The following is a 114,861-nucleotide window of genomic DNA, read 5'->3' as shown; positions in this document are numbered from 1 at the left end:
CGGAGACAACCTTTCAAGGGTAGTGGAGATTAAGTTTGATAAGGATAGGCTTGAAAAAGAACAAAGGGATGACTATACACAAATAGCAGGAGGCCGAAATCGTTTTACTGTTTTAAAGGTCAGCAGTTACGATACCGATAAAAGCAGACCGATTACCGCACCGCTACCGGTATATGCACCTAAAGCCGAACCGAAAGGCTATTTTTGGGAAAAATGGGTACAGGATGGAAAAAACTGGGTAGATTCGATATTGATTTCAGCAGAGAATACCTACCAATCTTATAGCCGTCGTATTTCAGCTTACTCTCAGGAAGCTGAACAATATCTTCGTAAGCATGCTCCGTGGATGTTTACTGCGGGCAAATTTGTGCAAGATAAAGCCAATGCTACATGGAAATGGGTAAATGAAAAAGGGCAAGTGCTGAAAACTTGGACGCAAAAGCAATTGGATGCGGCTATGAAAGAAATACAAAAAGCCACCGACTGGACGATTGAAGAATTTAAAAAAATCGACTGGTTTCAAGTGATGGCTGTAGGTAGTGTGATTGTTCTGGTTATTGCCATCGGTGCGGCAGTAACTTTTTTTACTGCAGGTACAGGAACAGCTCCTTATGCGGCAGCGGTACAGGCATTTTTGGTTTCATTAGGTATAGGCGGCACTATGGTCGCGGCTACCCGCTGATAGCGGCCAACTGAAAATTTCAGACTGCATCAGTATTGATAAAGGATAAGATCATGACTCCACAGGAACGGAATAACCGTTTGAACGATATATTTTTTCATGGGCAAAGATGTGCTTTATACGATCAGGAGCATAAAGAATACTCGAAACTGGGGCTGGGAATAACCATTTATTTTTATGGCGGAGGCAGTAAAAAAGGCCAAGGTAAGGTATTGGAAATATTTAAACTTTATAAAGAAAAATATGGTGAATATCTAGTAGGATTATTCGGTAGTGCACAAAGTGGCAGATTTGTGAAGTTTACAGAAAAGCAGTTCTTGTCGACAGTTGAGAAATTGGATTCCTATGCGAAAAAAGATAAACGGCTGTCTTTATTTTTGGGAACCGATCGTTGGGGAGATTATGCAGATGATTATGTTTGCGAAACGCTAACCACATCGCCGACAGGAGAAAGCGAATACAATCAATTAAGCTATCTGCATTTAGTTTTTCCCCTTGATTGGTTGAAATCAGCTGAAAAGCAACAGGAGTTTGAAGATTGGGTGGTTTACCTGTGCTCTACATTCGACGTCTTCCACGGTTATGCGGGTTTGGAGTGTGTTCTTCCTTACGATTCTCAAGAATGGGAACCACATGAATATCAGGTGGCTACTCACTACTACAATGTTATGCCGAATTCAACGGCATATTCCGGCTATCGAGAGTATGCAGATGCTATTAAAAGCATTGCATGGTACACCTTGTTGGGCAAATCTATGTTTAAACGGATAGATGCCGAAGCTTGGCAGCGTTTAGTCAGCCAATATTCTGAAATAGCAATAACGGAGCGGGAAAACGGTGTCCGTATCGTCAAAATCGACGATCTTCCTGATATGGGCAACGCAGCCGAACCGTTGCTGCTTTCGTATCAGGCGTTGAATGAAGTATTGACATCTATCCGCAAAGTTGCGCCGAACCGCTTACACCACTTGCACGATGTGCCTCACTTCAATGCAGTGCAAACTTATCATTGGGCGCATCGTTGGGATAACCCGAATATGCAGGACGGTGTTTTGAACCAAGAGAAGAAAGAAGTCAAAACATATCCGATATTGGTAGAAGGTGGAGAAAATGTACGGGTGCCGTACAGCGGCATATGGCAACCTTATAATCATGACGGAGAAACAGTGCATTTGGAGAAAGGCAGCTTGTTCCCGGATGTACCCAAACCGGAAATGCTGTTGGCAGAAACTCTGTGGCGTTTAATTAGTCGTGACGACGGAGGGGAGCTTTCGGTTTCACCAGCTTTTTGATTGACGGCAAGTAGGCCGGAACCTTTGCAGAATAATAGTTTTTTTACCAAATAGCCGAAGCCTTAATACAGGATTTCGGCTATTTTCTACTTCAATGTTCCCAGCATGAACGAACATCACTCAAAAACAATAGAAAGGCCGAGACCTTTGCAAAACCCCACGCCAACAAACAGCCGGAACATTCTTCATCATGTTCCGGCTGTTTTTGCGTAAAAAGTAGACAAGCTACCCTTAAAGTCCCCTTAAAGTGCCTCATTATGAGGCACTGCCTGCCTATTCAGGCAGCAACAGGCACACCTATCCTGTTGGCCGCCTTCAACAGGTTCACACACATCGCCTTCAGGTGGCTTTGCGCCCTCACTTTGCCCAACCCGAAATAGGCTGCCCGGCCATAGCGGAATTTGCGGTGCAACGTACCAAAGCTTTGTTCCACCACATAGCGCACTTTCGCCAGCCGGCCGTTGCGGATTTTCTGCTCTTGGCTTAATGGGCAGCCACGGTGTGCTTTTTGCATGATGCCGTCTTTCAAGCCGCACGCTGCCAAATGTTGTCGGTTCTCCCGGCTGTCGTAGCCTTTATCCGCATAGACGGTGCTGCCTTCTGCGATGTCCGCCGGTAATGGCAGCAGGTGTTTGCACTCATGAGCATTGGCCGGGGTGATGTGCAGTTTCTCGATATAGCCGTCCGCATCGGTACGGGTGTGTTGTTTGTAGCCCGGATGGAAGCGGCCGTCTTTTTTGATCCACCCGGCATCCGGGTCTTTGCCGGGGGTAGTTTCGCCACAGACAACGCCTGCTTCATCCACTTCGATGGCCTGACGCTGTTTGCCGCCGGCCGTCTGAATAATGGTGGCGTCAACGATGGCGGCGGATGCTTTCTCTACTTTTAAGCCCTGGTCAGTCAGTTGGCGGTTAATCAGATCCAGCAGTTCGGCCAGGGTGTTGTCTTGGGCCAGCCAGTTGCGGAAACGGCAGAGGGTGCTGTGGTCGGGAATGCGGAAGTCGTCGAAGCGGCAGAAGAGTTGGAAATCGATGCGGGTGATGAGGCTGTATTCGAGTTCGGGGTCGGAGAGGCTGTGCCATTGACCGAGCAGGATGGCTTTGAACATGGATAACAGGGGATAGGCGGGACGGCCGCCGTTGTCGCGCACGTAGCGGGTTTTGCGGCCGGCGAGGTATTGTTCGATGGGTGCCCAGTCAAGAATACGGTCGAGTTTGATGAGGGGGAAGCGGTCGAGATGTTTTTCGATGTGGTGGAGGGCGTCGGTGTGCAAAAAGCTGCTCATGAACAAAATCCTCTAAATTCCCAGAGTTTGATGTGAGTGGGAATTTAAAGAATTTTTGAGGGTTTTGCAAAGGTCTCAGACTGCATGAAACCAAGAGTAAAGCAGGTAAATTCAAATACACAGGAAAGGAATGACTGTGGGCAATAACGAAATTAAATATAACCGCAACAAAGATAGGATAAGCATTGGGATATTAGTCCATATCTTGAAGAAGTGTCTGCCTGCTGATTTTACGGGATTTTCTATCATTGGGGTAACCTTTGGGTACGGTGTTCCTTTTTCATTTGTGTACCGTATTAGGACTAATACCGAGTTCCCGCGCTACTTTGCGGATAGAGATGCCTTGTGCGAGTTTGGCTAAGGCAAATTGGCGGAAGTCTGTTGAGTAGATCATGAGAAGATTGTAACTTAAATTAAGTAGATTCAATATAGTTATCTTTAATCACTATGGTTTGCTATGGATGGTAATTGACTTTAATTTATTTTTTTTGACCCCTTCACAGGTAGGGCTGGATGGGTTAGAATTAATTATATGAATGCAGCTGGAGATTTTAATTAATATGGATAATAATCTTACATATATTAGTCTTTTTTCATCATCAGGTGTAGGATGTTATGGCTTTAAACTAGAAAATTTTGATTGTATTGCAACAAATGAATTAATAGAAAGAAGATTAAATATACAAAAAATTAATAATAAATGTTTATTTAATAGTGGTTATATTTTAGGAGATGTTACGGCGCCTGATGTCAAGTTTTCTATATTAGAAGAAGTAGATAAATGGAATAATCTTGGAAAGGGTGTTGATGTAATTGTTGCAACTCCTCCTTGTCAAGGCATGAGTGTTGCCAACCATAAGAAAAAACCTAATGAAATTGAAAGAAATAGTTTAGTTAATGAAAGCATTTATCTTATAAAAAAGATAAAGCCTAAAATATTTATTATAGAAAATGTGTCTTCATTTTGGAAAACAGGATGTTTTTATGATGATAGAATTGTTCCAATTGGAGATATGATTATGAGTGAATTGTCCGAATTCTATAAAATAGATCATAAAATTTTTAATTTTAAAAATTATGGTTCTAACTCATCAAGAAGTCGTACTTTGGTTATCGGTGTTCGTAATGATATATTGAATTTAACTACTCCTGAAATGCTTTATCCAGAATATAGGGAAGAAAAAAAATTATTTGAAATTATTGGAAATATGATGCCCTTAAAATGGGGGCAGTACGATCCAAATGATTTTTATCATAGTTTTAGAGTTTACCCTGAAAGAATGAGAGATTGGATTTCTTCTCTAAAGCAGGGAGAAAGTGCATTTGATAATAAAGATGATTTTAAAAAACCGCATAAAATTGTTAATGGCACAGTAATTATAAATAAAGCTAAAAACTCAGATAAATATACTCGTCAAGTATATAATAAAGTTGCTCCTTGTATTCATACTAGAAATGATCAGCTAGCTAGTCAAAATACGGTTCATCCTATAGACGACCGTGTTTTTTCAATTCGAGAATTAATGATGTTAATGACAATTCCAGAATCATTTAAATGGATGGCTAAGGATCTGAATGAATTAAATAATTTATCTCATGATGAAAAGTTGAAAATTTCTAAAAAAGAGGAAATTAATATTAGACAAAGTATTGGTGAGGCAGTTCCTACAGAGATATTCAGACAGTTGGCTCGAAAAATTAACCAATTTATTAAACAAAAACTATGATTACGCATAAAGAAGCATTAGAAATTATTGAATTCAATCAGTTGCATAAATTATGTAATCTTAGGGAGTATATAAGAAAAAATAAAGTAGATTTTAGCTTTTCTGATTTGTCTTTAATAATAGAGCTATCTAATTCAAAAAGAAAAGAAAACTCAGCCTATTATACAAATGATTTTATTGTAAAAGAAATCATGAATTACTTACCATCTTTCGATGGGTTTGATGAAATCGATATTATCGAGCCTTCAGTAGGAGCTGGTAACTTTTTACCTTATTTGTTTGAGAAGTATAAAAATATCAAGACGGTTAATTTAACTGTTATTGATATTGATTCAAATGTATTAAAATTATTAAAAGAACTATATGCTGATTGCACGCCAAATAATTTTAATATCGTATTTTTACTGGGTGATTTTATGACTATGGAGTTCAGTCGAGTTAATCTTGTTATAGGTAATCCTCCATTCTCAAAGATAAGTGTTTCAAATATTGAGTTTTTTCCTGATGGTTATAGTAAAAAAAATAAAAACTTAGCAGGTTTTTTCTTAGAAAAATCTTTACGCATATCAGATTTTGTATCCTTAGTTATGCCTAAGAATATATTAAATACACCGGAATATTCTGAGACAAGAGAGAGAATTAAAAATAGATTGGAAGTTATTATTGATTTTGGAGAAAAAGGATTTAAAGGTGTTTTAATAGAAACCGTGAGTTTACTTATATCTAATAATGAATCAAATAAAGTGAGAATAATTTCTTTTCCCAAATTGATAGATATTGTCCAAGATAAAAAATATATTTTTGATATGAATTTACCATATTGGGTTATCTATAGAAATGAAAAATTTGATTTGGTTTATAGTCAAATGAAATTTGATGTGTTTGATGTTTTTAGAGATAGACAACTTACAAATGCAAATACAAAGTTATATAAGGCAGATATGTTTGATATAAGAGTTTTAAAATCAAGAAATATAACTGATGATGGTAATATCATTGATTTAGATGGTTATGACGCATTTATTAATGAGAAAAAACTATGTGCTTACAAGGTAAGTAATTATCTTAATAGTGAAAATGTATATTTAACACCTAATATGACATACAATCCAAGAGTAATGAAAAAACCCAAAGGCTGCATTGTAAATGGTTCTGTTGCAGTTTTAATTCCTAAATTTCAGTTTACGCTTAATAAGACACAAATGGACTTTTTTTCAACATCAGAATATAGAGAATTTTATAGAGTTGCAAGAAATTATCAGACAAGATCTTTAAATATTGACACCTCTAGTTGTTATTGGTTTGGCATATATAAGGACAAAAAATAAAATCACCTTGCGGTTTTAATGAATGGTTAGAATGATTTTTATAAAAAGGGGGCTGTCCTAGATATCTAGGACAGCCCCCTTTTTATAATTCAAGATTAAGAAAGTTAGGCTATATTTGGTTTAATATAATAGTAATTTTGTAAGTTAATACTTAAAAAAAGTAGTGGAAATGGTATTTTTGTGGGTTTCATTTGCACTTAATAATTTAATTTTAATTTATACTTAAATTAACCCCTTCCTCAAAGTCGGATATATAATCAGGGTCAATTTTGCTTCTTATTGTTGAAATATCTTGTTTATTTCCTACTTTAAAACCTAATAATATAAGTTCTTGGAAGAAAGCATTGCAATTTAAACGAGAGTCAATATTTCCTATTCCAGAGGTTACATTGATTCCACGTGGCTTAAAATATTTTCTGACGAAATCACTGGTAAATTGTATTCTACCTTCATTACCCCAAGCTCCTTGCTCAGAATTATTTTCAAAAACAAGTTTAACATCTTCAGGATGGCTTGCTAAATATCCTATAAATTTGTAATAGTCGCCACATGAACAATTTATTTGATTATTTCTTCCAAAGTTTTTTTTCATAATTATCTCCTTTTGTTAGGTTGCTTCAATTCAGATGTTCGTACATTTACACAGGGTTCAGGGTATGTCACTCCAAATGGGGAAGTTTTTGTAATTTTGTAATTTTCTAATATTTTTGGGGTTTCAATAACTCCAATTAGATACCATTCTTTCCCAATCGGATTCCAACCTTGAGCTTTAGCTGGCCTTAAAAATGCACCAAAAATAACCCAGTCATAATTATGTAGATTGTTTTCAAATTGATATTTATGAATTAGTCTTCTTCCATAAGGTTCATCATCGCAAATTTCTTTGTTAAGTATTCTATATAAAATTTTTTTTGTTGGTATAGTTTCCGTTTTTACATCTATTTTATATTTTTTAGAAAGGTTTGATTTATCTTTTAGAATTAGATCATATTTATCAGCATATCTGTAATCTTTTCGAATGTGAGATTTCCAATCTTCGCCAAAATAAACAGCACAAGCAAACTCACCTAAAAAACCAATAACTTGCCTATCCTGTTCAGATAGATAACCCAAAGTAAAATGTGGACGTAAATTAGGAGATCTTTTTTTTACTTCATTTACAGCAGCATTAAACATTTCTTGTGTTATTTTAATAGATGCATTATACATTTCGATATAAAATTAATAATTAAGAGTTCAATTCTTAATTGGAATTCTCACGAATGGAAAAGTTTTTTAATTATCGCATTATAGAAAAAATAAGCCAAGAGCGATAATATTAAGTGAAAGTGTTATGGCGAGCATTAGTGTGAGATTAGTCGAAAAATGTTTGAAAGTGAGGGGAGGAAGAATGGAATCACAGTGCAGTGACTAAAATGACCAATTTGAGCTCTTACAATGAAAGAGCTACTTTGCCACAGACTGTCTGAAATAATGTGTGGAAGATGGCAGTAAAGTTCAATTTCTATTCATGATAATTTGTTCGAATTATCTGAACTAGCTAGATAAATTAAGAATTAGTGACGGCACACTATAAACCTCCCCACTTTGCTCGATCCGGTACATATCTCCCACCTGAGTGATACTGCTTCTACTCTCTAATGCACATTTGTGAAAATAAGGCATAGCCATTTTGAGCCATATCCGCTGTTTAAAGGTACTGGGTTTTTCTCGGCATTTAATCATGTACGCGATGAGTTTGCGTTCCATAGCGGCTTTCTGTCGGCCTGGCTGCTGCCTTTTATTCACCACTGCTATCGCTTTTAGGTTCAGACCATACTCTTTATTTAAATGGTTGAGAAAGCCGGTAATACGATTATTAACATTATGCTCTTCCAGAAGGAGGAATTTCTTTATCAAAAGACCGTAATATTAGAACTGTTTCCGTATTGGAAGGCAGCTCTGCATTTACAGGAACTTTTTGATCAATACTCGCCATCTGTATCCCCTTCTGCCGTATATGGAAGGCGATTTGCTGCCAACGGCGTAACCATTGTTCTTCTTTCCTCTTGTAGGCTTCTAATTCCGCTCTGAGACGATTTACTTCTACCTGAAGCCCTTCTACCTCCTTAGTTGCCTGCTCTTTGGTTTTTACTAGACCGCCTGACAGTGCTCGTTTGGCGTTATCGTAAGCGGCTTTAATTTCAGGCTTAGCCTGAAGCGACTGACGGCTAAAACCAAAACGTTCTTCCAAGACAGCCCAGGTTAATTTTGATCCAAGCTCGCCCAAAGCCCAACGGTCTAAGTCGGTAACAATTGTATTAATGTCACTATCGGACATGTGTCTAAAACGCTTAACCATGCTCTACCTCATTTAAATATTGCTCGGGATCAAAGTTTTCCACCCCGTTGTCGGCCAATTGTGCAGCCAACGTTTTGAGCTTTTTATCATTATGTAACAACCAGTCCCTGCTCTTTTTAGGCTTGTTAGTGTCCAGCTGTTTTTCTGCATTTTTGCGAGCTAATACAGTAAGGGCATACTGACGCTTCTGCTCATCCAGACGCATCTTATCATCTTTAATCCACACATAGTCTTTGCAATCTGCCGAACATTGCAAATGGCGCTCGCAGGGTGTTTGAGAAAATTGTGAATGCAAATACCCGTACCCACATCGTGTACGGCTTGAACTCGTGCTTTGAGAATGGCATCCTGTATTTCTACTGGAACCACTTTGATTTGCTCCGCTAACTGCCCCCCAGCTAAACCTTTCTTGATGTCTTCTCTGAGCATTAATACACGTTTTTCCCGAGAAGTATGCTGATAAGCTTTGGTATCTCTAGGGTTAGTTCGGCCAAACCATTCGGTTTGCAGTAGATCACTTAGTCCACCTTCATCCAACAGGGTGTTGAGCGTGTGACGAAAGTGATGACTGGTAAAATCTACCTGAATACTGCTAGAAGCATATTCCGCAGTAAGCGCAGGAAAATAGCGGAGAAATGTGGTGAACATGGACTGGCTACAACTTATGGCTAGCCAGTGAGCATAGCTCCCACTGGAAAGTCCTAATGGCCGAATGAATAAAAGATCTTTTAGATAGTATTCTTTTCCAAATTGATCTGTGTGAATAGCCAAGAGAGATGCTTCCGAGAAATCACGAAAACAATATTTAGTTAACCCATTTTTGTCTGTATAAAGAATAGGGTTTGCAGGCTTAATTCCCTGTTTAGTTAATGCGTTGTAATCTGGCCTTGCGAGAGCTTTCTTTCTGAGCCATCCGTTTATACTCAAAATAGTATGACTGATCCCTAATTGAGCTAGATCCGCCGCGTATAATCTTTTATCTTCCGGTATTGTGGCCAAAAACCTCAGATCTGGTCCCTTAAATTTGTGCATTTCTTCTGCTGTTGAACGCGCTCGTACCGTCATTTCTGCCAACTCAATAAGTACATCATTGACAATGGGAGTCACTTCTGACGGCAAATACAGCTTACGTTTTGGTGTAAAAACGTTACCTCGGCTTGCTTTTCTCGGAAAATATTCGATATAGCTATTACCGTCATCATCGAAAGACAATTGCTGATTGGGTAATAGTGAAATCTCACTAAATCGTCTTCCTGTACAAGCCAGCAAAGTCAACATCAAAACATAAAATCTGTATTTATGCTTTTTCGGAACATTCAAATAGAGTTCACCGATAACTCGGAATACAGCTGGTTCAACAAGTTTGTCCGATTTCGTCTCTAGAACTTTGGGGTCATCCAACCTTTTATGATTGAGTCCCCCTGTGTTTGCTGGCCTATTCATCTTGGCATATTTGTACTGCAACAAACTCTTACATAAGCCATTGGCATCGCAGTGCGCAGCGAACTCTGCAACATGCTTATGTAGATTGTAGGCAGTGGTGCTACTGTAATGTGCAGAGATTAATCCACACGCATTATCTAGAGCCTCCGGTGTTAGCCTAGCCAAATTCTGCCCAATTTGTTTAGCAGCAAATGAGACATATCCTAACGCAGCAATAAAATTGCGATTATTTGGCGTTGATTGATATTTTCTGTGGTATCTAAGAATAAACAATGCTTTTGTAACTAACTCCCAACAACCATCTAATGGTTCAGAACCCAGCTTTGGGGAAAGAGAGAAAGTAAATGATGCTGTTTTAGAATTTTTACCTGTAAGTCTAACCAGACGACCAGTATTGATTTGCCACACAGAGTTATCCCAGTCAATAGACTCAAATCCTTCCAAGCTCATTAGTTTTGCTTTATTAACTAAAGCATGAAGATTTGTTCTCCTATCATATTCAAACCTATCAATGAAAGGGATTACCTTGGCTTTGCGATTAGAACGAGCATCAGACATTACCCTCCTCCTTTACTCACAAAGTTTAGCCACTTGTACAACCGCTGAGATTACCTCATCAAGTTGTATTCCTAATCGCGTATTCTCGTACTTTTTTAAACGCTCTTCACGACCTGCCAACAAACATGTCAAAACATGTTCATGATCAGCATGGCGATAGGGTTGGAACTTGGGACACAAATAACATGAGTAAGGTGGATCAAGGTAACAAACACTGGATTCGCCGCACACACCAATATCAGACTGTTCAGCGGGATTTTGCTCATCAACAAATATTAAATGCTTATCATGTCGCTCACCATTGACTGCATCTTTATCACTATCGATCAATGTCCCTTTAAAGAAATTGAGGTACTTCGAGAACTCCTTCGCCGTCGCCTTGTCGAGGTGCTCAACTATTTTGCCAGCCATCTCAAAATAAACGTTCACATGCTGGGTGTCGGTATGGTCCAGTATTCTGGCCAGCTCTCGCTTACTGATTCCTTCGGCAGCCAAACCTGTTGCCAAGGTGTAACGCAACCGCCTTGGTGTGACATATAACAATTTACCAGTAAGTGGGGAAATAATATTATGACGCTTTACAAACGCGCTGAGTAAACGTGATATGTCATTGCTTGTCAGGTTAAATACGTTATCTATATCTTTGGATAAAATGGCTGCTTTATTTCCATCCCTATTAATGAGCAATGGTCGTTCTTCTGGCTTTACAAAAACTCTATCAGCAAAATTCAACGGCACAAACTTACTGACCTCCATCAACTTTTCAATCAAAACTCCAAAATGTGGGTCAAGATATTCATCCAAAAGATCATCTCGTGGATTAACAAATCGCTTTTTAATTCTTGGCATACGAATAATGTAGCAAGGATCCTTATCCCCTGGTGCCAACCGTTCAAAATCAGACTCTCGTAGAAATGTTAGGTTAGCTGGATTACGTCCAAATGCAATAGAAAGAGCAACTACAACCCTTTGCTGTAAATGCTCTAATGACTGGCCCTCATCCGATTTAAGTGCATTTATTAAGAGGGGTAACTCAAGAGATTTATGCAAAGGACCACTTTCGGGATCCTCCATCCGCACAGCTTCGCCTTTAGGGTTACCTGGCAACTCTAAAGATTCAAGCTCTTGAGCATAAATTCCAGAAAATCCACATTCCGGGTTGTTGTCCGCACTCCAAATATACCACTGAATCGGCCTATACATTGCCCATAATCTTTTTCGTGAACGGGCGCGACTAATAGCTGATTCAAATAAACTTATTAAATATGACTCTGTATAAACTTTATCTAACGGACCCTCCCAATGTCTCAGCACCTCTCTCCAAACATCCTGATACACTGCGTGACCTGCATGGGTAGATATTCGCTTAAGTCGGTCAATAACATGGTTTTTGAGTGCTTCTCTTATGTCTAGATTAATTATCTTTTTAAAATCCAGAGTTGAATGATCTCTTACAGAATATGGCAACCTCCAAATATCACCAGATATATCAACTTCCTTTCCTTCTCGAGTAATTAATTTCTCTATCTCAGGCTCAAATTGCCTGGCAGTCTGTGCTTTCAATAATCTTGTGTTCACTAAGGCTACCTCTCTGACATGATTTCTGCTTGATATCGCTTTAATGAATTAATTGCCTGATCCTCAACTTCTTGTGCTATATAAGTATCTTGTGACTCCAAACTACTATCACCACGCAACAAGGCCAGCGCTTCTCTTCTACGCTGCTCCTCCATTCCTGAAGCTCTTAATACTCTCTCAAGCCTGGATGAAAATGTATGCCTGAGAGACTTAGCAGTTAAGTTTTTGGGCAGATGCTCAGCATATCGCAATCGCAGCAACTGGAAAAATTGGGTAATTGAGGATTGCGACAAAGGAGCCCCATCATCACTTAAAATTAAATAGTCTGATCCATTGTGTTTTTTACTTTCAAGCACTTCACGCCAAGTAACAATGTACTCGTTTAATGCAAAAACAAACTGTCTATTCACAATTGGAATGCACCTACCATTACGTTTTATTTGAGGTCTAGGTCGCCTTACATCTAGCAAGTCCGCTGGTCTACGCTCAACATTTATCGCCGAAATCGCGCCAATTTGGACATCTTCTACTCTGAGACTAAGCAGTTCGCCTGGCCTTAAACCACAAAATAGCATCAATCCAACAGATATATAGTTTCTGAACTTTACCGCTAAATCTTGCCCAAATCCCTCCACTGCATCAGGGCGTAATACGGCAAGTAGGAAATCAACTTCTGCCTCATCTAACCCTTTACGTAGACTTGTTTTTTTCGGTGTAGTAGACATAAAGCTACTATCAAGTGTATTTAGCAAAAATAATTTTCTCTCTCTTAAACGCTCGTAGTCCAAGGAAGACAATGGCAACTGACTTATGTGTACATCCATGCACCAACTGATAAATTGTCGGATAGTTGTTAATCGTTGATTGAAGGTATTAGGCGCTACTGCACTTATATGCCCATTGACTTGATCAATTCTTAGTGCTTCGACCAAACTACCTTTTAATTCTGCTTCTTTGAATGAATTTTGAGCCAGCAATTTAGCAGATAAATCATAATTTGATTTAGCCAACCAACGATAGAAAACAGACAACTCTCTCAAATTCCGAACTAATGTATTGGTACTAAGAGAGCGTCTAGTAAGGATAAACTCATTAGGCAAGACAACTGGCATATCAGAAGAATCCAGCATTATTGGTATTTGTTCCCCCGTTTTGTGTGTAACTAGATTTATTTTCATCGGTTCATTTCGCAATACTTATTGACAAAATTATAATAACTCAAAAACTTTATATTTACAATATTTTTATTATGCGATTTTATAAAATAACAAATCTATATAAAAAGAAAAAGCCTTTTGAACGTTTACACATTCAAAAGGCTTTATTTTCAATAAATTTTCATAAAAACAATAAGTTATATATAAAAAATAAATAATAACTTAACAATAATTACTTTATGTCATTCAAAACGGAATATCGTCGTCGATATCATCCACAGGCGCAGCCGGCGCAACGGGAGTTTGACGGCGCGGTGCGGCGGGCGGTGCGCTTGGCGCTTCTTGTTGGTAAGCAGGAGGCGCACTTTGGTAGTTTTGTTGCGGCGCAGATTGCTGGTAACCTCCTTGTCCGCCGTCGTATTCGGCAGAGCCTCCACTGCGCGAACCCAGCATCTTCATTTCGCTGGCGATGATGTCGTAAGCGGTACGCTCGATGCCGTCTTTACCTGTGTATTTGCGGCTTTGGATGCGGCCTTCGATATATACCGAGCTGCCTTTGCGCAGGTATTGGCCGGCAACTTCTGCCAAGCGGCGGTAAAGCGTGATGTTGTGCCATTCGGTGCGTTCTTGGCGTTGGCCGCTGTTGCGGTCGTTCCAAACTTCGCTGGTGGCAATGCTGAAATTACACACCGCTTCGCCGTTGGGCATATAGCGCACTTCGGGATCCCGTCCCAAATTACCGATTAAGATCACTTTATTCAATGATGACATTTTCTACTCCTGAACTGATGGCTTCAGCGGCTTTGGGGTCGAAACCTTTTTGCAACGCTTTAATGTAAACGGTTTTTTTGTCCTGACTAAACTGTATTTCTTCTACTGCCTGCAAATTTTTCAATGCCGCGTAAAGGTCTTTTTCCCTGCCTTGCCATGTTTCGCCTACTGTAAAACCCATGTTTTTTACCGGGCGGGGTGCAGGCGCAGTAGCGGCAATCAACAACCATATCAGCGTTAGAGCACTGCAAAATATAAAAACACCCGGAAAACCGTAATGTTTCAACAAATAGCCGCCGCAAGCACTGCCGACCACCAAACCGACGGATTGCAAAGTGTTATATACGCCCATTGCCGTGCCTTTGAGGTCGGACGGTGCGATTTTAGACACCATGGAAGGCAGGCTCGCTTCCAATATATTGAAGCCGATGAAATAAACAATCATACAGATTGTAATCACGGCGATTGAGTTCAAACTGAACATCAAAGCCATTTGAGCGGCAATCACGCATAAAATTCCGCCGATAAACACTTGTTTCAATTTATTGCGCGTTTCACCGATGATAATCAGAGGCACCATCGCAATCAAACCGATTACCGTAGCGGGAAGATACACTTTCCAATGGCGGTTGTCGGCCAAGCCTAAATCCGCCAATGCAAAAGGCAATGAGGTAAACAAAGCCATCAAAGCGGCATGTAAGGCAAATATACCGAAATCCAAACGCAGCAACTGTTTGTTTTTCAATACTTCTCCCAAGCGGGAAGGCAAAGCTTGGGTATCCTCGTGCAAACGCGATTCTTTGGGATCGGGCGTTATCCACGCTACCACGCCGATACTGATTAAGGTGAGCACGCCCATCATCGCAAACAGCCCCGGCACGCCAAGCCACCCCACCAATACCGGCGACAATACCAAGCTGACGGAAAAAGTAAGGCCGATGGTCAAACCAATCATCGACATGGCGCGGGTACGCACCTCATCGCGGGTTAAATCGGCAACCAATGCCGTTACCGCCGCACTAACGGCTCCGGCTCCCTGCACGATTCGGGCGGCAACCAACATACCCCAGCTTTCGGCAAAGGCAGCCATAAAACAGCCTATAGCAAAGACTACCAATCCGGCGTAAATCACTTTTTTGCGGCCGAACTTATCCGAGGCCAAGCCCAAAGGAATTTGCAGCAGCGCTTGCGTCAAACCGTATGCACCGATGGCCAAGCCGACCATTTGTTTGTCGCCGTTTACGCCTTCGAGCGAAGCGGTATATAAAGCCAACACGGGCAAAACCAAAAACATGCCCAGCATGCGCAGTGCGTACACGCTGGCTAAAGATGTACTGGCGCGCCATTCTTCAGGAAACATCTGTGTGCGGTTGTTTCTTGCCATAATATTTTTGCCCGACCGAGAAGGAAGTACGGTCAATTGAAATGATAAAAATGCAAGCGATTATACACGATTTGACTTGCGTTTAAGACGGCATCCAATGTTCATATCATGTTGCCGGAGTTCAAACACTTAAAACACTTATTAGAGCTGTTTGATACTTGGAGGGCTTTGTTTACGCAACTCGCACAGCTCACTTTCAGACGGCCTTGAGCTTTTCAAGCCCGCCTAAGCTTATCTATGAGGCCGTCTGAAAAAGTACCTTAACCGTTCCATTGCCAGCGGTTGCGCCATGCACCAAGCACGGCGTTCGGATATTTATTGCTGCCTAAGCTGCCGTTGAAACGCGCCAAAGCACGAACCAAGTTGCCGCGTTCTACATTATTGTAATGGCGCAATATAGTGCAGCCGTAACGCAGATTGGTGCGGATATCAAACAGATTGTGGGAAGGTTGGCCGATATAGTTTTTCCAAAACGGCATCACCTGCATCAAACCACGCGCGCCCACATTACTGATGGCGTATTGTCTGAACGCGCTCTCTACTTCGATCAATCCCAAAACCACTTGCGTATTCAAACCGGCGCGGCTGGATTCATATTGAATGTTAATCAGCAAACGGCGGCGCTCGGCCTCATCGGGAACATAACGGCTCAAGCGTTGCGACATCTCGTTCAGCCAACGCTCGCCTTCTTCCGGCCGGTCAAATACCAAGCGGGCGGGATTCACGTTATTGACCGAACTGCGCATCACGGATGCCACATCATCCGACAGCGTTTCTTCCCGTTGTGCGCCGGCCAAAAGCAATCGCGGAAAACATAAAAGCGCACCGCCGCCGACCAACAAAAGCCGCCGTTCGGGCGATGCGGGTAAATGAGTCAATGTGTTACGTTTCATACTAATGTGTGTGATTTTTTATTGCTTTTACATTCAAACATTGGGCTTCATTTAGATAAGAAGCCTTGGATATTTTCAGACGGCCTCTTCAATCTTTCAGGCGGTCTGAAAATATGGTTGGTCAATTAATCCAAATGTTCGCTGCTTTGCGCCAAAACGGTTCGATTGCCGTTGGCTTCCGGTGCCGAAACGATACCGTCTGCCTCCATTTGGTCAATCAGACGCGCGGCACGGTTGTAGCCGATGCGCAGGTAACGCTGCACCGAAGAAATGGTTGCTTTGCGGGTTTTAATCACGCAGGCAACGGCATCGTCGTACATGGGATCCAGCTCTTCATCGCCGTTGCGTTGGCCGTTGGCATTGCTGAACATATCGTCGCTGCCTACGCCGGCAGTCAGAATGTCGTCTATATAATCCGGCTCGCCGAACTGCTTGAGATACTCAACCACGCGGTGCACTTCATCATCCGCCACAAACGCCCCGTGAACACGCTTCGGATAGCCTGTGCCGGGCGGCAAGAACAGCATATCGCCCTGACCCAGCAGGTTTTCCGCACCCATTTGGTCAAGGATAGTACGGCTGTCTACCTTGCTCGACACTTGGAATGCAATCCGGGTCGGAATATTGGCCTTAATCAAACCGGTAATCACGTCCACGCTGGGACGCTGCGTCGCCAGAATCAAATGGATGCCTGCCGCACGCGCTTTTTGTGCCAAACGTGCAATCAGCTCTTCGATTTTTTTGCCCGCCGTCATCATTAAGTCGGCAAACTCGTCAACCACCACCACAATAAACGGCAATTTGGTCAGCGGCTCCGGCTCTTCGGGTGTTAAGCTGAAAGGATTGGCCAGCGTTTGGCCGCGCGCTGCCGCTTCGGCTATTTTCTGGTTGAAGCCCGCTACATTACGCACGCCCATATGGCTCATCAAACGGTAGCGTTTTTCCATTTCGTTCACACACCATGTCAAAGCATTGGCTGCCAACTTCATGTCTGTTACCACCGGCGCGAGCAGATGCGGAATGCCTTCATAAATGGAAAGCTCCAGCATTTTCGGGTCGATCATAATCATGCGCACTTCTTCGGGCGAGGCTTTGAACAGCATGGATAAAATCATGGCGTTCACGCCCACCGATTTACCCGAGCCAGTAGTACCCGCCACTAATAGATGCGGTGCTTTGCCTAAGTCGGTAACCACCGGTTCGCCGGTAATGTCTTGACCCAGCGCCAGCGTCAACTTGGATTTAGATTCTTGAAATGCAGTTGAATTGAAGATTTCGCTCAACCGTATCATCTGACGTTTGGGATTGGGAAGCTCCAGCCCCATGCAGGTTTTGCCCGGTATCGTTTCCACCACCCTGATGGAAGACACGCCCAGCGAGCGGGCAAGGTCTTTTTCAAGGTTCATCACCGCATTGCCGCGCACGCCTACATCCGGTTCGATTTCATAACGGGTAATCACCGGCCCAGCATAGGCATCCATTACTTTCACTTTTACCTTAAATTCGGCCAGTTTCTCTTCGATGGTAATGCTGTTTTCCAACAAGGCTTCTTCGGTTTGGGTTGCGCTTTGGTCGAATTGCGGCGGCTGGAGTAATGCAACCGTCGGCAGTGAAATGTTTGAAGTTTCGGTGTTTACAGTAACCAACGGCCGCAAAGGTGTGTTTGCAGGCATGCCCGAATGTTCAGACGGCCTATCTGCCTGAACTGCCGAAGCTTGTGCGACAGGCTGCTCAAAAACAGCAGCAGGTGTTTCGCTGGAATTTATGGCTTCATGATGGTTTGAGGCCGTCTGAAACTGAGTTGTGCGAATTTCACCGAAACGGCTTTGCTCATGCTCCGGTGCGGATTCCTGCAACAAACGGTCGTTAATACTCCAGCCGGGACGGGTAACGACATGAGCCTCTGCATTTTCAGAATACTCGTTAGCCGCAAGCGCGCGCGTGATCGGTGTCTTCAACGTATTAATCGACACGGCGGGCTGTGCATCATGAAATACCGGCGGTTCGGGAATATCGATAACTTGACGCTCCACCTCCGGTACGGGTGGCGGCTCCACCACCATTTTTTCCGTTTCAGGCATGGCTGAATACGGCGTAAAGCGGGTGGAAATAGGTTGAATGGCCGACACGGGTTTCGCTGCGGGCTGCAACTGCACCGCATGGCTCTGCTCCACGCGCGCCGCATCGGGAATAACGCTTTCACGCATAGCCGTATTGACGCGGCGTATCCGCTGACGGTTTACAGGCGAATCAGTACGGGCGAGATTGGCAAACACTTCTCCCTCAGGAATGATTTGCGGCTGCGCCGTCTGAACAGGAGCTTGCGCCGATATTTGGCGACGCCGCGCCATGCGCTGTCTTAACAGGTTGGAACGGATGTCGTCTTCGCCTATCGTCTCCGGATTACCCACCGCCTGATGAACAGATTGGGCAATTTCAGTACGGGGAACGGCATGGGAAAGCTGGCGCACTTCCGACAATACACGCTCGCGGGTACGCATAACGGCCGGGTCGTCCAAATCAATGGTTTTCAGCTCGACCACGGGCGCAGGCGGCGAGGCTTCTTCTAAAGCCGGTTTGAATTTCCAATTGATTTCCACCACCTCCATATCGGGAGAAGGATTGGAAAAAGGTTTGACGGGCTGTATATCGGTTTCTTTGTCGTGCCACTCCACCAAATGGGTTTCCTGTAAGGCGCGAGTAGCTTCTTCCAACGTAATCACCGGCAAAGAAGCATCTACCGGCTTGTGCGTGCGGTATTCGTCTTCATCGAAAGCAACATACGGCGCCGGGGCAATGGCCTTACCGGTTACCGAAGTGCGCTTGCGTTCTGTTTTTTGTTCAGACGGCTGCAATACCGCGCCAAACATAGGAATATCGGTTGTCTCTTCTTCAGCTTCAGCCGATTCGGAAGATGCCGTATCAGCAACGGAACGCTCAACCGGTTCGGCTTTTGCTGCCGCTTGTTCACGGGGAAGAGGCTGCGCTTTTAAGGCACGAATCGGTGTATCTTGTTCTTCTGTCGATTCAACAGCTTCTACCCCGTCTCCGACTTCCTGAAACTCTTCTTTAGCAGCAACATCGGCTTTTAAAGCCGCTTTGGGAGCGGAAGCAAAAATCGGTAATTCATTGATGGATTCGTCGTCTTCAAGCTGTTCTTTTCTTGTACCCGAAGTAGCATCCAATTTACGGCTGTGTTTAGGCGAAAGCGCACGGAATTTTTCGACGGTTTTGTCGTAAACCGCCTTCGCTTCTTCCGCAGCACGATGGCTCTGGCGGGTGTTTTTCAGATTAGGATCCACACCTCTCAGCGCTTTAGCCGGCTTGGTATTTTCCAATCCTTGCGATGAAGATACCTCTCCGGCTTCATGACGGCTCAAATACGTCAGCTCGCGCAGCCACTCTTGCTCCTGAGTGTGGCGAACCCACAGCATACCCGCAATCGCGCACAGTAAAACAATCAGTAAAAATGTCCACAACATGAATACAAACAGCCCAGATTTGATTTTGGCAAAGTGCTTATTCTAGCCTGTTTCGCCCTCGAAAAGAACCATTTTCATCTTTGTTGGTAGCTTTTTGTGACAAAGGGTTTGCCCGCACGGCATCAATTATTTGCCATTTAAGGGCTGTACCTGACGTAAGCATGTTCAAACTTCCACCCTAGCCATAACAAGATAAACTTTCGGCAACACAAGCCTACTTGCGCCCTATTCTACTTTTCCCGATATTACTCAGGCCGTCTGAACGGTTTCAGACGGCCTGTTTTGACTATGCTACAATTCCAGCGCAAAATTTCCGTTCATTCACTTACTTCAAAGGAATGCTTATGACAACCATCGCCCATGGTATTTTCAAAGCCTACGACATCCGCGGCATCGTCGGCAAAACCCTCACCAACGAAGCAGCCTACTTAATCGGTAAAGCCATTGCGTCCAAAGCCGCCGAAAAAGGCATCAAAAAAATTGCTTTGGGGCGCGATGGTCGTTTAAGCGGCCCCGAACTGATGGAAAGCATTTCAAAAGGCTTAACCGAAAGCGGCGTAGATGTATTGAACGTCGGCATGGTTGCCACGCCCATGCTCTATTTTGCCGCCATCCGCGAATGCGAAGGCAGCGGCGTGATGATTACCGGCAGCCACAACCCGCCCGACTACAACGGCTTCAAAATGATGCTCGGCGGCGGCACGCTGGCAGGCGAAGCCATTCAAGAGCTGCTGGCCACCATTGAAAACAAGCGCTTTGTTTCAGACGGCCTCGAAGGAAAAGTCACCGAAAAAGACATCTCCGCCGAATACCAAAACCACATTGTCGGCCACATTAAACTCAAACGCCCGATGAACATTGTGATTGATGCCGGCAACGGTGTAGCCGGAGCGTATGCAGGCGATTTATACCGCGCCCTCGGCTGTACCGTAACAGAGCTTTTCTGCGATGTGGACGGCACTTTCCCCAACCACCATCCCGACCCTGCCAAACCGAAAAACCTGCAAGATGTCATTAACGAACTGAAAACCTGCAACGCGGAAATCGGCATTGCTTTCGACGGCGACGGCGACCGATTGGGTGTGGTTACCAAAGAAGGCAACATCATTTACCCCGACCGCCAACTGATGCTGTTTGCCCAAGACGTATTAAGCCGCAATCCCGGCGCGAAAGTGATTTTCGACGTGAAATCCACCCGCCTGCTGACCCCATGGGTAAAAGAACACGGCGGCAAACCGATTATGGAAAAAACCGGCCACAGCTTCATCAAATCATCCATGAAGAAAAACGGCGCATTACTGGCCGGCGAAATGAGCGGACACACATTCTTTAAAGAACGCTGGTTCGGCTTCGACGACGGCCTCTACGCCGGTTGCCGCCTGTTGGAAATCCTTTCCGCCGGCAACAACCCTTCCGCTGTGCTGAATGCCTTGCCTCAAAGCATTTCCACGCCCGAGCTGAATATTGATTTGCCCGAAGGCAGCAACGGCCACAAAGTGATTGAAGAATTGGCGCAAACCGCCTGCTTCGATGGCGCGGAAAACATCATCACCATCGACGGCCTGCGCGTAGAATTCCCCGACGGCTTCGGCCTGATACGCGCCTCCAATACCACGCCGGTATTGGTGTTGCGCTTTGAAGCCGACAGCGAAGAAGCCATCACACGGATTCAAAACCAATTTAAAGCAGTGATTGAAAGCAATCCCAACCTTCACTGGCCTTTGTAATTTCTGTTTTCAATAGTTGAACATATCGTCTGCCATGCCTCATCGGAAGCATTTTTCCGTGCATGGCAGACATCTTTATTTCCCTAAAAATTCAAATCTTTCCTAATAAAATCAATACATAAAAAAATAATTCATATCCAAGCAAATATTTTTCAACTCTTCTTGCCGCTCTTGGTTTTGATTTCAATTTATTTGCGTGCATAATCCCGCTTAAACATTTAATGACCAACCCGATAACACCTCTCCAACAGCCAATCATCGGGATAAACCCGCAAGCCAAAGATCACTATTATGACTTTACACAACCAACAAAGAAAAAAACTCAGCTTTGAATTTTTCCCCACGCGCACGCCCGAAGGCCGTGCCAAACAAGTCATCACCCGAAAACAACTGAGCCAGTTTCACCCCGAATTTTTCTCGTGCACATCCGGTGCGGGCGGCTCGACCCGAGACGGCACCATGCAGGCCATTCAAGACATCTTGAGCGAAGGCATCGCCGCCGCACCCCACCTGCCCTGCGTCGGCATGCACGCGCAAGAAATCATCGATTTGCTCAACGAATACAAAGCATTGGGCGTGCGCCACATCGTCGCCCTGCGCGGAGACATTCCTTCCGGCATGGGTGCAGGTTCAGACGGCCTGCGCTATGCCAACGAATTGGTTTCTTTGATTAAAACCGAATTCAACAACGACTTCCATATCGAAGTAGCCGCCTACCCCGAATACCATCCCCAATCGCGTAGTGCGGAAGACGACATCAACAACTTCGTGCGCAAAGTCAAAGCCGGAGCCGACTCCGCCATTACCCAATATTTCTATAATGCCGACGCCTATTTCCGCTTTGTGGACGACGTACGCGGCCGCGGCGTGGATATCCCGATTATTCCGGGCATCATGCCGATTGCCAGCTTTTCCAAACTATCGCGCTTCTCCGATACCTGCGGTGCCGAAATCCCCCGCTGGCTGCGCCTGAAACTGCAATCTTACGCCGACGACACCGCCTCGATTAAAGCACTGGCTTTAGATGTGGTAACCGAAATGTGCGAACGCTTGCTGCGCGAAGGCGCGCCCAGCCTGCATTTCTATACCTTGAACCAAGCCGGATTGGTATCTACCATTTGTCAGCGTTTGGGGTATTGATTAAACAAGGTATTAGCTGAGAATAAAACAGTAAAACCAAATAGCTTGAGGCCGTCTGAAATTTTCAGACGGCCTCAAATTCATTAGCCGAGACCTTTGCAAAGCCCTCAGATGTGGATGCAGTTCAAGGCGTAGCAGCACAGCGAGAGCAGACATATCACACGATAGGCAAACGAGCGAGCAGCGCACAACGCAGAAATGCGCCGCAGATGAGAGCTTTGCAAAGGTCTCTGGCCTACTGCTTAGCAGCTTCTATCCGAATATCGACTTTAACCTTTTTCGACATTCCCGTAGTTGCCAGTGAATCAATGCCCCAGCGGGTGCGGTCTATCTCGGTTTTAAAGTCCCCTTTGCACACTTCTTTTTTTATCGCAACATGTTGATAGCATTTGAATTGCGTTGCTTTCAAAGTAACCGGCGCAGTTTTGCCCCGCATGGTCAAACTGCCGGAAACCGCATCTAGCCTGCTGCCTTCGAAATGAAAACGTGTGGAGCGAAAACGGATTTCGGGATATCGGGCAGCATGAAACAACTCGGCACTTTTCAGATAATCATTGACTTCCTCACTACCCGAGCGGACGGTATCAACTGGGATAATGATGTCGGCAAAACCGGTTTTGCTTTGCGGATTAAACTGCATGTTGCCGCTCAAATGGTAAAAGCCTGCGCTTTGCTCACCGGTAGCGAAATGATCCACACTTAAGCGCGCGTGGGTATGTTTGCTGTTGATGGTATAAGTAGCTGCACCCGCCGTAGAAACAGCCAAGCTGATGGCGGCGGCAAGCAGATGTTTTTTCATTATTTTCCAATCAACATGTTGCGGTTTTAACGGCATTAAGCGGCATTTTTCAGACGGCCCCAACTCACCGCTTAAAGTAAAAATGTGTCAGTACTGATTGCAACACAAAAACGCCTCAAAGGCGTTTTTGTGTGATTAGGCGTTTAAAGTGGAATCAACCGTTATTTGATGATGCTCACTTTTTGAATCACGATCGGCTTCACAGGAATATTTTGGTGATAGGCCTGATCGGTGGTTTGCACTTTGGCGATTTTATTAACCACGTCCATGCCGGCGGTCACTTTACCGAATACGGCATAGCCGTAACCTTGTACGGTTTTGTTTTTAAAGTTTAAAAAGTCGTTATTGGCGACATTGATAAAGAACTGGCTGGTGGCGGAATTCGGATTGGCCGTGCGCGCCATGGCGATGGTGCCAACGGTATTTTTCAAACCGTTGTCGGCTTCGTTCACAATCGCTTTATCGGTGGCTTTTTGCGTCATATCCGCCGTGAAGCCGCCGCCTTGCACCATGAAACCGTCGATCACGCGGTGGAAAATCGTGCCGTTGTAAAAGCCTTTTTGCGCGTAGTTAACGAAATTGGCTACGGTTTTCGGGGCTTTTTTCTCGTCCAGCAACAGTTCGATTTTGCCCATATTGGTATCAAGCACGGCGCGGGTATCTGCCTGCGCAGCAAAAGCCGGCAACAAAACCAAGCCGGCCAAAATCAGTTTTGCGGTATTTTTCATCTTTGTTTCCAAATAGCTTTGTTTGTGAAATGGCTGAATTATCGTGTCTTTTGAGATAAGTTGGCGTAAACGGATTGTAAAAGGCCGTCTGAAAAGATTAAACAGTTTCAGACGGCCTCTTGCGGCCTTTTTATGTTGTTTTTATGCAAAAATCATTCAGGTTGGCTGCCAGTTACAGTGCAGCCAAAACGGCATTGCCCATTTCGGAGCAGGAAACGAGTTTGCAGCCTTCTTCAAAAATATCGCCGGTGCGGAAGCCTTGCTCCAACACGGTTTGAACGGCGTTTTCGATGCGGTTGGCTCCGGCTTCGTCGTTCAGGCTGTAACGCACGAGCATTGCCAGCGAAAGAATGGTTGCCAGCGGGTTGGCTTTGTCTTGGCCTGCGATATCGGGGGCGGAGCCGTGCGAGGGTTCGTACAAACCTTTGCCGGTTTCGTTCAAAGACGCAGACGGCAGCATACCGATAGAGCCGGTCAGCATTGATGCCTGATCACTCAAAATGTCGCCAAAAATATTGCCGGTGGCGATCACGTCAAACTGTTTCGGCGCGCGCACAAGCTGCATGGCGGCGTTGTCGACATACATATGCGAAAGCTCGACATCGGGATAATCTTTTGCCGTTTCGGTAAAGATTTCTTTCCACAATTCGGTGGTTTCCAGCACGTTGGCTTTATCAACCGAACACAATTTCTTATTGCGTTTTTGTGCGGCTTCAAACGACACTTTGGCGATGCGGCGGATTTCGCTTTCGCTGTATTTCATGGTGTTGAAGCCTTCGCGCTCGCCGTTTTCCAGCGTGCGGATGCCGCGCGGTTCGCCGAAATAGATATCGCCGGTGAGTTCGCGCACAATCAGAATGTCCAAGCCGGAAACCACTTCTGGTTTGAGCGTGGAGGCATTCGCCAATTCTTTATACAAAATGGCAGGGCGCAAGTTGGCAAACAGGTTTAAATCTTTGCGAATGGCCAACAAACCGCGCTCAGGACGAAGCGGGCGGTCGAGATTGTCGTATTGCGGGCCGCCAACTGCGCCGAGCAATACGGCATCGGCTTCGCGGCAAAGTTTTTGCGTGAATTCAGGATAAGGATGGCCGTATTCGTCGTAAGCGGCCCCACCGAGCGGGGCGTATTGATATTCGACATCGAGGCCGTCTGAAATCAATTTGTCTAACACGCGCACGGCTTGGGCGATAATTTCGGGGCCGATACCGTCGCCGGGAAGAATGGCAATTTGTTTGGTCATTTAGGATTCCTCTATATTTTCTTGATCAAACCGGGAATGGTTTATTGGACTTGAAACAGACGGATATTAGCACAAACCACCCTATCCATCAGGCAAGGCCGTCTGAAAAACATTATAATACCGCCCATGAAACTGATTACCTCCGCCCGCAACGAACAACTCAAGCATCTGTCGAAGCTGCTTTCCCAAGCCAAAGCCCGCCGCCAACACGGGCAAACGGTGCTGGAAGGCATACATCTTTTGCAGTCTTACCTGCAAAGCGGCAGGCAACCCGTGCAGGTTTATATTCCCGAAGCCAAAAAAGATTTGCCTGAAATCAGCGCTGCGGTAAAACATCTGCCGCCGCAAAGCCTCACTCTGGCGGCAGACGGCGTGTTGTCTAAAATCTCCGGCCTAACCGAAGCCGAAGATCTCATTACACTGATTGATATTCCCGTTCAGACGGCCTTACCCACAAAAGGCGACTGCGTTGTTTTGGAGCGCGTGCAAGACCCCGGCAATGTCGGCACCATCATGCGCAGTGCCGCGGCTGCCGGAGTGAAGCAATTGATTTTAAGCCACGACTGCGCCGACGTATGGGCGCCGAAAGTATTGCGGGCCGGCATGGGCGCGCATTTTTTACTGGACATTCACGACCGCGCCGACTTGCCTGAATGGAGCCGCCACTACACCGGCAATATTTGGGCAACCGCCTTATCCGAAACCGACAACCACAATCTCTACGACATGCGCCTGACCGAGCCTGCCGCATGGGTGTTCGGCAACGAAGGCAGCGGCATCAGCCCCGAAATACGCCGACATGTGCACGGCTGCGTCAAAATCCCCATGCTCGGGCAAACCGAATCATTAAACGTCGCGATGGCGGCAACCGTATGTTTATTTGAACAAATGCGCCAACGGCTGCACACCGCCTAAGCGCAACCACCCTATTTTTCAGACGGCCTCAAGCCGCACCCACAAGGAACCACCATGTTTGACGACTCTTCCCGACAAAGACTTTCCGAGCTTTTGGATGCCAAAGCAGAAACCCACGCCACCATGCGTTGCGACGAAGTTCAGGCCTATATGATGGCGCTGCTCACCGGCCCGGACGCACTCAACACGGGCGAATGGCTGCCGGAAGTAATGGGCGACGAAAACCTGTTCACGCCCAACGAACAAAAAGAAATCGAGTCGCTGGTTCTCGCTTTGGTGATGGACATGCACACCAAGCTGGAAGAAAAAATGCTGCCCGATTTGTGGCTGTATGACGACGAAGCCGAAAACCCCGACTTCCACACTTGGTGCAACGCCTATCTTTATGCCTTGGATGTGGTGCCTACCGATTGGTTTGAAGCCGTAAACAACGAAGAATTTGAAGACCTGTTCTACCCCATCATGGCTCTAGGCGGCATTTATGACGAAGACGACAACGGCGAAGTGCTGCTGCATCTGACCGATAAAGAATTAACCCAGCTCGAATCGGAGCTGCCGCATGTGCTGCTCGATATCTATTACTACTGGCGTAGCCTCAAAAACAAACCCAAAACCGTGCGCAATTCCGGTACCAAAGTCGGCCGCAACGACCCCTGCCCCTGCGGCAGCGGCAAAAAATACAAAACCTGCTGCGGCAAAGAGCATTAAACCACAGAGGCCGTCTAAAAGGTCAACATGATGAACAATCCCTTTGATTTAAACGCCGCCATCGGTTTGCATCCCGATCAAAACGCGCCTTTCTTCCATGCCGACTGGCCGGCTCCCGCCCATGTCAAAACGCTGATTACCACCCGCAACGGCGGCATCAGCGAAGGCGTTTACCGCAGCCTTAACCTCGGCAGCCATGTCGGCGACCGCCCCGAGCATGTGGAGCACAACCGGCAAACCGTCCAAGCGCACATCAGCGCGCCCGTGGTATATCTCAACCAGATTCACAGCACCACCGTTGTGCGGACAGCGGAACATATCGGCCAATCTCCCGATGCCGATGCCGCCGTCGACAACACCGCCACCGCAGCCTGCGCCGCCATGACTGCCGACTGCCTGCCCGTGCTGTTCTGCGACAAAGCGGGCACGGTAGTCGCCGCCGCACACGCAGGCTGGCGCGGTTTGGCCGGAGGCATCCTGCAAAACACCATAGCCGCCATGAACGTGCCTCCGATTGAAATCATGGCCTATCTCGGCCCCGCCATCGGCCCCGATGCGTTTGAAGTAGGCCAAGACGTTTACGACGCTTTCTGCGCCCAATCCCATCAGACCGAGCAGGCTTTCGAGCCGATAGGTTCAGGCAAATATCTGGCCGACATTTATGCACTCGCCCGATTAACCTTACAGCGGGAAGGTGTGAGCATGATTTACGGCGGCACCCACTGCACCGTGCTTGAGCGCGATACTTTTTTCTCGTACCGCCGCGAAAAGCAAACCGGCCGCATGGCGAGCATTATTTGGCTGGATAATCGGTAAAGGTTCTAGATGCTACTGTTTTAATCAAACCGAAGCGGCGGATTGCCCACCCTCCGCTGCGGTTGACTGCATAGAAACCTTATTTCGTATCCATTGTTGATTAACATATAGCCGGAAAATCAAATTATTACTAAAAACGCCAACTGGCGGATATACAATCCGCCTCCACGAAAGTGGTTGGCAATTCAAAAAAGTGTGAGGAAAACCCGCTTTGGAAAAACTCGCGTTACTCGTTTTGACGAAGCCCGCGTAGCGGGTTTTCAGACGGCCTCAAGATTTTTTTAAGCCCCGTTTGGGCTTTTATCTGAATGGTACAAAGGCTGAGACCTTTGCAAAACCCTCAGATGTGAATGCAGTTCAAGGCGTAGCAGCGCAGCAAGTGCAGACATATCATATAGATAGGCAAACGAGCGAGCAGCACACAACGCAGAAATGCGCCGCAGATGAGGGTTTTGCAAAGGTCTCAGGCTTCAGCATAAAAAAACCGGCATGGTATCAACCATGCCGGTTTTTTTACAGCTTCAATATTTACTCATCGCTACTTTTACCGTTCGGCACACCTTTCAACATGGTGTGCCACAGCAAAAAAGTTACGCAAACACGGTAAACCCAACCTTATTGACGCTGCGCATCTACCGCCGTCAGCGCGATCATATTCACGATACGGCGCACGGTAGAAATCGGGGTAACGATGTGTACCGGTTTGTTCATACCCATCAGAATCGGGCCGACGGTAATGCCGTTGGTCGCATTCACGCGCAACAGGTTGTAGCTGATGTTGGCGGCTTCCACGTTCGGCATCACCAGCAGGTTGGCAGAGCCGGTGAGCGTGGTTTCGGGATAAATGCTTTTGCGCATCTCTTCATCCATCGCCACGTCGGCCTGCATTTCGCCGTCGATTTCCAAATCCGGGTCGATTTCACGGATCATCTCCAGCGCTTGTTGCATTTTGATGGCATCTTTATCGCTACGCGAACCGTAATTGGAGTTGGACACCAACGCCACTTTCGGTTTGATACCGAAGCGTTTCATTTCTTTGGCGCACATCAACGTACCTTTGGCCAATTGGTCGGCATCCGGGTCTTCATTAATGTAGGTATCGGCGATGAAGAAGTTGCCTTTGTTGGAAATCAGCGCGTTCATGGCAAAAGCGTGGTTTTCCGGGTTGTTGTAGCCGATGACTTCCTCAAAGATGTTGAAGTGGTCGTAAAAACGGCCCATCGTGCCGCACAGCATACCGTCCGCATGGCCGAGACGTACCATCAAGGCGCCGATCAATGTGCTGTTGGCGCGCAGGCGGCGACGTGCCATTTCTTCGGTTACGCCCTTGCGTTTGCGCAGTTGGTAATACTCTTTCCAGCTTTCTTCGAAATGGGGATTGCAGTTGATGTCGATCAGTTCGAAGTCTTTGCCGGGCTGAATGGTCAAACCTTGCGACTGCAAGCGCTCTTCGATGGTTTTTTTGTCTCCCACCAAAATCGGGAACGCCAGTTTTTGCGACACCACTTGCTGCGCGGCATGCAATACGCGCTCGTCTTCGCCTTCCGTTAACACGATACGCTTAATTTGTTTGCGCGCTTGGTTGAAAATCGGGCGCATAAACAGGCTGGTTTTGTAAACAAACTGGTTCAGTTTTTCTACATAAGCGTCCATATCGTGAATAGGACGGGCAGCCACACCGGAATCCATAGCCGCTTGGGCGACGGCCGGAGCGATTTTGGCGATCAGGCGCGGGTCGAACGGCTTGGGAATCAGATATTCCGGGCCAAAGGTCAAATCGGCATCTTCATAGGCACCGGCCACCTCTGCGCTGGATTCTGCCATCGCCAAATCGGCAATGGCGCGCACGCAGGCGAGTTTCATTTCTTCGTTGATGGTGGTTGCGCCTACGTCTAATGCGCCGCGGAAGATAAACGGGAAGCACAATACGTTGTTGACTTGGTTGGGGAAATCCGAACGACCCGTGCCGATAATCACGTCGGGGCGCGCTTCTTTGGCTTCAGGCGGCCAAATTTCGGGCGTAGGGTTGGCCAGTGCAAACACGATGGGGCTGGCGTTCATGGTTTTGAGCATATCCGTGCTCAACACATTGGGGCCGGACAAGCCCAAGAAAATATCTTTGCCGTTCACCGCGTCGGCCAATACGCGCTGGCCGTTGTCTTGAACGGCGTAGCGCACTTTGCTCTCGTCCATGCGTTCGCGGTCTTCGCGGGTGGTGTAAATCACGCCTTTGGAATCGCATACGGTGATGTTTTCGCGCTTCATGCCCAAGGCTACCAGCAAATCCAAGCAGGCAATGGCGGCCGCGCCCGCACCGGAACACACCAGCGATACGTTTTCAATCGCTTTGCCGGTAACGCGCAAGGCATTCAAAACGGCAGCGGCGGTAATAATGGCCGTGCCGTGTTGGTCGTCGTGGAATACGGGAATATTGCAGCGCTCGCGCAATTTTTGCTCGATATAGAAGCACTCGGGCGCTTTGATGTCTTCAAGGTTGATACCGCCGAAGGTCGGCTCTAAAGAGGCGATGATTTCAACCAGTTTGTCAGGGTCGGTTTCGTTGACTTCGATGTCGAATACGTCGATACCGGCGAATTTTTTAAACAAAACGCCCTTACCTTCCATCACGGGTTTGCCGGCCAAAGCACCGATGTTACCCAAGCCCAATACGGCGGTACCGTTGGAAATCACGGCAACCAGATTGCCGCGGGCGGTATATTTGTAAGAAGCCAGCGGATCGTTATAAATCTCCATACACGGAGCGGCCACACCCGGCGAATAAGCCAGCGAAAGGTCGTATTGCGTCGCCAAAGGCTTGGTGGGGGCAACTTGGATTTTGCCCGGATTGGGATATTCGTGAAAATGGAGGGCGGCTTCTTTGATTAATTCATCCATAAATGTATCCTGACTTATCGGCTTGAGGCCGTCTGAAAAAACCTATTCATGCTTTTCAGACGGCATGCGTGTAGAAAGCGTAATGTTATCATGTGTGATAAACGGCGCATACCGTTATGTGCTGCATTTTTAAGAGAAGTAACGCACTATCTGTTAAAGCTTGGCCGTATATACCAAAAGCCGTCTGAAAACATTTTTGCGAAACCCGCAAAGTTTGTTTTCAGACGGCCTTTATTCATATCGGCTGATACTCAATCAAGCGTAGAACGCATACGCCCATGCGGCCACCAATACGATACACAGAATATTCAGCAGCACACCCGTGCGCATCATTTCCTTCTGCTTGATCAGCCCCGTGCCGAACACGATGGCATTGGGCGGCGTTGCCACCGGCAGCATAAACGCACACGAAGCGCCGATACCGATCACAAACACCAGCACTTCTTTAGGCAGCCCCATCTGCGTGGCAATGCTGGCGAAAATCGGCACGAGCAAAGCGGCGGAAGCCGTGTTGCTGGTAAATTCGGTGAGGAAAATAATGAATGCGGCCACGGCAAAAATCACCACCAAAGGATGCGCCACCACAAACGCCGTCGCCAGCTGTTGGCCGAGCGCGAGAGATGCGCCGGAAACTTTCAGCAGATTGCTCAATGCAATACCGCCTCCAAACAGCATCAACACACCCCAGTCGGTATTGCGTGCAACTTCTTTCCAACGCGCCACGCCAAACACCACCACGGCCACGGCGGCGGTCAGAGCGATAACGGTATCGGGATTGGCAATGCCGAACGATGCTTTAAGTTTGGAGCTGAACACCCAAGCCACGGCGGCGGCGATGAAAATCAACATCGCAATCACGCGGTGCAGCGTCCACGGAATATGCTCGGCTTTCACTTCCACGCGCTCGCTCAAGTTCGGGCGCAGGATAATGTACAGCGCAAACAGCATCAGCGGCAGAATCAGCAGCATCATGGGCAAGCCCATTTTCATCCAGCCGGCAAAATCCAAATCCAAGGCTTTGGCAGCAATCGCATTCGGCGGAGAGCCGACAATCGTACCCAAGCCGCCGATGCTCGCGCAGTAGGCAATACCTAACAATACAAACACATAGGTTTTGCGTTCTTTCTCTTTATCCAAATGATCCATCATGCCCATAGCCAAAGGCAGCATCATGGCGGCGGTGGCGGTGTTGCTGATCCACATAGACAAAAATGCGGTAACGGCAAACAGCATCAGCACGGCGGCTTTCATGTTCCCGCCGGACAAAGACAGCAACCATACGGCAATCTTACGGTCGAGACGCTGCATATGAAGCGCCGCAGCCAAGGCAAAGCCGCCGAAGAAAATATAAATAATCGGGTCGGCAAAGCTGCTCATGGCTTTTTTGATATCCATTTCGGGGAAACCGAGTACCACGGCCAGTATCGGCACCATCAATGCGGTTACGGTAATGTGCACGGCTTCGGTAAACCATAAAATAGCCACAAACAGCAATACGGCAATGCCTTTATTGGCGGTGGCTTCATAAGGCAGAATATGATAAATACCGAAACAGATTACCGCAGCAATGATGGTCGTAATCAGGCCGCGGAAATCGGTAATCGGCGCTTGCGCGCTGAGCAGCTCGATATTTTCCGGGCGCTGTTGTTTGTCGGGAGCCATATTTTTATCCTGTGAAACGTTGTCAAAAATCATTCTACACAAGCAATCCGCGCCTCTTTCAAGACGCATAACTGCCAACCCAGTATAAGTGTAATTCCGTGTAGTTGTAAAGAATGTGTAAACGAGCGGTTAAGCAGCGAATTAAAAGAATTCATGCTAAAAAACCAAATTCATTTAAAACAATATGCTGCGCATCAAAACATTCCCTCCATAATCCTGCCGAAGCATTTAAGCGGATAACTTCGGGCGTTTCCCTGCCCGATATGCACGGCATCAATCCAAACAAACCGGTTTCGTTGGATTACACCGTCTGTTTATGCCGCAAAGCATCTGCGCGCCACCCATCACTTCCCGCTTATCCGCTTGTTTTTTCAGACGGCCTGCTATATAAATGCCTACGGTTTGCAGACTATATTTCATTCAAACAAACCGCTGCTATCGTTAAAAAACACAGAAAACCATTAGAAGAAAAATTCAAGTGATGCACCATCGTTCCGACAATCTGCGGATGGCGTGGCTGGTTATCTTATGCGCGGCATCCGTATTAATGATTACTTCCGGCATCAGGATGTCGCTGGGGCTGTTTGTACAGCCTATGGTTAAAGATACCGCACTCAGTATTGCCGACATCAGCTTTGCCCTCGCCGTTACCCAACTGATGTGGGGCGTTTCCCAACCGCTTACCGGCGCCTTGGCCGACCGCTTCGGTGCGTGGCCGGTGCTGCGGTGGGGAACTTTGCTGCTCGTGGCTGGCTGCATCATGGTTCCTTGGTTGAGCGGGGCTTGGGGATTGGCGTTTACGATGGGCGTGATGATTGCTTTCGGTTCGGGCGCGGGCGGGTTTTCGATTTTGATGAGCCAAGTTGCCAACAAAGTACCTGCACGAATGCGCGGCACGGCTTCCGGCATCGTGAATGCGGGCGGATCGTTCGGGCAGTTTTTATTTGCACCGCTGATTCAAGGGTTGATTTTTCTGCCCGTCGCAGGTTGGCGCGGCACGATGTATGTATTGGCAGCCATCAGCGTGATCATCATCCCTCTTTCCCGCCTGCTTACCCGCGGCGACAACACACCCAAACCGCAACCAGCCGCAAGCACAGACAACGGCAGCCAAACACTCAAACAGGCTTTGGCGCAAGCCTTTAAAGACCGCAGCTATATCTTGCTGCACTTGGGCTTTTTTACCTGCGGTTTCCACATTGCTTTTTTAGTGACCCATCTGCCCACCGAAGTAGCCTTGTGCGGATTGCCGCCCGCTGTGGCCTCGTGGTCGTTGGCGATTATCGGCTTATCCAACGTCGTAGGCAGCCTTGCGGCGGGCTGGGCGGTCGGCCGTTTCCGCAGCAAATACATTTTATTTTGGATGTACGGCTCACGCGCCGCTTTGATTGCCGTTTACTTAATGCTGCCGCGCACCGATACCGTGTTTTACCTTTTTGCCGCCGGGCTGGGGCTGACTTGGCTGGCTACCGTGCCGCCCACCGCCGCGATTGTCGGCAAACGTTTCGGCGTACGCTATCTCGCCACGCTGTTCGGCTTAACCTTGCTGTCGCACCAAATCGGCGCGTTTTTCGGTGCTTATCTCGGCGGCAAAGCCATCACGACTTTCGGAGATTACGGCTGGATGTGGTATGCCGACATGGTGCTTGCCGCCGCCGCAGCCCTGCTTAACTTACCGATTAAAGAAGATAAAATCGGCCGTGATGCTTAATCTTTCATCAAATGAGGCCGTCTGAAAATTTCAGACGGCCTCAAGCCAACCTACAACCTGTTGACACACATGAACAAGAAAAACATCGTTATCAGCTTTCTCGGCACCCAACTCGACAGCGGGCTGGGGCAAGGACGCTGGTCGAAATGGCGCCCCAATGTCGCCATCAGCCAGCAAAAAGACCTGCACATCGACCGCATAGAGCTTTTCTACGCCGAACACTACCGCGAGTTGGCCGACACCGTAAAAGCCGACATCGAAAGCAGCGCACCGCACACCAGCGTGCGCCTCGTGCCGATGGAATTAAGCAACCCGTGGGATTTCAGCGAAGTCTATACCAAGCTGCACGATTGGGCCGAGCATTATCCGTTTGATACCGAAGCAGAAAACTATCTCACCCACATTACCACCGGCACACACGTCGCCCAAATCTGCCTGTTTTTGCTGGTTGAAAGCCGGCGCATCCCCAGCGTGCTGCTGCAAACTTCGCCGCCCAAAAAACAAAGGCGCAACATGCCTATCGGGGAAGTCGGCAGCTACGAACTGATTGATTTGGATTTGGCGCGCTACGATGTTTTGGCCGAACGCCTCGCCGCCGTGCGCCACGATGCCGTGCGCTACCTCAAAAGCGGCATTGCCACCCGCAACCCCGCGTTCAACCGCATGATTGCCGAAATCGAGCAAGTCGCCCTCCATTCCCCCTCGCCTATCCTGCTCAGCGGCCCCACCGGTGCGGGCAAGTCCATGCTGGCACGGCGTATTTACGAGCTGAAAAAAGCGCGGCACCTCATTTCAGGCAAGTTTGTCGATGTGAACTGCGCCACCTTACGCGGCGACGGCGCCGCCTCCGCCCTGTTCGGCCATAAAAAAGGCGCGTTTACCGGTGCCGCCGACAAACGCGAAGGCTATTTGAAAACCGCCGACAAAGGCGTGCTGTTTCTCGACGAAATCGGCGAATTGGGGCTGGACGAACAAGCCATGCTGCTCAAAGCCATTGAAGAAAAACACTTTTATCCCATCGGCAGCGACAGCGAAGTCCACAGCGATTTCCAACTCATCGCCGGTACCAACCGCGATTTACGCCGCGAAGTGCGCTTGGGGCGTTTCCGAGAAGACCTGTTCGCCCGCATCAACATCTGGCAATACACCCTGCCCGCACTGGCCGAGCGGCGCGAAGACATCGAACCCAACATCGAACACCAGCTTGCCGTCGTTTCACAAGAATTGGGGCGCACCACCCGCTTCAACAAAGAAGCCCATGCCGCCTACCTTAATTTCGCCCTGTCGCCGCAAGCCTTGTGGCGCGGCAACTTCCGCGACCTCGCCGCCAGCATCATGCGCTTGGCCACGCTCGCACCGCAGGGAAGGATTCAGACTGAAGCGGTAGAAGCCGAAACAGGCCGTCTGAAATGGCTGTGGGCAGACGATGCCGATACCGCCCTCCACAGGCCGTCTGAAAACGATTGGCACCTGATTCTGAAAGCCAAAGGTATCGACGCCGACAGCTTGGATTTGTTTGACCAAATGCAGCTCGAAAACGTGATTGCCGAATGCCGCCGCCACAAAAACATGGCCGAAGCCGGGCGGGCGCTGTTTCATGTTTCACGCACTCAAAAAGCCAACCCCAACGACAGCGACCGCTTGCGCAAATATTTGGCAAGATTCGGGCTGACTTGGGCCGATATTTCATCGACAGACTAAGCCCGAAACCTTTGCAAAATCCTCAGATGTGGATGCAGTTCAAGGCGTAGCAGCACAATGAGTGCAGACATATCATATACAAGGCTAAACGAGAGCGAGCAGCACACAACGCAGAAATGCGCCGCAGATGGGTTTTTTGCAAAGGTCTCAGTCCGTAGCAAGCCGCTCAATATTGCACAGCCCATTTTCAGACGGCCCGAAACCTTTATACAGGTTTCGGGCCGTCTGAAAAACCACATGTGAAACCGGCAAGCAGTCTCAACAATTGAAACATTACTTATACGACAACACTTCCACTTCGTCCCCCGCTTTAACCACGCCTTGATTCAACGCCACCAAATGCACACCGAAGACGGCTTTGCGCGCAATCGCCAAAGTGCTGAGCGGCTCTTGAAACGGATCTTTTTTGGCGGTTTTCAAATCCACCGTCGTCATCACGCAGCGGGTGCAGGGTTTGAAATGCTCGAACTCCACTTCGCCTATGCGGATGCGGTGCCACGTTTCTTCTTCATACGCTTCTTTGCCGGACACAACGAAATTGGCACGGAAACGCTTCATTTCCACGGGTGTATCGAGCATCGCGTTCAAATCGTCCAGCGAAGCCGTGTTCGTGAGCAAAAACGGTGCGCTGTCTGCAAAAGAAAGCGGCGTTTGCGAATAAGCCAATACGCGCTTGCTGTGCCAGCCGAGCCAATACAGGCGTGCATCGGTGCCGATCCGTTCCGAAAGCCACTCGTCGGTTTCAGCACTGCCGTGATAAGCCGGAAAACAGTCTTTCCACACCGTAACATCGGCGGTATGAACCATCTCGTTGGTATAAACGGTGCGGCTGCTGCCGTCGGGCGCGGTCAGCGTGAGGCGGTCGGGCGCGGCATCGGTTTGCCACAAGAGCATCTGCGGAAACTTCCGCGCCGTGATAAAACCGCCCTGCGGCGTCGCCACCAGCCATTCGCGGTCGTGCGGCAGGCCGACGGGCGTTACCGCGCTTTCCGCCAATACGTTTCCGCCCATTGATTTCACAGGATAGCGGGCAATCGAAGTCAGCTTCATTTTCAGACGGCCTCTCTTACCCGGCAAACCATACGGCGCACACCACGCCCACAGCTACCGCCAACGCCGCCAACACTTTGCCCGCTCCGGCAAATCTCAGCACGGGCAGTTTGCCTTCCAGATATTTGTAGCCGGTAATCATCGGCGTAATCAGGTTGTGCTTTTTCACAAACTTATAAACCAAAATGGTCAGCACATGCACGCCGATCAAGGCCAACAGCAAATTAAAGAAGCTCACATGAATCTTGTGAATCAGATTGCCCGTATCTTCACTCACCCAGCCGTTTAAAAAACCGTTGTTAACAAAGGCATTGTTATCAGGCGTAAACAAACCTGTGGCCACTTGAAACGCTACCGCGCCCAACAGCGCCAGCACCATCAGCGCACCGAGCGGATTATGACCGGGCTGCTCGTTTTCGGTGATTTCGCCTTTGATATAGCGTTTAATCTGCGCCGGGCCGCGCACAAAGCTGCTGAAGCGGGCGGTATCGCTGCCCCACAAGCCCCAGCAAAGGCGGAACACAATCAGCCCCAAGATCAGCAGCCCCACCCGCAAATGCCATACCATCAGGTTGCCGCCGGTTTCGGCGCTGTACCACATAAAGGCAATCGCGATGACCAAAGTCCAATGGAAAAGCCGTGTGGAAAGATCCCAAACTTTCAATTTCTGCTTCATAAAATGCTTTCATTCTTATATGATGGTTTGTGCCGTTTCAGACGGCCTCGATGCCGTCTGAACAACATTGTAATGGATTTACACACGGGTATCATCATGTTTTCAAGCCACTACACCAGCCACCGTCTCGACACGCAGATTCAGGCCGCCGCGCAGTTCGGGCAAGTTTTCGCACCGCGCGACCCGCAAAGCCACAAAGGCACACACGGCACGCTGGCCGTTATCGGCGGTGCGGCAGGCATGAGCGGCGCCGTTATTCTGGCCGCCACCGCCGCCATTTACAACGGCTGCGGCAAGGTGTGGGCAGGCTTCAACCAGCCCGCCCTGCCGCTGCCCGTGATTCCCGAACGCCCCGAAATCATGCTTTCCACCGCCGCCGCTTTGCAACTGCGCAACGACATTACCGCTTGGGCAATCGGTTGCGGCATGGGGCTGTGTCATGAAGCACTTGCCTTACTCTACACGCAGCTGACCTCGGCAAACCGCGAAAGCCCCGTGCTGCTCGACGCCGACGCCGTTACCCTGCTTTCCCGCCACGCCGATTTGGCAGCATCGGCACGCGATTATCCGACATTGGTGCTCACCCCCCACCCCGCCGAAGCCGCCCGCCTGCTCGGTGTTTCCACCGCAGAAGTGCAGGCCGACCGCACAGCCGCGGTAACACAAATCAGCAGCATGTTCCACGCTTACACCGTCCTCAAAGGCCACCATACATTAGTGTGCAGCCCCGACGGCAGCCTCTACACCAACTTAAGCGGCAATGCAGGCTTGGCAACGGCGGGCAGCGGCGATGTGCTGAGCGGCATCATCGGCAGCCTGTTGGCACAAGGCATCGATACCGAACAAGCTGTGCGTGGCGGCGTGTGGCTGCACGGAGCCGCGGCCGACGTGCTGAAAGATTCGGCCATCGGCGAAATCGGTATGCTGTCGGGAGAAATCGCCCCGGCCGCCCGCTGGCTGCGCAACCACATTATTGAGGCGCAACGCTAAACATCAGTACCTTTTCATTTTCAGACGGCCTCATCCGGCAAAAGCCATCTCTATTCTTTTATCCGGCTCATAGCAGGCCGTCTGAAAAATATTCCCTACACCAACCGTTCACATCTTTACATTCCGGCCGCATCTGCAACAAAACATTCAAAAGCCAATCCTTGCGCTGACTGTTTTTAACTCAAAGCATAAAATTTTATACGGTTTGGAAGAGTAATATGCGCATCGAACGGTTTGGCCTGTGCACGGCTTACCCAAGCCCGCTCTCTATCCAAACCGATCATACTCAACATACTAAAATGAACTTTCCAACCTGAAAAAAGAATTGATAACATGAAAACGAAAGCCGCTTTACTCCTTCTTCCCCTGTTAGCCAGCGGTTGTATCTATATAGAACCGCCCACCAATTTCCCCGAGTTTCCCGATGTGAGCGACAACGGCCGCATCAAAACGCCACGACACGACCGCGAACCTCACCACCGTTTCCCGTCTGACAATTCACACGCCCGCCTGATCCGCAGTTCAGACGGCCAATGTTTAGATCACAGCCGCTCCGGCTACAAAGGCATGATCACTTATTCCTGCCACGGCGAACGCAACCAGCAGTTTACGTTCTCCCGCAACAGAATCATGGTGGACGGCCTCTGCCTTGACGTAGCAGGCGCTAAAACGGAAGACGGCGCCCCGGTTATCGCCTACGCCTGCCACGGCGACAAAAACCAACAATGGTATCGCGACGGCCGCACCATCCGCAGCGCGCTCAACAATAAGTGCTTGGATGTGGGCAAACACGGCAACCAAGCCCGTATGTACCGTTGCGACGGCAGCAGCGGCCAACGCTTCGATATTTCCCGTTACTAAACATCAGCGTTTTTGCTGACGCCACAACCTAAAACACGCCGGCCTGATACATATTTCAGGCCGGCGTGTTTCTTAATAATCAGAAGAAAAACCCACTTATCTGCGTCAATAGCCCGCATTGGATTTTTTTGCCGCAAAACAGTTTTCCCGCCGCAAAAATTTAACTAAAATCCATGTTTTATATCCAATCAACGAAAAATAACCGATATGTGTTTCAAACTAACACCGATTGATGTAGTAGAAGACATCAGCCGCGAAGATTTTCGCCAACATTACCTCAAACCGCGCCGCCCCGTAGTCATCAAAAACATGAGCAAAAAATGGCCGGCGTATGAAAAATGGTCGTTAGATTACATGAAAGAAGCCATCGGCGACATCACCGTACCGCTTTACGACAGCAGCAAAGCCGACCCCGCCGCGCCGATTAATGCCGCCAGCACCGAAATGAAATTCGGCGACTACATCGATTTAATCAAACGAGAGCCGACCGACTTGCGCATTTTCCTGTTCGACCCCATTAAGCACGCCCCTTCGCTGTTGCAAGATTATGTGTTCCCCAAAGATTTGATGGGCGGCTTTTTAGACAAATACCCCACCATGTTTTTCGGCGGCATCGGCTCCGAAACCTTCCTGCATTACGATATAGACATGGCGCACATCTTCCACACCCATTTCGGGCGCAAACACATTATTTTGTTTGACTACAAATGGAAAGAGCGTCTCTACCGCATTCCCTATGCCACTTACGCACTCGAAGATTACAGCGTTGAGCACCCCGATACCGAGCGTTTCCCCGCCCTTAAAGGCGTGGAAGGCGTAGAATGCTATTTGGAACACGGCGACACTCTGTTCATGCCGACCGGCTGGTGGCATTGGATGAAATACCTCGACGGTTCGTTTTCCCTATCCCTACGCGCATGGGACGAAAGCTTGGCCGTTAAAGCCCACAGCTTGTGGAATCTGACCGTACAACGTAAATTCGACAATATGATGAAAGCACGTTACCGCCAGCGATATATGAGCTGGAAAGAAGAACTGGCAGTCAAAAGAGCCAATAAAGCTCTGGCAAAAGGTTTGCCGCGCTAATCTCCAAATAAAACAAGGCGGGTAATAACATTACCCGCCTTGTTTTTTTATGTAGTTTTCCGATTTATGCGCCGGCAGATGAGCCAAACGAACCCATTACCAAATAAATCGTGTAAACAATGTAAACCAACAACAGCCCCAATCCGACCACACGATTCAGACGGCCTTTCAACAGCCAGCACAATCCAAACACAACCACCGTCAACGCAGACATAATGGCCACGTCACGGTTCAACACTTCAGCACCCGGCTGCATCGGCGACACCAAAGCCGCCAAGCCTACCACTGCAAGCGTGTTAAACAGATTCGAGCCGATCACGTTACCCATTGCAATATCGTGCTGGCCTTTGCGTGCGGCAATCACCGATGAAGCCAACTCGGGCAACGAAGTGCCTACCGCCACCACGGTTAAGCCGATAACCAAATCCGACACGCCGAAACCTTGCGCAATCGTTACCGCACCCCACACCAACAGGCGCGAACTGAGCACCAGCACGATCAAGCCCAACACCAACACCACCAAAGCGCGGCGCAGCGACATGCGGCTTTCTTCACTTTCAAACTCGGTAGCAATATCTTCCACAATATTGTCGCCGCCTCTCAAAGCTTTAAACACAGTCGGTAAAAATACCGCCGCCAACGCTGCCATCAAAACCACACCGTCAAACCGCGATAATTCGCCATCCAGCAGCAAAACCACTGTCAGTGCAGTTACCGCCAACAATACCGGAAACTCACGCACAATGATGCGGCGTTGCACAAAAATCGGGGCAATCAGCGCCGTAATACCGAGAATCAAAGCGATATTGGTAATGTTGGAACCGTAAGCATTACCCAAAGCAATACCGGGGTTTCCCTGCATCGCCGACAATAAAGACACCACCATTTCCGGCGCCGACGTGCCGAAACCCACAATCACCATGCCGATAAACAACGGCGACATGCCGAAATGGCGGGCGGTTTCTGCCGCACCTTCAATAAAACGGTCGGCACTGAGCGTCAATAACACTAAACCGAAAATCAAACCCAAACAGGCCAATAACATTATTTTTCCTAAACATTCAAAAGCGCGTATTTTACTCGAAGTGATGTTTGCGGTTTACGAAAATTCAATATCCAAACCTTACAGGCCGGTTGATTTTTCAGGTAAATCTTCAACCGCATACCCGCATTCAAGATCAATTACATTAATCGGATTATTTATTGTGCAGCTTCTTCACGCTCACTTTATTTTTCTTTTTGATGCGGTTTTTCTCTTCTTTACGCCCTTCCCGTTTTTCAATTCTGTTACTCAACGCCACCCTGCGCAAAGGTTTCTTCTTCGGTTTGTCTTCGGCTTCTTCGTAAGGATTTTCGGAAACGTTATATTGGATGCGCAGCGGAGTACCTTGCAGATTGAATGCCTTACGGAAAGTTTGAGTGAGGTAACGGGTATAACTGTCTGAAATCGCGTGTAGAGAGTTGCCGTGAATCACAATTACGGGAGGGTTCATGCCGCCCTGATGGGCATAACGCATTTTCGGGCGCACCAAACCTGCACGCGGCGGAGCCTGACGTTCGATGGCGGATTGAAGCACGCGGGTGATTTTCGGCGTCGGCATTTTAATCATAGCCGCATCATAGGCCGTCTGAATACTGTCAAACAAACCGTCTATACCGCGCTCTTTCAATGCGGAAATATAGTGGAATTTGGCAAAATCCAAAAAATACAGCTTGCGGGCAATATCGCGTTTTACCTGCTCGCGGCGTTCTTCGCTGATACCGTCCCATTTGTTCACGGCTACAACCAAAGCTCTGCCCGCTTCTAAGGCAAATCCGGCGATGGTGGCATCTTGGTCGGCGATATCCTGCTGTGCGTCGAGCACCAATACCGCTACATTCGCAGCCTCAATCGCCTGCATGGCTTTAATCACCGAGAATTTTTCAACGGCCTCTTCCACTTTGCCGCGACGGCGCACGCCTGCCGTATCGATAATCGTAAACGGCTTGCCTTCGCGCTCAAAATCGATGTGGATGCTGTCGCGGGTTGTACCTGCCATATCAAATGCAATCACCCGCTCTTCACCCAAAATGGCATTCACTAAAGTGGACTTACCCACATTGGGGCGGCCAATCACGGCAAACACGGGATGTTTAGGCTGCTCCGCCTCTTCTTCGGCATCGGGGAAATGCTCGAGAATTTCTTCCATCAGGTAATACACGCCGTCACCGTGCGCACCGGAAATCACGTGCGGTTCGCCTAAGGCCAGTTCGTAAAATTCCGCCGCCAATACGGCTCGGTTGCCACCCTCGCCTTTATTCACTGCCAAATAAACAGGGCGCGGGCTTTGGCGCAAACGGTCGGCGATAATCTTATCCTGCGGAGTCAAACCGGTACGGCCGTCCACCAAAAATACCACCGCATCCGCTTCATCAATCGCCTGCAAAGTATGTTTGGCCATTTCGTGCAAAATACCGCTGTCTACCACCGGTTCAAAACCGCCGGTATCGACCACTAAATAAGGCTTGCTGCCGATTTTGCCGTGGCCGTAATGGCGGTCGCGGGTCAGCCCCGGCATGTCTGCCACCAGCGCGTCTTTGGTGCGGGTAAGACGGTTGAATAAAGTAGATTTGCCTACATTCGGGCGGCCGACAAGGGCAATTGTGGGTTTCATAATTATGCTTTCTTGGCCGTTTTTTCAGACGGCCTTAAATATCGTCATTCGTATTGTATCAACAGCGATTGCCGTCTCGGCTTTACCGGCTTCCGTGCCGATATATCAAGATATTGGGAAATGCTGTAAGTCGCTGCCGGCTATAGTGCCGGAAGCCATTTTTACCGGTCGAAATCCAACCGGTGCTCAATAAAATATCTAAAACTGCCGTTTTGCTATCATACGCAGCAAAATATTCAAAAATATGGAAATCTCTACCGGCTCTGAAACAGACAAGGGCTTGCCAAGCACAAAACTTGGCAAGCCTCGCTGTTTCAGACGGCCTTAACGCAACTGATCGGCTTTAAATTGCACGGCGTCTCGGTTGGGCGAATCTTTGGCGAGTTTCAACAAAGTTTGTTCGTACATTTGCAACGCTTCTTTGTTTTTTCCTTGTGCCGCATATACGTCGCCTTTGGTTTCCGTCATCAGCGGCTCGAATGCTCCGTCAACGGTTGTATTCAGCGTGGCCAAAGCTTCGTCATATTTACCCTGCTGCAACTGCACCACGGCCAAACGCTGTGCTGCCAATGCTTGAACGGGTGCAGATTTTTGGTGTTTCAAAACCCAATTCAGATGGCCTGTAGCCACATCGTAATTGCCTTTTTCAAATGCCGATGCTGCCGCCATCAAGGTAGCTTGGGCTGCGGCAAGGCTGTCTGAATAATTTTGCTGTAAATTTTGCAAATCGGCTTGGGCTTCTTTACTGTCTGCGCTGGATTGTTCTTTTTCGGCTATCTTGATCAGAATGCCGGCTGCTTCCTGACGTTTATCCAGCTGATGCCCCTGATACAGGATATAGGCAAGATAAACCAACGCCGCAAGCACTAAAGCGCCAAACAGCCAACGCCCCCAGCTTTTCCAAAAATATTTGAAATTCTCGAGTTCTTCTTGATCTTGAATATGTCCGGCCATTTAAGCATTCTTCCATTGTTGTAAAGTAGTGGTCAGCAAAGCGGCATCAACCGTGGTCTGTTCATGCTTGCCCTGCATATCTTTAAGGGTTACCGTGCCGTCTGAAAGCTCGTTTTGCGCCACGATCAAAGCAAAACGCGCTCCGCTGCCATCCGCTTTTTTCATCTGCGCTTTCAAACTCTGGCTGCCAGAATGCTGAAGCACATCGAAACCGGCAGCGCGCAGTTGCTGTGCATATTTCATCACCTGCAAATCGGCACCTTCGCCTTGATGCACGGCATAAACATCGGCCGCAGTGCGATAGCTAAGCGAACCGTATTCATGTACCAACAGCAGCAGCCGTTCAATACCCATACCAAAGCCGATAGAAGGTGCGGGTTTGCCGCCCAACTCTTCAATAAGCCCATCGTAACGTCCGCCACCGCACACAGTTGCTTGCGCACCGAGTTTGTCTGTCGTCCACTCGAACACCGTTTGATTGTAGTAATCCAAACCACGAACCAAACGCGGGTTTTCGACGTAAGCGATGTTCAAACCATCCAACATAGCTTTCAAGCGTTCATAGTGTGCGAGAGATTCTTCGCCTAAATATTCGGTCAAACGCGGAGCTACATTGCAGATTTCCTGCAAATCGGGATTCTTAGTGTCGAGCACGCGCAAAGGATTCGTATGTAAGCGACGCTTGCTGTCCTCATCAAGCTTGGCCTCATGGCTACTCAAATAAGCCACCAAGGCCTCACGATGCGCGGCGCGTTCTTCGCGATTACCCAAGCAATTGATTTCCAAAGTAACGTAATCGCTAATGCCCAATTCCTTCCACAAATCGGCCGACATAGCAATGATTTCCGCATCCACATCCGGGCCTGCAAATCCCAATGCTTCGATACCTACTTGATGGAATTGGCGGTAGCGCCCTTTTTGTGGCCGCTCACGGCGGAACATCGGCCCCATGTACCATAATTTTTGCGGGCCGTTATAAAGTAAATTGTGTTCGACAACGGCACGCAAGCAAGAAGCCGTACCTTCTGGGCGCAAGCTCAGGCTCAATTTATCGTTGGAATCAGAGAAAGTGTACATTTCCTTGCCGACCACATCGGTTTCTTCCCCGATAGAACGGACAAACAAACCTGTTTGCTCAACAATCGGTGTGCGGATTTGCTGATAACCAAAACGCCTTGCCCAACGTGCCACGGTTTCTTCAAAAGCCTGCCACAACGGAGCAGTCAATTGGAAATCTTTCTGCTCTACCGGCAGTAAATCATTCATGCCTTTAACGGCTTGGATTTTTTGTCCCATATTTATAATCTGTTGTTTTTATCCGTATTGTTTTTTCAGACGGCATCAAGTATTCAGAAAACACCATTCGGCCATCCATTAAGCTGATGTGGTTTTATATGATTCCGCTGTTGATAAACTGGCGCAGCATGCTCTTGGTTAAACCGACAAACTGCTTATATTTATCCGATTCGGCAATACTTTCTTTATCCAAATCAATCGATACCAACACACCGTTTTTATTGCCGTACAACATGATATTTTCCACTTCCCACTGCGGCTGGTTTCGCGGCAAATCGGTCGGCACGATAAAAGCCTGAATCATCTCGCCCGAAGGAAGGTTTTGTAAAATAACGCTCTTCTTAACATTATCAAGTAATTCGGCACTTACAAACTGAAACGGATTAACCGCCATATCGCTCACACCTTGGTAGGTGTAAATAAACACCTGATGCTCAACTTGCGGATTGTTAATCAGATACAGTCTTAATAGTAACTCTCGTAAGTCTCCCATAATGATTTGCCTTAATTAATAAAGTTTGAGTTGGTGTCTTCAAATGAGCAAAACCGGGAAAAATCTCACTCAATACTACGCAGATTTAATGGGAATAATGCGGTTTTCATTACGCTTTTTCCCACCTTCACCATAATTGGTTTCCACATAGTCCTGAACAATCGCCAAAAATTCGGCAGCCATGTTATCACCTTTCAGCGTAACCTTACGTTCGCCATCAACATATACCGGCGCAACCGGCGTTTCACCCGTGCCCGGCAAGCTGATACCGATATCAGCCAATTTACTCTCACCCGGCCCATTAACTACGCATCCCATTACCGCAACGTTGAGCGATTCAACGCCGGGATATTGAGTGCGCCAAACAGCCATTTGATCACGCAGATAATGCTGGATGTCTCTTGCCAACTCTTGGAAAACCGTACTGGTAGTGCGACCACAGCCCGGACAGGCTGTTACCATGGGGGTAAATGAGCGCAAACCCATAGTCTGTAAAATTTCTTGGGCAACCACCACCTCTTGGGTGCGCGGGCTACCCGGCTCGGGCGTTAAAGAGATCCGAATGGTGTCGCCGATACCTTCCTGCAATAACACGGCCAAAGCGGCAGTAGAAGCCACAATACCTTTACTGCCCATGCCTGCTTCTGTAAGACCCAAGTGCAAAGGGTAACGGCAACTGTCGCCCAATTTACGATAGACTTGAATCAAATCTTGTACCGCGCTTACCTTACAAGACAAAATAATCTTGTCTTCCGGCAATCCCAAATCCACTGCTTTTTGTGCGGATTCCAAAGCCGATACGATCAAGGCTTCTTTCATCACTTCTTCCGGAGGCAGCGGCGTAGAAGATGCCAAATTTGCATCCATCATGCGTTTTGCCAGACTTTGATCCAATGACCCCCAGTTAACACCGATACGAACAGCTTTATTATGCTCGGCAGCCGTACGGATCATATAAGCAAATTTTTCATCTCCCTTTGCTCCTTTACCGACATTGCCCGGATTGATACGGTATTTTGACAATGCCTTGGCACAATCAGGAAATTCCTGCAACAAACGCTCTCCGTTGAAATGAAAATCGCCCACCAAAGGCGTTTGGCATCCCATATCATTCAGACGGCTTCTGATCTCTGCTACTTTAGAGGCAGCTTCGGGGCTGTTTACCGTAATCCGCACCATCTCCGAGCCGGCATCGCTCAATTCTTTCACTTGTTGTGCCGTACCGATAGCATCGGCCGTATCGGTATTGGTCATAGACTGCACCACCACGGGAGCGTCGGAACCAACGGTCAGATGGTCAATGTTTACCTGATAAGTTTCTCTGCGTTTAATAGGAGAATGACTCATTACTGCCCCGCGATGAATGATGAAGTCGTTTTACCGACCATATGCTTACGAACAGCGATTTCTTGACCGCCATAATTTACGGTAGCACCGGGCGCATAGCCGATCCAAACATTGTAAGGTGCACTGCCTTTGAAACGGTGCTCACTTCCGGCCGGTACAATTTCATTAATCACAAACTGATCATTCTTATCTTTGATGACAAGTTTAGAACGATAATGAACCTTAACTACAAGCTCATCAGCTGCAACGGGCATTTCCCCACTTGCCGCCGCAACCATATCTTTCGCTGCTTCGGAAGTAGTAGCAACACTAGATACCGCCACCACGGGCTCTGACGCAACTTTTATCTCCGAAGCGGTGGATGAAGGGTTAAGAATAGCAGAGGCAACCGCGTTGCTCCCCATCGCTACCACGGAAACATTATCTGCATTCAGGCCGCTAGCCCCTACATTGTCTAATTCAGGAGGAACAACGCTGTCATTTTGCTTGGCGTATTCTGATTGTGATTTACTTTGCCACACATAAACACCGCCTCCAATCAAAGCCAGAAGCACTAATCCTAAAATCCATTTGGGAAATGATTTACCGACTTCTGTTTGCTGATAATTGAGCGACGAACCGCTGTTTCTTTCTACTGCATAAATATTGCTGCGGCTCTGCGGCATAATGCGGTCTAAATAAGCAGACACTTCTTGTTCATCTAAACCTAAAAAACGCGCGTAAGTGCGCAGAAAACCTCGCACAAACACCAATTCGGGCATACCTTCGTAGTTGCCACTTTCAAGCCCTTCAATCTGGCGGGCAGAAAGCTTCAACCGTTCGGCCACTTCTCCAATAGAATAGCCTTTTTGTTCCCTAGCCTGACGCAGCTTCATGCCCAATTCTGCGGCAACGCCACCGGTAGAATATTGTTCGGTATTTTGATGATCAGTCATTACAAACGTCCTGTTGTAATTGTTTGCAGCTCTTCAGAATAAGGATAATTTGCCCTCAATTGCGCTTCATATTCATAAGCAGCTTGGGTATCGCCCAAACTCTTGTAGATTTTCCAACCTAACAATAAATCATCAGCGCTCAAAACATCAATTTGGCTTTGGTACTGTCGGAAATAATAATCCGCATCGCTTAAATTGCCCGCCAGCATTTTCGTGCGCGCCATTTCTTTCAATACAGGGAAAAACTGCGGTGCAGCAGCTAAAGCACGTTCAAAATAAGCTTCCGACAAAGAATATTGGCCCATTTTGGCGCTACATATACCTTTGTTTAAATTGGCAATGTGCGGTGAAGGATAAGTCGGATCGGCCAATGCTTTATCAAAATAAGCAATAGATTCATTCGCGCGGTTTTGTGTACTGCACAAAAACCAGCCGTAGTTGTTGTTGATTTCAGCGCTGTTAGGTTTGATAGACAATGCTTTTTGGAAACTCTCTTGAGCTTTATCCGTAACCTTCAAATATTGATAAATTTGTGCACGTATCAGCCACGCATTTTCATTCTTAGCGTTAGCTGCAAGCGCTTCATCAATACTGGCGACAGCTTGGCGGTAATCCTGCGCACGCATATATTCCAACGCCAACTGTGTTTTAATATTAGATACTTGATGGGCACGCTCGCGCGCACTGGGCTGTTTGTTGGCATTTCCCGCACATGCAGTCATTCCCAACATCAATAAACAAATCCAACCGGCTTTGAATTTCATATCAACCTCTTTGTTCCAGCAAAACTTGCTGCCATTTTTGTTGCCTGCGTGTTTTATCTTTCACCTGACCGGCAAGCTGCCCGCAAGCAGCGTCAATATCGTCACCACGAGTTTTTCTGACCGTTACTACGAATCCAGCTTGCTGCAAAATATCCCGGAATACTTGGATATTGGCATTGCTCGAACGGTTGTAGCCTGAATTCGGAAATGCATTGAAAGGTATCAGGTTAAATTTACACGGCACGTCTCGCACAAGCTGGATTAACTCTTTTGCATGTTGTACCTGATCATTCACGCCGTCCAGCATCACATATTCAAAGGTAACAAAATCTCTCGGCGCTTTTTCCAAATAGCGTCGGCATGCCGACATTAATTCTTTCAAAGGATATTTTTTATTTAACGGCACAATCTGATCACGAACCGCATCATTGGAAGCATGTAATGAAACAGCCAAAGCCACCGGCATGACTTCTTTCAATCTATCCATTTGCGGAATCATACCGGAGGTAGAAACAGTTACACGGCGGCGAGACAAACCATAACCGTGATCGTCCAACATGATGCTCAAGGCAGTAACTACGTTATCAAAATTCGCCAGCGGCTCACCCATGCCCATCATCACAACATTGGAAATGATCCGCTCGTTTTTCGGCGTAACACCTAAAGCTTTATTTGCCCACCACAATTGACCGATAATTTCGGCCGTACTCAAATTCCGATTGAAGCCCTGGCGGCCTGTCGAACAAAATGTGCACTCTAATGCACAACCTATTTGAGACGAAATACACAAGGTTCCGCGTTCTGCTTCGGGAATAAAAACGGTTTCCACACCATTTCCGGTGCCGACATCCAGCAACCACTTGCGTGTGCCGTCTGAAGATTCTTGGGCAGCCATTAACTGCGGTACTTCCACTACCGCATGCTCATGCAGCTTCGCCCGTAAGGATTTCGCCAAGTCAGTCATTTCATCAAAATCAGACACACCCGATTGATGCATCCAGCGCATGACTTGTTTGGCTCGGAAAGGTTTTTCCCCCATTTGGGCAAAGTACTGGGTCAAACCGTTTAAATCAAAATTCAGCAGATTGGTTTTCATGTTCAACTTTAAGCTTTTAAATGAAAGCTTTATATATAGATCCAGCTTAATATTTTAAAGCTGCCATTTAAAAACCTTCAGGCCGTCTGAAAAAATCAGACAGCCCGAAGAATAACAAATCTTTGTTTAGCGGGCGCAGAGTTCGCTTTCGCTGAAGAAATAAGCAATCTCTTTAGCGGCATTTTCCAAGCTGTCAGAACCGTGAACAGCGTTTGCATCAATAGATTCTGCAAAGTCGGCACGGATAGTACCGGCAGCTGCTTCTTTAGGATTGGTAGCACCCATCAATTCACGGTTTTTGGCTACTGCATTTTCGCCTTCCAAAACTTGAATCATTACCGGGCCGCTGGTCATGAAAGATACCAAGTCGGCAAAGAAAGGACGCTCTTTATGAACAGCATAAAAATCTTGAGCTTCTTTTGTGCTCAGATGTTTCATTTTAGCGGCAACAATGCGCAAACCGTTGCTTTCAAAACGAGTATAAATTTGACCGATAACATCTTTAGCTACTGCATCAGGCTTGATAATAGAAATGGTACGCTCGATAGCCATGAAGAAAGTTCCTTTATATTGTTATTAACTTAAATAAAAAGCCAGGAATGTATTTTAGCAAACTCCACCCGTATTATGTTAAACATCAGCGTTTTTTTTGTTTTTGACGCCCAATGTCAAATGCGGCTGAGCCAAATACTCTTCTGATTGCATTTCCACCATCCTACTTACCGTGCGGACAAATTCATGCGCAAAATCACCTTGTACATAAATTTCTTCCGCCAGCACTTGGCTGGTGGCACAGAATTTAACCCGGAAGTCGTAAAGCACGTCTATTAACCATGTCAAACGGCGGGCTTCTGCTTTTTCACTCTCATTCAGCTTCTCAATTCCCGATACGAATACCATTTCGAAGTTTTCAGCCAAATAAAGATAATCCGCCTGAGAACGAGGACCAAAACACAAAGCACGAAAATCAAACCAAATCGCTTTATCGTCTCGAGCATTACACATCAACTCGCGGCCATGTATGGTGACAGGTTGGGGCGACTTGGTTTTGCCGTGTGCAACTTGAGCAAACAAAGCAGCGAGCTTTTCTTCATTTTCCTGATTATCCGGCACATAGAATACTTCAGCCGGCTTTAAAGTACGCAAGCGGTAGTCTTCGCCACCATCCACATTCAAAACAGTCAGCTTATTTTCAATCAAAGCAATGGTAGGCAAAAAACTACTGCGATTTTGACCCTGCGGATACAGTTCCGAAGGTGCATAATTTGATGTGGCCACCAAAACCACTCCGTTTTCAAACAGGTTTTCCAAAAGCCTGCCCAAAATCATTGCATCTGCAATATCGCTCACATGAAATTCATCGAAACACAATACCCGTGTTTCTTTGGCAATTTCAGCAGCTACGGCTTTCAAAGGATTGGCTTCGCTTTTCAAAGCTTTCATGCGTTTGTGCACTTCAGCCATAAACGCGTGAAAATGCACACGGCGTTTGCGGCGATAAGGCAAGCAGCCGTAAAACACATCCATCAAAAAGCTTTTACCTCTACCCACTCCGCCATAAAAATACAACCCCTTCGGCAACTGAGGTGAGCGCAAACTTCGGCCTAAAAAGCGGTTGCGTTTACGCTTAAACATCATCAACTCCGTCCACAAACGGTCGAGATATTCGATGGCCTTGGCTTGTGCTTCATCGCGAATAAACGCCGGCTGCTCGGAAGCAGCCTGATACCAAGTAAGCGGACTATGATTGCTGAAATCAGGTGCTACAAACCGATTTTCTTTATTATTCATCATTATTATTTAAAGCAGATAAACAGGCTTGCCATTATAAATGATTTCAGACGGCCTCCAAGCGTTTATTACCGAATGAGGTTTGGTTTGTTTCATTATTCTTTAAATAGAATAACTTCTGACATTAAAGTGCTTGCCCACAAATACTATCTAAGCAAGCTTACATGCCAAATCTACAAAAGAAAAACGCTGCATTTCTGCAGCGTTTGTTTTGTATTGCTTATTTGTCTGACATCGCTTGGTCGACGCGCTCGCGCAACTCTTTACCCGGCTTGAAGTGGGGCACGAATTTTTCGGGCACTTCCACACGCTCACCGGTTTTAGGGTTACGGCCAATACGAGCCGGACGGCGGTTCAGATCGAAGCTGCCGAAACCTCGGATTTCAATACGTTGACCTTTAGCCAGTGAACGAGTCATGGTATCTACCAAAACTTTTACACTGTACTCTACATCTTTGGCCACTAATTGAGTACCGTTTTTCTCAGCGAATACTTCTGCCAGACGAACCATTAATTCAGACTTGGTCATGTCTGCACCTTACTCCTGATCGCCAGACAGTTTAGCTTTCAGCAAATCGCCCAAGCTGGTCGTACCGGCACTTGCAGTTGATGCAGCATTAACTGAATTCAAGGCATCGCGGTTTTCTTTAGCGTCTTTTGCTTTAACAGACAGTTTGATGCTGCGGTTTTTGCGGTCAACGGTAGAAATAACGGCTTCTACTTCTTCGCCTTCTTTCAATACGTTACGCAAATCTTCAACGCGCTCGCTAGACCACTCGGAAGCAGGCAGGTAAGCTTCAACTTCGTCAGACAATGCGATAACGGCACCTTTGGCATCTACTGATTTGGCAGTACCTTTTACCAAAGAACCTTTGTCGTTTACGCTGATGAAGTTACCGAAGGGGTCGCCTTCCAATTGCTTGATACCCAAAGAGATGCGCTCTTTTTCAACATCGATAGCCAATACAACGGCTTCCACTTCTTCGCCTTTCTTGTATTTGCGTACGGCTTCTTCGCCAGTTTCAGTCCAAGACAGGTCAGACAGATGAACCAAGCCGTCGATGCCGCCGGGCAAGCCAACGAATACGCCGAAGTCAGTGATAGATTTAACCGCGCCAGACAATTTGTCGCCTTTGTTGTGATTGGCGGCAAACTCTTCCCACGGATTAGCTTGGCATTGTTTCATACCCAAGCTGATGCGGCGGCGGTCTTCGTCGATTTCCAGGATCATTACTTCTACTTCGTCACCCAGCTGAACAACTTTGCTCGGATGTACGTTTTTGTTGGTCCAGTCCATTTCGGAAACGTGTACCAAACCTTCGATGCCTTGTTCGATTTCCACGAATGCACCGTAGTCGGTCAGGTTAGACACTTTACCGAACAGACGGGTACCTTGCGGATAACGACGGGTCAGGCCGCTCCAAGGATCTTCGCCCAATTGTTTCATACCCAGAGAAACGCGTTGTTTGTCTTGGTCGAATTTCAATACTTTAGCTTCAACTTCTTGGCCAACTTCCAGCACTTCGCTCGGATGTTTCACGCGGCGCCATGCCAAGTCGGTGATGTGCAACAGACCGTCGATACCGCCCAAGTCAACGAATGCACCGTAGTCGGTAATGTTTTTAACGATACCTTTAACCACTGAGCCTTCTTGCAGGTTTTCCAGCAGTGCTTTGCGCTCTTCGCCCAAAGTCACTTCCAGAACTGCACGGCGCGATACCACAACGTTGTTGCGTTTTTTGTCGAGTTTGATCACTTTGAATTCTACTTCTTTGCCTTCAAAGTGTGAGGTGTCTTTTACGGGACGTACGTCAACCAGCGAACCCGGCAGGAAGGCACGGATGCTGTTGATCATAACGGTCAGGCCGCCTTTTACTTTGCCGTTGATTACTCCGGACAGGATGTCGCCGTTTTCCATGGCTTCTTCCAAGGCAATCCAATCGGCAGCGCGTTTGGCTTTTTCGCGAGACAATTTAGTTTCGCCGAAACCGTTTTCAACTGATTCGATGGTTACGGTAACGAAATCGCCAACTTTTACTTCAATCTCGCCCTGTGCGTTTTTGAATTCGTTTACATCAATCAGAGATTCTGATTTCAAACCGGCATTTACGGTAACGAAGTTGTTGTCGATTGCCACTACTTCAGCGGTAATCACTTCACCGGGATTCATCTCTTGAAGGGTAAAGCTTTCTTCCAACAGCTGGGCAAAATTTTCCATAGTCATATATAACTCTTTTCAATACACCGCCAAGGGGTGCGGGTTTGGTTTTAAAAAAGCCTGATGCCCTTGGCGCAACAAGCTTATGTAATCAAAAATGTTTTTCAGACGGCCTCAACATATTGCGAGGCCGTCTGAAAAACAATGCGGCATTATACAGCACTAATTAGATTTCTGCATACCAATCAAGCACTTTTTTTACTGCCTCATCAATGGTCATTTCACTTGTATCCAGCAGGTGTGCATCGGGCAGTTGTTTTAGCGGGGCAACCGGTCTTTTACGATCAGCCTCGTCGCGCGTTTCGATATCGGACAATATTCTTTCAAAAGCCACGCCGTTAAGCGGTTCGCCTATCTGCTTGGCTCTGCGCTCGGCTCTGATTCGGGCGGAGGCGGTTAAAAATATTTTCAAAGCGGCGTTTGGGAAAATGACCGAGCCCATATCGCGCCCGTCTCCGACCAAGCCTTTTTCAGTCAGAAAATCGCGCTGCCGCTGCAACAATGCTTCGCGCACTTTCGGCAACCCGGCAACAGCGGATGCGCCCATACCTATGGCTTCGGTGCGGATGGCATCTGATACGTCTTTGCCATCTAATAAGATAGTTTTTCCGATAAACTCGGCCGGCAGGTTTTGCGCCAACTTGGCCAATGCTTCTTCGTCATTCCATTGAACGCCTTGCTGTTGAGCATAAAGAGCGGTGAGCCTGTAAAGCGCACCGGAATCGAGATAATTGAACCCCAAAGCGGCGGCAACCAATGAGGCGACTGTGCCTTTTCCTGACGCGCTGGGGCCGTCGATGACGATTATTTTTCGGTTTAAATCCATTGTCTTGTCTTCTTCAGCAGGAAGCTTTTGAAAAAATAGGCTAACAGACTGTTAACTTCAAATCTGTTTGAATATTTTTCAGACGGCCTGATTCATTCCATGTGACTGACAGGCCGTCTGAAAACAAATACCAAGGCGGATTATATCGGCACACTCTGTTTCTGCAAGTGATTTTGTTTGAACGGCAAAACAGAAGCTGGCTATTGAGGCCGTCTGAAACCGCGCAAACAGGTAAACACAACATGCTTTGGCGGCGCTATAATTGCGACCGTTTGATTTCAATAGCTAACGGAACTTAACATGCAACAACTTAAACTTGCCGTTTCCGGTGCACAGATTTTATTTGTGGCATTTGGTGCAATGGTACTCGTGCCCCTGTTGACCGGGCTGAACCCCGCCTTGGCGCTTTTGGGCGCAGGTATCGGCACGCTGCTTTTTCAAGCCGTAACCAAATTCAAAGTGCCGGTGTTTCTCGGCTCTTCTTTTGCCTTTATCGCGCCGATTATCTACTCCATCAGCGAATGGGGATTGCCTTCCACGATGTTCGGCCTGTTTGCCGCAGGTTTTATGTATTTTGTTTTTGCGGCGCTGATCAAGTGGCGCGGGCTGGCAACGGTAAACCGCTTGTTGCCGCCGGTGGTGATTGGCCCCGTGATTATGGTTATCGGCCTATCAGTTGCTGTCGTTGCCAGCCAAATGGCGATGGGTCAGGCCGACGGCAAACAAGTGGTGGACTATACCCAATCTTTGATGCTTTCCGGTTTTACGTTTGCGGTAACTGTGGTGGTGGCCGTGTTCGGCAGCAAAATGATGAAGCTTATCCCCATCCTGATCGGCGTGGCGGCAGGCTACATTGCGGCATGGGTTTTGGGATTGGTTAACACCGCTCCGATTGCCGATGCGCCTTGGTTTGCCGTGCCTCAATTTGTTACGCCGCAAATCAACTGGCAGGCCGCACTGTTTATGCTTCCCGTTGCCATTGCACCCGCCATCGAACACATCGGCGGCGTGATGGCCATCGGCAAAGTAACCGGCAACAATTACGCTAAAGACCCCGGCTTGGATAAAACGCTCGCCGGCGACGGCTTGGGCGTGTGCGTGGCCGGTTTGATCGGCGGCCCGCCCGTAACCACTTATGGCGAAGTAACCGGCGCGGTGATGATTACCAAAAACAGCAACCCCTACATCATGACTTGGGCGGCCATATTTGCCATCTGTATGGCGTTTTTCGGTAAATTCAATGCGTTTTTGGCATCTATTCCTCTACCTGTAATGGGCGGCATCATGATTTTGCTGTTCGGCACCATCGCTTCACTCGGTTTGAAAACCTTGATTGATGCTCAAGTAGATTTGATGCGGCCCAAAAATCTGGTCATCGTCAGCTCCGTGCTGACTACCGGCGTGGGCGGCATGGTGATTAAATTCGGCACCGTCAGCTTTGCCGGCGTGGGTTTGTGCGCCATTCTCGCCATCATACTCAACTGGTTGATTCCAGATGAAAAACCACTTGAAACGCTGAATGAAGAAATCTAAACCCTATTTGTAACACCGCAATATCTCGGCGAAAAAACCAATTAAGCAAGTCAAAGGCTTGGCATTATCGGTTTCTTCGTCGATTTTTTATATGCCGAAAACCGATTGATCCGCCGTATTTCCTCCTTACCCAATGTGAAGTAAAATCCGTTAAAGCAAATTCACAAGGAAAGATCATGAGCAACAAACTGACCGCCCCTGCCGAGCTGCCCGATGAATCAGATTTACGCGCGGTGTTGGCTTACAATATGCGCCTGTTCCGCGTGAACAAAGGCTGGTCGCAAGAAGAACTCGCCCGCCAATGCGGGCTTGACCGTACCTACGTTTCCGCAGTAGAGCGCAAACGCTGGAATATCGCGCTGTCGAATATTGAAAAAATGGCCTTAGCTTTGGGCGTACCGGCTTACCAGTTGCTGCTTCCGCCGCAAGCACGTTTGGAAATGATGGGCTGAGTTTGATCGATTAGCGATTCGCTTTGAAACATTGCAAATATATTCAAGCCTTTACATACATTTGAGGCCGTCTGAAATTTTCAGACGGCCTCAAATGTATTTACTTAAACCGATTCTCCAATAATCAACACGGCATTACTGCCACCGAAAGCGAATGACGAACTGGCGCCCACTCTTCGCTGCTGCGGCCAACAGCTGTTTTCATCGGTCAAACCTATTTCCGGCAACGCTTGGTCTTGCACACCGTCCCACGACTGTGGCGGCAGTTTTCCTTCGGGATTAACATGGCGGCTGACCATGCCCCACAAAAATGCCGCTTCAACTGCGCCGGCCGCACCGAGCGTATGGCCTGTGTATGGTTTAGTGGAAGTGCAAGGCGTATCGGCGCCGAATACTTCCGCCACGGCAATACTCTCCATGCTGTCATTATGCAGCGTGCCGGTGCCGTGCAGATTAATCCAGCCAATATCATGGGCATCAATGCTTGCATGCTTTAAGGCCGTCTGAAAAGCTTTTATCGCACCCAAGCCGTCCGGACGAGGCGACGACATATGATAAGCATCGCTGCTCGAACCATAGCCCAACAGCGGCAGGCTGTCTTCAAACACGGCTTCGCGCGTCATCACAAAAACGGCCGCACCTTCACCGATATTGATGCCGTTGCGGTTGGCTGAAAACGGTGTAGCCAAGCCTGAAGACAACACTTCCAGCGAAGCGAAACCATTGATGGTTAACGGAGAAAGCGTATCCACGCCTCCGCAAACCACCGCGTCACACAAGCCTGCACGCAACAAGCGGGCGGCGCTGATTAATGCTCTCGCACCCGATGTGCAAGCGGTAGATACAACGTAATTCAGGTTTTTCAAACCATACATTTCGGCCACAAATTCCGCCGGCGCATACATCAACTGCTGAGCCTGTTTAAACGGCACGCTCTGCCAATCTCCGCCTTGAGCGACGTGTTCAAACATTCCGATATTTTCATCCACCCCGCTGGTTGACGTACCAATCACGACGCCGATGCGCTCCGCACCAAAACGGGATACAGCATACTCGATTTGCGGCTCGATCTGCGCCAAAGCATGCCAAAGCAACTGATTGTTTCTGCTGCGGAATGCTTCAGGAAGAGATTCGGGAAACGGCCTCAAGGTTTCCCCAACCGCGCCGAAAGCATATCGTTTCCCTTTCACCCATTGGTCAGAAAAAGTCAGCGGAGAATCGCCGCCGGGATGAAATAAGGCGTCAATATGGTTTTGCAAACCGCTTCCCATCGCGCTGACCAAAGCAGGTGCTGATAAATAAACAGAATCGCTCATTTCTTGATGTATTCCTGAGATGATTTACTCTTGAATCGGCGTTACCGCCCATGTTGTCTGATCAGGGAAGGTAACCTGCCAGCGCTCCATCGCGCCCAGCACACACCACAGCTCGCGCCCGCGTTGATGGTAACACTCGCCTTTTTCGGTGGTCATTCGGCGTTCCAAATCGGGATAAACACTGGCGGAATCTTCTGCCAAAACCGGCAACATGGCACCAAACAAACGGCGCGCCGCGGCATTGGGCATCACAAACCCGTCGTTGCTCCAACCTTTTTGCGTGAGCACTTGGCGGGATAAAGGCGCACCCAAAGCATCGGTTTGGACAAACCGTACCGAATCTTTGTTTTGCTCGACGGCCAACAAGCTGTTTTGAATCACATTTCCGCCTGCATCGTATTGTGTGAGCTGAAACCAGTTTCCAGCCGTTTGCCCGAGAGCGGGCACGGTTCGGGGTTTCGGCACGCCCGATGTACAAGCGACAAGCACTAATGCGGCCGACAAAGCGATAACTATTTTCTTCATTGTTCCTACCTAAATTGTGTTCGTTTCCTGCCTGAAACAGCAGACTGCGTAGGCAGACGCCAGCGTAAAAGGCGGATAATACGCTTAATTTATTACCTGAGAAACCTGTATTTTAACCGAGCAAATCTTCCGAAATGGAAGATAAAAGCGCCATCAAATACCCCCGGATTTATGCTGAAACCCGGGGGCAAAATCATGCTCATTGCTGGCAGTAATCAAACTCAAAGATTTAATAGTCTTCCACCACACCTGCCTGCGGCGCGCCGTTCTTCACCTGAGCAATGGCCGCTTCGCGCTCAGCTTCTCCGGCATACATCATGCTGGTGCCGACAACCTGCCCGTTGGCGGCTTTCAAATTAAAATAAACTTTGCCGGAACTGCTGGTTTTCAATTCGTAACGGCTATCGTTGCCGGCGTTGCTGCGCACCGATTCGATACCGTTTTGCGCGGAAGCTTTGCTGCTGTATTGCTCGCTGCGCAGAATGGTTTTGTCTTCTTCGCCAATGAAGTTGAAATGAAACTCACCGCCTTCGCTTTTCTTCAGTTCAAATGTTGCCATTGCTGACTCCTTCAGTAAAATCTGCATGCAAAAAAACATCAAAAAAATCATATCCAAACAGGCATTTCGACGAACACTATAATGACCCTGCTTCGGGCTTGTCAATACTCGCACCGCTCATGAAAAGGCCGTCTGAAAACTTCGGCATCGACAAATTACGATGAAATGTTTTCAGACGGCCTCAACCGGTTTGGGCATTATTCCAATGCTGCTTTGAGTTTTTGCTCGATTAAATCCGCATCAAATGCTTTGGCAATCAGCTCGAAACGGCTGTCGCGCCGCCATGAAACTTGGTTCGCGCCCCATTTGCCGTCCACCCAGTTGAGCCATACCCACGTACCCATTACCTGAAACACGCCTTTGGCGCGCACCAAACCTTCGGTAAATTTCGGCAGATCGTTGAAAAAATTGGTAAGGCGTTCGCCGTCGAAATCTTGCCCGGCCGGGAAGGTAAAGCCTTGCGATTGATAGCCCATGGTATTGTCGGGCAAGGCTTTCAAGCGGTAGCGGGATTTTTCCACCACGGGGATTTCCAGCCATGCGATATCCACTTGGGCGTTATCCACTTCCACCACTTTGGCTTTGGGTGGGAAGAGTTTGGCTGCTTTTTCGCGGAATTCCGCCAATACTCCGGGCGTGCACAAATCGGTTTTGCTGGCCACCAACACATCGCACACGCCGATCTGGTCTTTATACAAAGCCTGTTGTGCGTAGTTGGGATCAACGAACTGACGCGGGTCGACCACGGTAAACACAGCGGCGATTTCAAGCTGTTCGTCGAGCGGTTTGACTTTCAATTCGTCAATCACGCTGGCGGCATGTGCCAAACCGCTGGCTTCAATCATCAGGCGGTCGGGTTGGGCATCACGCAACATTTTCTGCACGGTAGCACCCAATTGCGGGCCGGCGGTACAACACAGGCAGCCGCCGGCAATTTCGGCAACGGGAATGCCGTTGTTGCTCAACACGGCACCGTCGATGCCGATTTCGCCAAATTCGTTCACGATAATGACCCATTTTTCATTCGGGTCTTTTTGTTCCATCAAACTTTTCAGAGCAGTCGTTTTACCCGTACCGAGAAAGCCCGAAATCAAGTGGACTTTGGTTTTTTTTACCGACATTTTTTGCACACTCCTGTTAATACAACATGTTCTTCTTTCAAAACAAAACCGCTTGCCGCCACACCTGCGCACAACGCCGACCACTCTTTGCTGAGGGTTTGTTCGTCAACCTCTCCGCATTCGGTACACACGAGAATAAATGCGCTGTGATGTGCGGCTTCACCATGCTCATGACAATGCGTATCGCATTCGTGCTGAGCATGACTGCACAACACATAGCCGTTGACGGCAGCCACTTTATGCAGCACGCCCTGTTCTGCCCAGAAATCCAACGCCCGATACGCAGTAGGCGGAGCCACTACGCCTTCACTCTGCTGCTGCATTTGCGACAGCACGTTATAGGCTTTGATCACTCCGGTTTGCTGCAATACGATGTCCAAAACCTGTTCGCGCAAGGCGGTAACCTGCACCCCGTCTTTCTTGGCTTGGGCGAGGATTTTTTCTTTAATAGTAGTCATGGCTTTTCAGACGGCCTGTTTCTGATTGAGGAATACTTATTATAACGAGGTTGACCTCGATATGCGAAAGGCCGTCTGAAAGTTTCGCAAAAACTTTTCAGACGGCCTGTTGTTACCGTTCGGGCACCATTACAACGAACGTGCCACTTCTACGATTTCAAATACTTCCAGCTGGTCGCCTTCCATAATCTCATTGAAGTTTTTCAGCATCAGGCCGCATTCGTAGCCCATGCGCACTTCTTTAACGTCGTCTTTGAAGCGCTTCAACGAGGCCAGCTCGCCAGTATGGATAACCACGTTGTTGCGGATGAGGCGGATGTGCGAATCGCGCTTCACGATACCGTCGGTAACCATACAGCCGGCAATATTGCCCACTTTCGACACGCTGATTACCTGACGGATTTCCACCGTACCGATCACTTGCTCTTTCTCTTCCGGTGCCAACATGCCGCTCATGGCTGCCTTCACATCGTCGATGGCATCATAGATGATGTTGTAGTAGCGGATTTCCACATCTTCGCTCTCGGCCAGCTTGCGTGCGGAACCGTCGGCACGCACGTTAAAACCGATGATGAATGCGCCGGACGCAATCGCAAGGTTAACGTCAGACTCGGTAATACCGCCCACGCCGCTGTGCAGCACGTTGACTTTCACTTCGTCGGTAGACAGTTTTTTCAGGCTGCCCGAAAGTGCTTCGTACGAACCTTGAACGTCGGCTTTGATGATAACCGACAGCGATTGCGCCTGCTCGCCCATGTTGCTGAACATGTTTTCCAACTTGGCCGCCTGTTGTTTGGCCAAACGCACATCGCGGAATTTGCCTTGGCGGAACAACGCGATTTCACGGGCTTTTTTCTCGTCTGCCAACACCATAGCATCTTCGCCTGCATTCGGCACATCGGACAAACCGAGGATTTCCACAGGAATCGACGGGCCGGCTTCTTCAATCGGTTTGCCGTTTTCATCGGTCATCGCGCGGATCTTACCGAACGCGGTACCGGCCAGCAGCATATCGCCTTTTTTCAGCGTACCGCTTTGAACCAGCAAGGTTGCCACCGCACCGCGTCCTTTATCCAAGCGCGCTTCAACGATGATACCTTTGGCAGGCGTATCAACCGGAGCAGTCAGTTCCAACACTTCGGCTTCCAGCAGCACGGCTTCCAGCAGCGCATCAATATTCAAACCTTGTTTGGCCGATACATTGACAAACTGCACATCGCCGCCCCACTCGTCCGGCACAACTTCATGCGCCGTCAACTCTTGGCGGATGCGCTCGGGGTTGGCTGCCTCTTTATCGATTTTGTTCACTGCCACCACAATCGGCACGCCCGCCGCTTTCGCGTGGGCAATAGCTTCGATGGTTTGCGGCATCACGCCGTCATCGGCGGCCACTACCAGAATCACAATGTCGGTGGCTTTGGCACCGCGGGCACGCATGGCGGTAAACGCTTCGTGACCCGGAGTATCCAAGAACGTAATCACACCGCGCGGGGTTTCCACATGATAAGCACCGATATGCTGGGTAATGCCGCCCGCTTCGCCTTGCACCACTTTGGCGCGACGGATGTAGTCGAGCAACGAGGTTTTACCGTGGTCAACGTGACCCATTACGGTAACAACCGGCGGACGCGGGAATTGCTCTGCCGTTGCAGCGGTTTCGGCATCATCGCTCAAGAAGGCTTCGGGATCGTCGGCAGCGGCAGGCTTACCGATGTGGCCTAATTCTTCAACCACAATCAATGCAGTATCTTGGTCGATGGACTGGTTGATGGTAACCATCATGCCCATTTTCATCAGCGCCTTAACCACTTCTACGCCTTTAACGGCCATTTTGTGCGCCAAATCCGCCACGGTAATGGTTTCAGGCACCAACACTTCATGTACCACCGGCTCGGTCGGCGCTTGGAAAGCATGTTGGTTCGGCTCCAGCTTGAGTTTTTTGCCTTTTTTGCCGCCGCGCACGCGCTCTTCCTGATTGGCATTCTGATTACGGCCTTTGCCTTTATCTTTGCCGCCGCGCGGACGGCTTTCCATCTCATCACGGTTGTGGCGGTCTTCTTTCTTGGCACGCGCAGGCACACCGGCTTTGCTCGAAGTAGAAGCCAAAGGCGCTTTTTCGCTCGGCTTGGCGGAACGCTGTTCGGCCGCTTTGCCTTCTTTGGCTGCTTTCGCTTCCTGTTGCGCCTGAAGTTTCACGGCTTCACGGCGTGCTTGACGCTCTTGCTTCTCTTTCAACAAGGCTTCCTGATGCGCACGCATGGCAGCGGCACGGCGGGCTTCTTCATCACGCTGTGCTTGTTCTTCCGCGCTTACTACCGGCCGGATAACCGCAGGGGCGGCTTGTTTTTTCGGCTCTTTGTGTTTGCCTTGCTTGGCCGGCTTCTCTGCTTTGGCCGTCTGAACAGCCTCTTGGGCTTTCTCTTCGGCGGCTTTCTTTTCAACTGCTTTTTCTTCGGCAGCCTGCTCGGTGCGTGCCTGAGCTGCTTTTAATTTGGCCGCTTCTTCTTCGGCTTTGGCTTTTTCGGCAGCCGCACGTTCGGCATCTGCTTTAGCAGCCGCTTCGCTCTCCGCCTGTGCAGCAGCTTCGGCTGCTTTGCGCGCTTCTTCCTGCTCGGCTGCGGCCTTGGCTTTCGCTTCGGCAGCCAATTCGTCGGCAGAAGGTACAATCACTTTTCGGCTACGGCGGCGGGTTTCCACTTGTACGCCGCCAACAGTGCTGACTTCAGCTTTTTTGCGGCTGATGCTGATAGTGCCGCCTTCACTGCCGTGCGATTTTTTCAGATAAGCCAGCAATAGCTGTTTATCGTCAGATGTGATGCTGTCGCTGCCGCTGTTTTTATGCACACCTGCACTTTTTAATTGTTTCAATAAATCGTCGACGGGTTTTTTAAGTTCGGCGGCAAATTGTTCTACTGTTGTGTTACTCATACTATTACCCCCTTAGTTTTCTTCGGTGAACCAATGTTCGCGGGCTGCCAAAATTACTTTCTTGGCTTCTTCCTCGCTTACTCCGGTAATTTCAATCAATTCGTCTACCGCCAGTTCAGCCAGATCGTCGCGCGTGGTAATGCCGGCCTGAGCCAGATCACGCAACATGTCTTGATCGATACCGTCGAGATTACGCATATCTTCTTCTACATCTTCCAGTTTTTCTTCAGATGCAATGGCCAACGTCAGAATCGCGTCGCGGGCACGGTTACGCAAGGTTTCTACAATATTTTCGTCAAAACCTTCGATTTCCAGCAATTCGGCAGCAGGCACATAGGCTACTTCTTCCAAAGTAGCAAAACCTTCCTGCACGAGAATGTCGGCCGTTTCTTCGTCCACATTCAAATGTTCTACAAACAGGTTGCGGATGGCGGCATCTTCGGCGGCGTTGCGTTCTTCGGCTTCGGCAACCGTCATAATGTTCAATTGCCAACCGGTCAAGTCAGCCGCCAAGCGCACGTTTTGTCCGCCGCGACCGATGGCCAGCGCCAATTGATCTTCGGCAACCACAACATCTACCGCATGCTTGTCTTCATCAATCAGGATGCGGGTTACTTCGGCGGGTGATAATGCATTAATCACAAACTGGGCGGTTTCGGGAGACCACAACACAACGTCGATGCGCTCGCCAGAAAGCTCGTTGGTTACCGCATTCACACGAGAACCGCGCACGCCGATACAAGTACCTTGCGGGTCGATACGTTGGTCATTTGCTTTAACGGCGATTTTGGCACGGTGGCCGGGGTCGCGGGCGGCTTCTTTAATTTCCAACAAGCCGTCTTCGATTTCAGGCACTTCCATGGCAAACAGTTTCACCAGAAAATCACGCGAAGTACGGCTCAAAATCACTTGCTTGCGGCCTGACGCACCGATTTCGTCTACCCGCAAAAACAGGGCGCGCACGCGGTCGCCGTTGCGGAAATTCTCGCGCGGAATCATTTGGTCGCGCGGCAGCAAAGCATCCAGCTTACCGATTTCGATGATGGCACCGTGACGCTCGACACGCTTGACCGTACCCATAACAATATCTTCTTTACGAGCCAAAAATTCTTCTAAAATTTGCTCGCGCTCCGCATCACGAATGCGTTGCAGAATAATTTGTTTGGCAGTTTGGGCAGCTTGGCGGCCGAAGCCTTCGTTTTCCATCGGTTCTTCATAATATTCGCCGATTTGGATGGTAGTGCCCGGAATTTCTTCTTGGATTTCTTCGATGGTTTTTTCTACGTCCGGATAGGTGTAGTCTTCGTCGGCCACAATCAACCAGCGGCGGAATGTTTTATATTCGCCGGTATCGCGGTCAACTTCCACGCGCACATCCATATTCTCGCGGCCGCTCTTCTTTTTGGCGGCAGTGCTCAATGCAAACTCCAATGCACTGAATACCACTTCTGGATCAACATTTTTCTCGCTGGCTAAGGCTTCTGCCAGTAACAGCATCTCACGACTCATTTATTATTCTCCGTTAATTCAAATATCTTAAAAATTAAACTCGGGGCGCAAACGGGCACGATCAATGTTTTCCAGCTCAATCTCGGCTGTTTTGCCGTCAAACTCAATGCGCACAATATTATTTTCACAACTCTCGATACGGCCGATAAAGTTTTTCTGCCCGTCAATCGGCAGGCGCGTTTTGATTTTGGCCTGCTGGCCGGCAAAACGTACAAAATCAGCAGCCTTTTTCAAAGGACGATCCAAGCCCGGGCTGGAAATCTCAAGGCGCTTGTAGTCAATGTCTTCCACCATAAACAAACGGCTTAAATGATTGCTGACAGTTGCGCAGTCTTCTACGGTAATACCGCTTTCTTTATCGATGAACACACGCAAGTCGCCTTGCGCGGTCAATTCAAAATCCACGAGCTCATATCCCAAGCCCGGCAGGGTTTTATCGAGAATGGTTTGAATATCCATAACACTCCAAAAACAAAAAAATGGCCCTGTGGCCATTTTTCGTGAAAATTGAAAAATTTACTGATTATAACGCGTTTACTTATAAAAGAAAAGCAAACAAATGCATCCTGTTATGTTTACGGCAAGCCAGTCTAACCGCACCATCATGCGGTTTCAGACGGCCTCACCATCACATACGCCCCAATTCCCTCTGCAATGCTTGGATATTTTGCTGGCGGTCGAGTACGCTGCCTTGAAGTTGGGTAATTTGCTGCTGATCAATATTGCCGTTTTTCGCCGCGCGCGCAGATGCTAACGATTGCTGCGCTTCTGTTAAAGCTTTGCGTTCATTGGCCAATTCTTGCTCCAAGATAGAACGGCGGCTGTTATTACCAGACGATTTAGGTGCCACAGGCGGCAGAGAAGCCTTGGCTTGCACCGGCGTGGCTTTGGCTTGGTTTTTAGAGGATGGCGCTTTTTCTGCCGGCCGCTTTTTAGGTTCCGCAGCCTGACTCTGCACATATTGGGGTTGGTCATAACGGGTGCTGCTATATCGACCGATAGACGGCAAATCTGCGGCTTGGCAATTGCCGATGCGTTTGGAAGTATAGGTAATCTGACCATTCACCACACAGGTATAAATTTTGGCAGAGGCCGTCTGAATTCCTGACAGCCCCAACAGTAAAAACGTACCAATCCCGATTAATTTTTTCATATTATTCAAATATCTTTAATACAGAAACCAAGCTTCCAACGCTAAAAATCAAGCAAAGCCAAACCTTGCTTAATCACATTCGTGCTTGAGCTTGGCATGTAAAGCTTCTTTCAGACGGCCTTTGTACAAACCAATAAACAGCCGATCTGTTGTTCTCCGATATGAAATCAGCCGCACAAAGAAAAAAGAAAATTGGAAACATCAAAGCTGCTTTATCTGACATTGCACCAACATAAAGCTGTATGACAAGCCAAATAAGAGCAGCTTTCTTTGATCTATCCATTATCCGTATTCTTTTGCGTAACGTTCTTTAACAATACTGCGCAAAACAGACACAGAAAAAGTTATTTAAACGCTTACGGCTAACCGGCCAAAAGCATAATCCATCTGCATGGATACTGCAATCCGGATTCAATTAAATTCTATCGCTTGCCGCATAGAGAGAGGAAGGCTGTGCATCTGCCACCAGCTCCGGCTCCAATGCAACTTTAATAGGCTCGCCCGCTTCTGATTTTTGCGACAAAAGCACTTCGCTGGCTGCCAACAATAAAATAGCCTGTTTGAATGATGTATAAGACATAATAAAACCCCGTAATTTAATGGTTATTCATGGTTATTTAAGATCAACTTGATGGGGCAGCTGAAAATTGTGTTTCAATCTCGTTTTCAATTTGTTCCAGCTCTTCTTGCCAACCTAACCAACTCTCCTCAAGTTTACTCAATTTTACCTTAACATCAGCTAAATTAGCGAGCACTTGCTGAAGCTTTACTTTATTCTCTTCCAAATAAGCATCTTCTTGTGACAAAAATGTTTCACATGCCGTTTGAACTTCGTTTAGCTCCGCCATTTCTTTTTCTGCTTTATCTATTTTGTGCAGAACAGGCTTAGTGCGTTTGGCTTTTTCCTGCCGTATCTGCGCTTCGAGGCGTTTGGTGTCTTTGCGGCTTTGGGTTTGTGCCGAAGCTGCGGGAGCAGCAGCCGCATTTTCCTGCGCCAAACGCCATTGGCGGTAATCGTTCAAATCGCCGTCGAAGTTTTTCAGACGGCCTTTGTCGATTAACAGAAAGCTGTCGGTGGTGGCTTCGAGCAGGCTGCGATCGTGCGACACCACGATCAATGCACCCTGAAAACTCTGCAAAGCCACGGTAAGCGCGTGGCGCATATCCAAATCGAGGTGGTTAGTCGGTTCGTCGAGCAGCAGCAGATTGGGCTTTTGCCACACAATCATCGCCAATGCCAGCCGCGCTTTTTCACCGCCGGAAAAAGGTTCGATTTTCTGCAAAGCCATATCGCCGACAAAGTTGAAGCCGCCGAGAAAATTGCGGATTTCCTGCTCGCGCACATCGGGAGAAAGCTGCTGGATGTGCCAAACGGGGCTTTGGTCGTCGCGCAGGGTGTCAAGCTGGTGCTGGGCGAAATAGCCGATATTGAGCTTTTCGGATTTCACCATCTGGCCGGACAATAAAGCCAATTCTCCGGCCAAGGCTTTGATAAAGGTAGATTTTCCGCTGCCGTTCACACCCAGCAATCCGTAGCGTGCGCCGCTTTCCAGCGATAAGGTAATGTCGTTCAGCACTACCGTATCGCCATAGCCTAAATCGGCTTTATCCATTTTTAACAGAGGGTTGGGCAAGTGTGCGGGCGTTTCAAATTCAAATGAAAATTCGCTGTCGAGATGCGCGGGGGCGATGCGCTCCAGTTTGGCCAACGCTTTCATGCGGCTTTGCGCTTGCGTAGCTTTGGTGGCTTTGGCTTTGAAGCGGTCGATAAACGATTGCAAATGCTTGATCTGCGTTTGCTGCTTCACATACGCGGCCTGCTGTTGCGCCAAACGCTGGGCGCGTTCGGTTTGGTAAAAATCGTAGTTGCCGCCGTATTGGGTGAGCTTCTGATTCGATAATTCAACGGTTTGCGTAGTGGTGGCATTCAGAAAATCGCGGTCGTGCGAAATGATGATTTGGGTGCACGGCAGGCTTGCGAGATGGTTTTCCAACCACAGCACGGTTTCGAGATCCAAGTGGTTGGTCGGTTCGTCGAGCAGCAGCAAATCGGCACGGCACATCAGGGCTTGGGCCAAATTCAAACGCATACGCCAGCCGCCTGAAAAGGCTTTCACGGGCTTGCTGTGTTCTTCCTGAGCAAAACCCAATCCGCTCAACAGCTTGGCGGCACGGGCGGGCGCGGTGTAGGCATCGACTTCTTCGAGCTTGGCATGCCATTCGGCGATTTTGATGCCGTCGTTTTGTGCTTCGGCTTCTGCCAAGGCCGTCTGAAATTGCTGCAACTCGGCATCGCCCTGCAAAACGTAGTCCAAAGCCGAAGTATCCAATGCGGGCGTTTCCTGCGCCACCGCCGCCATTTTCCAATGTTTGGGAATCTGCACATCGCCCGTATCCTGTGTGATTTCGCCTTTAATCAGGGCAAACAGGCTCGATTTGCCAGTGCCGTTTTTGCCGATTAAGCCGACGCGTTGGTTGGGGTTGATGGTGAGGTTGGCTTGGTTGAGCAACACTTTCAGGCCGCGCTGGAGGGTGAGGTTTTTGAGTTCGATCATGGGAAAACGGGGCGGAGTGCAAAAAGCGGCTATTTTAACTGAAATAGGGTTTGCTTTCTTTGATATATTGCCCCAAGCATTTTTCAGCTATAAAAGTATAAAAGCAAACATGCAGCTTTAAACCTTGAAGATAGATAGGCTCCGACTGACTTATACAGGCCGTCTGAAACGGTCTGCAATCTGATTCATCTTGGCCGGAAAATTTTTCAGACGGCCTTGTTATCTCCACTATTTACCGCATGAACTCATCAATGCGATACTCATACTTATTTATTTTGTGACCGACCCTATTCATAAAGGAAGTTTCATGGCAAGCGAACAACTGAATCCCCTTATCCTGCCCGATAACGACGGCAATTTCGGCAAACACGGCGGCAAAATCGGCCATCCCGAATTGGCCAAAGCTCTGGCAGAAATCGAACAAGGCTTTCGTGCCATTATCCGTGACGATGAATTTATCAATGAAATGAAACGCTTGCAGACCACTTATGTCGGCCGCCCCAGCCCTATTTATCAGGCCCGTACTTTATCCAAACGCGGTGCGCAAATTTATTTGAAACGCGAAGACCTCAACCATACGGGCGCACACAAAATCAACCATTGTTTGGGTGAAGTCTTGCTGGCGAAAAAGCTGGGTAAGAAAAAAGTGATTGCGGAGACCGGTGCCGGCCAGCACGGCGTAGCCTTGGCTACTGCGTCTGCCTTGTTGGGTATTGAGTGTGAAATCCACATGGGCGTTGTCGATATCGCCAAAGAGCATCCCAACGTGTCGCGCATGAAAATTCTCGGTGCGAAAATCGTTCCCGTGTCGGCAGGTGCGGGCACTTTAAAAGAAGCGGTGGACAGCGCTTTTGACGCTTATATCAAAGCGCCTGCCGACAGCATGTTTGCCATCGGCTCGGTAGTTGGCCCGGCGCCCTATCCCGAGATGGTGGCTTATTTCCAATCGATTATCGGACACGAAGCCCGCGACCAATTTCAGCAGCTCTACGGCGGCCTACCCGATGAAGTGATTGCCTGCGTAGGCGGCGGTTCCAACGCCATTGGTCTGTTTAACGCGTTCCTAGACGACAAAGAAGTAGCCTTGGTCGGCGTAGAACCCGCCGGAGAAGGTTTGGACAAACCCGGACGCCACGCCGCCACCATGACTTTAGGCAAATTCGGCAATATTCAGGGCTTCAATTGCTACTACTTGCAGGAAGAAGACGGCACACCCGCCGCCGTGCATTCGATTGCATCGGGCTTGGACTACCCCGGCGTCGGCCCGCAACACTGCCATCTGAAAGACACCGGCCGCGGCCGTTATGAAACGGCTACCGATGCCGAATGTTTGGAAGCATTTATGGCTTTGTCGCGCGAAGAAGGCATCATCCCCGCGCTCGAATCCTCACACGCCATCGCCTATGCCTTGCGCCGCGCGGCAGAACTGGGCAGCGATAAGAGACTTTTGGTCAACTTATCCGGCCGCGGCGATAAAGATATTGACTATGTATTGGATAAAATCGGTTTGTAATCACAGCCCTCCCAAGCAGATACAAACAAAAACGGTGCTTCAAATGGTTGAAGCACCGTTTTATTTACTCAAAAGCTGAATACTGTTTGTGTTATCAGGCTCTTACACTTCGCTCAGATTCAAATAATGGCGGCTGCCCTGCATATCGCTCATCGCACGCAACAGCATTTCAAAATGTTCATCGTTATTGATGAAGTCCAACTCGTCGGCGTTGGCAATCAACAGCGGCGCATTTTGATACAGATGGAAGAAGCGGCGGTATTCGTCTTGAATCTGTTTCAAATAACCGGCAGGGAAAAGATTAAGCGTGCCGCTATTGCGTTTCTGCAAGCGTTTTTGTGCGTTTTCATCAGAAGTTTGGAGATAAATCACCAAATCGGGCACGGGATATTCGGGCATAATTTTGCGCTTCATCTGCCAAAAAAGCGTTTGCTCGTTGGCCGGGTCGTTGCCTTTGAGCAGCACGGGCACAAAAATCTGGTCTTTTTCAAGCAGAAAGTCGGCAATGATCAGCTCGTTTTTTTCTTCTTCTTCATTAATCACTTCCACCGCTTCCGCACGGCGCATCAGAAAAAACAGTTCGGTCGCCAAGCCGTGATTGGCTGCATTCAGGTAAAACTGTTCTAAAAAAGGATTGCGCTCGGGGCTTTCGGTTAAGTGTAAGGCATTGAAATATTCTGCCAAACGGCGGCTTAATTCGGATTTGCCACTGCCGATAGAACCTTCCACCACAATGTAACGATGATGCATTTGAATAATCTTTCTTTCAATTGAAACTGTCTGTTTGAATATTGAATACGTTGATGAGGCCGTCTGAATTTTATATTGAGGGCAGCCTTTCTTATCACGGCGTTATGTTTTTAAGCGGATACCTTCGCTGCCGAGTTCTGCAGCCAAATCCGCAGCGCAGCCGTGCTTGCCGATCACATAATCCGGCGCGATTTCCGCCAATGGACGCATCACAAAACTGCGCTCGTGCGCGCGGGGGTGCGGCAAAGTGAGATGCGGATCGTCGCTAAACTCGCCGTTGAAATCGATAATGTCCAAATCCAAAGTGCGCGGCGCATTGCGGAAACTGCGCTCGCGGCCGAAATCGTGCTCGATACGGTTTAAAACGGCGAGTAAGGCTTTGCCGTCTAAAGCCGTGTTTACGATACATACCGCGTTCACAAAATCGGGCTGGTCGGCATAACCTACCGGCGCGGTAATATAGAGTGAAGATACGCTTTTCAGTTCAATTTCAGGATGGGCTGAAATCGCGTTCAGCGCAGAAATAACCTGCTGTTCGGGCTGATCGAGGTTGCTTCCCAAAGCAATAACGGCAATATGCGGAAAAGATGACGGCATTTTCAGACGGCCTTAAAAAGGTTTGAACCAGGCAAGATAAACAATCGCCGCCACGCAAGTCATAGAAACGGCATAGCCCAGCCAAAATTTCGCAGTATGCGGACGGGCGCGCACGGTAACCATGCCCATGCCGATATAAGCCAGCAACAGCAAGAGTTTCACGCCAAGCCAATCGGCATTACCGAAAGGCATGAAACGGGTAATGTGCATCAGCCACAAGCCGGTAAACAGCAGCAGGGTGTCGTTGAAATGGGGAATGATTTTTAAGATTTTCGGCAGCGGTTTTTCGGGGTTGGCGCAGCGCATCCAAAAGCGCAGGTTAAACAGCAAAACAGTGATTACCACAAAAGTCATGTGGCTGTGTTTGACAATCAGGTATTGCATATGGAAATTCCCAAGCGGTGTTTTCAGACGGCCTATTGTAACCGAAACATGCAGGATAAGTTACGACAGCTTTTCTATTGCCAAAAGATAAGGCGGGCGGTTTTGCCGGTTGATAAAACCGTATTTCAAAACAGCATACTGCTTCTGCGGCAAAGTTCGTGCCCAGCTTTCTATGGCCGAAGCCTCGTGCGCACCGGCCTCGTGGCCGGGATAAACCACAGCGACCAGCAAGCCGCCTTTTTTCAACAAGGTTAAAGCGGCATTTAATGCACGGATGCTGGTATCCGCTTGAGTGGTAATGCTTTTATCGCCGCCGGGCAGCCAGCCGAAATTGAATACGGCAGCGGCCAGCGGTTCGCGCACATAATCTGCCAGCGTTTCATGCCCGGCGTGCACATATTCCACGTTTGCCTGCACGGCTTCATCCTGCAAGCGTTTCGCCGTTGCGGCTAATGCCTGCTCCTGAACGTCAAACACCCAAACCTTGCCGCCCTCACCCACGCATTGCGCCAGCAAAAGCGTATCGTGGCCGTTGCCTGCCGTACCGTCAAGCACGGTATCGCCGGCGCGGATATGGGCGCGCAGCAAATCATGGGTAAAAGGCAGAATGTTTTGCAGCAGCATCACAGGCCGTCTGAAAGTATGAGAAAAAATACCTTACCCCTGAAGGTAAGGTATTTTAACTACCCTCCCGCTTAGGCGGAAGGCTGGGTGGTTTCAACCTGAACTGGCGCAGCGGCAGGCTGTTTGTTTTCATGCTGCAAGCTCACGGCACGAGCCGGAACGATAGTGGAAATCGCATGTTTGTAAACCATCTGCGTAACAGATGTATTACGCAGCAATACAACATACTGGTCAAACGATTCAACTTGCCCCTGCAGCTTGATGCCGTTTACCAAGTAGATGGAAACAGGCACATGCTCTTTACGCAAAGCGTTCAAAAAAGGATCTTGTAACATTTGTCCTTTAGCGGTCATTTTTTTCAACTCCGTTATTATTTATGGTTTTAAAGTATTTCGGGAAAAACACGTGCCGATTTTAGCCTTGAATGCATTTTTTTACCAATATTTTTCGGTAAGAATATGCAAACATTACCTGCATCATCCGAAAAGGTTTCCGTAGTGAGATGGTTTAGTGCCTGTAAAGTTCTGCGCAAATAAGTACAAGCATGAAAAATGCACATGCCTTACACAATTGACATATATCCGCCCGCCCTCTGCCCGATATGGCCATACTTCAGACTTTCACACATCAAGCAGCGATCCGAAACCTCAATCTCTATAAATAGCGAATTCCTATATAATGATTTTTAAAACAAATTCTTAAAAAGTAAAAGGTGGGTAATGGAACGTGAAAAAATTTATTATGCGGCGGTAATTTTGATATCGGCTGTTTCGATTTTGCTCAGCCCGTTTTTCTATGTGAGCCGCGGCAAGCGTTTACTCAAACCTGCCGATTCGCGAAGCTGGCGCAAGATCATTGCCGGCAATATTTTAATGGCGTTGGTTTTGCTGGCGGTGTGGTGGTTTTGGTTGCGCGGTAGCTTTTGAAACCCATTATTCACGCCAACGGTTGCCTGCTGCTTTTTCAGACGGCATACTTTTGATTGTTTTGACCAAACCGATATTGAAAGCCTTACATGAAAAACACATTACTTTTGGGAACAGCCGCATTGATCTTGGCTACATTGCCTGCCTCGGCTGACACGATTTATGCCTGTAAAGACAGCAGCGACCGCACCGTTTATTCTCAAAACGCCGGCAAGCATTGCCAAAAAACCGAAATCGGTAAAATAGGCATTTACTCAAACAGCCCGGCACAAAGCAGCGGCCAGCTTTCAAACACTTCCACCGCGCCCCAAGAGCCACCCCATCCTCAAGGCTCGCAAGGTACACAGGAAGACCAAGCCAAACTTAAAGCTGCACAACAAGAACTTGATGCGGCCAAGAAAGCTTTGGCCGAAGGCAGGCAGATTCGTTACGGCCATGAACGGAACTATGTGCGCTATCAAGAGCGTATTCAGAAGCTGGAAGATGCCGTGCAAAAAGCACAAAACAAGCTCAACGGGTTAAACGGTGCTTCCGACGGGCATTCATCTGCCCGACCTCCCCAATATTAAGATTGAGGCCATCTGAAAAATTCAGCTTTGCGCCTGAACATGATGGATGCTTTCTCGATTCCCCCATAAATAAACAGGCAGACGGATGCACCGTCTGCCTGCTTGTTTTCGGATACCTATTTGAATATCTGTCCGATATCAACCATCAATATTGAACAGTCCAGCCGACACTTTCACCCGCACGCATCGGCACTAAGACTTCATTGCCGCCGAACGGCACGGCCGAGGCAACCTTCTGGCTTTGTTTCACCAAGGTAATCGTGCGAGGGTTTTCGGGCAAGCCGTAAAAACGCGCACCGTTTTTCGAAGCAAATGCTTCGAGTTTGTCTAAAGCACCGGCTTGCTCGAATACTTCGGCATACAGTTCGACGGCCGTAACGGCGCTGAACATGCCTGCACAGCCGCAAGCGTTTTCTTTGGCCGATTGCGCGTGCGGGGCGCTGTCTGTACCCAAAAAGAATTTATGCGATTTTTCACCGGTAACCGCTTCAACCAAGGCCTTGCGGTGGATCTCGCGCTTCAATACCGGCAGGCAATAATGGTGTGGACGAACACCGCCGACCAGCAAATCGTTGCGGTTCAGCAAAAGGTGTTGCGGCGTCACGCTTGCTGCCACATTGTCGCCGGCCTCCATCACCAAACGGGCGGCATCGGCGGTGGTAATGTGTTCAAACACCACTTTCAAAGCGGGCACTTTTTCCAATACCGGCTTCAACACGCGCTCGATAAACACGGCCTCGCGGTCGAAAATATCGATTTCGGGGTCGGTCACTTCTCCGTGCACCAAAAACAGCATATTTTGTTTGGCCATTTCTTCCAATACGGGAATCAGCTTAAACAAATCGGTTACGCCCGAATCGGAGTTGGTGGTCGCGCCTGCGGGATAAAGCTTGAAGGCCACGATACCGGCAGCTTTGGCTTCACGCACCAATTCGGGTGTAGATTTATCGGTCAGGTATAACGTCATCAAAGGTTCAAACGTGCTGCCTTCGGGCAAAGCTGCCAAGATGCGTTCTTTATAGGCTTGTGCATCGGCCACGCTGACTACGGGCGGCTTGAGGTTGGGCATAATCACCGCGCGTCCCATCTGGCGGGCGGTAAACGGCAGCACCGCTTTCAAGGCCTCGCCGTCGCGCAAGTGCAGGTGCATGTCATCAGGTTGGATTATGGTCAGGGTTTGCATGGTATTCCTTTGTTTCATCTATCAATATTTGCGGTGAGGCCGTCTGAAAACCCAGATGTTTTTCAGACGGCCTGATGTCTGTTTATTGGCCGCCGATTACCTTCATGCCCAGCGGCTGGCGGGTAAGGTAAAGGGCGAGCTGCGCCGGCACATGCTCGGACGGAGAGGTGTTGGCCGTTAGCAATATTTCTTCGTCGGCACCGTTTGCATGCCAGCCATACACCAGCTGATTGAACGGAAACGGCGAAGATACGCCGTTGTCGGCTCTGAGCATAGCGGTAGCGCCTGCTCTGCCTTTTTCTGCTAAGGCGACAAAATATTGACGCGCCGCTTGATGGTCGGCACGGGGCGTTTTAACGCTGCACGAACCGGGCGCGGTGCTGATATAAAAGGTTGCGCCGTCTTTCTCAACTGTCCAAACTGCTTGCGCATCCAATTCCATCATCCCCAAAGGCAGATTCTTCACAGCCGCCTCGCCGAGCATGGGTAATTGCTGTTGCGCCGCCCAAGCCGCAACATTCTGCGGGTTGCCGTTGTTTCCGACGCAAACTTCTTCAAACAACTGCACCGCTTGGGCAGCATGACTTTCCAGCCGCTCCGGCGGAATGTTTTCCCCGCACGAGGCAGTGAATAATACAGCAGGTAGCAGAAAGAACATGCTTTTCAACATTTCAGACGGCCTCACTTGTGGCGAACCACCAATTTAAATACGCCGTCTGCTTCGGAAGATTCAAGCAGTACATGTCCTGTTTGGCGGCAAAAAGCGGCAAAATCATCAGGAGCGCCGTGGTCGGTGGCCAATACGGTCAATACTTCTTCGGCCTGCATCTGCGCCAATGCTTTTTTTGCGCGCAAAATCGGCAGCGGGCATTTCAATCCGGTTACGTCTAAAGTCTGCATAGGTTTGTGTGTTATTTAGGAATATTAAATTGGATATTATACCCTTCGGCGGCACTATCTTACAGAACGATTTTCAACCACCCAAAACATAAATATCGGCACAAGAAGCACTTACCGACATTTCACTTTCGACAAATAAAAAAATACCTGGCAACCGTGATTGCCAAGTATTAAAGGGAGATTTCGTAAACTTTTACACCAGCCTGTCCACAATTATGATTGGCACGGGCTGAGGCCTAAGATAAACCAGCGAGCGTGCACCTCACAACGCAAAAATGCGCCGCAGATGATTTTTTTGCAAAGGTCTCAGGCTGTTTGCCGTCATTCTTACTCAGGGCCGATTAATGGCCTTGCTGATCTCGCATAAATTTGCAGGCATCTTCGTCGCCGCCTTTGCAAGCCTGACCCAGCAGTATGTAGGCCTTATCAATGTTTTTAACTACGCCGCGGCCAATCAGATACATATTGCCCAGATTGTATTGGGCAACAGTATTTCCTTGGTCGGCAGCTTGCGTGTACCACAAAGCGGCTTTTACCGGATCGGCTTCCACCCCTTCGCCGGAGTCATACATGAAACCGATTTCCGCTTGGGCTTCCACCAAGCCTTGTTGAGCGGCTTTTTCATACCACACGGCGGCCTGCTTCATGTTTTTTTCCACGCCGGTGCCGTTCGCATACATATAAGCCAGATTTTTTTGCGCGGTGTTTTCGCCTTTATCCGCAGCCTGTTTGAACCACTCAAACGCCTGCTGATAATCCTGCCCTACCCCGAAACCGTAAAAATACAGACGGCCTAAGTTGTTTTGCGCATGCGTGCTGCCTTGCGCCGCTGCTTTGCGGTACCAAGACAAAGCCGTTTTCATATTAGTTTTCACACCGCGGCCTTCCTGATACATTGCACCTAAATTGGCTTGTGCTTCCGCATGGCCTTGTTTTGCCGCGCGGCGGTACATCTTGAAGGCTTTTTCCAAATCGCTTTCTACGCCGTCTCCGTTTTCATACGCCAATCCCAGCTCATACTGAGCCTGTTTGTCGCCGCGCTCGGCCAGTTTCGTGCGCTCTTGTAACTCTGCCGCGTTATGTGCAGAGGCTGTAAAAGTTAAACCGAGCATCAATACGGCTGCTGCTAAGCGGGTGTTTATTCGCTTCATTTTCATCTATTCCCGTTTAATCTACTCGATTTGAATAATAACAAATAAATATTTCCCTATATCAAAAGACTGACATGCGGACATTTTTACCGCCTCAATGTTACATTGGTAACTAATGTTATATTTATTGTTACCAAGCCGCCAATTCCCGTTTGTACTGCGCCCGCATACCGAATCGGCGTTACAATAGCGTTTTTCAGACGGCCTCATCCCCCATACCCTTACCCGCAGGAACCCTCATGGCAAAAGCACCGAAAACCGTTTACCAATGCAGCGAATGCGGCGGCACCACCCCAAAATGGCAAGGCAAATGCCCGCATTGCGGCGAATGGAACACCTTACAGGAAAGCCTTGCCGCACCCGAGCCGAAAAACGTGCGCTTCCAATCGTGGGCGGCGGACACCGCACAAGTGCAGGAGCTTTCCCAAGTAACTGCCACCGAAGTGCCGCGCGAACCCACCGGCATGGGCGAGCTTGACCGTGTGTTGGGCGGCGGTTTGGTGAGCGGCGCGGTAATTCTGCTTGGCGGCGACCCCGGCATCGGCAAATCGACGCTGCTGCTGCAAACCGTGGCGATGATGGCGAAAAGCCGCAAAGTGCTGTATGTGTCGGGTGAGGAATCCGCCCAACAAGTCGCCTTGCGCGCGCAACGCTTGGGCTTGCAAAGCGAAGGCGTGAACCTGCTGGCGGAAATCCGCATGGAAGCCATTCAGACGGCCTTAAAACAGCACGAACCCGCCGTGGTGGTAATCGATTCGATTCAGACCATGTATTCCGACCAAATCACTTCCGCGCCCGGCTCAGTATCGCAAGTGCGCGAGTGTGCCGCCCAGCTCACCCGCATGGCCAAGCAGATGGGCATTGCCATGATTTTGGTCGGCCACGTTACCAAAGACGGCGCCATCGCCGGCCCGCGCGTGCTCGAACACATGGTCGATACCGTGCTTTATTTCGAGGGCGACCAGCATTCCAACTACCGCATGATACGCGCTATCAAAAACCGTTTCGGTGCGGCCAACGAGCTGGGCGTGTTCGCCATGACCGAACACGGCTTGAAAGGCGTGTCCAACCCTTCGGCGATTTTTCTCGCCAGCTACCGCGACGACGTGCCCGGCTCATGCGTATTGGTCACGCAAGAAGGCAGCCGCCCGCTGTTGGTGGAAATTCAGGCGTTGGTTGACGACGCCCACGGCTTTACGCCCAAACGCCTTACCGTCGGCCTCGAACAAAACCGCCTCGCCATGCTGTTGGCCGTGTTAAACCGCCATGCCGGTATCGCCTGCTTCGACCAAGACGTATTCCTGAACGCCGTAGGCGGCGTAAAAATCAACGAACCCGCCGCCGACCTTGCCATTATCCTTGCCATGCTCTCCAGCTTCCGCAACCGCCCGCTGCCCGAAAAAATGGTGGCCTTCGGCGAAATCGGTTTGAGCGGCGAAGTCCGCCCCGTGGCGCGCGGGCAGGAACGCTTGAAAGAAGCGGAAAAACTCGGCTTCAAACGCGCCGTCGTGCCTAAAGCCAATCTGCCGCGCAACCCGAAAGAATTCCCCGGCTTACAGATTTTCGGCGTGAGCAGTTTGCAGGAAGCGGTGGAGGTGTGCAGGAATAGTGAAGAGTGAAAATTAAACGATATGTAAAACAGCATAAGCATTGGTTAGAGATAGGCGCCATCCTGTTAGCATTGTTCCTTATGGTGTACATTTCTTGGCAACCGATTCAATTAAGAAAAGGTCTTTTCAAATGGCTGGTCATCACAAGCACCATTGCCTTTTTGCCCGTATTTTTATCAAACAGAAAAAAACTTAAACCTCCAACCAAGTTTTTACCTAAATGTTGGTATCTACTGCAAGGCATAACCAAAACATGGTTCTATATCTTCGCTTGCCTATTTTTCACTCTGAATATTATGCTTTGGGCAAGCCTAATGATGGATTTCATGTTTTTTTAACTTTCGGCAAACAAACTCAAACTGTTTTTTGCAACTTGACACTATACGGATGTCTGCGTATAGTATCGCTGCACATTTTTGAAAGGAGATTTAATTATGCATATCATATTTATCAATTAACTAAGGACTTAACTATGATTAAAAGTTTCAAGCACAAAGGCCTAGCAATTTTTTTTGAAACCGGAAACAAAGCCGGCATACAGGCTAACCATGCAGAAAAGCTGAAACTTCAACTATCGGCCCTAAACCGTGCAACCTCGCCCCGAGATGTGAACGCTCCGGGCTGGCAATTGCATCAGTTAAGTGGCAATCTCAAAGACCACTGGAGTATCAAGGTAAATGGCAATTGGCGCATCACATTCCGCTTTAACGGTAATGATGTTGAAGTTGTCGATTACCAAGACTACCACTAGGAGAATGTATGATGCACAACCCCCCGCACCCAGGTTTGGTGTTGCGTGAATACCTTGCCGAAACCAGCGTTACTGAAGCGGCAAAGCGTTTGGGTGTTACTCGTGCTGCTCTTTCCCGCGTTTTAAACAGCAAGGCTGCCATATCAGCTGAAATGGCAGTTCGCTTGTCTATTTTACTCGGCACGAGTAGTCAAATGTGGCTTGGCATGCAGTCTGATTACGACTTATGGCAAGCAGAACAGAAGCCGCATGATTTCGTCGTACCCTTAAGTACGGCTTACTGCTAAAATAAAACCCGCCATTTCGGCGGGTTTTATTTAAAATGCTTTTTTTGGTTTTAGATTTCAAATTTACTTTTGCTGTATGCTCACATCTTTAATAGATCAAGACTGTAATTTCTACCTAGGTAGTGTAGCCACAATATTCTTAACCACATCGCAATAATCCTAATTTCTATTGCCGCAACAAATGAAGTCAATCTTTTCGCATAACGCGTGGCAATACCCCGCCAACGCTTGAAATACAAAAAGCAGGTCTCCACCAAAAATTTTAATAACTATGTGTAGGAAATTCTAGCGTTGTTTACACTTTCCGTTTTTTGCATGCAGACCCATTTTGGGATTTTTGAGGGTTATCAAGAATGCCGAAAGGCACGGTGAAGCCGCATCGTTCTTGAGAATACTCAAAAATCACGAAACCATCATTCCTGCAAAAAACAAAAGCTGTTTGGTATAAAAAGTGTAAATAACCCGACCTTTTCCAACAGCCGCAAACGGCAACATCCCGATAATCACAGGCAAACAGTCTTTAGCTCCGCGCCAAAATTCGGATTGCGGAGAAACAGCCGTATTCATAACAGACTTCCGAAAACAAAACGGCGATGATAGCGCAAAGGCCGTCTGAAAGCGAACTTGGGCGTTGCGCCGAAACAGGCTGAAACCTTTGCAAAACCCTCAAAAATCCTCTAAATTCCCACTCACATCAAACTCCGGGAATTTAGAGGATTTTGTTCATGAGCAGCTTTTTGCACACCGACGCCCTCCACCACATCGAAAAACATCTCGACCGCTTCCCCCTCATCAAACTCGACCGTATTCTTGACTGGGCACCCATCGAACAATACCTCGCCGGCCGCAAAACCCGCTACGTGCGCGACAATGGCGGCCGTCCCGCCTATCCTTTGCTCTCCATGTTCAAAGCCATCCTGCTCGGCCAATGGCACAGCCTCTCCGACCCCGAACTCGAATACAGCCTCATCACCCGTATCGATTTCCAACTCTTCTGCCGCTTCGACGACTTCCGCATTCCCGACCACAGCACCCTTTGCCGTTTCCGCAACTGGCTGGCACAAGACAACACCTTGGCCGGACTACTGGATCTGATTAACCGCCAACTGACTGACAAGGGCTTAAAAGTAGAGAAAGCATCCGCCGCCATCGTTGACGCCACCATTATTCAGACGGCCGGCGGCAAACAGCGTCAGGCCATCGAAGTGGATGACGAAGGCGTTGTCTGTGGCGAAACCACCCCCAGCAAAGACCCGGATGCCAAGTGGATCAAAAAAGACGGCCGCTTCCATCTAGGCTACAAACAACACACCCGTACCGATGCGGACGGCTATATCGAGAAACTGCACATCACCCCGGCCAATGCTCATGAGTGCAAACACCTGCTGCCATTACTGGCGGACATCGCAGAAGGCAGCACCGTCTATGCGGATAAAGGCTACGACAGCCAGGAGAACCGACAACATTTGGCAGCGTGCGGCTTGAAAGACGGCATCATGCAAAAAGCACACCGTGGCTGCCCATTAAGCCAAGAGCAGAAAATACGCAACGGCCGGCTGGCGAAAGTGCGCTATGCGGTGGAACAAAGCTTTGGTACGTTGCACCGCAAATTCCGCTATGGCCGGGCAGCCTATTTTGGGTTGGGCAAAGTGAGGGCGCAAAGCCACCTGAAGGCGATGTGTGTGAACCTGTTGAAGGCGGCCAACAGGATAGGTGTGCCTGTTGCTGCCTGAACAGGCAGGCAGTGCCTCATAATGAGGCACTTTAAGGGGAATTTAGGGGTAGCTTGTCTACTTTTACGCAAAAACAGCCGGAACATGATGAAGAATGTTCCGGCTGTTTGTTGGCGTGGGGTTTTGCAAAGGTCTCAGGCTTTGCGGCTTGCTCCTAAAACCTGTTCAGACGGCCTTTGCGCTATCAACCGGCCTTATAAAACTGCTATACTCAGCGTCATTTCCCAACCCGCCTCAGGCCGTCTGAAACATGATTACCAAACAAGAATACCAAGCCCAAGCCGCCGCAGGTTACAACCGCATTCCGCTGGTTCAAGAGCTGCTGGCCGACCTCGATACTCCGCTTTCCCTCTACCTCAAACTCGCCAACCGGCCCTACACCTACCTGCTTGAATCCGTGGTCGGCGGCGAACGCTTCGGACGCTATTCCTTTATCGGCCTGCCATGCCGCACCTATCTCAAAGCATCCGGCAAAAAAGTGGACGTTTATCAAAACGGTAAAATCACCGAGCAATACGAAGGCAACCCGCTGCATTTCATCGAACAGTTTCACGAGCGTTTCAAAACGCCCGAAATCCCCGGCCTGCCCCGCTTTACCGGCGGCTTGGTCGGCTATTTCGGCTACGAAACCATCTACCATTTCGAGCACTTCGCCCACCGCTTCCAAAACAGCGGCAAGCCCGACACCATCGGCACGCCCGATATTCTGCTGATGCTTTCCGAAGAACTGACCGTTGTCGACAACCTCAGCGGCAAAATCCACCTGATCGTTTATGCCGACCCCGCCCAAGCCAACGGCTACGAACAAGCCCGCGAACGCTTGGAAGACTTACGCACCCGCCTGCGCCAAAGCTGCGCCATCCCCCTTTCGCTGGGCAGCCCCAAAACCGAACCGGAACACGAAACCGGCGAAGCGCGCTACAAAGAATATGTACGCAAAATCCGCGAATACATTCTCGACGGCGACTGCATGCAGGTTGTGCCCAGCCAGCGCATGAAGCAGAAGTTTACCGACAACCCGCTCAGCCTCTACCGCGCCCTGCGTACGCTCAACCCCTCGCCGTATATGTTTTACTACGACTTCGGCGATTTCCACGTCGTCGGCTCGTCTCCCGAAATCCTCGTGCGCCGCGAACGCGACAACATCATCGTCCGCCCCATCGCCGGCACCCGCCTGCGCGGCAAGACCCCCGCCGAAGATTTGGCTAACGAACAAGATTTGCTCAACGACGCCAAAGAAATCGCCGAACATGTGATGCTGATTGATTTAGGCAGAAACGACGTCGGCCGCGTCAGCCGAACCGGCGAAGTGAAAGTAACCGACAAAATGGTTATCGAACGCTATTCGCACGTGATGCACATCGTTTCCAACGTAGAAGGCCGTCTGAAAAACAACATCGACAACATGCAGATACTCGCCGCCACCTTTCCCACCGGCACGCTGTCGGGCGCGCCGAAAGTACGCGCGCTCGAAATCATCGAAGAACTCGAACCCAACAAACGCTGCATCTACGGCGGCGCGGTCGGTTGCTGGAGCTTCAACAACGACATGGACTTAGCCATCGCCATCCGCACCGCCGTGATTAAAGACGAAACCCTGTATGTGCAGAGCGGCGGCGGCATCGTGGCCGATTCCGACGAAGAAGCCGAATGGCAGGAAACCCAAAACAAAGCCCGCGCGGTTTTGCGGGCGGCGCAGATGGTGCAGGAAGGCTTGGATAGATAAGGCCGTCTGAAAAACTGCGATTTTTCAAACTAATATGTAAACCTACCCTTTAAATCATAAATCAATTATTTTTACTCCAACAATTATGGCTATCAAATCTAATACGTTATTTCACTTTACTCCCAAAAAAGAATATTTATTTGATATTTTGGAATCTGGTTTTTGGCCTAGATATTGTTTGGAGGATATCCAGTGGCTTGTCAGCAAAGAAATTCAACACGAGCTTACCTATAGTGATGGCAACATTTTAAGCGATCTTATAAAAAATATAATTAAAGGAAATATTTCATCTCTTGCATATCCAATGGTTTGCTTTTGCGATATTCCATTAGCTCAGATCACATCACATACAGATTTTTATGGAAAATTTGGCATCGGCATGTCAAAAGATTGGGGAATTAAAAATGGTTTGAATCCTATTTTTTATATATCAGATGAAAGCATGATACCTGATGCAATTAGAAAAAGTATTTTCGATTTCCTTATGATTTTTATTCCCAAATTAATAATCACAAAAAATATGACCATGCCCGCACCTGTTAAATTACTCCAATTTATCAAGCCCTTAAAAGGAATTATGAAAAATAAAATGGGACAAATGGTGGAGAAGAATTTTGATGAGGAGTGTGAATGGAGATATATTCCCAATCCTAAAAATCAACTTTTTTCAGACTTCTTACCTAAGCTTATCTTCAAAGATAATAAAGAGCTTGAAAATGCTCATAATGCTACAAAGTGGGATGCTTCTCTTACTTTTGAACCCAATGATATTAGATATATTTTTGTACCTGAAGATAAAGATATCCCCAATGTAATTCAGCAGATACACATTATTTTTGAAAACAAGGGTTACACAAATGATGAAATTTATTTGCTCTCATCCAAAGTTATTTCCTTAGATACCATAATGAAAGATATTTGATAGATATAAATCTGGTTCTCCTACTTTTTACAATTAATCCTGACAACTGTATCAATAACTTTCTGTCAAAAAATAATAGTAAAAAAATCAGGCTGCACGGAAACCTTTCCGTGCAGCCTAAACATTAAAGCCAACCGATTAACGGGGGCGGCAAACCGTATCCCAAAGTTTTTTGGTCGTGCGGTATTGGCTGTCAGGATAAGTCAGCACTGCCGTACCGCCTTGCTCATGCCATCTTAACGTGTTGGCATCGTTCACAAAATAGTTACCCGAAGCGGAAGGCGCGCGGTAGGTTTGAACGATAAACGTATCTTTGCCGTTGTTGAAGCTAACCACAGCGTGATTCGCAGATTTATAGTTTACCAACACTTTATAGCCGTTGTCGCAACGGAACTTACCAATATTACTTGAAGAACCGCTTGACGCGCCATTATCCAACCCGCCGATTTCAACACCCTCAAGGCTTACGCAGGCGCTCGCCAGCAAAACCAAAGCCATAGGAGCCAACTTTTTGAAAATGCTCATAGAAAATCCTTAAATCAGGTATATTTTAAATATGCTTCACAGCGAAACCATTATAAGAGATGATTTTGTCAGCAACAATCCGCACCACGAAAACAAGGAACACACAACATGAACCCTCAAAAATTAAGTGCCAAAACAAAAGACGTCGGCGGCATTCCCGTTGCCCGCCTGATACCGCAGGCAAACCGCCGCACCATCGGCGCATGGTGTTTTCTCGACCATGCAGGCCCAGCCGAATTTAACGCTTTTTCAGACGGCCTCCAAATCGGTTCGCATCCACATACCAACCTGCAAACCTTCACTTGGATGCTTGAAGGCGAATTATGGCACCAAGACAGCTTGGGCCACCGCCAGCTTATCCGCCCCAAACAAGTCAATTTGATGACGGCCGGCACGGGCGACACACACGGCATTGCCCATACCGAACAAACGCCCGAAGGCGTAAAAAATCTGCATGCCGTACAACTGTGGATTGCCTTGCCGATGAATCAAGACATCAAGCCCGATTTCCAACATTACCCCGAGCTGCCCGAATGGGAAGACAACGGCGTGCGCTACATCCTCACCACCGGCCGCTATCAAGGCCGCACCGCACCCACCGCCCAACACAGCCCCTTGCTCGGCGTGGACATCCAATGCCCGAACGCCGCAAAACTCGATATTCCGGCAAACCCGTCTTGGGAATACGGCGTGTTGGTAATTGCAGGCAAAGTCCGCATCAACGGCGAAACATTCGGCGCGGACGAACTGGCCTTCATCGCCGCCGGCCAAGCCGAATCGTTTTCTTTGCAAGTCGAAGCGGGCAGCCACTTTATGCTGCTGGGCGGCGAACCGCTGCCGCATCCCACTTTGATTTGGTGGAACTTCGTCGCCGACAGCCGCGAAGCCCTACGCCGCGCTATCGAAGATTGGAACAACGGCAGCGCGCGTTTCGGCTCCGAAATCGATTTAAACGGCACCCGTCTCACACGCCTCCCTGCCCCTGAAATGCCGGGCAAATAGCTAAACAGGCCGTCTGAAAACATTTTCAGACGGCCTGCTCTAAAATCTAACCATTGATATCTGCCCTATCAGGCATTAAACAACCACGGCTGTTCGGCTTTGCGTTTTTCTTCAAATGCTTTGATTTCATCGGCATGTTGAAGGGTCAAGCCGATTTCGTCCAAGCCGTTGAGCAAACAGTGTTTGCGGTGCTCGGTGATGTCGAAAGAAAAGGTCTGGCCGCCCGGAGTGGTCAAGGTTTGTTTTTCCAAATCAATCGACAAACGATAGCCTTCGGTGGCTTCCACTTCTTTAAACAGCTGATCGACTTGGTCTTCCGTCAACACAATCGGCAACAAGCCGTTTTTGTAGCAGTTGTTAAAGAAAATGTCGGCAAAAGAAGGCGCGATGATGGCGCGGAAACCGTAGTCTTCCAAAGCCCACGGCGCATGTTCGCGCGAAGAACCGCAGCCGAAATTTTTGCGGGTCAGCAGGATTTCCACACCTTGGTAGCGCGGTTGGTTTAATGAAAAATCGGGATTCAGCGGGCGTTTGCTGTTATCCATGCCCGGCTCGCCGTGATCGAGATAACGCCATTCGTCAAAGGCGTTGGGACCGAAGCCGCTGCGTTTGATGGACTTGAGAAATTGTTTGGGAATGATGGCATCGGTATCAACATTAACGCGGTCAAGCGGTGCCACCAGCGCAGTAATGGGGGTAAACGGTTTCATGATTGTACTTTCGGTTGAAAATGCCCCCGCGTTGATGCGGTGCGGGGGCGGGTTTTATCTGTTCAGATAAATTTAGTGTGCATGGCGGTCTGCGGATTGCTCAAGTTTGTCGCCGGCTTTAGATACGTCTTTGCCGAAACCTGAAACGGTATTGCATGCAGACAATAAGGTCATGGCGGTTAAAGCGGCTAATACTAATTTTTTCATGTTGGACTCCTTGATTTTTTGAAAGTACAGTTTCATGTTACTGCACTCCGCATCATGCCAAAAATTTTTCTGAATTACAATTCAATATCTTGCGCCATCTGAAAACTTTTCAGACGGCCTGCATATCTTTACAGAGTGCGCACATCGGTAAAGTGTCCCGCCACGGCAGCGGCCGCCGCCATAGCCGGGCTAACCAAATGCGTACGCCCGCCGTTACCTTGCCGGCCTTCAAAGTTGCGGTTTGATGTTGAAGCGCATCGCTCTTGCGGGGCAAGGCGGTCTGCGTTCATCGCCAAACACATCGAGCAGCCGGGTTCGCGCCATTCAAAGCCTGCATCGGTGAAGATTTTGTCCAAACCTTCTTTTTCGGCCTGCTCTTTCACCAAACCGGAGCCGGGCACAACCAGCACCCGCTTCACGCTTTCCGCTTTCTTGCGTCCGCGCGCCACGGCTGCCGCTTCGCGCAAATCTTCGATGCGGCTGTTGGTGCATGAGCCGATAAACACCACGTCCACAGGAATTTCGTTCAAAGGCGTACCGGCCACCAAGCCCATATACTCCAACGCGCGCTCCATACCGCTGCGCTTCACGGGGTCTTGCTCTTCGGAAGGATTGGGTACTTTGCCGCCCACATCCAACACCATTTCGGGCGACGTGCCCCATGTCACTTGAGGCTCGATATTGCTTGCTTCAAACTCGAAAACTTTGTCGAATTGGGCGCCTTCGTCTGAAACCAAAGTCTGCCAATAAGCAACGGCTTTCTCCCAATCGCTGCCTTTGGGCGCAAAAGGTTTGCCTTTGATGTAATCAATAGTGGTTTGGTCCACCGCAACAATGCCGGAACGTGCACCTGCCTCAATCGCCATATTGCACAAAGTCATACGGCCTTCCATGCTGAGCGAACGGATGGCTTCGCCGCCGAACTCGATTGCATAGCCTGTACCGCCCGCCGTGCCGATTTGGCCGATGATATACAAAGCTACGTCTTTGGCGGTAACACCCGGTTTCAGACGGCCATTAACCTTAATCAGCATGGATTTGGATTTTTTGGCAGTAATACATTGGGTGGCCATAGTGTGTTCGACTTCGGAAGTGCCGATGCCGTGCGCCAACGCACCAAATGCGCCGTGGGTGGAAGTATGCGAATCGCCGCACACTACGGTCATGCCCGGCAAAGTCGCGCCTTGCTCCGGCCCCATAACGTGTACGATGCCCTGCCCTTTGTCTTTAAACGGAAAATAAGCCAGTGCGCCGAATTCTTTGATGTTGCTGTCCAAAGTATCGACTTGCAGCTTGGAAATCGGGTCTTGAATGCCTTTATCCCAATTGTCGGTAGGCGTATTGTGGTCGGCAGTGGAAACCACACTGTCAACGCGCCACAGTTTGCGCCCTGCCAATTTCAAGCCTTCAAAGGCTTGTGGGCTGGTTACTTCATGCACCAAGTGACGGTCGATATAAAGCAAAACGGTACCGTCTTCTTCTTCGCGGACGATGTGGCTGTTCCAAAGTTTGTCGTAGAGGGTTTGTGCGCTCATAATTTTTCTTTGTAGTTCGGTTAAGTTATTTAGAAATTAAATGATTTTGCCGGTTGGGCTGCATAATTCCAGGGGCAATATTAGGCTTTTCAGACGGCCATTGCAACCCTTTTTGTCTAATTTTTTATAATTAATTAGATAGCACGATAAAAATAGCAAAATATTTGTACAAATTGTCTAATTTTAAGTAGCGGCCACACTGTAAGAAAAATCTCATCAGGCCGTCTGAAATGAAGAAGCTTGTATCTCAAAGCTAAAAAACCTATTATTCCGCATTATTCACGATTACCCGAAGGAGCCTTCATGAACCTGCCTGTAATGTCTCCCGCTTATCTGCCGCAATTGCAAGAATTCGAACGTAAAATTCTGGCCAACCAAACCAAAATCGAAGCATGGTTCCGCCGCCAATGGTCGGAACACAAGCCGCCGTTTTACGGATCTGTCGACATCCGCAATGCCGGTTACAAAATGGCCTCCATCGACATGAACCTCTTTCCCGGAGGATTCAACAATCTCAACCCCAACTTTATCCAGCTGGCCGCCCATGCCGCCCAAGACGCGGTCGAGCGCTCTTGCCCGCAAGCCAAGTCTGTGCTGATTGTGCCCGAAAACCATACGCGCAATACCTTCTATCTGCAAAACGTGTTTGCGCTCAGCAATATCCTGCGCTCCGCCGGTTTTGAAGTGCGCTTGGGCAGCTTGAACCCCGAAATTACCGAACCTACCGAATTTGAAACCGCATTGGGCGAAAAAATCCTACTTGAACCCCTCTTGCGCACCCGAGGCCGGGTTCACCTTTCAGACGGCTTCTCCCCCTGCCTGATTCTATTAAATAACGACTTATCCGGCGGCACGCCCGATATTTTAAAAGACATCGCCCAAACCGTATTACCGCCGCTTCACGGAGGTTGGACGACCCGCAGAAAGACCGCACATTTTGCAGCTTACGACGAAGTTGCCGAAGAGTTCGCACAATTAATCGATATCGACCCTTGGCACATTAATCCCTATTTCGAACAAATCAGCGGTTTGGATTTTCAAGAGCGCGAAGGAGAAGATGCCCTGGCCGAGGCGGTTGAGCGGATGCTGGCTAAAATTCAAGCCAAATATAATGAAAAAGGTATCCAAGATACGCCTTTTGTGATTGTCAAAGCCGATGCAGGCACCTACGGCATGGGCGTTATGAGCGTCAAATCTGCGGAAGAAATACGCGGCCTCAACCGCAAAAACCGCAATAAAATGGCCAAAATAAAAGAAGGGCTTGAAGTCAACGAAGTTATCGTGCAAGAAGGCATTTACACCTACGAAACACTCAACGATGCCGTATCCGAACCCGTGGTGTATATGATAGACCGCTTTGTAGTCGGCGGCTTCTTTCGAGTCCATGAAGGCCGCGGCACCGATGAAAACCTGAACGCAACCGGCATGTCTTTCGTGCAGTTGAACCAAGCCATCCCCGTGGCCGGAGCAGAAGATGGCAATGAAGAACGCTGCAAACGGGTTTTTGCCCAATGGGATTCACTCGGCGTACCACAAACAAACAGCGCAAACCCTGATTGCGAATGCAACCGCCTGTATGTTTACGGCGTCATGGCCCGTCTTTCCCTTCTCGCAGCATCTAAAGAGCTGGAAAAAACTACATAAACTACTCTTCCCAAGCAGCTTTTTAGTTCTCTTTTAACATTTCAGTTAAACATTCCAGCGGCAGAAATAACTTCTGCCGCTGTTTTTTGATGGTTGGAATTCCGGCCAATAAAATTATTTTGCCAACCGGCAAACCATACAAAACACAAAACCTTGCTTAAACGCAGGGTTCGGTTTCATCATCAATCTTAAATTTATTTATTGGAATTTCTAAACTCAGATCGATCTTTATCCTAAAGCAATAAACAGTCGGATAAATTACATCACTTTTTGATGCGTACGAGGTTGGCTGTTCACAGGTTTGCGCGCATTAAAAGCACGTTTTGATGCCTGAAAAATAGCCTGGCGTCTGCGATGTTGCATAATATCTCCTTTCTTTTTTGTTGTCGTCATATGAGATATGGGCAATATAATGCCTTTGTATCTTTATTACAATACCATTTTTGATAAACAATGTTTATTATTGATAAATAAGTTATGAAAGACAAATCCCCGGTATAGCAATGTAAAATTTCATGTAACTGACGTATTAATAATATAGTGATAATAAATGCTTATTGATTGATTAATTAAAAAAATCCCAAAAGTAAATTTTGAAATTAATTTTTATAAACCGCCCATGATAGATAATCAATTAAATATGAAGTCTTCAATTAAACACAGTAACCTTTAATAGCAATGAGGCCGTCTGAAATTTTCAGACGGCCTGTCTTCAAATCAAAACTTCTTTAAGAAGAAATATTACTCAGCAGCGGCAACCACAGCAACTTTGATAGCTGCCACAGCATCAGTATGCAAAGCTACTTCTAAGTCGTACTCGCCAACCGCTTTCAGCGGGCCGTTAGGCAGGCGGACGTTTGATTTTGCAACTTCAACACCTGATTCAACGATAGCAGCAGCGATATCAGCGTTGGTAACAGAACCGAACAAGCGACCATCAACACCTGCTTTTTGAGCCACAGTGATGGTTTGACCGTCCAATTTTTCTTGGCGGGCTTTTGCATCAGCCAGAATTTCAGCTTGCTTGGCTTCTAACTCAGCACGACGAGCTTCAAATTCTTTCATATTGGCTTCAGTAGCACGTTTGGCTTTGCCTGAAGGAATCAGGAAGTTGCGGGCATAACCGTTTTTTACGGTTACGATGTCGCCCAAGTTACCCAAGCCACCGATTTTTTCTAACAGAATAATTTGCATAGTCAGAATCTCCGTAAATTATTTATGTTGGTCGGTGTAAGGCAACAAAGCCAGAAAACGAGCACGTTTTACGGCAACAGCCAATTGACGTTGGTAATGTGCTTTGGTACCGGTAATGCGTGCCGGAATGATTTTACCGTTTTCAGAAATGAAGTCTTTCAACAAGTCTACTTGTTTGTAATCAACTTCTTGGATTTTTTCAGCCGTGAAACGGCAGAATTTTCTACGTTTGAATGATTGACGAGCCATTGTCGTTTAACCTTTATATTCTTTAATGTTTTGTATGCGCAACACAGGTTTGGGATAGCGTTGGCTTTTTTGTGCCAGAAAACCGTTTACTGTAACTACGGTTTCAACCTTGTGTTGCCAATTAAGCGCATCCTTACCGAGAATTTTGGCGGGTAATTCAAATTTGACCAAACACTTCTGCCCGTTTTCCTCTTGCCAAGATTCATGTTTCAAGATGATATCCAAAACCGGTATTCCGGCCGGCGTATATCTCAATTCTCCGCAATGGGTAATTTGGGCGGTAAGGCTGAAAAGATTTTCAATCTTCAATTACGCTTCGGCAGTTTCTTCTTTAGCCGCAGAGTTGCTGTCGAGCAGATTTTTAGACTTTTCGTCTTTCAGCATCGGAGAAGCTTCGGTAACGGCATGTTTGGTTTTGATGGTCAGATGACGCAATACGGCATCGTTGAAGCGGAAAGCGGTTTCCAGCTCTTCAACCACTTCGGGAGTGGTTTCGATGTTCATCAAAACATAGTGCGCTTTGTGGATTTTGTTAATCGGGTAAGCCAGTTGGCGGCGGCCCCAATCTTCCAAGCGGTGGATTTTACCGCCTGCTTCGTTAATCATGGTTTTGTAACGTTCAACCATTGCGGGCACTTGCTCGCTTTGATCCGGATGAACGATAAACACGATCTCATAATGACGCATGTTATCTCCTTACGGCTATTAAATCCTTTTACCATGCGAAAGTAAAAGGCAAGGTTGGAAAACGCGAAATTATAACGGCTTTATTTTTATAAAGCAATATCATGGTATTGTGAATAGCCCGATTCAAGCCGCAAAGTATTACAATAATGTTTTTCAGACGGCCTCATTTACAAAAATACCAACCATGCAAACGCGCAAAATCATCCACATTGATATGGACGCATTCTATGCCTCGGTAGAGTTGCGCGAGCAGCCGCATCTGTGCGGTAAACCCTTGGTGGTTGCATGGGACGGGCCGCGCTCGGTGATTTGTGCGGCATCTTATGAAGCCCGACAGTTTGGCCTGCATTCGGCTATGTCTGTTGCAACAGCCAAAAGGCTCTGCCCTCAAGCAGTATATATCCAACCTCATTTTGGTTTATATAGGGAAGTATCGCGCGAGATTCATTCTATTTTTGCGAGATACACCACGCTGATTGAGCCTTTATCACTGGATGAAGCTTACTTGGACGTTACCCGCAATCTTCAAAATATTCCCTATGCGGGTGAAATTGCTCAAAAAATACGCCAAGAAATCAAACAGGAAACAGGGCTGACGGCTTCTGCGGGAGTTGCACCCAATAAATTTCTGGCCAAAATTGCTTCAGACTGGCATAAACCAGACGGACAGTTTGTACTGCATCCTCAAAAGGTAGAAGCGTTTTTAGAACGTTTGCCGCTGGGGAAAATTCCGGGTGTAGGCAAAGTGACGTTGCAAAAGATGAAAACCCTCGGCATGGAAACCGCCGGTGATTTGCGCCGCTTTGAACGCGGTCAGCTGCTGCACCACTTCGGGCGCTATGGCTACCGCTTATACGATTTGGCGCGCGGCATTGATGAACGGGAAGTCAAACCGAACCGTGAGCGGTTGCAGATTTCCACTGAAATTACCTTGCCCGAAGACCTGCCTTTAAACGAAATTTCAACTCATTTATCTGTTTTAACTGCCGATTTATGGGAACAGATGGTTCGTAAAAAAGTGCAGGCCCGCAGCGTAACGTTGAAATTGAAAACGGCTGATTTCCATATCATCACCCGTTCGCTTACCTATTCTTCTTTTCTGCCGAACCATGCTGCCTTGCTGCAAGCCGCCGAAGCACTGATTCTGCGCGTTCCTGCGCAAGACTATACTTTCCGGCTGATCGGTGTCGGCGTAAGCCATCTGATACCCGAGGGTACGCAGCAATCGTTATGGGATATATGATTTTTCAGACGGCCTGTGCGCTTGTTTAAACTCAAGCCAAGCCGCCCCAAGAATGCGGTTGATATTCAAAACAAAGTAAATAAACCGGCTTATTCCGTTTACTTCCCTACTTTCAATCTTAACGTTCTTTTTCTCTAAAGAAAGCGTAAGTCACATCATGAAATAAATCCACATGCGGACTGTCTTCATAATTCAATTCTGCTAAAGCGTCTTCAAAAGCCAATTGCACTGATTCCACCACATCTTGTGCAATATCTGCGGGCAGAGCGCGCACCATGCCTTTGAATGCGGTGGAAAGCACATGATTTTGCATACGTAAAACATCGTATGCTTCTTCAAGGTATTCTAAACGTTGTTCTATGCCGCTCATGATTTTTCCTTCTATAAATTCTGCTAAAATAAAACATTATATAGTAATTAAACAAATACCGCGGTTTGGCGGTTGATTGCATCTGCAACCGCCGCCAAACGGCTTCAAACATTAAGGCAGGCCGATTTCTGCCGCATTTCGAATGAAAGTGAATAAATGAAAGTGAATAATTAATAATGAATAATCCACGTTACAATCCGAAATCCGAGCCTCAAAACGGAGAAGATGAATTCGACTGGGAAAGCGGCTTGGAAAAGCTGCGACAGCAGCGCAATACGGGGCGTGAAAATCCTGCTCCGGCACGCCCTGCCCCGCAACCTGCCGCGCCCGCTTACCAGCCTGCTGCTTCCAAACCGACCGAAGCCCAATTAAGCGCGAGGGCTGCGGAAAAAATGTTGCGCGAGTATTTGCAGCAATGGCAGGAAGAGCATAACGAGCTGTTTACGGAAAACATTACTGCCGAAACAGATACAACCGTTTTGCTGCAAGAAGACTGGGTTGCCGCCCAAACCGCTCTGCAAACCGCCCGGGTGGACGATAAAAATATTGAAAGCACGCGCACAGTGTGGCTGAATCCTAAGCGCCAAACCGTTTCATTCAACGAACCGGAAAATCTTCGTCCAACCGGCCGTTTCGATGACAATGCTGACGAACAGTCTGACAATGCTTTCGAATCCGTTGCACCGCACGAAGATTGGCTGCCGGTTACCGTTAAGGTTATCAACCCGCAGGTTGATCCGAGAAAGCCTGTGATGTGTCTTTCGGAACAGGAATTATTGGAGCGTTTGAGCCGCCGTTTGCGCCCGCATTTAACCGATGCGGTGGCCGGTATGGTGCGTGTGGCAGTGCAAAAGCAAACCGCCGCCCTGACTTATCAACTCCAGCAGCTTTTAAACGAACAAACGCCCGCGCTTGTGGATGAAATTTTGGATTACAATCTCAAAGCGGCTATGTCTGAAATCAAATACAGCTTAAAATACAAGCGTTAACGGCCTATGCGCCAGAAAGGCCGTCTGAAAAAATCCCCGGCCGCCGTGCAATACCGACACGGCGGCCGGGTGTTTAGCTGCTATATGTCCCATCAATTTTGATTGAACCTTACACGATAAACGTCGGAATCTGAACCAATGAACAAAAATTGGATTTTGCCTGCCATTGTTGCCGTCGCGCTGTTTGGCTACCAGTATGTGTACAAACAGACCCAACCCTCACTGCCCCACGCAGAAACTTCGTCTCCGGCCTCCCCTTCAATCAACCAACAATCCGCCGACGATATTCTTCAGACGGCCTTTGAGCGCCGTCAAAGCAATATCCAAATAGCAGGCAGCGGCACAGTGAGCAAAACCCTGCCCGACGACAACAAAGGCTCCCGCCATCAGCGCTTTATCTTAAAACTAAATAGCGGGCAAAGCCTTTTGGTGGCACACAATATTGATTTAGCGCCCAAAATCAAAGGGCTGAAAAAAGGAGATACGGTCGCTTTTTACGGTGAATACGAATGGTCGGAAAAAGGCGGCGTTATCCACTGGACGCACCACGACCCGCAAGGCAAACACCCCGACGGCTGGTTGAAACACAACGGCGTGATTTATCAATAAAGGAAAGGCCGTCTGAATTTTTCAGACGGCCTGAAACCTTTGCTCCATACATTTCATTCAAATCAAACACATGATTCCGCGTAAAAAAATCTTTGTACTCTACACCGGCGGCACCATCGGCATGAGCCACAGTCAGCAAGGGCTGGCTCCCGATACCGCGCTTGTCGAAAAAGCCCTCACTCCGTTTGTAGATGCCTATTCATTCGACTGGCACATCTGCGAACCCCTAATCGACTCTTCCGCCGTTACCCTCACCGATTGGCACAACTGGCTGCTGTTGTTGCGTGAAAAATCAGCCGCTTACGACGGCATATTGGTTCTTCACGGCACCGACACCCTCGCCTACACCGCCAACCTGTTCGCCCTCGCCCTGCCCGATTTAAACCTGCCCATCGTGATGACCGGCTCGCAATGGCCTTATGATGCCGAACACAGCGACGCCCCTTTAAACTTGGCAACGGCCGTAGCAGCGTTTGAACTCAACCTGCCGGAGACAACCATCGCCTTCAACGGCAAGCTGTTTCCCGCCGTGGGCAGCAGCAAAATCAGCACCGAACACGCTGACGGTTTCGACAATCCGCATTTCGGCGCACTTGGAAAATGGTCTTCCCAACAAGGCTGGCACGATTTAAACCTGAGGCCGTCTGAAAAAACGCGCACGTCTCTGCACAAACAACCTTTAAACACACAAGCCAAAGTTATCTGCCACACCCTTGTTCCCGGGTTTTCCGCAGAAGCGTTTTCAGACGGCCTCTATCGCACCGCAGCCGACGCTGTGATTTTACAAAGCTACGGCCACGGCAACGCGCCGTCCCACCCCACTTTCATCCAAGCCGTGCGGGATTTCACGGCCGGCGGCAGATTGGTGCTGAATATCAGTCAGGTAAAACAGGGAAATGCGGCAGCCGTGTACGCGCAAGGCAGTGCGTTGCGCCAAGCCGGAGTAGTAAACGGAGGCAAAGCCAATTTAGAAACCGCGCTGGTGTTGCTCACGCTGGCGGTTAGCAATGGTTTAGACAGCGATCAATTGCAAGCAGAATTGGCTGCATTGCGGTTGCTGTAATCGTCAAACTGAAACGAGATGGCAAGCGGGTAAGAACCCGTGAAAAGCTGATAAAACGAAGTATCTTTAGAAATATCTTTTAAGAGAGCTAAAAATCAGGCTGCTGTTTTAGTAAAGCCCACAAAATTCACTTTCAGACGGCCTCAAACTCGCTTTAGCCTTTACTAGAGTTTTGTAAAAGCTTGAGGCCATCTGAAAGCAAACTTTGTAACTTTTACCACAGTATCTTCACAACAAGCGGCTTTCGTAAGGGCAGATTGCATATCCGCCCGATACTTGGAAACACGCAAATTGTGTTCAACGCCAATCAAACCTTCATTTAAAATCAAATCAAAATCGCAAAACAATTGTCCGATTTTTCATTACTGAACTCCGGTTACAGGCGGATATACAATCCGGCCCGCACACCGCTTGCTTTGAACACGAAAGTTTAAAATCGTTGCTGATTCGTAAAGTTTTCAGCCCTGCTCTCAGCCATCGCCTTTATTGATCTGCGCATCCAACATAGCCTTCAAAGCATCCAGATTTCTCTTGCCTTCTTCTTTGCTCACAATCGGTTCGCCGCCTTTTCTGCCGAGGATTTTCAAATCTTCCTGCGGCATTTCGTCGATAAAGCGGCTGGGGTCGGGAAACTGCCATGTGCCTTGCCGTTTACGCTTCACGCAATGGGTGAGCGTAAGTTGGCGTTTGGCGCGGGTGATGCCTACATACATCAAACGCCGCTCTTCTTCGACGTTGCTCTCTTCGATGCTGTCGGCGTGGGGCAGCATGCCTTCTTCGCAGCCGACGAGAAACACATACGGATATTCCAAGCCTTTGGAGGCATGCAGGGTGGAAAGTTTGACCGCATCTGTTTCTTCTTCGTTTTTGCCTTCGAGCAAGGTCATCAGGGCGATGGTTTGGGCGATTTCGATGATGTTTTTGCCGTCTTGCCCGCCTTTGCGCGCCAGCCAGTCGGTGAGGTCGGTAACGTTGCGCCATTTGATTTCGCCGGCCTTGCCTTCTTCGCTGCCGAGCAGATGGGCTTCGTAGGCGATGTCGGCCAGCAGGTTGTTGACGAGTTCGCCCGCGTCGTCGTGTTCGGCACGGGCGCGGTAATCTTCCATCAAGGCCATGAATTGTTGCAGATGCTCGCGGTTTTGTGCGTTTAAGACGGCCTGTGCTTCGGGGTTTAACGCCGCTTCATACAGGCTGCATTCGTGGCTGTGGGCATAGGCGTTGAGTTTGCCGAGTGTGGCCTCGCCGATGCCGCGTTTGGGCGTGGTAACGGCGCGTAAAAAGGCGGGGTCGTCGTTGGGGTTGGCAAGCAGGCGGATGTAGGACAATACGTCTTTGATTTCGGCTTTATCAAAAAAACTCTGGCCGCCTGAAAGCTGGTAAGGCACGCGCGCGCTGCGCAAGGCTTCTTCAAACACCCGCGCCTGATGGTTGCCGCGGTAGAGGACGGCGAAATCGGCATATTGGGTTTTGTCTCCGCCCACCAGCTTCTGTTTCACAATCTGGCTCACCACCCATTCGGCTTCGTGCTGTTCGTGCTGACAGGCGACGATTTTGATGTGTTCGCCCATGCCGAACTGCGACCACAAGGTTTTTTTGAACAGCTTGGGGTTGTTTTCAATCACCTTGTTGGCCACTTTCAATATCCGCGCAGTGGAGCGGTAGTTTTGCTCCAGCTTGATCACTTTCATTTGCGGATAGTCTTCCTGCATTTGGCGCAGGTTTTCCATGTTTGCGCCGCGCCATGCGTAGATGGATTGGTCGTCGTCGCCCACGGCGGTAAACATGCCTTCCGCGCCGGTAAGCAGCTTCATCAAGGTGTATTGGCAGGCGTTGGTGTCTTGGCATTCGTCTACCAGCAGATAGCGCAGGCGGAGCTGCCATTTGTGGCGCACTTCGCTGTTTTGCTGCAACAGCACGGCGGGCAGGCGGATTAAGTCGTCGAAATCGACGGCCTGATAGCTTTCCAGCGTGGCCTGATAGCCGGCATACACTTTCGCCATTTGGCTTTCCCACTCGTTGGAGGCCGTCTGAAGAATCTCTTCGGGCGTTTTCAAATCGTTTTTCCACAGGGAAATTTGGTGCTGGGCTTTGAACATCGCCTCTTTGCCGGTGCTGCCGAGCAGCTCGTTGATGATTTTGGCGCTGTCGGTGCCGTCGAGAATGGAAAAGTTTTTCTTGTAGCCGATGTTGGCGGCTTCTTCACGCAAAATGCGCATACCGAGCGAGTGGAAAGTACAGATGGTCAGGCCGCGCGTTTGGCTTTTCGGCAGCATTTTGCCCACGCGCTCCTGCATTTCTTTGGCGGCTTTGTTGGTAAACGTAATAGCGGCGATGTGGTGGGCGGGATAGCCGACTTTGGTAATCAGGTGTTTGATTTTCTGAGTAATCACGCCGGTTTTGCCGCTGCCCGCGCCCGCCAAAACGAGTAGCGGGCCGCCGAGGTATTGCACGGCTTGTTGTTGCTGGGGATTGAGTTTCATGAGCCGGATCGAACCATAATAAAAAGCGGATACCAAACAGCATCCGCTTTTCTCAATAAAATTAACAACCTGCCCTATCGTTTTATAGCAAATTGCTTAAATATTTTGGCAGGAGGAAGTCTGCGGTGCATGTTAACATGTTGTTATTTTATATTTCAATAGCAGTCTTTAAAGAACTAGGAGACTGACGTAGATTAGCAGTCATGATAGGCTGTTGAAATAAAGATAACCCACTGTTAGTTAAAGAAGAAGAGTATCCAAAGAAAACTGCTTGAATTATTTGTAATTGAAGGAACTGCACGTTGTAGCTTTAAGTACAGGCTGTTGATGTTTCTGACACTAATCCCTGTCAGTTTGGCGGTGTCGGAAGCGGTCAGATTCAAGGAGAAAAGCCGCAGGATTTAACGGAATTTTGGCTCGGTAATTTTGCTGAACTTTTGATACTTGTTTTTTAATTCCATTTCAGAAGCTTATTACTGCATTTGGTGATTTTGCTTCCTAAGCCCCTAAGTTAATTATGAGAATTAACAACTTTTTTCGAGAGTTTAAAAATGAGTACCTATAACAATAGCATTTTAATAAAAAATATTATCAGATCGGAGATTATGGTTACAGGAAACAAAAATTTATATAATTTTTTAGTTGAAAAATATATAGATTTGAAATCAGTTTTCTGCCTCAGTATGATCCCAGAACAGGGAGAGGATATTTATACATTAATGATTAATAAAAATAAGGTTATTATGGTAGATGTATCTAGATTAGATTCATCAATAATCGAAACAGAAGGGCTGTCTGCAACAGATTATTTACACCAACTAAAGAATAAACAAGAGAAAGATTTCTTACTAGCTATCCTAAAACAGCAGGAGTAGGCCAAGTTAAAAACCAGTATCTAAAAGCTATTTGAAAACAATTTCAAATGTTTTCAGACGGCCTTAGATTCGAATTTCAAGTGCAACACTCAGGCAGTAGATGAATTTCTTTTAGCGAATATACATATTTAGAAGGAAAATTGCTTACTCTTGAGGTCGATAGATTAGATGTTTCTATTATTTCTAAGCTAGATTGATATAAAGAAAATCAATAAAATCATGAAGAATATACTATATAAGTACAAACCATACACAACGAGACTCTGTTTTTTCAAAATTAATTTTGAAGAATTGATTAATTTGTATCAAAAACGCTGTATGGAGTTAGCACGGATTTGGGAACAGACGGTAAAAATAACACCGCTTTGTAAACATATTAATTTTTTAGAAAAAATAGATCATTTAAATCCGCGTTCAGTTGGATTTCCAAATAAATATTTATTGTCAGAGACACAATCCGATTGGTGTCTTTATATGGATAATAGATATTCGGGGACAGATATAACCAGCCAACCTCCATTTTTAGCAGGTCAATGGAAGATACAATTGATTAACCTATATCTTGAGCCCGATTATGGAAAAGATCAATATGGTTCAGTCATGTTTTATTGGATGGACGGTGCTAAATCAGTTTCTGATTATGAGTTTCAACATAGAACTATTATGGTTCATAAAGAAGGAAATCGTGTCGATTTTGAGCAAAGTGGAGCTCCTTTCACGTTTGAAAATACAGCCAACTACGAAAAAAGATTGAAGAAAGATCGATTGACTGTTGAAATGGTAGAAGAATATTGCGGCCATTTCGGCATTCATCTTTTTGATTTGGATTTTTACAAAGGTAGGTCAGTAATTTTCAGTACGGAATAGATGTTGAAAGAAATATTTGAACATCCGGAAAAGTTGATTGAAAGGAAATCAACTAAACGATCGCTCGGCTAGGTATTGCGGAAACTTTTACAAAATAGCCCCCTTTACCCAACAGCCGAAAATCAAACACAGGGTTTCGGCTATTTTTCTATTTCAATGCTCTCTTTATTCTCCTCAAATACCCGATAATCGGGTATCTGAACTGCCTTTCAGACGGCAACAGGCGCACGTAGCCTGTTGGCTGCTTTCAACAGGTTCAAAAACATCGCTTTCAGATGGCTTTGCGCACTCACTTTACTCAGACCAAAATAGGCTGCCCGAGCATGGCGGAATTTGCGGTGCAGCGTACCAAAGCTTTGTTCGACCACATAACGGGTTTTCGATAAGTGTCGGTTACGTTTGGTTTGCGCTTCCGTCAGCGGCCGGTTGCGGTGGGATTTGCACATGATGCCGTCCCGCAGCTGATGTTCTTCCAGATGTTGCCGGTTTTCCATACTGTCGCAGCCTTTATCGGCATAAACAGTCGTGTCTTTGGCTAGGCCTTCCAACAAAGGCAGCAGGTGTTTGCACTCATGGGCATTGGCGGCAGTGATATGCAGTTTCTCAATGTAGCCTTCCGTATCGGTACGGGTATGTTGTTTGTAGCCCAGTCTGTATCGGCCGTCTTTCTTCACCCAACGGGCATCGCTGTCTTTACTCGGTGTGGTTTGGCTACTTACTTGTCCTTCGTCATCCACTTCTATGGCCTGACGTTGTTTGCCGCCGGCCGTCTGAATAATGGTGGCGTCAACGATGGCGGCGGATGCTTTCTCTACTTTTAGGCCCTGGTCAGTCAGTTGGCGGTTAATCAGCTCCGGTAGTTCGGCCAGGGTGTTGTCTTGTGCCGGCCGGTTGCGGTAGCGGCATAAGGTGCTGTGATCGGGGATGCTCAGTTCGTCAAAACGGCAAAACAGATGGAAATCGATGCGGGTAATGAGGCTGTGTTCGAGTTCGGGATCGGAAAGGCTGTGCCATTGGCCGAGTAAAACGGCTTTGAACATGGACAGCAGGGGATAAGCTGGACGGCCGCGGTGGTCTCTAAGGTAACGGGTTCTTTGATGGTTGAGGTAATGCTCGATCGGTTGCCAATCAATCACCTGTTCCAACTTCAACAGGGGGAAGCGGCCGATGTGTTTGGCAATCATGGCTTGTGCGGTTTGCTGAAAGAAGGTGCTCATGAAAAATCCCCTAAATGTCTTGGGAGGGAATTTAGGGGATTGTGGGGAATTTTGCAAAGGTCTCTGCCTCCTTAAAAACATGAGGCCGTCTGAAAACATTTTTAGACAGCCGCAGTTTTTACTCTTTAAAATTCAGACGGCATCTCTACCGGGCCTCCATCATCGCGTTTAACCAAACGCCAAACGGCATCATCTTTAGTTCGATGACGTTCTCCATTGGGCAAGACCCAAATATGCTCGCCTTCCATCGGAAAAATTTCTCCTTTTTCAAAATGTTGTTCAATCCCTTCAGAAAGGTTATCCGGCACCCACATACCGCTGAAAGGCACTTCATACGGTTTCTGGCGGTACACCGGCATCAGCTCGGCTTTATCCCCATCTGGATTGAAAATGCCCTGTTCGAAATTAGCGTTATCCCAACGGCGCAGCCAATAATAACCCTGCGAGGCCGAATAGCGGGTTTTGCCGTTGCCGTAAGCAGTATGTATCGCATCTTTCAATTTTTCCACCCGAGCCGGACGCAGCAGGTTGTTGACCACTAAATAGGGAACCGGCAAGGGCTTGTTGCGGTCGCCGGTTGACGGGAAACTCCCCGCTTTGAATATCATCGTGTCGTTACAGGTTTGCAGGGTAATGTCGGGATAGTGGTTTAACACATTGTCCACTTCCTGCTTGTTCAGACGGCCTTGTAATTTTTTACCGACAAAGGTGTACCAGTTGACAGACTTCAAGCCGGTTCTCCAGTTGGTGCCATATGGAGCGAAATCAGGTGTTATTCCCCAATAATGTTTGGTGGTGCTGTGCTCGTAAAACTGGTATTCAAACCCGTCATAAGGTAATGAAACCGTCAATCCGGCATAACCGTGAAATATGGAAAACTGTTTACAAAGATAAGCCACCCACTCTTCAAACTCCTGTTTACCTTGAGATGTTTTCAAAAGGGAAATCGGCAGATTAACTTGAATAAAGGATGGTTTTTCATTCGATTCTATATCGGGTCTTGCAGTCAGTGTACTTATTGCATAGTCAGGCGAATAGTCGCCCCATTCATCACTACTTAAATAACCGAATAAAGCCTCCCCTTGCTCAGCTGCTGCAATCATTTTCTGCTGTTTTTTGACAAAGGCCGTCTGATTCAGTTTAGCGAAGCGACGCATCCCTTTCCAAAAATGGGATTTCAAATAGGGATGGTAATGCATATAGAAGCGGTCAAACACTTCCAAAACCTTGCGCTGTCCTGCCACCGAGCCACCGTCGTGAAAGTAAATCAGAATAACCAACCCCAGTTGAGCCAATATCTTGTGCTCTTCGTCGTGCAACAGAATATCGCGGTATTCCTGCTCCAAGGCTTCGTATTGTTTAAACATCATATATTTGTTTTCCTAAAATTCAGACGGCACCTCTACCGGGCCTCCGTCATCGCGTTTAACCAAACGCCAAACAACATATAATGCATTGGTAACTTGCTTATTTCCATCAGGCAATGTCCAAATATACTCGCCGTCATTTGGAAAAATTTCTCCCTGCTCCAAATGCTTTTCGATTCCTTCTGGAACATTATCCGGCACCCACATACCGCTGAAAGGCACTTCATACGGTTTCTGGCGGTACACCGGCATCAACTCGGCTTTATCCCCTTCAGGGTTGAAAATACCCTGTTCGAAATTAGCGTTATCCCAACGGCGCAGCCAATAATAACCCTGCGAGGCCGAATAGCGGGTTTTGCCGTTGCCGTAAGCAGTATGTATCGCATCTTTCAACTTTTCCACCCGAGCCGGACGCAGCAGGTTGTTGACCACCAAATAGGGAACCGGCAAGGGCTTGTTGCGGTCGCCGGTTGACGGGAAACTCCCCGCTTTGAATATCATCGTGTCGTTACAGGTTTGCAGGGTAATGTCGGGATAGTGGTTTAACACATTGTCTACCTCCTGCTTGTTCAGACGGCCTTGCAGTTTTTTACCGACAAAGGTGTACCAGTTGATAGATTTCAGGCCGATCTCCCAGTTGGTGTCATATGGAGTGAAATCAGGTGTTATCCCCCAGTAACGTTTGGTGGTGCTATGCTCGTAAAACTGATATTCAAACCCATCATAAGGTAATGAAAGCGTCAATCCGGCATAACCGTGAAATATGGAAAACTGCTTACAAAGATATGTTATCCACTCTTCAAACTCCTGTTTGCCTTGAGATGTTTTTAAAAGGGAAACCGGCAAATTAATTTGAAGATAGGATAATTCTTCATTCTGCTCGGTATTAGGTTTTGAAGTCAATGTATGAATAGCATAGTCAGGAGAAAAATCACCTGATTCATCAGAACATAAGTAACCAAATAATGGTTGTCCCTGCTCCGCCGCCTCAATCATTTTATGCTGTTTTTTAGTGAAAGCTGCCTGATTCAATTTGGCAAAACGAGACATATCTTCCCAGAAATGGGATTTTAGATAGTGATGATATTGCATATAAAAACGGTCAAACACTTCCAAAACCTTGCGCTGTCCTGCCACCGAGCCACCGTCGTGAAAGTAAATCAGAATAACCAACCCCAGTTGAGCCAATATCTTGTGCTCTTCGTCGTGCAGCAGAATGTCGCGGTATTCCCGTTCCAAGGCTTCGTATTGTTTTGATAGCATGTTTTATTTCCTATGTCGGTTATCAAATTCTCGAACTTTTTCTTCCCAACCCTCCAAATGGCTGGTATCCGAATTTTCACCGCATTCTTGCCACGGCAGGTAACGGATAATTTCATATTCATTGCGTTTATATGTTTGACCTTTCGGTTTCCTCTCAACAAGGTAGTGATACTCATAACAATTGCTGCGCTCTTCAAAACGTTCATCCGCCGCCCATACCTTTGCTGACACACCTAATGCAGGGGCAAATCTAGCAAGCCTCAATAAAAACGTTCCGGCGCCCAGTAGTGCGGCGGGGGCGAAATAAGCCGCTGCTGCAACAACCGCGACTGTCAGCACAACGATTGTGATGATTTCTTCTTTGTTGTCTTTAACAAACTTCAACGCCAAAGCCAGCGTATCGTCACCGGACATTACCACCTCTGCCTCCTGAATATAAGGCAGATGGTCACGCGGGATATCTTCATATTGTTCCAGATAGTCGGCAGCTTGCTGCAACTCGGCATCACTATATTCGACAACCTGACCATTTTCGCCTACCCAGCGTATGCCGTCTGAAGTACGTTCGAAATTGCCGAAACTGTCAAACCAAGGCGAATTGCGGCTCAACATTTCTACGGTTTCCGGACGGTAAGCCGCTTCCAAATCTTGCTTGTTAACCAATTCGCCGGACAGGATGTTGACAGGTTTGCCCGATGGAGGCGTTAGCCACGGTTCAAGACGAATTTTAGGCAACAGTTCTTCTTGTTTAAAACCAAACGCAGGCACCAAATCGGGCGAAAATTCATAAATATGCCGTTTGTTGTCTTTATTATTATCCTGCCAGATTTTCAATACGGCAAAGCGTTCGGGAGTGGCAATTTGCCGATAGGCCTTTGTTTGTGCTGGTTTAAGCTTATCGTTTCCATACTTCATCTCCACCAACCGTTTGAGATTATCGCCATAATTTTCTCCTGTAGGCGGATAGGCGGCATTACGTCCCGGCCAACGGGTTTTGTAATCGTTAACGATAATCAAATCGGGGCGCTTGACAGTAGCACCAGCCATAATGGCCGGCGAACCCTTCCAACGTGTATGCCTGCGGTTTTTTCCTTCGGTAGTCGGGTCGGTTAAGCTGATTTTTTCACCGATTTTTTCGATATAGTTTTCATTTTCCTGCTGCTCTTTTTTCCCTGCCTGCCTGTTTCTAGTCAAATGAGGCACAGGTGTTCCTTCTCCTTGGGGAACGCTGAAACTGACTTCAGGTTTGTAAGGCCAATAGTAGCTGGTCATTTTTTCCGTTAAGTTGACGACATGATCAAAGCCATTTTGCTTTTTATCCTGCGTTTTCTTACCTATCCGAAGTTTGGGTTTGTAGTATCTGAGAACGTAATCCCATACCAAATAAAGATAACCTAAATCAGACAATTCAATATCGGCATATTTTCTATCAACTTCCAGTCGTGTAATCATCGTCATGGTATTTACTCGTCGTCGTAAATTTCAAAATGCAGATTAATTGTGCCTCCGCCTGCAATATGTAAAAGATGCGGTGCTTTCTTGGGCTTATCTTCCCGAATAAATTCTACTTTTTGAGGAGAGGAAGTCGTAACCAACAAGGTTTCTCCTTTGTGGTTAGTTATCCCTTCTACTTGACTACCGTCCTCTAAAGTCAAAGTGTATGGGCGGTTAACCAATACATTTTGCGTTTTTTTATCCCTCAAAATATAACGTCCAGAATATAAAGGCTCGAATTTTGGCAAATTATTTGCTATAGCATGAGGATTGATGACCTGAAACCCTGCACACTTCACCCACACCATCTTCGGACAGCCCAGCTCAATGTTGCCATCCTTAATCTTGATATACGCCCCACCGCTGGTGAGCAGGATTTCGTCTTTGGCGGCCACGGTTACTTTACCGGCGCTGCTGGTAATGGTGGCGTCTTTGAGGGCGTTGATCTGCATCTCGTCGTTCTGTGCCTGTATCTCCACCTTGCCCTGATTGGCCTGTAACTTCGCCCCGTTGCTCTGGGCAAACAGGTTGACGCTTCCGACCGCATGGGCGGTGAATTTGCTGCCGGCGCTGATGTCGGTGTCGCCGCCGCTGATGTGGTGGATGTGTTGGCCGGCGGTATGCAATTGGCTTTGCGGGGTGGCGCTGGCGATGCCGTCGGGGGCGGATTGGATGATGCCGGCGCGTTGCAGCTGTTTGAGGCTGTCGTTCAGACGGCCTGCCTGTTCTTCGGCTTCGGTGGCTTCGTTTTGGGCGGTGTGGGCGGCTTTATTGAGGCTTTTGGCTAGGGAGATTGCCTGTTCGAGCTGGGCGATGGCTGCATCCATATCCAACACCTGCCCCGCCGCCTGATTTTGGGCATCGGCACTGATGAACAAGCCTTTGCCCGCCCTTACCGCCCCCCAACTGTCGGTACGCAGCTCGAAGCCTTCGCCGTTGTCGCCGCGTTTCTGTCTTTGGCCGTCGACGATATGGCCGAGGTTGAGTTGGGTTTTGCCGTATTCGGTCGCCAATTTGATGTGTTCCTGCCCCTGTTTGTCTTCCATGCGCAGCTTATTATTCGCCCAAGTACGGATAACGTTGCGGGTGTTCCAGTCGGCAGGCACGTGGTCGGGGTGGGAACTGTCGTGCATCACGCCGCTGATGTAGGGCCTGTCGGGATTGCCCTGTACAAACGACAGCATTACTTCGGTGCCTTCGTGCAGCGGGAAGTGTTGGCCGTAGTCGGGGCCGGCATAGGGCTTGGCTAAGCGGATGGGACGGCTTTCTCCGCCCGGACTCCATTCATCAAGGTCGAACGGCAGTTTGACGCGGTAACGGCCCATATTGTCGATATAGGCGTAGGTGTAGTTGCCGGGGCTGGTGACTCTGGCGGGAAGGCTGCCTTGGATCTTCGGCAACGGGGTGATGCGTTCGGGGCGGAAGATGCTGTCGGCGGGAATGGCGGTGAAAGTATGGCTGTATGCTTGGTCGCGGCTGCCGCTGTGGGTGAGCGATACCGCCAACCAGCCGTTGGGTGCTTCGCTGAAAGCCGGGGCCGTCTGAAACACCAGACCGGGGCGAAGCGCGGTGATGTTGCCGCTGCCGGAAGCGACGATACGGCGGCTGTGGTCGAGCTGTTGCAGTAAGGCCGTCTGAAGTTGGGCTTCTTCGGGTGTTTTTTGATGCAAACCCCAATGGCTGTCGCTGCCGAGTAAGACGCTGCTGTCGGTTTCCGTACCCTTCGCCGTTACTGCGGACGATAAGTCGGTATCGGCATCGCGGTAGTTGTAGTCGCCGACGCGGATGGATTCGAGAATGGGATTGTGCTTCACCTGTAAGGCAAACACCGCTTCCTCGCCAACGCTCTCCAACCCGCCGTGGGGGCGGTAGGGATAGGGGGAAGTGTGGCTGCGAAAATAATGGGCGGCATCGTCACCGAATACCGCCACATCGCCATATTGGGCATTCTGCTCGAAGGCATACCAAATCCCTTCTTCTTCGCACAGCCGGTTGAGAAAGGCAAAGTCGGATTCCTGATACTGGGTCACATACTCGCGTACACCGTATTCGCGTGAGGTATTGAAACGGAAATCGACGCCGGAGAAGCCGTGGTGTTTCAACAGCGACGAAATAATGTCGGGCACGTTTTGGTTTTGAAACAGACGCGAAGTGCGGTGGTGCTTCAATGCGGCGATGCGGGGTTCCAATACCATGCGGTAACGGGTCTCGTCCGCCGATACCGACAGCTTCTCGCACGAAGTGATGATGCCGCTCCATTCCTTCAGCGCTTGGGGGGCGATCATTCCTTCGATCAGTCCCAATGCATCGCTACTCACCGGCGTTACCGTAAACTTGGCCGCTTGGTTGATGTAGGACGACAGCGGTAAGTCTGAATCAACAGAAGTAAGTTCGATGTCGAGACGGTAGGCTGTGTTTAAGGCTTCGGTGGCGGTGAAGGAGACGACGGAGAGGGACGGACTGAAGCGGGAGAAGCTGAGGCGGTAGGATTGGGTTTGGGTCATCGCGGGCGTTCCAGAGCGTATGTCAAAGTATCGGAATTCAAGATATATGCTCTACAATATAGCAGAATGGACATCTTTGCCCAATATGGGTATGACAAAAGGCCGTCTGAAATTTCAGACGGCCTTGGGGTGCTAAGATTTATCTATAATATCAACCAGATTATAGAAACGACAGGCTTTGAGTATGACAAGCCAGATTCATCGGCAAACTACCAAGGTGAGCCTTGAATAGTATCAATTATGTTTCATTCATGAACATTTTGCCTATTCACAAAAGGCAAATAGTTAATCATGATGACACTTATTTTTACTAATATTGGTAAAGTGTTGGTGCGTTACGAATACAGCCCTCTCCAGAAAATTTCTAGACAACCAGACCGAGGTAAGAATGGGATTTGATTTACCAAGGCGGCCGTACCGAAGTGACTGACATATTGATAGGTGAATAACTACACATGAGAAAAGCCGGTAATTTTCACCGGCTTTTTTATTGGGTACACAATATGGTACATAAAATAAATATAACCTAAAATTATCTAATTCAATCATAAGGTTATAATAAAATATGGCAGAGAGGAAGGGATTCGAACCCTCGATACGCTATTCACGTATACACGCTTTCCAGGCGTGCGACTTCAACCACTCATCCACCTCTCTGTGGAAAACGGGATTATACGGATTTTAAAGTTTCATGGCAATAATATTAAACAAGTATTTAGCACCCAAAGTTCTCACCTTCCTTCAAAACAACACCATACTTTCCCGCCACCCTCTTATCGAAATCAAATACTAAAACCTTTGGATATGAAACGCAGGCAGCAATTTAATGTACAATACACAGCATATTCCAAACCTTTTCAGACGGCCTTTCGACACACAGGCCGTCTGAACATTATCCACATCACAAAACGACTTATCCCTATGATGAACAAAGACCAATTTGCCGATAACCACTTTATCCGCACCATCATCGACGAAGACCTCAAAAGCGGCAAACATACTGCCATCCAAACCCGTTTCCCGCCCGAACCGAACGGCTACCTGCACATCGGCCATGCCAAATCTATCTGCCTGAACTTCGGTTTGGCTTATGTTTACGACGGCCTGTGCAACCTGCGCTTTGACGACACCAACCCCGAAAAAGAAAATCAGGAATACGTTGATTCGATTAAAGAAGACGTAGAATGGTTGGGCTTTAAATGGGCTGGCGAGCCGCGTTATGCTTCCGATTATTTCGACCAACTGTTCGATTACGCCGTCGGTCTGATTAAAGACGGCAAAGCCTATGTGGACGATTTAACTGCCGAAGAAATGCGCGAATACCGAGGCACGCTTACCGAGCCGGGCAAAAACAGCCCCTACCGCGACCGCAGCGTCGAAGAAAATCTCGATTTGTTCATGCGCATGAAAAACGGCGAATTCCCCGACGGCAGCAAAACCCTGCGCCTGAAAATCGACATGGCCGCAGGCAACGTAAACCTGCGTGATCCGGTAATTTACCGCATCCGCCGCGCGCATCACCACAATACCGGCAACAAGTGGTGCATTTACCCCATGTATGACTACACCCACGCCATTTCCGATGCCATCGAAAACATCACCCATTCGCTGTGTACGCTCGAATTTGAGGCCCACCGCCCGCTGTATGATTGGGTGCTCGACAATATCCCGATCGACAACCATCCGCGCCAATACGAGTTTTCACGCTTGGAGCTGCTGTATTCCATCACATCCAAACGCAAACTGAACCAGTTGGTTTCAGACGGCCACGTTACAGGTTGGAACGACCCGCGTATGCCCACTATCTCCGGCATGCGCCGCCGCGGTTACACGCCTGAAGGCTTGCGCCTGTTTGCCAAGCGCGTCGGCATTTCCAAGTCTGAAAACGTGGTGGACATGAGCGTGCTCGAAGGCGCGATTCGCGAAGAGCTGGAAAATTCCGCTCCGCGCATGATGGCCGTGTTAAACCCGATTAAAGTAACGCTCACCAATTTTGAAGCCGGTAAAACCCAAAGCCGCAGTGCGCCTTACCATCCGCACCACGAAGAAATGGGCGAACGCGAAGTGCCCATCAGCCAAACCCTGTATATCGAAGCCGACGATTTCAGCGAAAACCCGCCAGCCGGCTGGCAGCGTCTGACTTTGGGCGGTGAAGTGCGCCTGCGTTACAGCTATGTGATTAAGTGCGACGAAGTGGTGAAAGACGAAAACGGCAACGTAATCGAACTCAAATGCAGCATCGACCACGATACCTTAGGTAAAAAGCCCGAAGGCCGCAAAGTAAAAGGCGTGATCCATTGGCTTTCCGCCGAACACGCCGTGCCGGTGCAAGTGCGCCTGTATGACCGCCTGTTTACCGAGCCGCGCCCCGATGCCGTTCGCGGCGAAGACGGCGAATACCTGCCGTTTACCGATTTCCTGAACCCCGAATCTGTGAAAGAAATCACTGCTTACGCTGAGCCTGTGGTCAATACGCTGGAGCCGGAAAGCCGCTGGCAGTTTGAGCGTTTGGGTTACTTCGTTACCGACCGCTACGACCACAGCAAAGAAAAGCCGGTGTTCAACCGCACGGTTACTTTGAAGGATACTTGGCAAGCGAAGGAATGAAACATTATTTTTCACTGCAAGCTTAAGCCATCTGAAAAATAATTTACCGAGAAAACAATACTTTCAAAAATTTTTAAAATTTTCTGCGCAAACTGCTTGCCAAACCGCATCAAGATGGGCATAATGCGCACTTCTTCAGCCGGTATAGCTCAGTTGGTAGAGCAGCTGACTTGTAATCAGAAGGTCCCGAGTTCGACTCTTGGTGCCGGCACCATAAAACAAAAACAGCCTGATCCCAGCGGTCAGGCTGTTTTGCTTTGGTTGAAATTTCACCTTCAGCCTCCATTATTAACCGCGTTTAAACTTAAGGCCGTCTGAAAAGAATCGGAATATTGTGATGATCACAGTCAACACTCTGCAAAAAATGAAAGCAGAAGGCGAAAAAATCGCCATGCTCACCGCCTACGAAGCCAGCTTTGCCGCCTTAATGGACAATGCCGGCGTGGATATTTTGCTGGTAGGCGATTCGCTCGGCATGACCGTACAGGGGCAAGCTTCCACCCTGCCCGTTTCCCTGCGCGATATGTGCTATCACACCGCAGCCGTCGCCCGCGGCACCCAAAACGCCATGATCGTGAGCGACCTGCCCTTCGGCGCATACCAGCAAAGCAAAGAGCAGGCGTTTGCCACCGCTGCCGAACTGATGGCCGCCGGCGCACACATGGTCAAGCTGGAAGGCGGCGTATGGATGGCGGAAACCACCGAATTCCTACAACTGCGCGGCATTCCCGTTTGCGCCCATATCGGCCTCACGCCGCAATCGGTGCATGCTTTCGGTGGCTATAAAGTGCAAGGCAAAGGCGACAAAGCGCAAGCGTTGCTGAACGATGCCAAAGCGCACGACGAAGCCGGTGCCGCTATTATCTTGATGGAATGCGTACCCGCCGCCCTCGGCAAACAAGTTACCGAAACCGTGAGCAGCCCCACCATCGGCATCGGCGCGGGCGTGGATTGCGACGGGCAAGTATTGGTGATGCACGACATGCTGGGCGTATTCCCCGGCAAAACCGCCAAATTCGTCAAAAACTTTATGGAAGGCCAAACCAGCATACAGGCTGCCGTAGCCGCTTATGTTGCCGCAGTCAAAAACAAAACCTTCCCTGCCGCCGAACATACTTTTTCATAATGTGAACAGGCCGTCTGAAACCTTGCTTTTCAGACGGCCTTATTCAGTTGAAGGACCAATCCTCCATGAAAATCATCCATACCATCAAAGAATTACGCGAATGGCGCAAAACCGCAGGCCGTGTGGCGTTTGTGCCTACCATGGGCAACCTTCACGAAGGCCATCTGGCTTTGGTGCGCGAAGCTCGTAAGCGTGCCGATCATGTCGTGGTCAGCATCTTCGTCAACCGTCTACAATTCGGCCAAGGCGAGGACTTCGACAAATATCCGCGCACTTTGCAGCAAGATGCCGACAAACTGAAAAACGAAGGCGTGGCGGTTGTTTTCGCTCCCGATGAAAAAGAGCTGTATCCGAACGTGGAACAACGCTACAACGTCGAGCCGCCCCACCTGCAAAACGAGTTGTGCGGCAAATTCCGCCCCGGCCATTTCCGCGGCGTGGCTACCGTTGTCTGCAAGCTCTTCAACATCGTCGAACCTGATGCGGCCTGCTTCGGCAAAAAAGACTACCAGCAGCTTGCCATCATCAAAGGGCTGGTTGAAGACTTGAACATCAACGTGGAAATCGTGCCCGTCGATACCGGCCGCGCTTCAGACGGCCTCGCCCTCTCCAGCCGCAACCAGTACCTGAACGAACAAGAGCGCGCCGAAGCACCGCGCCTCTACCGCGAGCTGTGCACCATTGCCGAAGCCGTGCACAACGGCAATTTGGCCTATGCCGAATTGGAAAACGCCGCTATACAGCGTTTAATCGATGCGGGCTGGTCGGTCGACTATGTTGAAGTCCGCCATGCCAGCAGCCTTGAAGTCGCCCATGCCGGCGATAAAAATCTGGTGGTTTTGGCCGCCGCGCGCTTAGGCTCTACACGCCTGATCGACAATATCGAAATGCATCTGTAAATCCATGCGAAAGGCCGTCTGAAAAGACATAAAAAAACGGAGCTTCAAAGCTCCGTTTTTTTGTTAGCCATTGCTCTTCTTAGGCAAAATAAAGCGCATTTTCAAACCGTTTGGCTTGATGTTTTCCGCAATAATCTTACCGTTGTGCTGATTCACAATATGCTTGGCAATTGCCAAACCCAAACCCGTGCCCGGCTTGCTGGCGCTGCTGTCTGCCCGATAAAAGGCTGTGAAAATATGTGGCAGTTGCATTTCATCGACACCGGGGCCGTTGTCAATCACATCAATCACCCAGTTTTTCGAATCTTGGCACAATCTGACTTTAATCGTGCTGCCTTCAGGGCTGTATGCCATGGCATTGCGTATCACATTGTCGAAAGCACGGTAGAGGAAGCCTTCGTTAGCCATAATAACTGCGCTGTCGGTAACTTTTTCCACCTCCAAGCTCACAGTTTGATGGTTTTGCAGTGCAACGGCCTGGCTGTCTTCAACCAATTGTTTGAAAAACGGCAACATCGCCAAATTGTCTTTTTCTAAAGGCATGTTAGACGTTTCCAAACGCGATAAGGTCAGCAATTCGCCCACCAGCGTATCCATGCGGGTCAGCTCGCCTTCGAGACGTTTGAGGTATTGTTCCTGCTTTTGCGGCTGCGATTGAATCAGCCCCACAATCGCCTGCATCCGCGCCAACGGGGAACGCATCTCATGCGAAACGTGATGCAACAAGTGGCGCTCTTTCGCTACAAGCTGCTCCAACTGCACCGCCATTTTGTCGAACAATACCGCTAGTTGCGACAATTCATCATCACGATCATCCATCTGCTGGGAAATGCGGGTATCCAAATCGCCCGAAGCCAAGCGGTTCATACCGAAACCGAGAATGCGGATGGGTTTGGTAATGTTGTTGGTCAGGATATAAGCCAACAGCAAACCGACCAAAATAATAAACGACAAGATGATAAATTCGTGCCAAATCGGGGCAAGCTCCAATCCGGGGATAAACAGCGGGCTGGGTAAACGCTGAACTTGCTGATTGTCCCAATTGCGGATGAAAAACAGGTATTCCTCGCCCCAGCGGTCATACTCTATGCGGGCGAGATCCGAATTGGGGTTCGATATGGCAAATTTGCGCGCATTGGCTATCATTTCCGAGTCAATCGGACGCTCCAAAATATCCTGTTCGTCGTCACCCGTAATCACAAGCACATTATGCGCAACCGGATTGTCTTTCCATTCGGTCAGAATTTCATTGGCACCCTGCTCGCCCCTCGCTCTGAATGCAGAAACAATGCTGTTCATCAGCGTGGTTTCTATCGTGCGCCGCTGCTGGAACTGGTTTTCAGCAATGGTATTTTGCACCAACCAGAAAGAAAAACTCGCCACGAATATTGCGCAGA

Annotated in this window: 109 protein-coding genes, 2 tRNA genes and 4 pseudogenes (2 of these 115 running past the window's edge); 38 read left to right on the top strand and 77 right to left on the bottom strand. The window is 48.4% G+C overall.

Annotation, left to right across the window (positions count from 1 at the left end; genetic code table 11):
- Together CKV66_RS12195 and CKV66_RS06760 are read left to right on the top strand one after the other, a co-directional pair.
- Positions 1–682, top strand: partial view of a VRR-NUC domain-containing protein gene (locus tag CKV66_RS12195; RefSeq protein ID WP_143773781.1) — the 3' portion only. 26 nt of this gene lie to the left of the window's left edge; only the last 682 of its 708 coding nucleotides appear in the window; the start codon falls outside the window, past its left edge; the stop codon is at positions 680–682.
- Positions 683–735: 53 nt separating this feature from the next.
- The gene (locus CKV66_RS06760; RefSeq protein ID WP_085362675.1) at positions 736–1,974 is read left to right on the top strand and encodes a type VI immunity family protein; all 1,239 of its coding nucleotides are present in this window, start codon (positions 736–738) and stop codon (positions 1,972–1,974) included.
- 277 nt (positions 1,975–2,251) lie between these two features.
- Here the strand turns inward: CKV66_RS06760 and CKV66_RS06755 are convergent, their stop codons facing one another.
- Complete coding sequence (locus tag CKV66_RS06755; protein WP_085362676.1) at positions 2,252–3,259, bottom strand: IS5 family transposase; 1,008 nt, start codon at positions 3,257–3,259, stop codon at positions 2,252–2,254.
- Positions 3,260–3,539: 280 nt separating this feature from the next.
- Positions 3,540–3,653 (bottom strand): helix-turn-helix domain-containing protein, encoded by a 114-nt coding sequence (locus CKV66_RS06750; RefSeq protein WP_143773782.1) that lies wholly within the window; start codon positions 3,651–3,653, stop codon positions 3,540–3,542.
- Positions 3,654–3,819: 166 nt separating this feature from the next.
- Here CKV66_RS06750 and CKV66_RS12355 point away from each other — a divergent pair, with 166 nt between their 5' ends.
- Both CKV66_RS12355 and CKV66_RS12350 read left to right on the top strand, forming a co-directional pair.
- Positions 3,820–4,986, top strand: coding sequence for a DNA cytosine methyltransferase (locus CKV66_RS12355; RefSeq protein WP_197697446.1), 1,167 nt, complete (start codon positions 3,820–3,822; stop codon positions 4,984–4,986).
- The gene (locus CKV66_RS12350) at positions 4,983–6,314 is read left to right on the top strand and encodes a DNA methyltransferase family protein (protein WP_197697445.1); all 1,332 of its coding nucleotides are present in this window, start codon (positions 4,983–4,985) and stop codon (positions 6,312–6,314) included. The genes CKV66_RS12355 and CKV66_RS12350 overlap by 4 nt, the downstream gene beginning before the upstream one ends.
- 211 nt (positions 6,315–6,525) lie before the next feature.
- Here CKV66_RS12350 and CKV66_RS06740 read toward each other — a convergent pair whose 3' ends face one another.
- The 11 genes from CKV66_RS06740 to CKV66_RS06690 form a co-directional block, all read right to left on the bottom strand.
- On the bottom strand, positions 6,526–6,906 hold the full coding sequence (locus tag CKV66_RS06740) for a hypothetical protein (RefSeq protein ID WP_085363743.1): 381 nt from the start codon (positions 6,904–6,906) through the stop codon (positions 6,526–6,528).
- A gap of 2 nt (positions 6,907–6,908) precedes the next feature.
- Positions 6,909–7,490 (bottom strand): hypothetical protein, encoded by a 582-nt coding sequence (locus tag CKV66_RS06735; protein ID WP_143773805.1) that lies wholly within the window; start codon positions 7,488–7,490, stop codon positions 6,909–6,911.
- A gap of 688 nt (positions 7,491–8,178) precedes the next feature.
- On the bottom strand, positions 8,179–8,655 hold the full coding sequence (locus CKV66_RS06725; protein WP_054617414.1) for a hypothetical protein: 477 nt from the start codon (positions 8,653–8,655) through the stop codon (positions 8,179–8,181).
- Complete coding sequence (locus CKV66_RS12345; RefSeq protein WP_197697444.1) at positions 8,648–8,860, bottom strand: hypothetical protein; 213 nt, start codon at positions 8,858–8,860, stop codon at positions 8,648–8,650. Before CKV66_RS12345 ends, CKV66_RS06725 begins: the two co-directional genes overlap by 8 nt.
- Positions 8,815–10,656 (bottom strand): hypothetical protein, encoded by a 1,842-nt coding sequence (locus CKV66_RS06720; protein WP_197697443.1) that lies wholly within the window; start codon positions 10,654–10,656, stop codon positions 8,815–8,817. The genes CKV66_RS12345 and CKV66_RS06720 overlap by 46 nt, the downstream gene beginning before the upstream one ends.
- 12 nt (positions 10,657–10,668) lie before the next feature.
- Positions 10,669–12,234 carry a tyrosine-type recombinase/integrase gene (locus CKV66_RS06715; RefSeq protein ID WP_085363746.1) on the bottom strand — a complete coding sequence of 522 codons (1,566 nt, stop codon included), beginning with the start codon at positions 12,232–12,234 and terminating at the stop codon, positions 10,669–10,671.
- 5 nt (positions 12,235–12,239) lie between these two features.
- Positions 12,240–13,412 carry a tyrosine-type recombinase/integrase gene (locus tag CKV66_RS06710; protein ID WP_085363747.1) on the bottom strand — a complete coding sequence of 391 codons (1,173 nt, stop codon included), beginning with the start codon at positions 13,410–13,412 and terminating at the stop codon, positions 12,240–12,242.
- 225 nt (positions 13,413–13,637) lie between these two features.
- Positions 13,638–14,162, bottom strand: coding sequence for a single-stranded DNA-binding protein (locus CKV66_RS06705; protein WP_085363748.1), 525 nt, complete (start codon positions 14,160–14,162; stop codon positions 13,638–13,640).
- Positions 14,146–15,546 carry an MFS transporter gene (locus tag CKV66_RS06700; protein ID WP_085363749.1) on the bottom strand — a complete coding sequence of 467 codons (1,401 nt, stop codon included), beginning with the start codon at positions 15,544–15,546 and terminating at the stop codon, positions 14,146–14,148. Before CKV66_RS06700 ends, CKV66_RS06705 begins: the two co-directional genes overlap by 17 nt.
- 260 nt (positions 15,547–15,806) lie before the next feature.
- Positions 15,807–16,439, bottom strand: coding sequence for a lytic transglycosylase domain-containing protein (locus CKV66_RS06695; protein WP_085363750.1), 633 nt, complete (start codon positions 16,437–16,439; stop codon positions 15,807–15,809).
- Positions 16,440–16,564: 125 nt separating this feature from the next.
- Positions 16,565–19,921 carry a DNA translocase FtsK gene (locus CKV66_RS06690; RefSeq protein WP_085363751.1) on the bottom strand — a complete coding sequence of 1,119 codons (3,357 nt, stop codon included), beginning with the start codon at positions 19,919–19,921 and terminating at the stop codon, positions 16,565–16,567.
- A 344-nt stretch (positions 19,922–20,265) separates the two neighbouring features.
- On the opposite strand from CKV66_RS06690, the gene CKV66_RS06685 reads away from it, so the two are divergent.
- Both CKV66_RS06685 and metF read left to right on the top strand, forming a co-directional pair.
- Entirely contained in the window at positions 20,266–21,648 is a 1,383-nt protein-coding gene (locus tag CKV66_RS06685; protein WP_085363752.1) for a phosphomannomutase/phosphoglucomutase, read from the top strand.
- A gap of 291 nt (positions 21,649–21,939) precedes the next feature.
- Positions 21,940–22,788, top strand: a complete 849-nt coding sequence (metF, locus tag CKV66_RS06680) for a methylenetetrahydrofolate reductase [NAD(P)H] (protein WP_085363753.1) — start codon at positions 21,940–21,942, stop codon at positions 22,786–22,788.
- Positions 22,789–22,800: 12 nt separating this feature from the next.
- Here the strand turns inward: metF and CKV66_RS12570 are convergent.
- The 4 genes and pseudogenes from CKV66_RS12570 to leuB form a co-directional block, all read right to left on the bottom strand.
- A pseudogene (locus CKV66_RS12570) lies at positions 22,801–23,012 on the bottom strand (lipoprotein signal peptidase).
- An 11-nt stretch (positions 23,013–23,023) separates the two neighbouring features.
- Complete coding sequence (locus CKV66_RS06670) at positions 23,024–23,587, bottom strand: YceI family protein (RefSeq protein ID WP_085363828.1); 564 nt, start codon at positions 23,585–23,587, stop codon at positions 23,024–23,026.
- Positions 23,588–23,748: 161 nt separating this feature from the next.
- Complete coding sequence (locus tag CKV66_RS06665) at positions 23,749–24,315, bottom strand: peptidylprolyl isomerase (RefSeq protein ID WP_085363754.1); 567 nt, start codon at positions 24,313–24,315, stop codon at positions 23,749–23,751.
- Between the two features lie 172 nt (positions 24,316–24,487).
- Positions 24,488–25,558 carry a 3-isopropylmalate dehydrogenase gene (gene leuB / locus CKV66_RS06660; protein ID WP_085363755.1) on the bottom strand — a complete coding sequence of 357 codons (1,071 nt, stop codon included), beginning with the start codon at positions 25,556–25,558 and terminating at the stop codon, positions 24,488–24,490.
- A gap of 126 nt (positions 25,559–25,684) precedes the next feature.
- Between leuB and CKV66_RS06655 the strand changes: the two genes are divergently transcribed.
- The 3 genes from CKV66_RS06655 to pgeF are packed head-to-tail and all read left to right on the top strand — an operon-like array spanning position 25,685 to position 27,997.
- Positions 25,685–26,473 carry a TrmH family RNA methyltransferase gene (locus CKV66_RS06655; RefSeq protein ID WP_085363756.1) on the top strand — a complete coding sequence of 263 codons (789 nt, stop codon included), beginning with the start codon at positions 25,685–25,687 and terminating at the stop codon, positions 26,471–26,473.
- Positions 26,474–26,527: 54 nt separating this feature from the next.
- Positions 26,528–27,181 carry a YecA family protein gene (locus CKV66_RS06650; RefSeq protein ID WP_085363757.1) on the top strand — a complete coding sequence of 218 codons (654 nt, stop codon included), beginning with the start codon at positions 26,528–26,530 and terminating at the stop codon, positions 27,179–27,181.
- A gap of 30 nt (positions 27,182–27,211) precedes the next feature.
- Positions 27,212–27,997, top strand: coding sequence for a peptidoglycan editing factor PgeF (gene pgeF, locus CKV66_RS06645; protein WP_085363758.1), 786 nt, complete (start codon positions 27,212–27,214; stop codon positions 27,995–27,997).
- Between the two features lie 281 nt (positions 27,998–28,278).
- Here the strand turns inward: pgeF and CKV66_RS12875 are convergent, their stop codons facing one another.
- The 3 genes from CKV66_RS12875 to CKV66_RS06630 form a co-directional block, all read right to left on the bottom strand.
- A complete protein-coding gene (locus CKV66_RS12875; RefSeq protein ID WP_408633895.1) occupies positions 28,279–28,464 on the bottom strand; it encodes a lipoprotein signal peptidase in 186 nt (61 codons plus the stop codon).
- A 148-nt stretch (positions 28,465–28,612) separates the two neighbouring features.
- Positions 28,613–30,892, bottom strand: coding sequence for an NADP-dependent malic enzyme (locus CKV66_RS06635; RefSeq protein ID WP_085363760.1), 2,280 nt, complete (start codon positions 30,890–30,892; stop codon positions 28,613–28,615).
- 255 nt (positions 30,893–31,147) lie between these two features.
- Complete coding sequence (locus tag CKV66_RS06630) at positions 31,148–32,554, bottom strand: SLC13 family permease (RefSeq protein WP_408633853.1); 1,407 nt, start codon at positions 32,552–32,554, stop codon at positions 31,148–31,150.
- A 113-nt stretch (positions 32,555–32,667) separates the two neighbouring features.
- On the opposite strand from CKV66_RS06630, the gene CKV66_RS12190 reads away from it, so the two are divergent.
- From CKV66_RS12190 to rtcR, 3 genes are all read left to right on the top strand, one after another.
- Positions 32,668–33,036, top strand: a complete 369-nt coding sequence (locus tag CKV66_RS12190) for a hypothetical protein (RefSeq protein WP_143773806.1) — start codon at positions 32,668–32,670, stop codon at positions 33,034–33,036.
- Positions 33,036–34,265, top strand: a complete 1,230-nt coding sequence (locus CKV66_RS06620) for an MFS transporter (protein WP_085363763.1) — start codon at positions 33,036–33,038, stop codon at positions 34,263–34,265. The genes CKV66_RS12190 and CKV66_RS06620 overlap by 1 nt, the downstream gene beginning before the upstream one ends.
- Before the next feature lie 69 nt (positions 34,266–34,334).
- Positions 34,335–35,966: an RNA repair transcriptional activator RtcR gene (gene rtcR, locus CKV66_RS06615; protein ID WP_085363764.1), complete on the top strand. Its 1,632-nt coding sequence runs from the start codon at positions 34,335–34,337 to the stop codon at positions 35,964–35,966.
- On the opposite strand, the pseudogene CKV66_RS12565 reads toward rtcR, so the two are convergent.
- From CKV66_RS12565 to CKV66_RS06600, 3 genes and pseudogenes are all read right to left on the bottom strand, one after another.
- Positions 35,963–36,108, bottom strand: a pseudogene (locus CKV66_RS12565) (lipoprotein signal peptidase). The gene rtcR and the pseudogene CKV66_RS12565 overlap by 4 nt on opposite strands.
- Before the next feature lie 131 nt (positions 36,109–36,239).
- Entirely contained in the window at positions 36,240–37,016 is a 777-nt protein-coding gene (locus tag CKV66_RS06605; RefSeq protein WP_085363765.1) for an MOSC domain-containing protein, read from the bottom strand.
- A 16-nt stretch (positions 37,017–37,032) separates the two neighbouring features.
- Positions 37,033–37,692, bottom strand: a complete 660-nt coding sequence (locus CKV66_RS06600) for a cytochrome b/b6 domain-containing protein (protein WP_085363766.1) — start codon at positions 37,690–37,692, stop codon at positions 37,033–37,035.
- A 96-nt stretch (positions 37,693–37,788) separates the two neighbouring features.
- Here CKV66_RS06600 and CKV66_RS06595 point away from each other — a divergent pair, with 96 nt between their 5' ends.
- From CKV66_RS06595 to CKV66_RS06585, 3 genes are all read left to right on the top strand, one after another.
- Positions 37,789–38,682 carry an NAD(P)H-hydrate dehydratase gene (locus tag CKV66_RS06595; protein ID WP_085363829.1) on the top strand — a complete coding sequence of 298 codons (894 nt, stop codon included), beginning with the start codon at positions 37,789–37,791 and terminating at the stop codon, positions 38,680–38,682.
- Positions 38,683–39,015: 333 nt separating this feature from the next.
- Positions 39,016–39,543, top strand: a complete 528-nt coding sequence (locus CKV66_RS06590; protein ID WP_085363767.1) for a lectin — start codon at positions 39,016–39,018, stop codon at positions 39,541–39,543.
- Positions 39,544–39,750: 207 nt separating this feature from the next.
- Positions 39,751–40,629 (top strand): cupin-like domain-containing protein, encoded by an 879-nt coding sequence (locus CKV66_RS06585; protein WP_085363768.1) that lies wholly within the window; start codon positions 39,751–39,753, stop codon positions 40,627–40,629.
- A 64-nt stretch (positions 40,630–40,693) separates the two neighbouring features.
- Here CKV66_RS06585 and CKV66_RS06580 read toward each other — a convergent pair whose 3' ends face one another.
- The 14 genes from CKV66_RS06580 to cmk all read right to left on the bottom strand — a co-directional run bounded on the left by CKV66_RS06580 (position 40,694) and on the right by cmk (position 55,003).
- Positions 40,694–41,674: a calcium/sodium antiporter gene (locus tag CKV66_RS06580; RefSeq protein WP_085363769.1), complete on the bottom strand. Its 981-nt coding sequence runs from the start codon at positions 41,672–41,674 to the stop codon at positions 40,694–40,696.
- A 151-nt stretch (positions 41,675–41,825) separates the two neighbouring features.
- Positions 41,826–43,283: a ribosome biogenesis GTPase Der gene (gene der, locus CKV66_RS06575; RefSeq protein ID WP_085363770.1), complete on the bottom strand. Its 1,458-nt coding sequence runs from the start codon at positions 43,281–43,283 to the stop codon at positions 41,826–41,828.
- Between the two features lie 324 nt (positions 43,284–43,607).
- Positions 43,608–44,237, bottom strand: a complete 630-nt coding sequence (locus CKV66_RS06570) for a YfgM family protein (RefSeq protein WP_085363771.1) — start codon at positions 44,235–44,237, stop codon at positions 43,608–43,610.
- Entirely contained in the window at positions 44,238–45,533 is a 1,296-nt protein-coding gene (gene hisS, locus CKV66_RS06565) for a histidine--tRNA ligase (protein WP_085363772.1), read from the bottom strand.
- 94 nt (positions 45,534–45,627) lie between these two features.
- Positions 45,628–46,026, bottom strand: coding sequence for a hypothetical protein (locus CKV66_RS06560; RefSeq protein ID WP_085363773.1), 399 nt, complete (start codon positions 46,024–46,026; stop codon positions 45,628–45,630).
- Positions 46,027–46,101: 75 nt separating this feature from the next.
- The gene (ispG, locus tag CKV66_RS06555) at positions 46,102–47,373 is read right to left on the bottom strand and encodes a flavodoxin-dependent (E)-4-hydroxy-3-methylbut-2-enyl-diphosphate synthase (RefSeq protein ID WP_085363774.1); all 1,272 of its coding nucleotides are present in this window, start codon (positions 47,371–47,373) and stop codon (positions 46,102–46,104) included.
- Positions 47,373–48,308: a helix-turn-helix domain-containing protein gene (locus CKV66_RS06550; protein WP_085363775.1), complete on the bottom strand. Its 936-nt coding sequence runs from the start codon at positions 48,306–48,308 to the stop codon at positions 47,373–47,375. Before CKV66_RS06550 ends, ispG begins: the two co-directional genes overlap by 1 nt.
- Entirely contained in the window at positions 48,308–49,072 is a 765-nt protein-coding gene (gene pilW / locus CKV66_RS06545; protein WP_085363776.1) for a type IV pilus biogenesis/stability protein PilW, read from the bottom strand. The genes CKV66_RS06550 and pilW overlap by 1 nt, the downstream gene beginning before the upstream one ends.
- 1 nt (position 49,073) lies before the next feature.
- Positions 49,074–50,168 carry a 23S rRNA (adenine(2503)-C(2))-methyltransferase RlmN gene (gene rlmN / locus CKV66_RS06540; RefSeq protein ID WP_085363777.1) on the bottom strand — a complete coding sequence of 365 codons (1,095 nt, stop codon included), beginning with the start codon at positions 50,166–50,168 and terminating at the stop codon, positions 49,074–49,076.
- A 126-nt stretch (positions 50,169–50,294) separates the two neighbouring features.
- Positions 50,295–50,720, bottom strand: a complete 426-nt coding sequence (gene ndk / locus CKV66_RS06535) for a nucleoside-diphosphate kinase (RefSeq protein WP_085363778.1) — start codon at positions 50,718–50,720, stop codon at positions 50,295–50,297.
- Positions 50,721–50,798: 78 nt separating this feature from the next.
- The gene (gene zapE, locus CKV66_RS06530; RefSeq protein ID WP_085363830.1) at positions 50,799–51,959 is read right to left on the bottom strand and encodes a cell division protein ZapE; all 1,161 of its coding nucleotides are present in this window, start codon (positions 51,957–51,959) and stop codon (positions 50,799–50,801) included.
- A gap of 220 nt (positions 51,960–52,179) precedes the next feature.
- The gene (locus CKV66_RS06525) at positions 52,180–52,488 is read right to left on the bottom strand and encodes an integration host factor subunit beta (protein WP_054598636.1); all 309 of its coding nucleotides are present in this window, start codon (positions 52,486–52,488) and stop codon (positions 52,180–52,182) included.
- A 9-nt stretch (positions 52,489–52,497) separates the two neighbouring features.
- Positions 52,498–54,183 carry a 30S ribosomal protein S1 gene (rpsA, locus tag CKV66_RS06520; protein WP_085363779.1) on the bottom strand — a complete coding sequence of 562 codons (1,686 nt, stop codon included), beginning with the start codon at positions 54,181–54,183 and terminating at the stop codon, positions 52,498–52,500.
- Between the two features lie 160 nt (positions 54,184–54,343).
- Positions 54,344–55,003, bottom strand: a complete 660-nt coding sequence (gene cmk, locus CKV66_RS06515; protein WP_085363780.1) for a (d)CMP kinase — start codon at positions 55,001–55,003, stop codon at positions 54,344–54,346.
- A gap of 300 nt (positions 55,004–55,303) precedes the next feature.
- Here cmk and CKV66_RS06510 point away from each other — a divergent pair, with 300 nt between their 5' ends.
- The gene (locus tag CKV66_RS06510) at positions 55,304–56,536 is read left to right on the top strand and encodes a uracil-xanthine permease family protein (protein ID WP_085363781.1); all 1,233 of its coding nucleotides are present in this window, start codon (positions 55,304–55,306) and stop codon (positions 56,534–56,536) included.
- A 176-nt stretch (positions 56,537–56,712) separates the two neighbouring features.
- The gene (locus CKV66_RS06505; RefSeq protein ID WP_085363782.1) at positions 56,713–56,988 is read left to right on the top strand and encodes a helix-turn-helix domain-containing protein; all 276 of its coding nucleotides are present in this window, start codon (positions 56,713–56,715) and stop codon (positions 56,986–56,988) included.
- Between the two features lie 104 nt (positions 56,989–57,092).
- Here the strand turns inward: CKV66_RS06505 and CKV66_RS06500 are convergent, their stop codons facing one another.
- From CKV66_RS06500 to CKV66_RS06450, 11 genes are all read right to left on the bottom strand, one after another.
- Positions 57,093–58,304, bottom strand: coding sequence for a beta-ketoacyl-ACP synthase (locus tag CKV66_RS06500; RefSeq protein ID WP_085363783.1), 1,212 nt, complete (start codon positions 58,302–58,304; stop codon positions 57,093–57,095).
- 24 nt (positions 58,305–58,328) lie between these two features.
- Positions 58,329–58,829, bottom strand: a complete 501-nt coding sequence (locus tag CKV66_RS06495) for a hypothetical protein (RefSeq protein ID WP_085363784.1) — start codon at positions 58,827–58,829, stop codon at positions 58,329–58,331.
- Positions 58,830–59,058: 229 nt separating this feature from the next.
- Positions 59,059–59,388 (bottom strand): YegP family protein, encoded by a 330-nt coding sequence (locus CKV66_RS06490; protein ID WP_085363785.1) that lies wholly within the window; start codon positions 59,386–59,388, stop codon positions 59,059–59,061.
- A 197-nt stretch (positions 59,389–59,585) separates the two neighbouring features.
- On the bottom strand, positions 59,586–60,509 hold the full coding sequence (locus CKV66_RS06485; RefSeq protein WP_085363786.1) for a CobW family GTP-binding protein: 924 nt from the start codon (positions 60,507–60,509) through the stop codon (positions 59,586–59,588).
- Positions 60,500–60,967 carry a Fur family transcriptional regulator gene (locus tag CKV66_RS06480; RefSeq protein WP_085363787.1) on the bottom strand — a complete coding sequence of 156 codons (468 nt, stop codon included), beginning with the start codon at positions 60,965–60,967 and terminating at the stop codon, positions 60,500–60,502. The genes CKV66_RS06485 and CKV66_RS06480 overlap by 10 nt, the downstream gene beginning before the upstream one ends.
- Positions 60,968–61,096: 129 nt before the next feature.
- The gene (infB, locus tag CKV66_RS06475) at positions 61,097–63,895 is read right to left on the bottom strand and encodes a translation initiation factor IF-2 (protein WP_085363788.1); all 2,799 of its coding nucleotides are present in this window, start codon (positions 63,893–63,895) and stop codon (positions 61,097–61,099) included.
- 12 nt (positions 63,896–63,907) lie between these two features.
- Positions 63,908–65,404: a transcription termination factor NusA gene (nusA, locus tag CKV66_RS06470; RefSeq protein ID WP_085363789.1), complete on the bottom strand. Its 1,497-nt coding sequence runs from the start codon at positions 65,402–65,404 to the stop codon at positions 63,908–63,910.
- 27 nt (positions 65,405–65,431) lie between these two features.
- On the bottom strand, positions 65,432–65,863 hold the full coding sequence (gene rimP / locus CKV66_RS06465) for a ribosome maturation factor RimP (RefSeq protein WP_085363790.1): 432 nt from the start codon (positions 65,861–65,863) through the stop codon (positions 65,432–65,434).
- A gap of 169 nt (positions 65,864–66,032) precedes the next feature.
- Positions 66,033–66,557: a hypothetical protein gene (locus CKV66_RS06460; RefSeq protein ID WP_085363791.1), complete on the bottom strand. Its 525-nt coding sequence runs from the start codon at positions 66,555–66,557 to the stop codon at positions 66,033–66,035.
- A 415-nt stretch (positions 66,558–66,972) separates the two neighbouring features.
- Positions 66,973–67,137, bottom strand: coding sequence for a hypothetical protein (locus CKV66_RS12185; protein WP_157739154.1), 165 nt, complete (start codon positions 67,135–67,137; stop codon positions 66,973–66,975).
- Between the two features lie 43 nt (positions 67,138–67,180).
- Positions 67,181–69,112, bottom strand: coding sequence for an ABC-F family ATP-binding cassette domain-containing protein (locus CKV66_RS06450; protein ID WP_085363793.1), 1,932 nt, complete (start codon positions 69,110–69,112; stop codon positions 67,181–67,183).
- A 307-nt stretch (positions 69,113–69,419) separates the two neighbouring features.
- Between CKV66_RS06450 and trpB the strand changes: the two genes are divergently transcribed.
- Complete coding sequence (gene trpB, locus CKV66_RS06445; RefSeq protein ID WP_085363794.1) at positions 69,420–70,625, top strand: tryptophan synthase subunit beta; 1,206 nt, start codon at positions 69,420–69,422, stop codon at positions 70,623–70,625.
- Between the two features lie 102 nt (positions 70,626–70,727).
- Here trpB and CKV66_RS06440 read toward each other — a convergent pair whose 3' ends face one another.
- From CKV66_RS06440 to hfq, 5 genes are all read right to left on the bottom strand, one after another.
- A complete protein-coding gene (locus CKV66_RS06440) occupies positions 70,728–71,375 on the bottom strand; it encodes a deoxynucleoside kinase (protein ID WP_085363795.1) in 648 nt (215 codons plus the stop codon).
- Between the two features lie 102 nt (positions 71,376–71,477).
- A complete protein-coding gene (gene folK / locus CKV66_RS06435) occupies positions 71,478–71,972 on the bottom strand; it encodes a 2-amino-4-hydroxy-6-hydroxymethyldihydropteridine diphosphokinase (RefSeq protein ID WP_085363796.1) in 495 nt (164 codons plus the stop codon).
- A 12-nt stretch (positions 71,973–71,984) separates the two neighbouring features.
- Positions 71,985–72,356, bottom strand: coding sequence for a SirB2 family protein (locus tag CKV66_RS06430; protein ID WP_085363797.1), 372 nt, complete (start codon positions 72,354–72,356; stop codon positions 71,985–71,987).
- Between the two features lie 60 nt (positions 72,357–72,416).
- Positions 72,417–72,980: a class I SAM-dependent methyltransferase gene (locus CKV66_RS06425; protein ID WP_085363798.1), complete on the bottom strand. Its 564-nt coding sequence runs from the start codon at positions 72,978–72,980 to the stop codon at positions 72,417–72,419.
- Positions 72,981–73,051: 71 nt separating this feature from the next.
- On the bottom strand, positions 73,052–73,333 hold the full coding sequence (gene hfq / locus CKV66_RS06420) for an RNA chaperone Hfq (protein WP_085363799.1): 282 nt from the start codon (positions 73,331–73,333) through the stop codon (positions 73,052–73,054).
- A gap of 366 nt (positions 73,334–73,699) precedes the next feature.
- Here hfq and CKV66_RS06415 point away from each other — a divergent pair, with 366 nt between their 5' ends.
- Both CKV66_RS06415 and CKV66_RS06410 read left to right on the top strand, forming a co-directional pair.
- The gene (locus CKV66_RS06415) at positions 73,700–73,906 is read left to right on the top strand and encodes a hypothetical protein (protein ID WP_085363800.1); all 207 of its coding nucleotides are present in this window, start codon (positions 73,700–73,702) and stop codon (positions 73,904–73,906) included.
- Positions 73,907–73,995: 89 nt separating this feature from the next.
- On the top strand, positions 73,996–74,475 hold the full coding sequence (locus CKV66_RS06410; RefSeq protein ID WP_085363801.1) for a hypothetical protein: 480 nt from the start codon (positions 73,996–73,998) through the stop codon (positions 74,473–74,475).
- Between the two features lie 145 nt (positions 74,476–74,620).
- Here CKV66_RS06410 and pyrC read toward each other — a convergent pair whose 3' ends face one another.
- The 4 genes from pyrC to CKV66_RS06390 form a co-directional block, all read right to left on the bottom strand.
- Positions 74,621–75,658 (bottom strand): dihydroorotase, encoded by a 1,038-nt coding sequence (gene pyrC / locus CKV66_RS06405; protein WP_085363802.1) that lies wholly within the window; start codon positions 75,656–75,658, stop codon positions 74,621–74,623.
- 82 nt (positions 75,659–75,740) lie between these two features.
- Positions 75,741–76,328 carry an NMCC_0638 family (lipo)protein gene (locus tag CKV66_RS06400; RefSeq protein ID WP_085363803.1) on the bottom strand — a complete coding sequence of 196 codons (588 nt, stop codon included), beginning with the start codon at positions 76,326–76,328 and terminating at the stop codon, positions 75,741–75,743.
- A gap of 11 nt (positions 76,329–76,339) precedes the next feature.
- Positions 76,340–76,558, bottom strand: a complete 219-nt coding sequence (locus CKV66_RS06395) for a sulfurtransferase TusA family protein (protein ID WP_085363804.1) — start codon at positions 76,556–76,558, stop codon at positions 76,340–76,342.
- A gap of 341 nt (positions 76,559–76,899) precedes the next feature.
- Entirely contained in the window at positions 76,900–77,709 is an 810-nt protein-coding gene (locus tag CKV66_RS06390; RefSeq protein WP_158087794.1) for a tetratricopeptide repeat protein, read from the bottom strand.
- 239 nt (positions 77,710–77,948) lie between these two features.
- On the opposite strand from CKV66_RS06390, the gene radA reads away from it, so the two are divergent.
- The 3 genes from radA (at position 77,949) to CKV66_RS06370 (ending at position 80,357) form a co-directional block, all read left to right on the top strand.
- Positions 77,949–79,328, top strand: a complete 1,380-nt coding sequence (gene radA / locus CKV66_RS06385) for a DNA repair protein RadA (protein WP_085363806.1) — start codon at positions 77,949–77,951, stop codon at positions 79,326–79,328.
- Between the two features lie 244 nt (positions 79,329–79,572).
- Positions 79,573–80,070, top strand: a complete 498-nt coding sequence (locus CKV66_RS12805) for a type II toxin-antitoxin system RelE/ParE family toxin (RefSeq protein ID WP_331716134.1) — start codon at positions 79,573–79,575, stop codon at positions 80,068–80,070.
- Positions 80,071–80,081: 11 nt separating this feature from the next.
- Positions 80,082–80,357 (top strand): HigA family addiction module antitoxin, encoded by a 276-nt coding sequence (locus tag CKV66_RS06370; protein WP_085363831.1) that lies wholly within the window; start codon positions 80,082–80,084, stop codon positions 80,355–80,357.
- An 80-nt stretch (positions 80,358–80,437) separates the two neighbouring features.
- On the opposite strand, the pseudogene CKV66_RS12560 reads toward CKV66_RS06370, so the two are convergent.
- Together CKV66_RS12560 and CKV66_RS12180 are read right to left on the bottom strand one after the other, a co-directional pair.
- Positions 80,438–80,623: pseudogene (locus CKV66_RS12560) on the bottom strand (hypothetical protein); the annotation flags it as partial.
- Between the two features lie 136 nt (positions 80,624–80,759).
- A complete protein-coding gene (locus CKV66_RS12180) occupies positions 80,760–80,924 on the bottom strand; it encodes a hypothetical protein (RefSeq protein ID WP_157739153.1) in 165 nt (54 codons plus the stop codon).
- 158 nt (positions 80,925–81,082) lie between these two features.
- On the opposite strand from CKV66_RS12180, the gene CKV66_RS06365 reads away from it, so the two are divergent.
- The 3 genes from CKV66_RS06365 to CKV66_RS06355 all read left to right on the top strand — a co-directional run bounded on the left by CKV66_RS06365 (position 81,083) and on the right by CKV66_RS06355 (position 84,738).
- Positions 81,083–82,090, top strand: coding sequence for an IS5 family transposase (locus tag CKV66_RS06365; RefSeq protein WP_085363809.1), 1,008 nt, complete (start codon positions 81,083–81,085; stop codon positions 82,088–82,090).
- A gap of 250 nt (positions 82,091–82,340) precedes the next feature.
- A complete protein-coding gene (trpE, locus tag CKV66_RS06360; protein ID WP_085363810.1) occupies positions 82,341–83,816 on the top strand; it encodes an anthranilate synthase component I in 1,476 nt (491 codons plus the stop codon).
- 85 nt (positions 83,817–83,901) lie between these two features.
- Positions 83,902–84,738: an abortive infection system antitoxin AbiGi family protein gene (locus tag CKV66_RS06355; protein ID WP_085363811.1), complete on the top strand. Its 837-nt coding sequence runs from the start codon at positions 83,902–83,904 to the stop codon at positions 84,736–84,738.
- A 138-nt stretch (positions 84,739–84,876) separates the two neighbouring features.
- Here the strand turns inward: CKV66_RS06355 and CKV66_RS06350 are convergent, their stop codons facing one another.
- The gene (locus CKV66_RS06350) at positions 84,877–85,263 is read right to left on the bottom strand and encodes an MliC family protein (protein WP_085363812.1); all 387 of its coding nucleotides are present in this window, start codon (positions 85,261–85,263) and stop codon (positions 84,877–84,879) included.
- A 108-nt stretch (positions 85,264–85,371) separates the two neighbouring features.
- Here CKV66_RS06350 and CKV66_RS06345 point away from each other — a divergent pair, with 108 nt between their 5' ends.
- Entirely contained in the window at positions 85,372–86,265 is an 894-nt protein-coding gene (locus CKV66_RS06345) for a pirin family protein (RefSeq protein WP_085363813.1), read from the top strand.
- 68 nt (positions 86,266–86,333) lie between these two features.
- Here CKV66_RS06345 and leuD read toward each other — a convergent pair whose 3' ends face one another.
- From leuD to leuC, 3 genes are all read right to left on the bottom strand, one after another.
- Complete coding sequence (gene leuD / locus CKV66_RS06340) at positions 86,334–86,975, bottom strand: 3-isopropylmalate dehydratase small subunit (protein WP_085363814.1); 642 nt, start codon at positions 86,973–86,975, stop codon at positions 86,334–86,336.
- Positions 86,976–87,047: 72 nt separating this feature from the next.
- A complete protein-coding gene (locus CKV66_RS06335) occupies positions 87,048–87,182 on the bottom strand; it encodes an entericidin A/B family lipoprotein (RefSeq protein ID WP_085363832.1) in 135 nt (44 codons plus the stop codon).
- Positions 87,183–87,310: 128 nt separating this feature from the next.
- Complete coding sequence (leuC, locus tag CKV66_RS06330; protein WP_085363815.1) at positions 87,311–88,717, bottom strand: 3-isopropylmalate dehydratase large subunit; 1,407 nt, start codon at positions 88,715–88,717, stop codon at positions 87,311–87,313.
- A gap of 303 nt (positions 88,718–89,020) precedes the next feature.
- Between leuC and gshA the strand changes: the two genes are divergently transcribed.
- Positions 89,021–90,361, top strand: a complete 1,341-nt coding sequence (gene gshA, locus CKV66_RS06325; RefSeq protein WP_085363816.1) for a glutamate--cysteine ligase — start codon at positions 89,021–89,023, stop codon at positions 90,359–90,361.
- A gap of 741 nt (positions 90,362–91,102) precedes the next feature.
- Here the strand turns inward: gshA and rplI are convergent.
- Genes rplI through rpsF form a run of 4 tightly spaced genes read right to left on the bottom strand, consistent with a single transcriptional unit; the run spans position 91,103 to position 92,491 of the window.
- Positions 91,103–91,555, bottom strand: coding sequence for a 50S ribosomal protein L9 (gene rplI / locus CKV66_RS06320; protein WP_085363817.1), 453 nt, complete (start codon positions 91,553–91,555; stop codon positions 91,103–91,105).
- An 18-nt stretch (positions 91,556–91,573) separates the two neighbouring features.
- On the bottom strand, positions 91,574–91,804 hold the full coding sequence (gene rpsR / locus CKV66_RS06315; RefSeq protein WP_054599043.1) for a 30S ribosomal protein S18: 231 nt from the start codon (positions 91,802–91,804) through the stop codon (positions 91,574–91,576).
- 6 nt (positions 91,805–91,810) lie between these two features.
- Positions 91,811–92,113 carry a primosomal replication protein N gene (gene priB / locus CKV66_RS06310; RefSeq protein ID WP_373962261.1) on the bottom strand — a complete coding sequence of 101 codons (303 nt, stop codon included), beginning with the start codon at positions 92,111–92,113 and terminating at the stop codon, positions 91,811–91,813.
- Complete coding sequence (gene rpsF / locus CKV66_RS06305; RefSeq protein WP_085363818.1) at positions 92,114–92,491, bottom strand: 30S ribosomal protein S6; 378 nt, start codon at positions 92,489–92,491, stop codon at positions 92,114–92,116. It abuts the gene before it with no gap.
- Between the two features lie 184 nt (positions 92,492–92,675).
- On the opposite strand from rpsF, the gene dinB reads away from it, so the two are divergent.
- Positions 92,676–93,734 carry a DNA polymerase IV gene (gene dinB, locus CKV66_RS06300; RefSeq protein ID WP_085363819.1) on the top strand — a complete coding sequence of 353 codons (1,059 nt, stop codon included), beginning with the start codon at positions 92,676–92,678 and terminating at the stop codon, positions 93,732–93,734.
- A 118-nt stretch (positions 93,735–93,852) separates the two neighbouring features.
- Here dinB and CKV66_RS06295 read toward each other — a convergent pair whose 3' ends face one another.
- Positions 93,853–94,104, bottom strand: coding sequence for an NGO1151 family protein (locus CKV66_RS06295; RefSeq protein WP_085363820.1), 252 nt, complete (start codon positions 94,102–94,104; stop codon positions 93,853–93,855).
- A gap of 176 nt (positions 94,105–94,280) precedes the next feature.
- Here CKV66_RS06295 and CKV66_RS06290 point away from each other — a divergent pair, with 176 nt between their 5' ends.
- The 3 genes from CKV66_RS06290 to CKV66_RS06280 all read left to right on the top strand — a co-directional run bounded on the left by CKV66_RS06290 (position 94,281) and on the right by CKV66_RS06280 (position 96,765).
- Positions 94,281–95,093: a hypothetical protein gene (locus CKV66_RS06290; protein ID WP_085363821.1), complete on the top strand. Its 813-nt coding sequence runs from the start codon at positions 94,281–94,283 to the stop codon at positions 95,091–95,093.
- A gap of 138 nt (positions 95,094–95,231) precedes the next feature.
- Complete coding sequence (locus CKV66_RS06285) at positions 95,232–95,702, top strand: DUF3465 domain-containing protein (RefSeq protein WP_085363822.1); 471 nt, start codon at positions 95,232–95,234, stop codon at positions 95,700–95,702.
- A 70-nt stretch (positions 95,703–95,772) separates the two neighbouring features.
- Positions 95,773–96,765 (top strand): asparaginase, encoded by a 993-nt coding sequence (locus tag CKV66_RS06280; protein WP_085363823.1) that lies wholly within the window; start codon positions 95,773–95,775, stop codon positions 96,763–96,765.
- Between the two features lie 470 nt (positions 96,766–97,235).
- On the opposite strand, the gene rep is transcribed toward CKV66_RS06280, so the two are convergent.
- Both rep and CKV66_RS12870 read right to left on the bottom strand, forming a co-directional pair.
- On the bottom strand, positions 97,236–99,245 hold the full coding sequence (gene rep / locus CKV66_RS06275) for a DNA helicase Rep (RefSeq protein WP_085363824.1): 2,010 nt from the start codon (positions 99,243–99,245) through the stop codon (positions 97,236–97,238).
- 269 nt (positions 99,246–99,514) lie between these two features.
- A pseudogene (locus CKV66_RS12870) lies at positions 99,515–99,646 on the bottom strand (IS1595 family transposase); the annotation flags it as partial.
- Positions 99,647–99,850: 204 nt separating this feature from the next.
- Here CKV66_RS12870 and CKV66_RS06265 point away from each other — a divergent pair.
- Entirely contained in the window at positions 99,851–100,120 is a 270-nt protein-coding gene (locus CKV66_RS06265) for a hypothetical protein (RefSeq protein ID WP_095197854.1), read from the top strand.
- A gap of 219 nt (positions 100,121–100,339) precedes the next feature.
- Positions 100,340–100,987: a hypothetical protein gene (locus tag CKV66_RS06260; RefSeq protein WP_085363826.1), complete on the top strand. Its 648-nt coding sequence runs from the start codon at positions 100,340–100,342 to the stop codon at positions 100,985–100,987.
- A 209-nt stretch (positions 100,988–101,196) separates the two neighbouring features.
- Here the strand turns inward: CKV66_RS06260 and CKV66_RS06255 are convergent, their stop codons facing one another.
- The 6 genes from CKV66_RS06255 to CKV66_RS06230 form a co-directional block, all read right to left on the bottom strand.
- Positions 101,197–102,204 (bottom strand): IS5 family transposase, encoded by a 1,008-nt coding sequence (locus CKV66_RS06255; RefSeq protein ID WP_085363827.1) that lies wholly within the window; start codon positions 102,202–102,204, stop codon positions 101,197–101,199.
- 125 nt (positions 102,205–102,329) lie between these two features.
- Positions 102,330–103,574, bottom strand: a complete 1,245-nt coding sequence (locus CKV66_RS06250; RefSeq protein WP_231990460.1) for a type VI immunity family protein — start codon at positions 103,572–103,574, stop codon at positions 102,330–102,332.
- Between the two features lie 12 nt (positions 103,575–103,586).
- Complete coding sequence (locus CKV66_RS06245) at positions 103,587–104,834, bottom strand: type VI immunity family protein (RefSeq protein WP_231990459.1); 1,248 nt, start codon at positions 104,832–104,834, stop codon at positions 103,587–103,589.
- Between the two features lie 3 nt (positions 104,835–104,837).
- Positions 104,838–106,292: a VRR-NUC domain-containing protein gene (locus tag CKV66_RS06240; RefSeq protein ID WP_095197853.1), complete on the bottom strand. Its 1,455-nt coding sequence runs from the start codon at positions 106,290–106,292 to the stop codon at positions 104,838–104,840.
- 5 nt (positions 106,293–106,297) lie between these two features.
- Positions 106,298–108,832, bottom strand: a complete 2,535-nt coding sequence (locus tag CKV66_RS06235) for a type VI secretion system Vgr family protein (RefSeq protein ID WP_095197852.1) — start codon at positions 108,830–108,832, stop codon at positions 106,298–106,300.
- Between the two features lie 566 nt (positions 108,833–109,398).
- A tRNA-Ser gene (locus CKV66_RS06230) sits at positions 109,399–109,489 on the bottom strand.
- Positions 109,490–109,753: 264 nt separating this feature from the next.
- On the opposite strand from CKV66_RS06230, the gene CKV66_RS06225 reads away from it, so the two are divergent.
- The 4 genes from CKV66_RS06225 to panC all read left to right on the top strand — a co-directional run bounded on the left by CKV66_RS06225 (position 109,754) and on the right by panC (position 113,464).
- On the top strand, positions 109,754–111,439 hold the full coding sequence (locus CKV66_RS06225) for a glutamine--tRNA ligase/YqeY domain fusion protein (protein ID WP_085363272.1): 1,686 nt from the start codon (positions 109,754–109,756) through the stop codon (positions 111,437–111,439).
- 138 nt (positions 111,440–111,577) lie between these two features.
- A tRNA-Thr gene (locus CKV66_RS06220) sits at positions 111,578–111,653 on the top strand.
- A gap of 123 nt (positions 111,654–111,776) precedes the next feature.
- Entirely contained in the window at positions 111,777–112,565 is a 789-nt protein-coding gene (gene panB, locus CKV66_RS06215; protein ID WP_085363271.1) for a 3-methyl-2-oxobutanoate hydroxymethyltransferase, read from the top strand.
- 65 nt (positions 112,566–112,630) lie between these two features.
- Positions 112,631–113,464, top strand: a complete 834-nt coding sequence (gene panC / locus CKV66_RS06210; RefSeq protein ID WP_085363270.1) for a pantoate--beta-alanine ligase — start codon at positions 112,631–112,633, stop codon at positions 113,462–113,464.
- Between the two features lie 63 nt (positions 113,465–113,527).
- Here panC and CKV66_RS06205 read toward each other — a convergent pair whose 3' ends face one another.
- On the bottom strand, positions 113,528–114,861 hold the 3' portion of the coding sequence (locus tag CKV66_RS06205; protein ID WP_085363269.1) for a sensor histidine kinase. Its footprint extends 46 nt past the window's final position; 1,334 of the gene's 1,380 nt are visible here — the last part of the coding sequence; the start codon falls outside the window, past its right edge; it ends in the stop codon at positions 113,528–113,530.

The organism is Neisseria zoodegmatis, from assembly GCF_900187305.1.
Taxonomy (GTDB): domain Bacteria; phylum Pseudomonadota; class Gammaproteobacteria; order Burkholderiales; family Neisseriaceae; genus Neisseria; species Neisseria zoodegmatis.
The sequence above is the reverse complement of the archived record's forward strand: the minus strand, read 5'-3'. Positions and strand labels throughout refer to the sequence as shown.

Bases quoted from the DNA above. Each gene is read 5' to 3' on its own strand.
- CKV66_RS06760 (WP_085362675.1), top strand. From the start codon at position 736: ATGACTCCACAGGAACGGAATAACCGTTTGAACGATATATTTTTTCAT.
- CKV66_RS06755 (WP_085362676.1), bottom strand. From the start codon at position 3,259: ATGAGCAGCTTTTTGCACACCGACGCCCTCCACCACATCGAAAAACAT.
- CKV66_RS06750 (WP_143773782.1), bottom strand. From the start codon at position 3,653: ATGATCTACTCAACAGACTTCCGCCAATTTGCCTTAGCCAAACTCGCA.
- CKV66_RS12355 (WP_197697446.1), top strand. From the start codon at position 3,820: ATGGATAATAATCTTACATATATTAGTCTTTTTTCATCATCAGGTGTA.
- CKV66_RS12350 (WP_197697445.1), top strand. From the start codon at position 4,983: ATGATTACGCATAAAGAAGCATTAGAAATTATTGAATTCAATCAGTTG.
- CKV66_RS06740 (WP_085363743.1), bottom strand. From the start codon at position 6,906: ATGAAAAAAAACTTTGGAAGAAATAATCAAATAAATTGTTCATGTGGC.
- CKV66_RS06735 (WP_143773805.1), bottom strand. From the start codon at position 7,490: ATGTTTAATGCTGCTGTAAATGAAGTAAAAAAAAGATCTCCTAATTTA.
- CKV66_RS06725 (WP_054617414.1), bottom strand. From the start codon at position 8,655: ATGGTTAAGCGTTTTAGACACATGTCCGATAGTGACATTAATACAATT.
- CKV66_RS12345 (WP_197697444.1), bottom strand. From the start codon at position 8,860: ATGCGTCTGGATGAGCAGAAGCGTCAGTATGCCCTTACTGTATTAGCT.
- CKV66_RS06720 (WP_197697443.1), bottom strand. From the start codon at position 10,656: ATGTCTGATGCTCGTTCTAATCGCAAAGCCAAGGTAATCCCTTTCATT.
- CKV66_RS06710 (WP_085363747.1), bottom strand. From the start codon at position 13,412: ATGAAAATAAATCTAGTTACACACAAAACGGGGGAACAAATACCAATA.
- CKV66_RS06705 (WP_085363748.1), bottom strand. From the start codon at position 14,162: ATGTCATCATTGAATAAAGTGATCTTAATCGGTAATTTGGGACGGGAT.
- CKV66_RS06700 (WP_085363749.1), bottom strand. From the start codon at position 15,546: ATGGCAAGAAACAACCGCACACAGATGTTTCCTGAAGAATGGCGCGCC.
- CKV66_RS06695 (WP_085363750.1), bottom strand. From the start codon at position 16,439: ATGAAACGTAACACATTGACTCATTTACCCGCATCGCCCGAACGGCGG.
- CKV66_RS06690 (WP_085363751.1), bottom strand. From the start codon at position 19,921: ATGTTGTGGACATTTTTACTGATTGTTTTACTGTGCGCGATTGCGGGT.
- CKV66_RS06685 (WP_085363752.1), top strand. From the start codon at position 20,266: ATGACAACCATCGCCCATGGTATTTTCAAAGCCTACGACATCCGCGGC.
- metF (WP_085363753.1), top strand. From the start codon at position 21,940: ATGACTTTACACAACCAACAAAGAAAAAAACTCAGCTTTGAATTTTTC.
- CKV66_RS06670 (WP_085363828.1), bottom strand. From the start codon at position 23,587: ATGAAAAAACATCTGCTTGCCGCCGCCATCAGCTTGGCTGTTTCTACG.
- CKV66_RS06665 (WP_085363754.1), bottom strand. From the start codon at position 24,315: ATGAAAAATACCGCAAAACTGATTTTGGCCGGCTTGGTTTTGTTGCCG.
- leuB (WP_085363755.1), bottom strand. From the start codon at position 25,558: ATGACCAAACAAATTGCCATTCTTCCCGGCGACGGTATCGGCCCCGAA.
- CKV66_RS06655 (WP_085363756.1), top strand. From the start codon at position 25,685: ATGAAACTGATTACCTCCGCCCGCAACGAACAACTCAAGCATCTGTCG.
- CKV66_RS06650 (WP_085363757.1), top strand. From the start codon at position 26,528: ATGTTTGACGACTCTTCCCGACAAAGACTTTCCGAGCTTTTGGATGCC.
- pgeF (WP_085363758.1), top strand. From the start codon at position 27,212: ATGAACAATCCCTTTGATTTAAACGCCGCCATCGGTTTGCATCCCGAT.
- CKV66_RS06635 (WP_085363760.1), bottom strand. From the start codon at position 30,892: ATGGATGAATTAATCAAAGAAGCCGCCCTCCATTTTCACGAATATCCC.
- CKV66_RS06630 (WP_408633853.1), bottom strand. From the start codon at position 32,554: ATGGCTCCCGACAAACAACAGCGCCCGGAAAATATCGAGCTGCTCAGC.
- CKV66_RS12190 (WP_143773806.1), top strand. From the start codon at position 32,668: ATGTGTAAACGAGCGGTTAAGCAGCGAATTAAAAGAATTCATGCTAAA.
- CKV66_RS06620 (WP_085363763.1), top strand. From the start codon at position 33,036: ATGCACCATCGTTCCGACAATCTGCGGATGGCGTGGCTGGTTATCTTA.
- rtcR (WP_085363764.1), top strand. From the start codon at position 34,335: ATGAACAAGAAAAACATCGTTATCAGCTTTCTCGGCACCCAACTCGAC.
- CKV66_RS06605 (WP_085363765.1), bottom strand. From the start codon at position 37,016: ATGAAGCTGACTTCGATTGCCCGCTATCCTGTGAAATCAATGGGCGGA.
- CKV66_RS06600 (WP_085363766.1), bottom strand. From the start codon at position 37,692: ATGAAGCAGAAATTGAAAGTTTGGGATCTTTCCACACGGCTTTTCCAT.
- CKV66_RS06595 (WP_085363829.1), top strand. From the start codon at position 37,789: ATGTTTTCAAGCCACTACACCAGCCACCGTCTCGACACGCAGATTCAG.
- CKV66_RS06590 (WP_085363767.1), top strand. From the start codon at position 39,016: ATGAAAACGAAAGCCGCTTTACTCCTTCTTCCCCTGTTAGCCAGCGGT.
- CKV66_RS06585 (WP_085363768.1), top strand. From the start codon at position 39,751: ATGTGTTTCAAACTAACACCGATTGATGTAGTAGAAGACATCAGCCGC.
- CKV66_RS06580 (WP_085363769.1), bottom strand. From the start codon at position 41,674: ATGTTATTGGCCTGTTTGGGTTTGATTTTCGGTTTAGTGTTATTGACG.
- der (WP_085363770.1), bottom strand. From the start codon at position 43,283: ATGAAACCCACAATTGCCCTTGTCGGCCGCCCGAATGTAGGCAAATCT.
- CKV66_RS06570 (WP_085363771.1), bottom strand. From the start codon at position 44,237: ATGGCCGGACATATTCAAGATCAAGAAGAACTCGAGAATTTCAAATAT.
- hisS (WP_085363772.1), bottom strand. From the start codon at position 45,533: ATGGGACAAAAAATCCAAGCCGTTAAAGGCATGAATGATTTACTGCCG.
- CKV66_RS06560 (WP_085363773.1), bottom strand. From the start codon at position 46,026: ATGGGAGACTTACGAGAGTTACTATTAAGACTGTATCTGATTAACAAT.
- ispG (WP_085363774.1), bottom strand. From the start codon at position 47,373: ATGAGTCATTCTCCTATTAAACGCAGAGAAACTTATCAGGTAAACATT.
- CKV66_RS06550 (WP_085363775.1), bottom strand. From the start codon at position 48,308: ATGACTGATCATCAAAATACCGAACAATATTCTACCGGTGGCGTTGCC.
- pilW (WP_085363776.1), bottom strand. From the start codon at position 49,072: ATGAAATTCAAAGCCGGTTGGATTTGTTTATTGATGTTGGGAATGACT.
- rlmN (WP_085363777.1), bottom strand. From the start codon at position 50,168: ATGAAAACCAATCTGCTGAATTTTGATTTAAACGGTTTGACCCAGTAC.
- ndk (WP_085363778.1), bottom strand. From the start codon at position 50,720: ATGGCTATCGAGCGTACCATTTCTATTATCAAGCCTGATGCAGTAGCT.
- zapE (WP_085363830.1), bottom strand. From the start codon at position 51,959: ATGAATAATAAAGAAAATCGGTTTGTAGCACCTGATTTCAGCAATCAT.
- CKV66_RS06525 (WP_054598636.1), bottom strand. From the start codon at position 52,488: ATGACCAAGTCTGAATTAATGGTTCGTCTGGCAGAAGTATTCGCTGAG.
- rpsA (WP_085363779.1), bottom strand. From the start codon at position 54,183: ATGACTATGGAAAATTTTGCCCAGCTGTTGGAAGAAAGCTTTACCCTT.
- cmk (WP_085363780.1), bottom strand. From the start codon at position 55,003: ATGGATTTAAACCGAAAAATAATCGTCATCGACGGCCCCAGCGCGTCA.
- CKV66_RS06510 (WP_085363781.1), top strand. From the start codon at position 55,304: ATGCAACAACTTAAACTTGCCGTTTCCGGTGCACAGATTTTATTTGTG.
- CKV66_RS06505 (WP_085363782.1), top strand. From the start codon at position 56,713: ATGAGCAACAAACTGACCGCCCCTGCCGAGCTGCCCGATGAATCAGAT.
- CKV66_RS06500 (WP_085363783.1), bottom strand. From the start codon at position 58,304: ATGAGCGATTCTGTTTATTTATCAGCACCTGCTTTGGTCAGCGCGATG.
- CKV66_RS06495 (WP_085363784.1), bottom strand. From the start codon at position 58,829: ATGAAGAAAATAGTTATCGCTTTGTCGGCCGCATTAGTGCTTGTCGCT.
- CKV66_RS06490 (WP_085363785.1), bottom strand. From the start codon at position 59,388: ATGGCAACATTTGAACTGAAGAAAAGCGAAGGCGGTGAGTTTCATTTC.
- CKV66_RS06485 (WP_085363786.1), bottom strand. From the start codon at position 60,509: ATGTCGGTAAAAAAAACCAAAGTCCACTTGATTTCGGGCTTTCTCGGT.
- CKV66_RS06480 (WP_085363787.1), bottom strand. From the start codon at position 60,967: ATGACTACTATTAAAGAAAAAATCCTCGCCCAAGCCAAGAAAGACGGG.
- infB (WP_085363788.1), bottom strand. From the start codon at position 63,895: ATGAGTAACACAACAGTAGAACAATTTGCCGCCGAACTTAAAAAACCC.
- nusA (WP_085363789.1), bottom strand. From the start codon at position 65,404: ATGAGTCGTGAGATGCTGTTACTGGCAGAAGCCTTAGCCAGCGAGAAA.
- rimP (WP_085363790.1), bottom strand. From the start codon at position 65,863: ATGGATATTCAAACCATTCTCGATAAAACCCTGCCGGGCTTGGGATAT.
- CKV66_RS06460 (WP_085363791.1), bottom strand. From the start codon at position 66,557: ATGAAAAAATTAATCGGGATTGGTACGTTTTTACTGTTGGGGCTGTCA.
- CKV66_RS12185 (WP_157739154.1), bottom strand. From the start codon at position 67,137: ATGTCTTATACATCATTCAAACAGGCTATTTTATTGTTGGCAGCCAGC.
- CKV66_RS06450 (WP_085363793.1), bottom strand. From the start codon at position 69,112: ATGATCGAACTCAAAAACCTCACCCTCCAGCGCGGCCTGAAAGTGTTG.
- trpB (WP_085363794.1), top strand. From the start codon at position 69,420: ATGGCAAGCGAACAACTGAATCCCCTTATCCTGCCCGATAACGACGGC.
- CKV66_RS06440 (WP_085363795.1), bottom strand. From the start codon at position 71,375: ATGCATCATCGTTACATTGTGGTGGAAGGTTCTATCGGCAGTGGCAAA.
- folK (WP_085363796.1), bottom strand. From the start codon at position 71,972: ATGCCGTCATCTTTTCCGCATATTGCCGTTATTGCTTTGGGAAGCAAC.
- CKV66_RS06430 (WP_085363797.1), bottom strand. From the start codon at position 72,356: ATGCAATACCTGATTGTCAAACACAGCCACATGACTTTTGTGGTAATC.
- CKV66_RS06425 (WP_085363798.1), bottom strand. From the start codon at position 72,980: ATGCTGCTGCAAAACATTCTGCCTTTTACCCATGATTTGCTGCGCGCC.
- hfq (WP_085363799.1), bottom strand. From the start codon at position 73,333: ATGACCGCTAAAGGACAAATGTTACAAGATCCTTTTTTGAACGCTTTG.
- CKV66_RS06415 (WP_085363800.1), top strand. From the start codon at position 73,700: ATGGAACGTGAAAAAATTTATTATGCGGCGGTAATTTTGATATCGGCT.
- CKV66_RS06410 (WP_085363801.1), top strand. From the start codon at position 73,996: ATGAAAAACACATTACTTTTGGGAACAGCCGCATTGATCTTGGCTACA.
- pyrC (WP_085363802.1), bottom strand. From the start codon at position 75,658: ATGCAAACCCTGACCATAATCCAACCTGATGACATGCACCTGCACTTG.
- CKV66_RS06400 (WP_085363803.1), bottom strand. From the start codon at position 76,328: ATGTTGAAAAGCATGTTCTTTCTGCTACCTGCTGTATTATTCACTGCC.
- CKV66_RS06395 (WP_085363804.1), bottom strand. From the start codon at position 76,558: ATGCAGACTTTAGACGTAACCGGATTGAAATGCCCGCTGCCGATTTTG.
- CKV66_RS06390 (WP_158087794.1), bottom strand. From the start codon at position 77,709: ATGAAGCGAATAAACACCCGCTTAGCAGCAGCCGTATTGATGCTCGGT.
- radA (WP_085363806.1), top strand. From the start codon at position 77,949: ATGGCAAAAGCACCGAAAACCGTTTACCAATGCAGCGAATGCGGCGGC.
- CKV66_RS12805 (WP_331716134.1), top strand. From the start codon at position 79,573: ATGGTTCTATATCTTCGCTTGCCTATTTTTCACTCTGAATATTATGCT.
- CKV66_RS06370 (WP_085363831.1), top strand. From the start codon at position 80,082: ATGCACAACCCCCCGCACCCAGGTTTGGTGTTGCGTGAATACCTTGCC.
- CKV66_RS12180 (WP_157739153.1), bottom strand. From the start codon at position 80,924: ATGAATACGGCTGTTTCTCCGCAATCCGAATTTTGGCGCGGAGCTAAA.
- CKV66_RS06365 (WP_085363809.1), top strand. From the start codon at position 81,083: ATGAGCAGCTTTTTGCACACCGACGCCCTCCACCACATCGAAAAACAT.
- trpE (WP_085363810.1), top strand. From the start codon at position 82,341: ATGATTACCAAACAAGAATACCAAGCCCAAGCCGCCGCAGGTTACAAC.
- CKV66_RS06355 (WP_085363811.1), top strand. From the start codon at position 83,902: ATGGCTATCAAATCTAATACGTTATTTCACTTTACTCCCAAAAAAGAA.
- CKV66_RS06350 (WP_085363812.1), bottom strand. From the start codon at position 85,263: ATGAGCATTTTCAAAAAGTTGGCTCCTATGGCTTTGGTTTTGCTGGCG.
- CKV66_RS06345 (WP_085363813.1), top strand. From the start codon at position 85,372: ATGAACCCTCAAAAATTAAGTGCCAAAACAAAAGACGTCGGCGGCATT.
- leuD (WP_085363814.1), bottom strand. From the start codon at position 86,975: ATGAAACCGTTTACCCCCATTACTGCGCTGGTGGCACCGCTTGACCGC.
- CKV66_RS06335 (WP_085363832.1), bottom strand. From the start codon at position 87,182: ATGAAAAAATTAGTATTAGCCGCTTTAACCGCCATGACCTTATTGTCT.
- leuC (WP_085363815.1), bottom strand. From the start codon at position 88,717: ATGAGCGCACAAACCCTCTACGACAAACTTTGGAACAGCCACATCGTC.
- gshA (WP_085363816.1), top strand. From the start codon at position 89,021: ATGAACCTGCCTGTAATGTCTCCCGCTTATCTGCCGCAATTGCAAGAA.
- rplI (WP_085363817.1), bottom strand. From the start codon at position 91,555: ATGCAAATTATTCTGTTAGAAAAAATCGGTGGCTTGGGTAACTTGGGC.
- rpsR (WP_054599043.1), bottom strand. From the start codon at position 91,804: ATGGCTCGTCAATCATTCAAACGTAGAAAATTCTGCCGTTTCACGGCT.
- rpsF (WP_085363818.1), bottom strand. From the start codon at position 92,491: ATGCGTCATTATGAGATCGTGTTTATCGTTCATCCGGATCAAAGCGAG.
- dinB (WP_085363819.1), top strand. From the start codon at position 92,676: ATGCAAACGCGCAAAATCATCCACATTGATATGGACGCATTCTATGCC.
- CKV66_RS06295 (WP_085363820.1), bottom strand. From the start codon at position 94,104: ATGAGCGGCATAGAACAACGTTTAGAATACCTTGAAGAAGCATACGAT.
- CKV66_RS06290 (WP_085363821.1), top strand. From the start codon at position 94,281: ATGAATAATCCACGTTACAATCCGAAATCCGAGCCTCAAAACGGAGAA.
- CKV66_RS06285 (WP_085363822.1), top strand. From the start codon at position 95,232: ATGAACAAAAATTGGATTTTGCCTGCCATTGTTGCCGTCGCGCTGTTT.
- CKV66_RS06280 (WP_085363823.1), top strand. From the start codon at position 95,773: ATGATTCCGCGTAAAAAAATCTTTGTACTCTACACCGGCGGCACCATC.
- rep (WP_085363824.1), bottom strand. From the start codon at position 99,245: ATGAAACTCAATCCCCAGCAACAACAAGCCGTGCAATACCTCGGCGGC.
- CKV66_RS06265 (WP_095197854.1), top strand. From the start codon at position 99,851: ATGGTTACAGGAAACAAAAATTTATATAATTTTTTAGTTGAAAAATAT.
- CKV66_RS06260 (WP_085363826.1), top strand. From the start codon at position 100,340: ATGAAGAATATACTATATAAGTACAAACCATACACAACGAGACTCTGT.
- CKV66_RS06255 (WP_085363827.1), bottom strand. From the start codon at position 102,204: ATGAGCACCTTCTTTCAGCAAACCGCACAAGCCATGATTGCCAAACAC.
- CKV66_RS06250 (WP_231990460.1), bottom strand. From the start codon at position 103,574: ATGATGTTTAAACAATACGAAGCCTTGGAGCAGGAATACCGCGATATT.
- CKV66_RS06245 (WP_231990459.1), bottom strand. From the start codon at position 104,834: ATGCTATCAAAACAATACGAAGCCTTGGAACGGGAATACCGCGACATT.
- CKV66_RS06240 (WP_095197853.1), bottom strand. From the start codon at position 106,292: ATGACGATGATTACACGACTGGAAGTTGATAGAAAATATGCCGATATT.
- CKV66_RS06235 (WP_095197852.1), bottom strand. From the start codon at position 108,832: ATGACCCAAACCCAATCCTACCGCCTCAGCTTCTCCCGCTTCAGTCCG.
- CKV66_RS06225 (WP_085363272.1), top strand. From the start codon at position 109,754: ATGATGAACAAAGACCAATTTGCCGATAACCACTTTATCCGCACCATC.
- panB (WP_085363271.1), top strand. From the start codon at position 111,777: ATGATCACAGTCAACACTCTGCAAAAAATGAAAGCAGAAGGCGAAAAA.
- panC (WP_085363270.1), top strand. From the start codon at position 112,631: ATGAAAATCATCCATACCATCAAAGAATTACGCGAATGGCGCAAAACC.